This window comes from Halomonas sp. PAMB 3264 (assembly GCF_031954245.1).
In the GTDB taxonomy this organism is placed as follows: Bacteria; Pseudomonadota; Gammaproteobacteria; order Pseudomonadales; family Halomonadaceae; genus Vreelandella.
In genome coordinates, this window is sequence record NZ_CP134866.1 from 1,084,646 (window position 1) to 1,196,976 (window position 112,331).

The following is a 112,331-nucleotide window of genomic DNA, read 5'->3' on the forward strand; positions in this document are numbered from 1 at the left end:
GTGTCTGGCGGCGCGTGGGTCGGGCGCAGGGCGATATCTGCCTCCCGGCGCGACAGGCTGTGGCGCTGGTTGGAGAGAGCCACTTCCAGCTCAATCGCTGGATAGCGCTGGCGGAACGTGGTGAGCACCGGACTCAAGAGCCCGGTGAACAACGTGTCCGTGGTGGTGATGCGAAGGCTGCCCGTAAGTGCTATGTCCTGTCCGGCCAGCCGCCGCTCTGCACCGTGGATCTCACGCTGTACGCGCTCGGCGGTGGCGGCCATGTCCTCCCCGGAAGGCGTCGGCGTGTAGCCTTGGCGGTGACGTTCGAACAGCGTCACCGCCAAGCGCCGCTCGAGGGCGTTGAGCCGGCGAAACACCGTAGCATGGCTGATACGAAGCTGCCGGCTGGCGCCGGAGAGCGAGCCCGCTTGGGCGATCGCGAGCACGATCTGCAGGTCATCCCATTTCACTGTCTGTGCATTCATGAAAATCCAGTTGGCATTTTTAGGGAATATTGAAGCAAATATGAACAGAGTAGCCTGTCATTTCTCATCGTGACAGGAAAGCTTGAGCATGAACGTACTGATCATTTCGGGGCATCCGGAGCCGCGCTCGTTCAACGGCGCGCTAGTCGATATTACCGTCAGCCGACTCAAGGCCATGGGGCATCAAGTCGAGGTAGGCGACCTCTACCAGGAACGTTTCGACCCGGTCGAACGCGCCGAGCACTATGCGTCGCGTGGCAGCGGCGAGCCTTTCGCGCCGCTCGACGAACAGCGCGCCCATCACGACCGGCAGGCGCTTCCCAAGGAGATAACCCGTGAGCTTGCACGGCTTGAGTGGGCGGAGCTGGTAGTTTTTCACTTCCCGCTCTGGTGGCACGCTCAGCCCGCCATCCTGAAAGGCTGGTTCGATCGGGTGATGGTCTACGGCGGCCGCTACACCAGTCGCATGCGCTATGACCAGGGGTATTTTCAAGGCAAACGCGCGTTGCTTTGCGTAACAGCGGGCTCGCCGGAGCCTGCCTTCCAGCCTTTCGGCCGGGCCGGGGACATGGCGGCGTGGCTCTGGCCGATGCACGCCTCACTTTATTACGTTGGATTTGACGTGCTGGCACCCCAAGTGAGCTACGGGGTACAGGGTGGTGGAATCGAGTATCAAGGCAAGGCAGCGTTGCGCGAGCACCTGGAAGGCTGTAAGCGGCGCTGGGCAGAGCGCTTGCCGGGTCTTTCAAATGAGGCAACCATTCCCTTCGCGGGTTGGGGGGATTGGAACGAGCAGGGCGTGCTCAAGGAGGCATCGCCACTGCGCTGGCGCTTGGGGTGAGTACGCGTCGTCATCAGTAATACCAAGAGTAGTCGAGTCAGCGCGAGGGCTTTCGAGCAGACGCGCGAACGGTATCGACACCGGTCACGCCGGTTACGTCGGCTAGCGCATCCATTAGTGAGGCGCGAAAGGTCTGGCCGTGGTTCATGCCGCGAAATTCGCGGTAGGTGGCCCTGACGCCGGGCATAACGTCGAGGCGCTCGGCCAGCGTTTCGACGGTATCTGCGGGCACGCTGGTCACGCGACGCAGGTGCTCGCGTACGCGCGGGTCGTTCATGTCGCGGTGAGAGGTGTCGCGGCGGCGCTCGTCGCCGCCCAGGCTCAGCAGCACCCGGGCCGAGGCGTCTTCGTGATTGGCGATGAAGGCCTGCTCCGGGCCATCGAGAAGCGCGCCTTCGGCCCACCATAGTGACGGGCTGCCCGCGGCGTAGGTGTCAAAAGCGTCGGGGCGGGTGAACAGCGTCGTCAGGGTGAAAAGCCCGCCCAAGGAGTGGCCCCATAGCGTCTGCTGCTGTGGGTTGGTCGTTGCATACTGCGCGATGGCCGGGCGAATGCGTTTCTCGATGACGTCGAGCAGAGCGTTGGCGCCGCCGCCCTGGTCGCCGTCCTCAATGAAGGTGTAGTCGTGTACACGTCGGCGGTCGATGCGCAGGTCGTTATCGTAACCCACGAACACCAGCACTGGCGGCGCCGGGCGCTCACCGAGTGCGTCGAGCAGGGCGGCATCGAATTCCATCAGCGCGGCGTTGCCATCGAGCATCCAAAAGGCGGGGTAGTTTGATGCCGGTGCGCTGGCTGCGGGAATGCCCAGGGTGACGCGATAGCGCGTTTGGGAGTCGGTATTCTCGACCGTGAAGCGCTCGAAGCGATAGGCACCTTCGGGCTCGTCGAAAACGGTGTGCCCGATCGTCTGGGCCGGGTCGCGCTGCTGTGCCACGGTGACGGTACTCCATAAAACGCTGACGAAGAGAAACGCAGCGACGGCGCGCAAACGCTTGAGCAGAAAACGATTCGACATGATCCATCCACGGCTGAGGCAGAGACATCAACGTTAATGATAATTGATGTTAATTGACAGAGCGCTGGAGAGGCAACCACGGGCGGCTCATGTGATGATCGCCAGTAGCGCCAGACGGCAGGGCCGTTTGGGGCGTAGCGAGTTCGCGCTATACTCCCGGGCTTTGAACGCCGTGACTGAAAGGACCAGACGTTATGTCACTACACTTCAACTGGGCACGCATCGATGAGCTCAGCGCCCGGGATTTTCACGAGATCGCCCGCGCCCGCGAGGCGGTGTTCGTGGTCGAGCAGGCCTGCGCCTACCAGGAAGTGGACGCGCTCGACCCGTTGGCCTGGCACCTGCGCGCGACCGTCGATGGCGCGCTTGCGGCCTACGTTCGTGTGGTCGGGCCGGAAGAGAAGTTCGATGAGCCTTCCATTGGCCGGGTAATGACGGTTCGGGCCTTTCGCGGACAGGCGCTGGGGCGTGCCCTGATGACGGAAGCGATTCGCTTTACTGAAGCTACCTACCCGGGGCGCGGCATTCGCATCGGCGCCCAGGCGCATCTCGAGGGCTTTTATGCCTCGCTCGGTTTCGAAACGGTCAGCGAGCCGTTCGACGAGGATGGCATCATGCACATCGAGATGATCAAGCCTGCCCCATGAGCGACTCACGCCACCGCTTTAGTGAGGCCGAGCGCGCCGGGGTCTACCGCGCCATTTTCGAGCGCCGCGACGTTCGCGCACAGTTTCTGCCCGACCCGATCCCGGATGCCGTGCTCACACGCTTATTGGAAGCGGCTCACCACGCGCCGTCGGTGGGCTTCATGCAGCCCTGGGATTTCATCGTTATCGAAAGCCGTGAGGTGCGCGAGAACGTGCTCGCGCTGTTCGATGCGGCCAACGCGGCAGGCGCCGAGCGCTTTTCCGGCGAGCGCCAGGCGCTTTATCGCAGCCTGAAGCTGCAGGGCATTCTCGAAAGCCCGCTCAATGTGTGCATCACCTGCGATCGCCGCCGTGGCGGTGACCATGTGCTGGGCCGCGACAGCGTGATCGACACCGATCTGTTCAGCACCTGTCTGGCGGTGCAGAACCTGTGGCTCGCCGCCCGGGCCGAGGGTATTGGCGTTGGCTGGGTGAGCATCATCGACCCCATCGAGCTTGGCGGCGTACTGGGCCTGCCCGAGTATGTCTATCCGCTGGCCTATCTATGCCTTGGCTACGTCAGCGAGTTTCTGGAAAAGCCGGAGCTGGAGGCGAAGGGCTGGCGCTCCAGACTGCCGATCGAGTCGCTCGTGCATGCCGATCTTTGGGGGCAGCGCCCGGCCGGCGGTTCAGCCGGCCCTTTTGGTAACGAGTAAAAACGCGTCGCACTCTTGACACTGTAAACCCGGCGGTTACTAGTGCCCAACCGATGGCGTATCAATCATCATGGCGCTCTCGGTTCGAGCGCTTATCGTCATACATGCGTTCGTCGGCCACCGCCAGTACTTCCTGAGAGGGGGCTTCACTTGAACAGGCGCACCCCAGGCTAAGCCCAAGGGCGAGGCGATGCGGCCCGGTGGGAAGGTTGATCACGCAGTATTGGTCAACGAGGTGAGCGCGAATGCGCTCGAGCAACGCTTGAGCCGCGTCGAGGTTTGTCGCTGGCAGCAGGAACGTAAACTCATCGCCACCGTAACGAGCGAGGATGTCGCTCTCTCGGGTGCACGCCTGCAGATGCTGGGCAACGCAGGTAATCAGCGCGTCGCCTGCCTCGTGGCCATAGCGGTCGTTTGCCTCTTTCAGGCGGTCGATATCCATCACGATCACGGCAAAGTCGGCGCCGGACAAGCGCTCCTTGTTGGCGATACAGGCGTGCAGCGCCGAATCGAAAAAGCCGCGATTGTAGAGGTTTGTGAGGGCATCGCGTTCGGCAAGCCGGGTGAGCTCGAGCTGAAGCAGCTTGTTTTCGGTGGCGCCGGCCAGTTGGTCGGCGAACAGCGGCAAAATCTGTTCGAGCCCGCTGTTTTCCCCGGGGGCCTTGACGATGAGCCAGCCCAGGTAAAGGCCGGAGCGGTGATCCATGGGCGTGAGATAGAGCGAGGCGCCATCACCGCGTTGGCGGACGATGGCTCGGCCTGTTTTTTCTGCCGAAAGGTTCTCGGTCAGTGTCGTTAGCTGCTTTCGATCGTCGGCCGTCAAGTTTGCGGTGGCCGCGAACGAATCGGTAGCCGGCCGCGCGCGCTCATGAAGGATCACGGCGAACCCGTAGTCCGGGAAATGGGTGCGCAAGTGATCGAGAAATTGATCGAGCAAGGCGTCAATCGTTGTCGTGTGATGACTGAGCAGGGTCAAGTCGAGTAGGGTTTGAAAGAGGCGATTCTGCATCTCGATGGCGCGCATGTTGCGACCTATCTGACGATTTTGCTGATAGGTGACGCGGCCCATCACCATGAAATAGCCCACGGCGCCCGCCCATTGATAGATGTCGACCCGGACATTGACGTAGGGCCGAAAGTCCGGACCGGTGACCAGCGCGCCGATCAACGCTGAAAAGGTAAATACCAGCGCCGAGAGCAGCATGCGGCGTGGCCCGCCCACCACGAGATTGTTCAACAAGCAGGCTAGTCCGATGGTGATGGTGCCCAGCACATAGAAATCCAGCACGCTGCACCAGAGGCCAAACAGCAGCGTATCGACAAGCAGGTTATTGAACTCGGCACGTTTGGTGTTTTTGGCAAGCGTGGCATGCCAGTAGGCGATCCCCGGCCAAATCAGCAGCACGACGCCGGGCAGTACCAGCTGCCACTGTGTTCCCTCCACCTGCGCAATCCACACCGTGAGGCCAAACGCGTGAAGAAAGGCAAACACCCGTGGGCCAGTCGTTGCGAGCGTCAGTCGGTGCAATCGCCGAGGACGCGGGAGCGCGAAGGAAAATGGCATGCGATGGGGTTCTCGGATCACGGTTTGTGGGAGCCTAGCACGCCAGGCGTGCAAGCGAGCTTACCCATTGATCGTAGAAAAGTATGAGTGAGCGTTGGGGGCGTCACGATAGGGCCTCAGGATAGGGTGTCAAGAGAGAGCGGCGCTTATCGCCTGGCGGGTTTTGGGTTAGAGTCCTCCCATCGATAAAGGAATCGCTTCATGGAAGACCGGCTCGACGCGCTGCTTGCCCCGCTGATCAAAAAGGCCGTGCTGCTTACGCCCCACGCCGACCCCAAGGCGTGGGTGCCATTGCCGGTCAGCAAGCTCGGCGGTTTGCCCTACTTTGAAGCGGGGGCGACGTGGCCTGTATGCAAACTTTGCACCCAACCGCTCACCTTCGTTTTCCAACTTTTTGATGAGACGACGAGCGCGCTGCTTGTCTTTCACTACTGCTTTGACTGCCTGCCCGCGGGCGACGACCCGCGCGACCGTGGGCTCTGGCACGCGCAGTGGTTCACCGCGCCGCAAGGCTATAAGCAGATTCGACTGGCGCCACCCGGCGCCGATCGCAACGCCATCACGCCGTGTCGGATTACGCACCAAACGGTGCGCTCGCTACCCGGCTGGGAAGGGCTCGATACCCAAAGCCCTGAAGCCGAAGGGCTTTGTTGCGAGCTCGACCCGGAAAGCCCCTGGCAGGCTTTTGATCAGGCAGTGACGCGGGCAGGCTGTATCGATGATTTGAAAAGCTGGCAGGGCGGCTACCCGCTCTACCTTCAGGGCGAGCACGTGCCCGATTGCCCCCATTGTCAGGCGTCCATGACGTTTTTCGCCCAGATCGACTCTGAAGGCGAGGCGAACCTGGATTGGGGGGCGGTCGGGCTCATCTACCTCTTTTACTGCGCGCAGCATCCGCAGAGCGTGGAGTTCGTTCGGCAGAACACCTAGACCGCGAACCCGTTTTCATGCACCACCAGGACGACCCATGACGGATACCTTCACCATCGAACGCCTTCGCGCTGACAGCCCACACGTCACGTTGGTGGCGACCTGGACCTTCGAGGCCTGGGGGCACCTGCACCCCGGCCAGACCCTCGAAAAGCAGATCGCGTTCGTGCGTTCAGAGTGCGGTGTGGGCGGGGTGCCGTCGATCTTCGTGGCGCTGGAAAAGGGGGCGGCGGTGGGCACGGCGAGCTTGATCGCGGACGACATGTCGACCCGGCCCGAGCTTGGCCCCTGGCTTGCGTCGGTGTTCGTCTTGCCGAACCAGCGTGGCCGAGGGATCGCCTCACGGCTGGTCGCACGGGTCGAGCAGGAGGCTTTATCGAACGGCTTCGAGTGCGGCTATCTCTACACGCCGGATCAACAAGCACTTTACCACCGCCTGGGTTGGCGCGCCTTCGAGGAGGTGACGTATCTCGGCGAGCAGGTCACGCTCATGGCGAAGTGCGTCAGCGAGACGGTCCAATGATCAGCGGCCGCGCGCTTCACTACTTCGATACCGTCGCGCGGTGTCGCTCGCTACGCCAGGCGGCGGCCAAGCTGCACATCGCACCTACAGCGATCAGCCGCCAGATCGATCTGCTGGAGCATCAGATGGGCGCGCCGCTACTGGAGCGAGGGCCCAACGGTATCAGCCTGACTGCGGCGGGAGAGCTATTGGCCGCCCAGGCACAGCACACACTGCGCGATCTGGAGCGCGTCCAAGAGCATATTGCCGACCTCAAGGGCTTACGTACCGGGCGAGTGCGTTTGCAAGTGGCCGAGGGCGTGGTGGCGGGGCTACTTGCTCCAGCGCTGGCCGACATGGCTGCGCGTCATCCTAGGCTTAATTTCGATATCGGCATCGCCAGCGCCGGGCAGATGGTCGAGAGTCTACGCTTGGGTACTGCGGATATCGGCCTGTCATTTTTCATGCCGCGCCACGAGGATATTCTTGTTCTGGAGAGTGTGCGCCTGGAGCACCATGCGGTCATGGCACCAGAGCATCCATTGGCCGCCGCTTGCGAGGTGACGATCGAAGCACTTGCCGAGCACCGTATCATCTTGCCGGGTGAAACCTTTGGAGCGCGTCAGGCGTTCGAGCGAAGTGCTCATCGGGCGGGCATCAAACTCATGCCTACCTTCGATACCGCGTCGCTCGAGACCCAAAAGGCGCTGGCCCTGAACGGGGCTGGCGTACTCATTCTCCCGCCCATGGCGGTGGCCCGTGAGTGTCGAAACGGTGAACTCAAGAGCATTCCTCTCGCTCCGGACGAGCTCGAACCGGCGCGTATGGATCTCTGTGTCTTTCGTCACCGCACTCGAAGCTTCGCCGTCGAAGCGTGTCTTTCGCTGCTGGCCAAGGCTTTGCAGGCTCATGACAGCTCGCCTCGTTAAAAGTGCACACAAAAAGTGGACACGCTGACATTAAAATTGAAATAGTATGTAGCGCTGACTAACGCCATTCTAAAAGCGTCGATAACAACGCAAAGGACGACGGCATGTTCGAGCTTCATCAATTGACGGCGACCCAGCTGCTGGATGGCTACCGAAACAAGGCATTCTCCCCCGACGAGGTGGCCAAGGATCTGGTTGCTCATATTGAGCGCCACGAAGGACAAATTAACGCGCTTTACGCCTATTCGCCGGAGCGCTTTCTCGACGCCGCCAAGGCTTCCACTGCCCGCTGGTCGAAAGGCGAAAGCCTAGGGGCGCTCGATGGCGTCCCGGTGACGCTGAAGGAACTGGTGGCCACTCGAGGCCAGCCCGTTCCCGTTGGGACGGGGCTGGGTGACCAGACCCCGGCGGCGGCGGACGCGCCTCCCGCCGCGCGCTTGGACGAAGCCAATGCGGTACTGCTTGGCAAAACTACCTGCCCGGATTTTGGCATGCTCTCGTCGGGGCTCTCCTCGTTTCACGGCCTTACCCGTAATCCTTGGGATTTGAATTGTAATACCGGTGGTTCCAGCTCCGGCGCCGGTGCGGCAGCAGCGGCCGGATTCGGGCCTGTGCACATCGGCACTGATATCGGTGGCTCGGTGCGCCTGCCCGCCGCCTGGTGTGGGGTCGTGGGCTTCAAGCCGACCCTTGGTCGTATTCCGATCGACCCTTATTACGTTGGCCGCTGCGCCGGTCCCATGGTGCGCTGTGTCGAGGACGCCGCACTGGTGATGCCAACCTTGAGCCGGACCGATCGCCGCGATGCCATGCGCCTGCCGCCGGAGCGCATCGACTGGCAGGATCTGACGCTTGATATGAACGGTCTGCGTATCGGCGTGATGCTGGATGCGGGCTGCGGATTGGCGCTCGAACCGGACATCGAGGCGGCGGTGACCTTCGCCGCCCAGCGTCTGGAAGCTCGCGGCGCAACGCTGGTGCCCGTGGCTCCCGTACTAACACGCGAGATGCTCGATGGTCTGGATCGCTTCTGGCAGGCGCGCCAGCAAGGCGAGCTCGAAAAACTGAGTGACGAGGAGCGCGCCCGGGTTCTGCCCGCGATTATCGAATGGGCTCGTGGTGCGAAGGAGTCGAGCGCGCTGGATGTGGTGAGTGGCTTTCAGCAGACAATGGCAATGCGCCGCGAAAGCGAGGCCATCTTCGAACAGGTGGATTTCGTGATTTCGCCTACTACACCCAACGTCTCATTTCCCGCCGAGTGGGCTTCGCCGACCGACGACCCGCGCCGTCCCTTCGAGCACATCGCCTACACCGTGCCCTGGAACATGGGCGAGCAGCCGGCGCTTTCACTCAATGCGGGCTATAGCGAGGACGAGATGCCTATCGGCGTACAGTTGATCGGCCCCCGGTTTAACGACCACGGAGTATTGAAACTGGCCTACCAACTGGAAACCGAGCTGGCGTTACCCGTGCGTTGGCCGAAGCTGGATACGCGTGCCGCTTGAATCATGAAAAATGACCTGTCTCCCAACAATCCCAAGAGAATTGCCATGCGTCGTCTTTTCGTATTACCCACCTCACGCGCGGGGTGGGGCCTTCTTGCTGCATTTATCGTGCTGGTGCTGGCCGGCACCTGGCCGGTCATCGGCTTTATCAACCAGGCAGCACTGGTGTTCGGTCTGCCGCTGATGATCGTCTGGAGCTATGTGGTCATCTTTTCCTGCGTGGGCGTGATGCTCGTCGGCAACCGACTCGTCGAGAGGGATGGGCATGAATAGTTCCTGGCCGCTCATCATAACGTTAGGGTACGTGGCCATTGCCATGATCATTGGGCTCAAGGCTCGTGCCGGGCACCGTATGGATACACTGGAGCAGTGGGGCGTGGCCGGGCGAAGCATGGGGCCGGTCACGCTGTATCTGCTGATCGCCGCGGGCAGTGTGAGTGCTTACACCTTCATGGGCGCGCCGGGCTGGGCCTACTCCAAGGGCGTGGCGGTGTTTTACGTGGCGGTGTATCTGGCTTATCTGGCGCTAGTGGCCTGGTATTTCGGGCCCAAGGTGTGGCAGTTCGGCGCGCAGTTTGGCCACGTCACTCAGGCAAGCGCGATTGCGGATCGCTACCAGAGCCCGGCACTCGGCGCGCTGGCATCGCTGGTGATGGCGGTGGGGTCGATCGCCTACGCGGTGCTTCAGACCGTGGGGTCGGCCTATATTCTGTTCGTGATGAGCGGTGGCGCCATCCCCGTATGGCTTGGGGTAATCATCGTGCTTTCCTGTATCGCGGTATATCTCTATATCAGCGGCCAGCGGGCGATCGGGCGCACCAACGCCTTTCAGGGCGCGTTGATGCTGGTGGTCGCCTGGGCGGTGGGGCTTTGGGCGGTGCAAAGTGCCACCGGCGGGCTCGACATGTCCGCGGTGTTCACGCGCATCCAGCAAGACCACGCCGAGTTTCTGACGCTGCCCGGCGCCAAGGGTGACATGAGCTTCAGCTTCTGGACCACCTCGATCATCGTGTCGATGTTTTCGTTCATGCCGCCGGTGTGGACGCAGTGGATGTGTGCCTCCTCGGCGCGCACCATTCGCCGTAGCGCGACCTGGCTTCCGACCTACTACGTGGTGATCCTGCCTGTGGTGGTGGTCGGGTTCATCGGTATCTACTCGCTGCCGGAGCTCGAGCGCGCCGATACCGTGGTGCTGGAGTACGCCATGGCGAACCTGCCGGTGGTGCTGGTGGGCCTTTTAGGCGCCGGTACGCTGGCGGCTTCGATGTCCTCGAGCGAGCCGTTCATTCACTCGGTGGCGCTCTCCGCGACCAAGGACGTGCTGCAGCCGTTGTTCAAGCTCTCGGATGCGTTCACGGCCAAACTCGCGCGTTGGCTGCTGCTGCCGGTGATGGCGCTGATCATCGCGCCGCTGGCGATCGCCGAGCCGGGGAGCCTGGTGATGATTCTGCTGGTGGGGCTGGGGTTTGCCTCTCAGGTATTGCCGGCGTTCATCGGCATGTTCTTCTGGCCGCGCGCCTCAAAGCTCGGCGTCATGGCGGGGATTCTTTCGGGGTTCGCGGTGACCGTGGCGTTCACCACGGTGTGGTCGCATCCGCTCGGCATTCACGCCGGCTTCTGGGGGCTTTTGATCAACCTGCCGGTGTTCGTCGCCGTGTCGCTTGCCACGCCCGCCGTCGAAGCCAGCGTGGTCGAGCGATTTTTCCGTATTTCGGCGCCGCGTGGGTTTGCCCGACGCCAAAACGCCGGGCAGGTGCTGCGTTAGCCTTCGCGGCTTTTCAGTCGGCGGCGCTCGGCCTGCCAGGCGCGGCCGGTGCCCGCCTCGCCTGCCGCCCAGACCTCGTACTGCTGGGCGACGTGCTCGCCCATCTCCCGGGAGGCCGTGATCAAGGCCTGGCCGGTGCCCTGGGCGGCCAGCTGCGCACGGCAGCTGCGCTCCAGGTCGCGCATGCGCAAAAAGGCCTCGCCAACGCTTTGCCCACAGGTCAGCAGACCGTGTTGGCGCAGGATCATCGCCGAGTTCTGGCCCAGATCGCGGGCCAGCCGCTCGCGCTCTTCGAGATCCAGGGCGATACCTTCGAAATCGTGGTAGCTCAGCCGATCGAAGAACTGTAGCGCCCACTGGTTGAGCGGTAAAAGACCCTCCTCGAGACACGATAGCGCTACGCCGGCCACCGTATGGGTATGCAGCACGCAGTGTACCTCCGGGCGAGCCTCGTGCAGGGCGCTGTGGATCGTGAAGCCCGCTGGATTGATGCCCAGGCCGGTCGGGTCGTCCAGCACTTCACCGCCGGCGTCGAGGATCACCAGGTTGTCGGCGCGTATTTCGTCGAAGCGCAGCCCGTAGGCGTTGAGAAGAAAGCGATCGTTTGGCAGGCGCGCCGAGATATGTGTCTCAATACCGTCGTCCATGCCCTCCAGCGCAACGAGCTGGTACGCCGCGGCGAGATCTTCGCGAATGGTCTGTTCGTTCATGGTGTTCGCGCTCACTGGCTGCTCTCCAGGATGGTTTGGGCGTCTTCTCCATCGAACGTCGTGACGCCTTCGAGGAAGGTGGTCACCCGCTCCGGGTGATCCGCCAGCCACTGGCGAGCGACATCCTCCAGCTCGCGCTCTTGTTGGCTGTAGGCGCTAATGAAGGCGCTCTGCTCCTCGGCGGTGAAGGCGAACTGATCGAGCAGGCGCGTCATGTTGGGGTTGGCATCGACATAGTCCTTGGCGACGATGGTTTTGACGTCGTTGTCGCCGTTGCGATCGCCGAAGACGCCGTTGGGGTCGTCGAGAATGCGAACGTCGTACGCCGGCACCATCCAGTGGGGCGTCCAGCCGTAAAACAGAATCCAACGGCCATCGCTGTTGGCCGAGGCGACTTCGCTGAGCATGCCTGGCGTGGAGGAGGAGAGGATCGACCAGCCGGCCAGCCCGTAGGTATCCTGATCGATGGCGCTCTCCATCATCTCGGTGACCGTCGAGCCGCTTTCGATGCTGTAGATCCGCTGCTCGAAGCGCGCCGCGACTTCCGGGTCGGCCAGCTGCTCGGCGCTGGTGATGCCTTCATCGGCGACGTAGCCGGGCACTGCAAAGCCCATACGCGCGCCTTCGACGTTGTTGCCCAGATCCACGATCGTGCCGGAGGCCATCGCGGCGTCGTAGCTCTCCTGTTGAGCAGGGAGCCAGCCGGCCAGGAAGGCATCGCTGTCGCCTTGCTGGAGCGTGCTGTACCCCACCGTCGAGCTCAGTTCTTGAGTCGTGGCGCGGTAGCCCAGCGGTTCGATCAGTTGAGAAAGGATTTCACTTTTGACCGTCACGCCGGGCCAGGGCGGAGTGATCAGGCGAAGTTCACGACTCTCGTCCTGAGCCGCCTGTACGGCGAGTGGCAGCGTGGTGATAAGGGCAAACGTGGTCAGTAGAACTCTTTGCATATCAGCATCCTTTAAAAGCAGTGAATCCGCGAAAGCACGACCTTCGGCGTGGGCGGCGGCGTGGGTGCGTAGCCGGTCGCGGCCTCATCGCTGACGGATATTTTCATTATCCGCAGGGGCGGCCATTACGTTCGATATCACCGACACGAGGCACGAATAGGGGCTTGCGAACCGGAAGGGGCGTCCAAACGCCAATAGTGAAAATCGTTGAAAAGACTCCTCGATAATGTTGACTTTCTTTATAACTGTAGCCTATTTAGCTGATTATTCTGGTTTTAATGGATTTTTTCAGATCATGAGCCAAGGGGGCTGGGCCTCCAGCTCGTGTCATTGCCAGGCTTGCACTGTCTTAAACCCTTAACGAAGCGCGGTCAGACTGAGGGGCTTGCATCCCTTCAGGAGAGCCGCGCAATGAGCCATCGGCTGGTCGGGCGTAACCGCCCTCAACAGGTTATCGAAGCACTTCACGTAGCCAGCGAGTCGCTACCCGCGGCGCAGCGCCAGGCGAGATTTGCGCGCATGGCGGCGTCGCCGCGGCGCTTTTTCGACGCCACGAATCATCTTTACTGGCAGGATGTCTGGCCCGAGTGGCGCCTCGCGCTGTTTGGCGGCTGGCCAGAGACGCAGACCTGGCTGCACGGCGACGCCAGACTTCACTCCTTTGCAGCAGTGGGGCATGCGGGCCAGCCAATTCGCTATGGTTTGACCGGCGTGGATCGCGCGCTGATCGGCGACTATCAGCTCGATCTGTGGCGCCTGGCCGCAAGCCTTGTGCTGAACATCCGCGAGCACGGCGAGCTTTCGTCAAAAGCGCTCGACCGCGCGCTGTGGGCGCTGGCTCAGGGCTATCGAGAGCGGCTTGACGCGCTTCGAGAAGGCCAGTCGGCAAAAGGCAGCGAGCTCCACAACACCAAGGGCCCGCTCAAGGCGTTTTTGGGCAAGGTGGCGGACAAGCAGCACCCCGGCCGCGCGCTGGACAAGTGGACCGAACTCACCGAGCAGCAGGGGCGACGGTTCGTCCCGCAGCCGAACAAGCTCGCCAACCTGCCAGTGGATGTGGCAAGCCGGCTCAAACGGCTGATCGAAAACGACTACCCGCAAACCCTGCCCAAACCGGTCAAGGAGGGCGACGAGGGCCACTTTCGCGTCAAGGACACGGCGCGCCGGCTCAACACGCTGGGAGTGGAGCACTACTACGCGCTGTTGGAAGGCGGCGCCCGGGGTGAGCACGATGACGTGATCATCGAGGTCGTCGAGCAGACGCCGCCGCCGGCATTTCATCTGTTGAGCCGCGCTGACCAGCAGGGCTGGCGCAAGCTCTTTCCCAACGAAGCACTTCGTCACGCCGCGGCGTTTCACGCATTGGCGCCCCACACCGACCCTTATCTTGGCTGGCTGACGCTCAACGACCGGGTCTTCGCGGTGCGCCGGGTGGCGGGGTTCGAGAAGCGCCTGCCTACCCACAAGCTCAAAAGCGCCAAGACGTACCGGCGGCTGGCACATCAGTGGGGCGGGCTGCTTGCCGAGCACCACGTGCAGGCAGCGGCGGCGCTCCACCGGGAGCCCGCGCGCTTTGTCGAGGCGGTGTGTCGGCGCATCGACGGCCGTGAAGAGGCGTTTTGCGAAAGCGTGGCTGCGTTTGCAACGCGCTACGCCGACTGCGTCGAACAGGACTACCGCCTGTTCACCGAGCACTTCATGGGCGGCGCAAGCTAGGGCCGGCCAGGGCACTACCCTGGCCGGCCGGAATGAGGCTGGGCCGAGACGTCAACGTCTTGATAAGCGCCCGCGCGCACGAAGCGGTTGCGCCCGCGGTGCTTGGCTTCGTAAAGCGCCTGGTCGGCGAGCTGGAGCAGCGCCGAGGGGGCCACCGCATCTTCCGGGTAGTTGGCCACGCCGCAGGAAAGCGTGACCCGAATCGGTGGCTGTCCGTGGCGGTTGATCGTGCGCGCCGCCATGGACGTCACCAGCGCCTGAGCGTAGCTTTGGCCCTCGCGCGCGGGCAGATCGGTCATCACCGCGACGAACTCTTCACCGCCGAAGCGACAAACGGTGGCGATACCGGACAGCTGCGCCTCGAGGTGGCGGGCGATTTCGGTGAGCACCATGTCGCCGATGGCGTGGCCAAAACGATCGTTGATCGACTTGAAGTGATCGACGTCGATCATCAATAGCGTCAGTGGCCGGTCCAGCGCTTTTGCGTGCTGGCACTCACGTTCGAACAGCGAATCGAAATGGCGGCGGTTGTAGAGCGTGGTGAGCGGGTCCTGGTAGGAGAGCCCGCGAAATCGTGACACGAGCCGGTCGAGCTCTTCGGTGCGCCGGGTCACCTCTTGTTCCAGGGTTTCGTTGGCGCGGGCGAGCTGACGCTGGGTGCGCCGGTAGTGCCACAGAAAGATCGCCGCGTTAGCGAGCGTAAACGCGAGCAGGCCACTGCTTAGCGGCACGAGGCGCCAGCCGATAAAGCCGTGAGCGACCAGCATGTCGAGCACCAACAAGAACGCAAACAGCGTAATGCTCACGATCAACAGGCGCTGCTCGAGAGCGAGCGTCGAAAAGCGCCAGTACGCAAGCGCCAGCATCAGGGGCAGTGTCACGAGCAAAAGCGCGTCGAACAGCGGAAACGTCAGCGGTAGCGCTACCAGCCCAAGCGCCACCGCGGCCATGGAGATGGCCAGGTAGAGCAGATGCAGCTGCCAGACCCACGCCATGAGATGCCGCGTGCGGCCTTCGAGCCAGTGGCCGAGCAAAAGGCCCAGCGCAATCGGCAGGGTGAAATAGCTGGCGGCGCGCAGCGTATCCCAGACCAAAGCGTTGGTGAAAAAGAGCTGGCGCGCCGGCGCCTCGGCGACGAGCATGAGCCCGGCGGCGTAGGCGAACAGCGCAAGGGCACCAAAGCCGCGGCGCTGCGGTCCGACCAGCATGAAAAGGGTGGACAGAATCGCCAGTACGAGCAGCAGCGCGCTGACCGCGAGCGCCTGGGCGGAGCCCTGAAGCACCTGCTGGAAAACGTCGAAGCGCTCCATCACCTGTACCTGCCCCCAAAGGCCGATGCTGGTGTAATCGGAGTAGAGCGCGAAGACGAGCGTGGTGCCAGCGCTTTCAGGAGGCAGCGTGATTACGTGCCAGGGCCAGCCGGCGAAGCGGCCGCGCCCTTCGGCGTCGAGCGCGCCGTGCTGGTAGATCAATTCGCCATCGAGATAGACCCGCCCGACCAGATTGATGCTGGTGATATAGAGCACCGGGTCGTGCCACTCGCCCTGAGGCAGCGTCGTGCGAAGCCAGAGATAGCGCTGGCCACCTCGCCCCGGCGGGTTGGAGGGCGAGGCGACCGGCAGCCAAGCCGCAGGGTCGTTCTCTGTACCGGTGACGCCGTTTTGCGCAATGGGCGCCTCGCCGTAACGGTACTCCCACTGGGTGAGTGGGGCAGGCGGGCTGGCCGCCTGGGCCACTTGTGGCAAGGCAAGCAGTAAGAGCACAAGCCAGCCGCAGCGTGCAAAAAAAGCAAACGAACGCATCTGAGTCTCTTGACCGATACGCAGCACGCCGGCGTTTGGCCGGCTCGCCATCCTTGAGCGCCACGTCAGGAGTACATGAAGACGTACATGAAAATGTACATAAAAAAAGTAAATGAAACGGTGAGGCCAATATACCCTACTTGACGCTACAAAAGCGTTAAATCGGGCTTGGGGAGGCGTTCAACGTCAAACGCCGAGCACGGCGGCTCGGCGTTTGAAAAATGAGGCGAGTGAAAGGCGCTTACTGGCCTGCGGCACCGCCTACCACGCCGCTTTGAAAGGCGTTGGGGCGCGTGCCGCGACCGGCATCGCTTTGGCGCAGATGACTTGCCACGGTGTCTTCCGGGGAGCCCGCCATTTCACGGAACATGCCCATCGAGCCCAGAAGCGCTGAGGACTCATAAGGCACGAACACCCGCTCACCGTCCTTGGCCATGTTGGGCAGCACCTTGATGTAGCTCTGGCCCAGCAGATAGCCAACCACGGTGCGCTTATCATCTTCGCTTTCACCGAGGGCGTTGAGCACCAGCTTGATCGATTCCTGCTCGCCCTGGGCGCGCAGAATCGCCGACTCCTTGTCGCCCTGAGCGTTGAGAATCGCGGACTCGCGCTGGCCCTGGGCCATGGCGATCGCCGCGGACTTCTCGCCCTCGGCCTCGGTCACCGTGGCGCGGCGCTTACGCTCGGCGGCCATCTGCAATCGCATGGCGGACTCCACCTCTTCGGGCATGGCGATGTCCTGCACCTCGACCCTGGAGATCTTCACGCCCCACTTGGAGGCGGGCTCCTCCATCGCCGCCTGGATTTCGTTGTTCACCTCGGCACGAGACTCGAACAGCTTGTCGAGCTCCATCTTGCCCACCACCGAGCGCAGCGTGGTCTTGGCCAGTACCTCGACAGCCTGGCTCATGTTCTCCACTTCGTACACCGCGCGTTTGGGGTCGATGATCTGGAAGTAGAGCGCGCCGTTGATGCGCACCGTGACGTTGTCGGTGGTGACCACTGGCTGGCCGGGGAAGTCCATGACCGTTTCGCGGCGGTCGATGCGGATCTCGTCGGTGGTGATCGCCTGGTACTCGTCGCCGAGCTTACGATAGCGCAGCATGGTGATAGCGCGGGGCTGCTCGATGAAGGGGATGATCACGTTGATGCCGCTTTCCAGCACCCGGTGGAACGAGCCGAGGCGCTCGACCACCATGACCTCGGACTGGCGCACGATCACCAGCCCCTTGGCGATGATCGTGATACCGATAACGACGACGATCAGGCTAATGATCAGACCGGGGCTAATGGGTAGATCCATGTTCAGGGTTCCTTGTACTCGGTGGGTTCTACGGGAGCAGGGGGCGCATCGATATCGCGCGTGACCAGGGCGGTCGTTCCTTCGAAGCGTTCGAACAGCACGACGCTGCCTTCGGGAAGCTCGGTGTCGTTGCTTTCGAGCACGCGCAGGCGGTAGAAGTCGCCATTGACCTTGATACCGGTGGCGCCGTCGAAATCGCGCGTGATGGTGGTGTAACGGTTGCCTTTCTCCACGCCGGTGCCGGTGGTGCCATAGGCCACCCCGCGGGGTGAAAAGCGCGGGCGAATGTACCTAATGCCGACCGGCACCAACACGCCGGAGAAAACGCCCATGTACACCAGCTGCCACGTAAGATCAAGCCCCAGCGCGGTGACCAGCGCCGTGAGCGCGGCGGCTACGCCCAGCGCCAGCAGCAGCATGGCGCCGGAGGTCAGCTCGGCCAGGCTCAAAAGCAGCGCCAGCACGAGCCAGGTGTAGGCAGGGTTCCATTCCATGGGGCGTTCCTCCTGAAGACGCCGCAGCATGACGCAAGCGTCGACGGCGGCCATCCATATGTAATCACGCGAATTGATGCTAGCTTACCGCAATAAGGGGCGCGCGCGCCGTTCGAATGCATCGAATGAAAGGGGAGTCGTGTGTCGGGAGTGGTGTACTGGCTGGATATGACCGGGGTGATCGTCTTTGCGCTGTCCGGCGTGGTGCTGGCGTGTCGCTCGCGGATGGACCCATTCGGCATGCTGGTACTCGCTGCGGTTACCGGCATCGGTGGCGGCACGCTGCGCGATCTGGTGCTCGGCATTCGCCCGGTGTTTTGGGTCAGCGACCCCACCTATCTGTGGGTGATTCTGGCCACGGTGGGCGTGGCACTTTTAGGGTTTCACTACATTCACCGGCTGTCGCGCCGGTTTTTGCCCGTGGCCGATGCCTTCGGGCTTGCGCTATTCGTGGTGATCGGCACGCACAAGGCGCTGCTGCTGGGCACCTCCGCCGTGGTGGCGGTGGTAATGGGGATCATGACCGGCGTGGCCGGCGGCATGCTGCGCGACGTGCTCGCAAGGCGCGTACCGATGGTGCTGCGCGAGGAGATCTACGCCACCGCGGCAATGGCCGGCGGCATCGTCTACGCCGGGCTCTACACTCTGGGCGCGCCGCTCTACGCGACCATCGCCATCTCGCTGGGCGCAACGCTCGGGCTGCGTTTGGCCGCAATTCGCTGGCGCCTGGCGCTGCCGCAGTTCGCCTGGGTGAAGGTGGCGCCTAAAGTCGAGCAAGGCGACAGCGCGCTCTCTACGCCAAAAAAGGCGAAAGAGCGGGTGCGTATGATTCGCCGTCAGCGCCGGCGCTAGCGCCGCTTACGGGCGCGGGTAGCGCTGTGCCTGGCGCCAGCGGTCGAACCAGCGTTTGGGCTGCAAAAGGCGCAGGCTCGGCTCACCGTCGACGAGCTCGACCCCGAGCCCCAGCACCCCCAGGCGTGCGTAGAGCGCGCCGTTGACGCGTTGCTTTTCGAGCGTGACATCCGACAACAGCCAAAGTGACCCGCCAGAGAGCGTCAGGTCATTGAGCGCGATGCGCTCACCGCTCATGGAGAGCTCGGCGCTGCCTTCGATGCCGTGAACGTTCAACAGTCGCCCCAGCCAGTCGTTGTCCCGGGCACGGGCCAAAAACAGCCGCGCCAGCAGGCCGGTGTCGCGCATGCCAAGGCGCAGCGTGCTCGTAAGCTCGACGGGCTCGTCCATGGTCAGGGCGGCATCGATTAGCTCCAGACGCACCCACCAGCCGGCGTCCTGCCGGCCCTCGCCGCTCAAGCGAAACACGTTTTCCAGCTGGATCCAGGAGTCATCGGCGCGAAAGCGGCGGGTCTGCCAGTCGCCTTCGGTCAGCGCCAGGTGCAGCTCGATATCACCGCGCAGGCGCTGCTCCAAAAGCGAAAGCTCCGTTTGAAAGGCGCGCAGCGTGGTCTCGCCTTCCACCTGGTAGCCTTCCAGACGCCATTCGCTTTCTAGACTTGCCTGGCCGCCCAACAGCGTGACGCCGTCGGTGTCCGGAAGGTAGTCGTTGTAGCGGGTGATGTCCGCCACCTCGATCACCGGAAGCTCGACGCGGGTGGTGAAATACTCGGGGGAGGGCGCCTCGCGCGCCTGGCGAAAGCGCGCTGTCTGCGTGGTCAGCGCCAAATGACGCCCGGCGAGCGCCGGGCGGTCGTCGCCTGCGCGGGTCAGCGCAAAACGCGGGATCGAGAGCGTCAGCGAGGCGTCGTCGCGGCTTGAAAGCTCGCCGTGAAGCTCCCCCCGGCCGCTCGCGGCGAAATCCAGAAAGCGGGCCTCCAGGTCGTTGGCGTTCACCCGCAGCCGGGTCGGCGGTAAAAGCTCGCTCCCGGTAAAAACGGCGTCCAGGAACAGCTCGCCGCTTCCTGCCACGGAAAGCCCCGGGCCCTCGGGCAAAAAGGTGTTCAAAAAGCCGAGCCGCTGGACCTCGCCTTCCAGCGACAGCTCGCCGCCGAGCACGCCGTTCTGGCGGCGAAAGCGCCCCTGTCTGAGCACCAGTACGCTCTCCAGGCGCTCGGCCCGAGCCTCACGACTGGCGACCTGCCAGCGAAGCGATGAGCCGCCGAGATCAAACGCCGAGCCGTCGAGCGTGGCACGCCGAACGTTGAGCGTAAGCCGGGCGTCGCTTTCAAGCGTTTGGGGTTGGCGCTCGCTTTGCAAGCGGGTGACCCAGCGCTCGCCGGAAAGCGTCATTTCGCCGTCCAGTTGACCCGCGTCCAGCGAAAGCTGCCCCTGGCTTCTGGCCCGACCGCTGACGAGCTCAAGCGCACCGGGGGAGGGAAGCGCCGCGTTCAGGTAGGGCGTGAGGGCGACGATGCTGGGAAGCGTGGCGTTTTGCCAGCCAAGCCGAGCGGTGACGTTCTCGATGCTCGGTTGCTCGATCGGGCTTTCCAGGTCCAGAGTGATGTCGCCATCGGCCAGCAGCGTGCGATTTTGGTGGGTCAGCGAGGCATCTTTTAGGGCGAGATGGGCGTCGAGCGGCGCGCCGGGTTCGCGCTCGGCGCTTAGCGTACCGTCGCCCTGGGCGGTGAAATCGTCGTAGGCCGCGCCGAGATTCTGGGCCTGGATATCGAGCCGGCCTCTATAGAGCTCGCTTTGGCGAACGCTTACGCGCAGGCCCAGCCTCCCCTGGCCACTCAGCGCAAGGGCCCCCGGCGTCGAGGGGCGAAGGTAGCGGTCGAGCATGTCCAGGCGCGTGACGCGGCCGTCAAGCTCGAGCTCGGCGCCGCTGGGGGGCTCCAGCCGGTCCAGGCGCTGGTTGGGGATCGAGGCGGACATTGAAAGCACGGCCTGCTCGGCGTAGGGGGTGGCGTCGGCCAGCACGACGTCCTCGAGCGCGGCGGCAAAGTGCAGCACATCGTCACTGACGTGCAGGCGCACCTGCCCACTGCCCGTCGCGGTGTGCCGCGAAAGCCCAACAGGCTGCGGTGCGCTCGAAAGCGCTGCCGTATCCACCCCCAGTTCGAGCTGTGGGGCGCGCAGCGTCACCTCACTTGCCTCCGACAGCGTACCTTTCTCCATGGCCAAAGCCACCTCCAACGCGCCGCGGCCGGCAAGGCTCAGCCAGGGGAGGGCGTCGAGGTAGGGCATGAAAACGTCCCAGGCATCCGCCCGGGCCGAGGCGTCGACTCTCGCGCTGAGCGCCTCTAAAAGCGCAGGTGTGAGCGAGACGTCGCTCGGCTGACGGGTGAGCAGCGGCGCGAGCGTGCCCTGGGCGTCGAGGGCGATGTCGCGGGCGAGTATCGCGCCATCGCTTGCGCGCACCAGTCGGCCCTGCTCGACTGCTAGCATGAGACGGGCGGCGCTGAGCGTATCGCCGCTGAACGTGGCGTCTTCGAGGCGAAGATTGCCCTCGGCGTTCAGGGCGATATCGCCTACGCGAAAGCGGCGAATGCCGTCGGCCTCGAGCGCCTGGATATGCAGCGTTCCGCGTAGCAGCGCGGGAAGTGAGAGTGAGAGCGTGGCGCGTTCGACGCTGATACTGACCGGGAGCGCCGTGTCCTGACGGGTCAGGGTCAGTTGGTCCACTTCCCAACGGCCGGGATGCTGGCTGTGAGCGCGCTCCCAGCGCACCTCGACGCCGTCGATTTTCGATAGCCGATTGGCCATCCACTGGCTGTTGAGAAGCAGGGAATTGACCAGCCACCACGCCATCGAAAGTATGATGGCCAGGATCAGGACTATACTCAGTGCCAGCAGTAGCCATCTGGGTAACAGGGTGGTTTTGGGCAACATACGGCTTTTGATAATGGCTCCTTTTGGCGCATGTTTTATGGCATTATGCGCGACAAGGGACTGATATGGGTTTTCGACTTCAACGCTAGGCAGGCAGCAAAGCCATGTTCAAGGATTTTTACACGCAGCGCGGAGATCTCGTGGTGATCTCCGCGGAGCAGGCAAGCCGTTTCGCCAAGGGCGTCGCCGGTGACTACAACCCCATCCATAATCCGGACGCGAGGCGTTTTTGCGTGCCAGGGGATCTTTTGTTCACCCTGGTGCTGGCCAAATTCGGGCTTTCGCGCCACATGGAATTTCGCTTTACCAATATGGTCGCGGCGGACACGCCGCTCAAGTTCAGCGAAGGAGACGACGGCAAGCTCCACGTGTGCGATGAAAGCGGCAAGTGCTACCTGCACGTGACGCGCTCGGGGGAAACGACATTCGAGCCGGACGTGATCGAGAACTTCGCGCGCTGCTATGTGGCCTTTTCGGGCAAGAACTTTCCGCACTACCTGAAACCGCTCATGGAAGAGCACGGGGTGATGTTCAACCCCAAGCGTCCGCTGGTCATCTACGACAGTATGGGCTTTTCGCTGACGCGCCTGGATGGCTTCACGCCGAATCTGGCGCTGACCGACTCTTCCTTGAGCGTTCAGGGCAAACGTGCCGAGGCGCTTTTGGAGTTCGCTATCGAATCCGCCGGCGAATCGGTGGGCGTCGGGTCCAAAAAGCTCGTGGTCAGTGGGCTTTGTGACTACGATGACCATCAGATGTCCGCGATCGTCGACGAGTTTTACCGGCTGAAAGCCGCCTACGAAGCCGCCTGAAATATCGCCAGGCGGCGCTGGCCGCCCGGCGATGGAATCCTCGCCGCGACCGCTCTAGCCGGCGCTGCGCTTGAAGGGGATCACGTCGACCTCGACCTCCAGGTGGTGCCCTCCACCACCGTTCATGACCCCCTTGAGCGGCGCTACATCGAAATAGTCGCGCCCCCAGGCGAGCACCGGGTGGCGCTCGCCGGCCAGCGTTCCGTTGGTCGGGTCCAACGACAGCCACCCCCACTCCGGGACCCACAGCGCAAGCCAGGCATGCGAGGCGTCGGCGCCCACCAGTCGCGGCTTGCCCGGCGGCGGCTCGGTTTCCAGATAGCCGCTGACGTAGCGTGCCGAAAGGCCGATCGAGCGCAGCGCGCCGATCATCAGATGGGCGAAATCCTGACAAACCCCGCGCCGGCTGGCCAACACTTCGGAAAGCGGCGTGGCGAGCGTGGTGAAGCTCGGGTCGTACTCGAAATGGGCGTGCACGTGGGCGGTCAGCGCCTGGGCCGCCTCGATGATCGGCCGATTAGGCGTGAAGCACTGTTTGGCGAAGGCGGCGAGCGCATCGCTTTTGCGCACGAAGGGCGAGTCCATGCGGTAGAGCTGGGTCTCGAAGCGCGAGTCGGCGTCCAGCAGCGTCGCGACCTGCTCCCAGCCGCTCGATGAGGCCGGCAGCGGGCTCATCCCCCAGGTGTTGATCGGTGTGGTGACGGTCACGTCGAGCGTGCGGTGCGGCTCTTCCAGCGCAAAATAGAGTACCCGGTTGCCGAACACGTCGCGCCGCTCGGCCTGATAGTGCGGCGTTGGCGTAATGGTGAGCGTCGAGGCGCCGCACTGCTGATACTGCGCCTTGCGCGGCAGCACCCGCGCCTCGCTATGGCAAAGCGTGACCGGCGCGCCGTAGTGGTAGCGCGTGGTGTGGCGAAGGGTGTATTTCACGGTGCGACCTCTACGCTGACCAGCAGCCGCGCGCGCTCGACGTGACTGAAGTGGCTGTGGCTGATCGCATCGGACAGCGCGTTAAGCGGTGCGAGCAGCTCATCGAGCAGCTGGACGAGCGCCTGCTGAGCTTCCGGGGTGTCGTTGACGTGGCTGAGCCGGTCGATATCCGCCAGATGCAGCGCGGCGTTGGCCTGAATCAAGAGCCTACGCTCGGCGTTGCGGTAAGGCGTGGCGCTGCCGGGCAGCCGCTCGACCTGCTTGTGCAGGCGCTTGAGCATGTAGCCCACCGAGCGCGGGTTGGTTTCGTCGAACAGTAGCAGGTCGATGATCGCCGCCGGGTGAAGCTCGCTTCGGTAGCGCCGTCGGTAGGCGGTGAAGTTGTCGGTGGTGGCCAGCACGACCTCCCATAGCGCCGAACGCCGCTCCGGGCGGGCATTGAGGGTCAGCTTCAACAGCGTCAAAAGCCCCAGCGCCCGATCCAGAAAGCGGCCGATATCCATGAACCGCCAGCCAAAATGGTGCGGCATGGTCTCGTTGCACAGCCCGAAAAAGCCGGCGAGTTGGGCGAATACCCCTTCACAGGCGCGCCGCGCGGCGCTGGTATCGATGTTTGGATCGAAGGCGTCGAACTGCTGACGAAGCTGGTGAACGACCCGCCAGGAGTCGTCGCCCAGGTGGTCACGCACGCTGCGCGCGTTGTGTAAAAGCTGCGAAAAAAGCGGCTGCAGCGCGCGCGGGTCGCGCCCGTCGAACTGGGTCAGAAGCGCCGCCCGCTTCGGCCCAAAGCCTTGAGGCGGTGCGGCGTCGGCGCGTTTGGGATCACACAGATCGAGCGCCAGCAAAAGCTCGTCCAGCACCTGGTCGGCGATATCGTCCTGGTCGTACTCCATGAGCCGCATCAGCGCCTCGCGCAAGAGCCGGGCGCGGCTATCGAGGCGCTCGCCGTAGCGCCCCAGCCAGTAGAGGCACTCCGCTACGCGGCTGGGCAAGTCTTCGCTGTCGCGAGTGACCACGACCGGGCCGCGCGCCTGCTTGAGCTGACTAACGTGGGGCTGGGCGCTGTCGGCGGTGACCCATACATCCTTGACCACCGGGCTTTGAAGCGACGGCGAGCCCGGCTCGCCGAGCCAGCCAAGCCCGCCGGGCAGTACCTGGTAATCCTCGTCGGTGGCCTTTGGCGCTGTCACGCTTTTGGGCGTGCGCGCCACGAAGCAGCGCAGGTTGAAAGTGGCCGGGCTCAGCGTGGAGAGGGTTTCATCGAACACCGGCATGGTGGCAGAGGCGGTGTCGGCGGTCGCGGCGGTGAGCTTGAGCGGCTCACCCAGCAGGTGCTCGCAAAGCGCGGGCAGATAGCTCGTCAGCGCCTCGCTTTCCAGCACCCCGACGCCCAAAGCGTTGGAGAGCGCTACCCCTTGGGTGCGCGCGGCCTGCAAAAGCCCGGGCACACCGATCGCCGAGTCGCCGTTGAGCTCCAGCGGGTCGCACTCGGCATCCCGGCAGTGGCGCAGCACCACGTCGACAGGCTTGAGCCCGCCAAGGGTTCGAAGCCAGAGCTGGCTTTCTCGCACCACCAGATCCTGCCCCTGGACCAGCGCGATGTTGAGATAGTTGGCAAGATAAGCGTGTTCGAAGTAGCGCGGGCTTTGTGGCCCCGGGCTTAAAAGCACCACGGTCGGGTTGTCGCGATGCTGGTAGGCCAGCACGGTGAGGGTACGGTGATGGGCGTCGAGAAAGCTCGCCAGGCGCTTGAGCGGCGCGTTACGGTACATCTGCGGCAAAGCGCGGGCCATCAGGATGCGGTTTTCGAGCGCGAATCCGGTGCCCGACGGCGCCTGGAGCCGGTCGCCTACCACTCGCCAGCGGCCGTCACGGTCAAGAATGACGTCGACCCCGTGATAGTTGATCGGCGCGCGATCGGCCGGGTGGGCGCCGTGGGCCGGCAGCAGAAAATCCGTCGAGGCGAGCAGCGCCTGAGTGGGCAAAAGCCCCGCATCGAACAGCGTACGCGGGCCGTAAAGGTCGTGATAGATGGCGTTGAACAGCCGGCTTCGCTGCACAAGCCCCGCTTCCAGGGTCTGCCACTGGCCGGGCTGGATCACCCAGGGCAGCGGGTCGAGCCGCCAGGAGCGACCCTGGTGCTCGTCGTGCATGTTGAAAATCACGCCGTTTTCAGCCAGTAGACCCTTCAAATCCTCCTGCTGGCGAAAGCGGCCGGGCGCGCCCAGTGCGTCCAGGCACGAAAGCAGTGCCGGCCAGCCCGGGCGTAGCTGGCCGTGGCGGTCGACCATGGCGTCGAACGGTGCGGGCATTCCCTTGCCTAGCTGTTCAATATATCCCTCGACCAGCCCGATAGCGGTGGGCAAGGGCGTCACAGAGGCGGTCATACAGTGTTCCAAAACGGCGAGTGAGGGTGGATGATAACCCGTTAGCTGGGCCTACGGCGTAAATCCAGCGTCAGCGGCAGTTCGTGGCTTGGCAACTCCGCGTCGGGCATCTGGAAGCCGTGGGTATGGCCGCCAGGAATGAAGCGCCCCAACCGGCGCGCCTCGGCCTCGAAGGCGTTGACCGGAAAGTGTTCGAAGTTGCGCCCGGTAGGGTGAACCACATGATAGGTGCAGCCTGCCACGCTGCGCTCGTTCCAGGTGTCGATCACATCGAACACCAGCGGCGCGTGAATCGGAATGTGCGGGTGCAGCGCCGACGGTGGCTGCCAGGCACGGTAGCGCACCCCGGCCACCGCTTCACCACTGCGCCCGGTGGCCTTGAGCGGCACGCGACGCCCGTTGCAGGTGACGATATAGCGCTCATCGCTCATGCCGCTGACCTTGACCTCCAGACGCTCGACGGAGGAGTCGACGTAGCGCGCAGTGCCGCCGGCGGTGGCCTCTTCGCCGAGCACGTGCCAGGGCTCGATCGCCTGACGTAGCTCGATGTCGAGCGTCGACGTCGTGAGCCGGCCGTGGACGGGAAAGCGAAACGCCCGAAACGGCTCGAACCAGTCGAGTTCGAAGTGGAAGCCGTGATGGCGCAGATCGCCCAGCACGTCGCTCAAGTCTTCCCACAGGTAGTGAGGCAGCATCCAGCGGTCTTGAAGCGCGCTGCCCCAGCGCACCGGCCGGGCGCGGTAGGGCGCCTTCCAGTGACGAGCGACCAGCGCGCGGATCAGAAGCATCTGCATCAACCCCATGCGCGCATGGGGCGGCATCTCGAAGCCTCGAAGCTCCAAAAGCCCCAGCCGCCCGCTGTCGCTGTCTGGCGAGTAGAGCTTGTCGATGCAGAATTCGGCGCGGTGCGTGTTGCCGGTCAAGTCGGTCAGCAGGTGGCGCAGCAGTCGGTCGACCAGCCAGGGCTGGACCACTTCGCCGACCGGCATTTGAGAAAGGGCGATCTCGAGCTCGTAAAGCGCCTCGTGGCGCGCCTCGTCCACCCGCGGGGCCTGGCTGGTGGGGCCGATGAAGAGCCCGGAGAACAGGTACGAAAGACTCGGGTGGTGCTGCCAGTAGGTGACGAGACTCGCCAGCAGGTCAGGGCGGCGAAGAAACGGCGAGTCGTCCGGGGTAATGCCGCCCAGGGTGACGTGGTTGCCGCCGCCGGTGCCAGTATGGCGGCCGTCGAGCATGAATTTTTCGGTGCCGAGCCGCGACAGGCGCGCCTCTTCATAAAGCCGCTCGGTTTGCGCCACCAGGGTTTGCCAGCTGGCGGCGGGCATGATGTTGACTTCGATCACACCCGGGTCCGGGGTGATCATGAAACTCTCCAGCCGCGGGTCACGGGGTGGGGCGTAGCCTTCGATCATCACCGGGCAGCCAAGCTCTTTGGCGCACTCCTCGATACTGCCAAGCAGATCCAGGTAGTGCTCCAGGTGCGTCAGCGGCGGCAAAAAGATATGCAGGCGCCCGTCGCGGGGCTCGACACAGAGGCTTGTGTGCACCACGCCCTTGCCGCGGTCCTCCTCGGCGCTGGGCTGCTGCTGCACCGACTCGCCTTCCGGGTGGCTCGAGCTTGTGTGGGTGCTCTGGCCGAAACGCTCGGCGCTGCTAAAGCGGTGTTGCTCGGCGTGACGCCGCGCCACTTCGCCGTGAATGTCGCCGATCTCGGCGCGCGGGGCGAACACCGACTGGGCCTTGGGTTGGTCGTCCGGGTCCGCCCAGGGCAGCGCCGACAGCGGCAGGCGCAGGCCCATGGGCGAATCACCTGGAGTGAGATAAAGGTGATCGCGCTTGATCGGCCAGCGCCCGGTTTCCCAGCGGTGGCTTTGGCTCACCGAGTGGCGAAGGGGCAGGGCGTAGCCCACCACCGCGCCGAGGCCTCGCTCCAGAAGCCGGGCCAGCCGACGCCGCTCGGCGTCGTCTTTCAGGTTCGCCTCGCGCGGGTCGATGTTGACCGGCAACGTCTGCTCTTTCCACAGGTAGTAGTAGGCGTCTTCAAAGGCCGGAATCCAGAAGCGTGGCTCGAGGCCCAGCCGCTCGGCCAGCGCGTGGGTGAAGCTTTTTGCCAGCATCTCGTTGGCGTGAACGCTTGGGGCATCCGCCATGCAGGCGAGCCATTTCGGGTCGCGCCACAGGGGCTTGCCGTCCTTGCGCCAGTAGCAGGCCAGCGCCCAGCGCGGCAGTGGCTCGCCCGGGTACCATTTGCCCTGCTGCTGCTGAACCACACCGCCATCGCTGTAGGCGGCCTGCAGCCGGGTCAAAAGCGCCTCGGCGCGCTCGCGCTTGTGAGCGCCCAGCGCATCAATATTCCACTGCGGACTCTCCATGTCGTCGATCGAGACGAAGGTGGGCTCGCCGCCCATGGTCAGGCGAACGTCCTGTTTTTGCAGCTCGGCGTCTACCTGGTCGCCGAGGGCGACGATGTTCGCCCACTGGGCATCGCTGTAGGGCTTGGTGACCCGGGCGTCTTCGTGAATGCGTTCGACGCGCATCTCGACGTCGAAGCTGACCTCACACTTCTCCGAGAACCCGGTGATCGCCGCTGCGCTTCCGGTGGTGGGCGTGGCCGCCAGCGGTATGTGACCTTCGCCGGCGAACAGGCCCGAGGTCGGGTCGAGTCCGACCCAGCCCGCACCGGGCAGAAAGACCTCGGTCCAGGCGTGCAGGTCGGTAAAATCCACCTCGGTGCCGCTGGGCCCGTCATCCAGCGCCTTGACGTCCGGCACCAGCTGGATCAAGTAGCCCGAAACGAAACGCGCCGCCAGGCCCAGATGGCGAAAGATCTGCACCAGAAGCCAGGCGCTGTCGCGACACGAACCGCTGCCCAGCGTCAGCGTCTCTTCACAGCTTTGCACTCCAGGCTCCATACGCACCAGGTAGCTGATGTCGCGCTGCAAGCGCTGGTTGATCGCGACCAGAAAATCCACCGTGGTGATCGGCGTTTTATCCACTTCGCTCAGCCATTGGGCAAGTTTTGGCCCCGGCGCTTCTACCTCGAGGTAGGGGCCAAGCTCGCCCTTGAGCCCATCCGGGTAGACGAAAGGCGCGGTTTGCGCGATGTCGTCCAAAAAGAAGTCGAAGGGGTTGATCACCGTCATGGGGGCGATGAGTTCGACGGCGATGGTGAGTTCGCGCCGTGGTGTGGGAAACACGACCCGCGCGTTGAAGTTGCCGAAGGGGTCCTGCTGCCAGTTGACGAAGTGATCGTCGCCGGAGATGTCCAGCGAATACGCCTCGATGTGGGTACGACAGTGCGGTGCCGGACGCAGGCGAATCACGTGGGGTGAAAGCGCCACCGCGCGATCGAAGCGGTAGGTGGTACGGTGGTGCAAGGCAACGCGAATGGTCATGGGCCACCCTTGGTTGAAGCGAAGTTCGATGGAGTCGCCCAGGCCCTGACACCGGCACCGCGGCGGATCATCGCTGAATGAAGTGAAGTATCGCCCTGGGTCGTTTTTTTTGCAGCACTATTTGCGTTGAATGTTTCATACGTTGTCTAGAGTTGAATAACGTTTACAGAGCGTTACCCGATAGAGTGCGATTAAAAAAGAAGGATCTAAACTGAAGCTATCGGACCCGTGGTCCTTCGCTGCGCCAGGAGAGCGCCCATGAGCCAAGTGAACTGGAATCATTACCCCTGTCGAGACTTTTTCGACGAGCTCATCGCCGCCCCGGGCCAACCCCGCGCCTCGGCGCTCGAGCTTTGCAACATGCTCGCCCGCTTCAGCGCCGATGAACTCGCCGAGCGCAAGACCGCCGCCGAAATCGCCATTCGTACCATGGGTATTACCTTCACGGTGTATTCCGAAGGCGCGATGATCGACCGCGCCTGGCCCTTCGATATCGTGCCGCGCATCATTTCGGCCAGTGAATGGCGCAAGACCGAGGCCGGGCTCAAGCAGCGCGTGCAGGCGTTGAATCTGTTCATCGACGATCTCTACCACGACCAGAAGGTGGTCAAGGACAAGGTGCTGCCGGCGGAGGTGCTGGCGCAGTCGGTCAATTTTCGCCCGCAGTGTGTGGGCATCAACCCGCCCCATAAGGTGTGGGCCCATATCTGCGGCTCGGACCTGGTGCGTGGGGGCGACGGCACGCTCTACGTGCTGGAGGATAACCTGCGTATTCCTTCTGGCGTCTCCTACATGCTCGAAAACCGCAACGTCACCAAGCGCGTGCTGCCGGAACTTTTCGCCTCGAACAAGATTTTGCCGGTGGATGACTACGTTGCCCAGCTCTACGACATGCTGGCGGCGATGTCGCCGCGCCCCGGCGACGACCCGCAGGTGGTCGTACTCACCCCGGGTATCTACAACTCCGCCTACTTCGAGCACGCCTACCTCGCCCAGCAGATGGGCGTGGAGCTGGTTCAGGGCAGCGACTTGCTGGTCGACGACAAGGACGTGGTCTACATGCGCACGGTGGAAGGACGTCGCCGGGTGGATGTGATCTATCGTCGAGTCGATGACGAGTTCCTCGACCCGGAGGTCTTCAACCCGGAATCGACGCTCGGCGTGGCCGGGCTGATGCGTGCCTGGCGGGCGGGTAACGTGGCGCTGGCCAACGCCCCGGGCGCCGGCGTCGCCGACGACAAGGTGGTCTACGCCTTCGTGCCGGAGCTTATTCGTTATTACCTGAACGAGGAGCCGCTGCTGCCCAACGTACCGAGCTATCTGTGCATGTTCGACAAGGACCGTGACTACGTGCTCGAGCATCTGGACGAGCTGGTGGTCAAGCCGGCCAACGAGTCCGGCGGCTACGGCATGCTGATCGGCCCGCGCTCGACCAAAGAGACGCGCGAGGAGTTCGCCGAGCTGATTCGCGCCAATCCGCGCAACTACATGGCGCAGCCAACGCTTGCACTGTCCACCACGCCGACGCTTGCCGGCGGGCTTCCGCAGCCGCGCCACGTCGACCTGCGCCCCTTCATTCTTTCCGGCCCGGACATCCACGTGACCACCGGGGGGCTAACGCGGGTCGCGCTGGTGGAAGGGTCGCTCGTGGTCAACTCTTCCCAGGGCGGGGGGAGCAAGGACACCTGGATCGTCGAGGTCGACGAGCTCGACCCGGCCCACGCCGATCAAAAGGGGGACTGAGCCATGCTGTCACGGGTCGCTGAAAATCTTTACTGGATGGCGCGCTACATCGAGCGCGCCGAGGATACCGCGAGGCTTTTGAGCGTCAACAGCCACCTGATGCTCGACTTGCCGCGCAACCTGCCGCTGGGCTGGGCGCCATTGATCGAAATGACCGGCACGCTCGAGCAGTACCGCGCGCGTTTCGATCACTTCGACGAGCAGGCGGTGGTGCATTTTCTCTGCGCCGATACCGAAAACCCAAGCTCCATTCTTGCCGCGCTTGCCAGCGCCCGCGAGAATCTGCGCACCACCCGCGACGTGGTGCCGCGCGAGATCTGGGAAGAGGTGAATCATCTGTATCTGAGCGTGGCGGATCACGCCGAAAACGGCGTCAGCCCGCGCCGGCGTGATACCTTTTTGAAAAACGTGATTCGCAGCTGTCAGACCCTGACCGGGCTGATCGAAGGCACGCTGAGCTACGGCCCGGCGCGCACCTTCATCCAGCTGGGCCGCCAGCTCGAGCGCGCCGACATGACGACGCGAATTCTCGACGTGCGTTCGGCGAGCCTGCTGCCGCAAAACCCGGAGGAGCTTCTGCCCTTCGAAAACCTGCAGTGGATGAGCGTGCTCAAATCCCTGACCGCCTATCAGATGTATCGCCAGCAGGTACGCCTGCGCGTGCGTGGCCCGGACGTGCTGCGCTTTCTGCTTCAGGATAGCCATTTGCCGCGAGCGATCGCCTGCAGCCTGGAGATCCTGGCCCACGAGCTTCAGTGGCTGCCGCGCCAGGACCGGGTGGTGGCGACGGTATCGCTGGTGCGCGCGGACGTGGTCGACGCCGACATCCAGGCGCTCGCCCATTCACCGAGCAAGCTGCACGCGTTCGTCGACGAGCTGCAGGTGGGCTTCGCCAAAATCCACGACACGCTCAGCACCACCTACTTCGTCAACAGCGAAGACGTTCCCCGCGTCACGCAAAGCCAGTTGCAGAGCAGCTTCAGCGGGGAACAGGATAACGACTAGTCGTCAAGCGGCGCGCTCTCCTTGGTGCCTGCGCGCGCAATCAGCGTGTGCAGGTAGTCGAGCTTTTCACGCACCGGCGGGGCGAGAACCGCCGGGGCCAGGTCCAAAAGCCCCATGTCTCGATTGAGTTCGTTCACGGCCTGGCCCACCTGGTGATAGGCCAGCAGCATGCTGTCCAGCGTACCGTCGTACTCGGCGCGGGAGAGGCCGATGTACAGCGCCGTATCGAGTACCGACACCATATCCAGGTAGTAGGCGAAGCTTTCGGCGAAATCCTCCCAGGCATGCATGGTGGAGTAGGCGGAAATATGGCGCTCGGCCCAGTCTTGCGGCGCACCCTGCTGGTAGTACTGCTCCAACGCTTCACTGTAGGTCGGGTTGTCGTGATCGCCAAAGACCGCCTTGCACGCCTGCTCGTCCTGATCCTTGACCAGTAGATCCCAGTAGTAGTGGCCCACTTCGTGGCGGAAATGGCCGATCAGCGTGCGGTGGGATTCGTTCATGTCCACCCGCAGGCGCTCGCGCTCGACCGCGTCCGCCTCTTTGACGTTGATGGTGATCAGCCCGTTGGCATGGCCGGTGTACACCTTCTGCTGGCCCGCCACCGAGCGCCAGAGCCCCTGGTCGGGCAGGGCGTCGGCCATGAACGAAAAGCGCAGCGGCACGTGGCTCTCCTGGGGTGTGGCGCCGTGAGGCAGCTTCAATAGATCCAGCGTGTAGAAAAGCCGCCGTTTGGCCGCTTCCAGCGCGGCCCAGCGCTCGCGGCTGCCCTCGACGCTCAGATCCGGAATCATGTCGTTGTGGCGGCAGCAGTCACACAGCGGGTCGCTGCCGAGTACGTCGATACCGGTGGTGTCGGCGCTTGAAGTGTGGCTCGTGAAGCCGTTGTCGGATGCCTGATCCATCGGCGCATCCTCTACCGTGGCCGTCACCACCATGCGATTACATACGTTCTCGACGGCGTAGTTGTGGCACTTGGTCAGGTGCGCGTCGCAGCCGGCGGTCGTGCACTGATAGCCGCCCTGCTCGAGCGGGTCGAGCGCCACGATGGCGCGGCACGACGGGCACCAGCCCACCTCGGATTCGCAGGCCACACAGCGCGTATTTTCGAAAAACAGCGGATTACCACAGCCACAGCTAAAGGTCTGCATGAGTACCTCCTGGTAACGACCTTTGACCCTTTTCCCAGCGCCAGGATGACGTCCTTTTACACAGCGCAGAGTACTGCTTGCAAAGCGTACGGCGTACTTCGCAATTAGTGCCTCGCAAAGCAGTACCTCGCAGCATAGTCCGGCCCGCGTAAAGCCGCTACGGCGTGGAGTTGGCCCCACCCGGACGCTCAAGGCCGATTGACGTTTACGTCAACTTGCTGCTATATCTTGGCCGGTACGCTTACCTTCGATAAAGCAATAATAAAAGCCAAGGAGAGACGCTGTGGCTCTACGCGATATCCCCCTGTACATCGATGGCGCCGCCGTCACCTCGCAAAGCAGCGAGTGGCGCGACGTGGTCAACCCGGCGACCCAACAGGTCGTGGCCCGCGTGCCGTTTTGCACTAATGATGAGGTCGAGCGCGCCATCGAAAGCGCGCAACGGGCTTTTCCCGAGTGGCGTAAAACGCCGCTGAACAAGCGCATGCGCATCATGATGAAGCTCGCCGCGCTGATCCGCGAGCACACCGGTGAGCTTGCCGCGCTGATCACCGAGGAGCACGGCAAGACCCTGCCGGACGCCGAAGGTGAGGTTGGTCGCGGGCTCGAGGTGGTCGAGCACGCCTGTTCGATCACCTCGCTTCAGCTGGGCGAGCTTGCCGAGAACGCGGCCAATGACGTGGATGTCTACACCATGCACCAGCCGCTCGGGGTCGGCGCGGGCATTACCGCGTTCAACTTTCCGATCATGCTGCCGTGCTTCATGTTTCCGCTGGCGATCGCCACCGGCAATACCTTCGTTTTGAAGCCGTCCGAACAGGACCCGAGCTCTACCATGCGCCTGGTCGAGCTCGCCCATGAGGCCGGCGTGCCGCCGGGCGTACTCAACGTGGTGCACGGCGGGCCGGAGGTGGCCAATTTGATCGCCGATCATCCGGGTATCAAGGCGCTGTCGTTCATCGGCTCGTCTCACGTGGGCGGGCTTTTGTACGAGCGCGCGGCGAAGGCGGGCAAGCGTATGCAAGCGATGATGGGGGCGAAAAATCACTGCGTGGTGATGCCCGACGCCAACAAGAGTCAGGCGATCAATAGCTTATTGGGCTCTGCCTTCGGCGCGGCGGGCCAGCGCTGCATGGCCAACTCGGTGGTGGTGCTGGTAGGCGAGGCCCAGGCCTGGCTCGACGAGCTCGTCGAGGGTGCGCGCAACATGCGCGTCGGCCCCGGTACCCAGCGCGACGCGGATCTTGGCCCACTGGTATCGCCGCAGGCAAAAGCGCGGGTCGAAGGGCTGATCGAGCAGGGCGAGCGAGAAGGCGCCGCGCTCAAACTCGACGGGCGCGGTTACGCGGTGGAAGGTTACCCGGAAGGCAATTTCGTCGGGCCGACACTCTTTTCGGACGTGACCGCAGCGATGCGTATCTATCAGGAAGAGATTTTTGGGCCGGTGCTGTGCGTGGTCAACGTGGCCACACTGGAGGAGGCGATTGCGTTCATCAACGCCAACCCCAATGGCAACGGCACCTCGATCTTCACCAGCTCCGGCTGGGTGGCCCGGCGCTTTGAAACCGATATCGACGTCGGTCAGATCGGCATCAACGTGCCGATTCCGGTGCCGGTGGCGTACTTTAGCTTCACCGGCTCCAGGGGCTCGAAACTCGGCGATCTGGGCCCCAACGGTAAACAGGCGATCGCGTTCTGGACGCAGACCAAGACCGTCACCGCCCGCTGGTTCGAGCCGGAAAATGTCTCCGGCGGTATCAACAGCACCATTGCGCTTGGCTGACGTCTACCGGACAAGACACGCTCAATCGTCTGCCAGCGGCAGACACAGCTCGAAAAGCCGCTCGATCTGATCGAGTTGGCTTTCGTGCAGAACCAGCAGCGTTTTAGCGCTCTGCGCCCCATCCTTTGGTGGGACGAGCAGCGCGAACTCTCCCTCCTCGAGATGAAATTCGTGAATCTCACGCGCGCCCTGCGCCGTTTGGCACAGCGAGCAGCGGTAGCTGTCGTCTTCGCCGTAGACCAGGCGGTGGTACATCTTGAACTGCGTATAAAGCGCCAGCCCGCCTTCGAACGCCGTCCAGCGCGCCGGCGCCCGCTCGATGTGAGGCTCCAGAGTGACGCCCTGCTGCCGGGCACGGGTCAGCGCCTCGGCCAGCGGCTCGGCCAGCAGGGCGCCGGCGTTCGAGGCCGCGGGAGGTTGGTCTCCCTGAAAGCCGCTCGCCGCCGCGCGAAAATCGTCGAGCGAGGCCAGGGGATAGTCGATATGGGCGAGCGCTGCCGGGTCGTCGTTGCCGTTTTCCCAGCCGTGGACGATTCGAAGCGTTACCAACCCGCGGGCGATGGGCCTGGCGAGCAGCACGTAGAGCGCGACCTTGATATGCAGCTCGCGTTCGGGCGTATCGTTGTCGAAGGCACGGTAGGGGTCGGCAAACAGGGCGTGCAGCCGGCCGTGTACATGTTCCTTGGCCTCGGTCTGATTCATGGCGTTTCCTCGCGGTGAGCGTTTGGTCTAAAAGTATGGCTTTTTGACCGGATTGGCATTAATTATTGCCGGTCGCGTTAACCCTTCAATTCAACGTAGACTAAAGTATTCAGCCTTTAGCGCCCGCAGCGGCACGGTTTTAAACGTTTTAAGGAAGACCAGGCGATGATTCGCACCATGTTAACCACGCCGGGCAGCGCGCTTTTGGTCGGCGGCGAAGAGCTCATCGAGCAGTGGCGCAGCACCCCGGACAGCCATATCTGGATCGATCTTCAGGGCGAACCCCAGGAGGTCGAGCGCGAACTGCTGGAGCGCTTCGAGTGCCACCCGCTGGCCATTCAGGACGCCCACAAGGATCGCCATCCGCCGAAGATCGAGGAGTTCGAGCACCATACGCTGATCATCTACCGCGGCATTTCATCCTTCGATGCCGAGCTCAACTTCGTGCCTCAGCAGATCGCGTTTTTCATCGGCGAGCGGTTCTTGATCACACTGCATCCGGGCGAGGCGATGAGTATCGAGCGGCTTTTCAACGCTCAGGGCCATGCGCTTTTGGCGCAGTCGCCGGAGCGCGCGGCGCTCAGAGTCATGTACACCTCGGCCGGGTATTACAGCGACAGCCTGCTGGAGTTCGAGACTGCGCTGAGCGACCTGGAAGACGCGCTTTTGGAAGACGGCAACGATGTGCTGATGCGCAAGATCATCAGCTACCGCTCAAAACTGGTCAAAATGCGGCGCATCTTCAGCTACCACAAGGGCATCACTCAGGAGCTGACCGCCTACGACTACGAGCACCTGCCGCGGGATCAAAGCGAAACCCTGCACGCGATCAACGACGTGGCCGAGCGCTTCGAGCGCCTCTACACCCTGACGCAGATGTACTACGACATTTGCGGCGACCTGGTCGACGGCTATATCTCGATCTCCTCGCACCAGCTGAACATCACCATGCGCATACTGACGGTGATCACCGCGATTTTCGTGCCGCTGACCTTTATCGCCGGCATCTACGGCATGAACTTCGAGAACATGCCGGAGCTTGGCTGGCGCTACGGCTACTTCTTCGTCTGGGCGCTGATGCTCTTCATCGCCGGCATGCTGGTGTGGTATTTCCAACGCAAGAAGTGGTTTTGACCTGCGTTAAATAATGGCCCGGCCGGGGGATTGAGCGGGGTGGAAAGTTTGATATGGTCATTCAAACCCACCTCACGTACCGAGACAGGAGACCTTTTATGGTCAACGCGCGCGCAACCGTTCCCGACACCATGGCCGCGATGCTCTTGACCGGCCACGGCGATGTCGAAAAGCTCGTGTACCGCGAGGACGTCACGACCCCGCGCCCGGGCCCCGGCCAGGTGCTGGTGCAGGTTACCGCCACGGCCAAGAACAACACCGACCGCAAGGCGCGTGAAGGCCTCTACCCGACCAGGGGCAAGGAGGAAGTGACCTCCTTTGCCATGGGCGGGACGCCGACGCTGACCTTTCCGCGTATTCAGGGCGCGGACGTTGTCGGCCGGGTGGTGGCCGTGGGCGACGGTGTCAGCGAGGCGCGCCTTGGCGAGCGCGGGCTTTTGGATTTCAACCTCTACCCGGACGCCCGCGCCGACATCAACCTGGCGCCGGACTACTACGGCCACGGCGCCGACGGCGGCTTTGCCGAGTACGTTGCCGCCCCTTCCGATCAGTTCTATCCCATTTCGAACCCGGCGCTTGCCGACGCCGAGCTTGCCGCCATGGGCATGTGCTCGTATCAGACCGCCTATCACATGATGACCGCCGCCGGCGTGCGCGCGGGTGAGCGCGTGCTGGTCAGCGGCGCCAGCGGCGGCGTGGGCACTGCGCTGATTCAGCTCTGCCGGGTCATCGGCGCGGTGCCCTTCGCCGTTAGCCAGCCGGACAAGGCGCAGGCGCTTTTGGCGCTCGGCGCCGAGGCGGTGATCGACCGAAGCGGTCTCGACGCTTTCGTCGAGCGCGTGCTCGAGGCCACCGGCGGTGCGCCGATCGATGCGGTGATGGATCTGGTCGGTGGCGAGATGACCGACCGGTTCATCGACACCATGATCGCGGACATGAGCACGCGCACCACCTACCCCAGGCTCTCGATCGCCGGCGCCAGCGGCGGTAACGTGAGCGAGATCATGTGGACGCGTATCTATCTCTATCAGGTGCAGATCTTCGGCGTCTCCCACGGCACCCGGGAGGAGGCGGCGAAGCTCATGGCCTGGATCGACAGCGGCGCGCTCAAGCCGGTGCTGCACGCCGCGTTCAAACTCTCGAAGCTTCACGACGCCGAGCGCTACTTCGTCAGCCGCGGCAGCGACTACCTCGGCAAGGTCGTGATCGTGCCCGACGCCCAGTGGGACGCCCACGGGGCGGCCTACGCGCTCGATCGAGAGTTTTGATTTTGAAAGTAACGACGTCGAAGGTAACGACGTCGAAAGCAACGACGTTCGATCACCTCTCTCATGTCTTTACTCACTGACCGGAGCCGCCCGTGAACAATCGCCACACCCTGGAGCTGATGGACACCCACGCCGGCGGCGACGTTAGCCGGATCGTTACCGGCGGCATCGATGCGCTGCCCGGCGACACCGTACGCGCGCAGATGGAGTACCTGCGCGACGACGCCGACGGGCTGCGCCGGCTACTTTTGGGTGAACCCTACGGCATTCCCGAGATGTCGGTGGATCTGATCGTGCCCGCCACGCACCCGGAGGCGGCGGCGGGCTACATCATCATGGAGGTGATGGGCTACCCCATCTATTCCGGCTCGAACACGCTGTGTACTGCCACGGCGGTGCTCGAAAGCGGTTTGGTGCCCAAACGCGAAGGCATCCAGCGCTTCAAGCTCGAGGCCCCGGCGGGGCTCGTTCAGATCGAGGCGCTGGTTCGGGACGGTGTGGTGGAGTGGGTCACCTGTGAGGGGCTGCCAAGCTATATCGATACCTACCGCGAGACCATTGCCGTGCCGGGCATCGGCGAGGTGACGTTTTCGATCGCTTACAGCGGCGGCTTCTACGCGCTGGTCGACGCCGAGGCGCTCGGCTTTCGACTGGTGCGCGACGAGGAGGCCGCACTGGCTGCCTGCGCCTACAAGATCGTCGAGGCGATCAAGGCCAAGCGCGGCTTCTCCCACTACACATTGGGCGACGTGGGGCCGCTACCCTTTCTGCACTTCATGGGGCCCGAAGAGCCGGTCGCCGACGACTACATCCGCTCGCGCTCGACGACCTACGTGCACCCCGGCGTGATTTGCCGAAGCACCACCGGCACCGGCACGTCGGCCAGGCTTGCGCTGATGAACTACGAGGGGCGGCTCAACGTGGGCGACAGGCTCGAGACGGTGTCGCTGCGCGAAACCGGCTTCATCGGCACCTTTACCGGCACGCATCAGGAGGGGGCGTATCAGGTGGTCGAGAACACCATCACCGGGCGCAGCTACGTGCTGGCCGAGTCGCGCATCGTGATCAACTGCGACGACCCCATGGTGGCCTGTGGCGAGCTGCATCACATCCTGAGCGACCGGCATTGCGGCCAGTGAATCGGCCACATCGCCTTTTGCGGTGATCGCCCTGGGTGGGCTCGCAAGCCACCCGGGGCGGGGGCGCTGTAAATACCTCCCTGTACGCTACGTTCGCCTTCCCTGGCGAAAGCCCCCCCGCCCCGGGTCACTTGCCAGCGCCGGTGTCGTGGCGCGCCACTATCCTTCGAGATCCAAAGCGCGTTAGTGCGACACCTTTCCCCGCAGCGATTTGATTGCGCCCTTGCGCGTCTTGTTGTCCACCCGGCGGCGTTTGGCGCCCTTACTCGGTTTGGTGGGGCGGCGCGCCTTGCGCGGCGTGACCGCCTCGAGAATCAATGCCTTGAGCCGGTGTAGCGCATCTTCCTTGTTGAGCTCCAGCGTGCGGTGGCTTTGGGCCTTGATGATGATCACGCCCTCCTTGCTGATGCGCTGATCCGAGTACGCCATCAGCCGCTCCTTGTAGATCGCCGGCAAGGTCGAGCTTTGGATATCGAAGCGTAGATGCACCGCAGAGGCGACCTTGTTGACGTTCTGCCCGCCGGCGCCCTGAGCGCGAATCTGGGTAAGGGTGATCTCCCAGTCCGCAAGCGTCACGTTGTTGGAAAGCGTCAGCATGAAGGCTCCCTGAATCGTTCATTGATATGGGTCCATTGATACAGGTCCATGGATACAGGTCCATTAAAACACAGTCGCTGGGTCGGATTATTCGCGGCTTGCGATCACCTGCTATCTTGAAACGTTTCACGCGATGCGATTTGCGCCGCCGGGGCGCGGGCGTCATCCAGGGAGTCTTACCGAGGAGCATGCAATGCCACACTACGCGATCGATGACAACGAGCTGAGCGCGGGCAAGATCTACCGGCTGCTATCCGGCACCGTTTGCCCGCGGCCGATCGCCTGGGTCGCCACCCGCGACGCCGAGGGCCGGGCCAATCTTGCACCGTTTTCGTTTTTCAACGTCGCCAGCATCGACCCGCCGGTGCTGGCGTTTTCCCCGCTTCTGGACGGCGAGGGCAAGGCCAAGGACACAGTGAACAATCTCGACGCGGTGGGCGAGTGCGTGGTGCACGTCGGCAGCGAAGACCTGATCGAGGCGCTCAACGCCACCAGCGCCACCCTCGAGGCCGGTGAGGACGAGTTCGAACACGCCGGGCTCGAAAAGGCCGACATGCCGGGGCTTAGCGTGCCGCGCATCAAGGCCGCGCCCGTGGCGTTTGGCTGCACACTTTTCGATATCGTACGCTTTGGCGATAGCCCCCTGGCCGGGTCGCTGGTGCTGGCGCGCATCGAGAGTATTTACGTGGACGAGCACATTTGGGACGGCCGCCACGTCGATATGGAAACGCTCAAGCCCACCGGGCGGCTGGCGGGCAACGACTACGTGCGTATTACCGACCGCTTCGTGATCGAGCGGCCGGGTTGAATTCAGCGTTCGGCGTCGGCATTTACTCATTCATAGCCAAGCACCAGCTTGACTCAACATCTTCAGGCAACCCCCAGGGAGGCACCATGACGACACTCGTAGTCGGCGCGAACGGCCAGATCGGCAAGCAGTACTGCCAGCAGGCGCACAGTAACGGCATCGCCGTGAGAGCCATGGTGCGCCGCGAAGACCAGGCAACATGGTTTACCGAGCGCGGCATCGACGTGGTCATCGGCGATCTCGAAGGCGAGATGGCCCACGCCTTCGATGGCTGTAGCGAAGTGGTATTTGCCGCCGGCTCCGGGCCCCACACCGGCCCGGACAAGACGCTGTTGATCGATCTTCACGGCGCGATGCGCACCATAGACATCGCCAGGGAGAAGGGCCTGAAGCGCTTTTTGATGGTCAGCGCCATTCGCGCCGAGAAGCCGCTGGAAGCCTCGGAAAAAATGCGCCCCTACATGGTCGCCAAGCTCGCCGCCGACCGCTACCTGGAAAATTCCGGGCTGTCCTACGTGATCCTGAAGCCCGGCCCGCTCACCGATGAGGCCCCGACCCACGGGTTTACCGACTCGAAAGAGGACTCCCCGAGCGGTTCGATTACCCGGGCGGATGTCGCCTACGCCCTCGTTCACGTTAGCCAGCACCCGGCGTTCGAGAATCGCTCGGTGACGCTCTTGAACGGTGAGCGCTCCATTGACGAGCTTCTCGGGTAGGCGTGGATGAAACTCGACGCCCCGGTCGGGGTGATCAGCGATACCCACGGGCTCTTGCGCGATGAGGCGATGACGCTTCTCGACGGCTGTGGGCTGATCCTGCACCTGGGCGACGTGGGCCATAAACCCGAGGACGCCATGATCCTCGAACGCCTGGAAGCGCTTGCGCCGGTCTACACGGTTCGTGGCAACATCGATACCGCCCAGTGGTCCAAGCGACTGCCGCTGACGGAACATATCGAGGTCAATGGCTGGCGCCTGCATCTGGTGCACCGGCTCGAGGATTTCGACGAGGCCACCGACTGCGACGCGGTGCTGCACGGCCACTCGCACAAGCCCTTTCACGCATGGCGCCATGGGCGTTTACTGTTCAACCCGGGCGCGGCGGGCAAGCGCCGCTTCAAGCTTCCGCTCACGCTTGGGAAGCTCTGGTGTGGTGAGCATCATTTGCGCCACGCCATTCTTCATCTGCCCGTTTAGCGCCTGGAGTAGACCGATGGCATCATCCGCCTCACTCACCGATGCGGTGCGAACCCTGCTGACAGATACCCCGGCCAGTGCGCTGCCGCTGACCTATCAACAGGTGGCCACTGCCCTGGAATTAAAGCCGCCGCGCACCATTGCCCGGGTCACCCAAGCGCTGGAAGCGCTCATGCATGAAGACGCGGCCAGCGGCCGGCCGTTCATTGCCGCCCTGGTGGTCAGCCGGCGCGACGCCGTACCCGGCCAGGGCTTTTTCGAGCTGGCGCGCACCCTCGAGCGCTTTCCTTTGGATCCTTCTTTACAGCAAGACGCGTACCGCAACGAGTTCGCTCAGGCATTGGCTAACCGCTAGCGGCGCTGCGCCGTGGCGGGTCGCTTTCGAAGGGGTGTCAAAAGCTCGCCAAGGCCGTTGTGGTCGATCTCGTGCATCAGCGCCAGAAGTGTGCCGATCTCACCGCTGGGAAAGCCTTCCCGCGCGAACCAGTTCAAATAAGGCCCCGGCAGGTCGGCGATGAGCCAACCCTGGTATTTGCCGTAGGGCATGGTGTGAGTAACGAGTTTTTCCAGATGTTCCGGGTTCACAGTGCGCTCCGAAGGGGTCGTGGTTGGCCGAGAGGGCCATCGATGGGCAAAAGCTTACTGGGTGTCGGCGCCGGCGGCCAGCATCTCGGCAAGCGCACGGGCGCTGGGCGTGGAGAGCCCGGCGCCGCGGTGCACCAGGCCAATCTCGCGGTAGAAATCCGGCGTAGGCAATTCGATCGCGCGCACCTGATCAGGCCAGTGCGTTAGCGCTTTCGAGGCGGGCAGTAGCGCCACGCCGACCCCGCTTGCCACCAGCGCGACGATGGCATCGAGCTCGTCCACTTCGCACACGTCCTCCACCTGGCAGTGCTGCTCGCGCAAAAAGCGCTCCACCTGGCGCCCGCCAAACGACGTGCGCTCGTAGCGGATGAACGGGTGGCGGGTAAGCAGGGCGCGCCAATCATCGCCTTCGATCCCGGCGGGCACCAGCAGCTGAAACGGCTCCCGCGCCAGGGTGTGCCAGCAAAGGCCGCGGTGCAGTGCGAAAGGCGGGCGAATGATGATCGCCATGTCGAGCTCCCCAATATCTACCTGATCCAGCAGCGCCATGGAAAGCCCGGGTAGCACGCGGGTTTTGCACGCCGGGTGGGTCTGGTGAAAGTGGGCGAGCGTTTGGGGCAGTATCAGCCGCTGCATCGAAGCGATCGCCCCGATGGTCACGGTTTGCGTCTCGGCCCGCTCGCCGGCAAGGCCAAGCTGGCCGTAAAGGGCGATAAGCTCCTGCGCCTGGCTCAGCACTTCCTGGCCCTGGTGGGTCAACTGCGAGTTGCGCCCTTGGCGCTCGAACAGCGCCACCCCCAAATGCTCCTCGAGCCGCTTGATCTGGGCGCTTACGCCGGCCTGGGTCAGGCCGATCCTTTGTGCGGCGCCGGCGAACGTACCCGCCTGAGCCACGGCCAAAAGCGTTCTGAGTTCGCGGATCATTGATCAATCCTTTTTGTAAATCTGCCAAAAAAATATTGATTTTATTTTGGCATAAAGCGGCCTAGCATGGATTTTTTGCGCAACCGACGCACTGATTACCCTTTAGAGGAGCCTGCCATGAGCCTATCTCCCTTTCATCTCGCCATCCCCGTTTATGACGTGCCGCTGGCGCGAGCGTTCTACAACGACGTGTTCGGTCTCGAAGAGGGCCGCTCCAGCGACAACTGGGTAGACTTCAACTTTTTCGGTCACCAGCTGGTCATTCACGGCCATCCGAAAACCCCGGGCCAGGAGAGTGCCCACACCAACCCGGTAGACGGTCACGATGTGCCGGTGCCGCACTTCGGCGTGCTGTTGGAGTGGAGCGAGTGGGAAGCGCTTGCCGAGCGGCTGAAAAGCCAGGGTATCGAGTTCGTCATTGAGCCCTACGTGCGCTTCAAGGGCCAGGTCGGCGAGCAGGCCACCATGTTTTTGCTCGACCCCTGCGGCAATGCCCTCGAGTTCAAGGCGTTCAAGGACAAGAGCCAGATTTTCGCCAAATAGAGCCGCGTTCAGACCTGGCGCTCGCGCTGGCGATGCGCCAGCGGCGTGTGGCCGAAGTAGCGCTTGTAGTCACGGCTGAACTGAGCGGCGCTGCGATAGCCCACCGCCAGTGCCGCCTGGTTGACGTTATGGCTTTGTCCGGCCAAGAGCGCCTGCGCTTTCAGCAAGCGCAGGCGTTTGACGTACTGACCGGGCGACGTATGGGTGATCTGCTTGAAGTGCTGATGAAACGCCGACCCGGACATGTTCACCCGTCGCGCTAGCGCCTCGACACTGATCTCCTGATCGAAATGATCGTGCAGCGTCGACAGTGCCTGCACGATGCGCCCGTAATGCCCGTGGCCTTGTACCAGCGCGCGCAGCGCCGGGCCTTGCTCGCCTTTGAGCGCCTCGAACACCACCTCGCGAATGCGCGCCGCGCCCATGGCTCGGCACGTTCCCGTATCCCCCAGCGTTTCGGCCAGCCTGATAATCGCGCCCTGCATGGTAGCGCTCATCGCCACCGATGCCATGGGTTGGGGAGACGCCTCGACCGGCGGAGGTTGGCCCATGGCGTTGGTCAGTTCGCCCAAAAGCGCCGGGTCGAGCTTGATCGACACGCCCAGCAGTGGCGCTTCGACGCTTGCGTGGGTTTCGCACTCGAAGGGCAGTGGCAGCGTTTGTACCAGATACTGGCCCGGGTCGTAATGGATTTCCCGGTCACCCAGATAGCCTGTCTTTCGCCCCTGGGCGATCACGATCAGGCTGGGCTCGTACATCAGCGGCGTGCGCGGCTGATGACGGCCCAGGTATAAAAGTGATACCTGCTCCAGCGGCGTGGCGTTGAAGCCATCATGGCGAATCAGCGCGGCAACGAGCGCCGACAGCGGCGTCGAGGTATGGAAAGGGGTGACCATGAAAGGTCTCCAGGCAGGAAATTTCAAAATATTGTGCCATTTTTGGCCGCTTTATTGTTACTTGATCACGCAGTTATGGAGAAACGAGCAAAAACCACGTAGCTTCCTGCATCGTAAAACGCCGCCCAGGGGTCGATAATCAGCACTCACGATTGACCCTATCAGGAGTGCTCATGAGTCAGACACAATCCTTTGCCGCGTTTGCCGCCGATAAACCGTTGGCTCCCTTCAGCTTCGAGCGCCGTGCACCGCGCGCCGACGACGTCGCCATCGAGATTCTTTACTGTGGCGTCTGCCACAGCGATCTGCACTTCGCCCGCAACGACTGGGGCATGAGCCAGTATCCGGTCGTGCCGGGTCACGAGATCGTCGGCCGCGTGACGGCGGTGGGCGAGAAAGTCAGCCGCTTCAAGCAGGGCGATCTGGTCGGGGTAGGCTGCATGGTCGATTCCTGTCGCACCTGTAGCGCCTGCAAGGATGGCGTGGAGCAGTACTGCCTGGAAGGCTTCACCATGACTTACGGCAGCCCCGACCGCCAGGACGGCACGATCACCCAGGGCGGCTACTCCAATGCGATCGTGGTCAGCGAGCATTTCGTGCTCAGAATGCCGGACGGCATCGATCTGGCCTCGGCGGCGCCCATTCTGTGCGCGGGTATCACGACCTACTCGCCGCTGAAGCATCACGGCGTGGGTAAGGGCCACAAGGTCGGCGTGATCGGCATGGGGGGGCTTGGTCACATGGGCGTGAAGCTTGCCAAGGCCTTGGGCGCGGAAGTCACCGTGTTCACGCGCTCCAGCGCCAAGGTCGAGGAGGCCAAACGCAACGGCGCCGACCACGTCGTGGTCTCGAGCGACCAGGCGCAGATGGACGCGGTGGCAGAGACGTTCGACTTCATGCTCGACACCGTGCCGGTCCAGCACGACCTGAACCCGTATCTCGCCTCGCTCAAGTATGACGGCACGCACATTCTGGTGGGTCTGCTGGAGCCGATCGAACCCGCGATCGAAGCCTTCAATCTGGTGTTCAAGCGCCGCGTGGTCGCAGGCTCGCTGATCGGTGGTATCGCCGAAACCGAAGAGCTTTTGACGCTGTGCGCTGAGCAGGGCATCAGCTGCGATATCGAGATGCTCGATATCAACGACATCAACGAAGGCTTCGAGCGGATGGAGAAAGGCGACGTGCGCTACCGCTTCGTGATCGACATGGCGACGCTTACAAACGCCCAAACCTGAGTTTGTACATCGTGCTTTGATATTCGCCGCCCGCTCCGCGGGTGGCGTTTTTGCCGTTAGCGCTACGCCGTGGGCAGGTGGGCCGTCACGCGCAGACGCACGTAGTCGGCGCTCCAGTGACCCTGACCGTCGCTCAGGCTGTGGGAGAGCAAATTCAGCGTGTTGTCCATCACCGTCTCCTTGATGTCGTCATCAAGGCCGTGGAAAAACGGGCTGGCGAAGGTGTCGAGCCAGTTGGCCATGCCCGTCGGAAGCTTCGTCGGCCGAGCGATAAGCTCAATGCTATCGACCTTGAAGCCAACGGTTTCGAGCAGGTGGGCGTACTCCTCGACGGTGGGAAAGTACCAGGGATGGCGGTGCTTGGCGCTGATGCCGCGAAACTGTAATGAAGCGATCAGCGCGGTGCAGATGGCGGCAACGTTGCCGTGCCCGCCAAACTCCGCCACGAAGCGCCCGCCAGGTTTCAAGGCGCGCTTGATACAGGCCAGCACCGTTTGCGGGTCGAGCATCCAGTGCAGTGCGGCGTTGCTGAACACCGCGTCGAACTCCTGGTCGAAGGGCAGTTGGTAGGCATCGATGCGTCGCGCGTCCACGCCGCGGGCCAGGGCCGCCTCGATCATCTCCTCGGAGGCGTCGACGCCGACCACCTCGGCGCCCGCCTTGCCGATGCGCTCGGTCAGCGCGCCGTCACCGCAGCCCAGATCGAGAATGCGCTCGCCGGGTTGCGCGGCCAGAAGGTCGAACACGTCGCCACCCAGTTTGGGTACGAAGTCAGCGTGGTCGGCGTACTGGCGGGCATCCCAGCGCTGTCCTGGGGCTTGCGGGGGCTGGTCTTCAAAGGTATCGGACATGGTGGGCTTCCGGGGCTGAAAAAAGACGGCGCGCTACTCTCATGAGTATAGTGCGCAACGCGCGACTTTATGAACAGGCAAATAGCGCTATCCTGAGGGTTTTCCACCGCGGCCGGCGCGCAGGGGCCGCGACGTTTTTACTCAATCGACCACTTCTCGAGGCACCATGAACGACACGATCAAGCAGATGATGAGCCACCGCTCGGTACGTAAGTTTCGTGATCAGAGCATCCCGCAGGGGCTTTTGCTCGAGCTGATCGAGGCCGGCCAGGCGGCGGCGACCTCGAGCCACGTGCAGGCCTACAGCATCATCGACGTGAAAGCACCGGAAAAGCGTGAAAAGCTCGCAGAGCTTGCCGGCGGGCAGCCCTATATCGCCAGCGCCTCCCACTTTCTGGTGTTCTGCGCAGACATGAAGCGCCCGCTCGAGGCGGCCGAGCGCGCCGGGGCCGAGGTGGTGTCCGGTATGACCGAACAACTGCTCGTCGCTACCGTCGACGCAGCGCTGGTCGCCCAGAACGTCGTGGTCGCCGCGGAGTCCGAAGGCCTAGGGATCTGCTATATCGGGGGTATTCGCAATAACCCTCAAGCGGTCAGCGAACTGCTGGAGCTGCCCGACCAGGTCTACCCGGTTTTCGGGCTTTGCCTGGGCTATCCGGAGCCGGACAAACTGCCGGAAGTGAAGCCGCGTTTGCCGGTAGAGGCGATTCTCAAGCAGGACGTCTACCAGGACGACCGCGAGCAGGTCGCCGCCTTCGATGAGACCATGCGGGCCTACTACCAGGCACGCAGCAGCGCCAACAAGGACACCGACTGGTCGCACAATTTGACCCCGCTATTCGAAACCAAGCTGCGCGCCCACATGCGCGAGTTTCTCATCGAGCGCGGCTTTGAAATGAAATAGGGGGTGGCCATCACCACTGAGTGACGTCGTTGAGCAGCTCACTCAGCGGCATGGGTCTGCCCAAATGATACCCCTGGGCGTAATGAATACCGTGGGACTGTAGCACCGGCACCAGCGCCTGCTGGTCGACGAACTCGGCGATGGTCTGCTTGCCGAACCCGCGAGCAATATCGGCGATCGCCTTGACGATGGTTTGACTGTCGCTGTCGGTCAGCAGGTTGCGGATGAACGAGCCGTCGATCTTGATGTAATCCACCGGTAGCTGGCCCAGGTAGTGGAAGCTGCTAAAGCCCACGCCGAAGTCGTCCAGCGCCGTTTGGCAACCCAGCTCGCGCAGTTTTTGCAGCACGTTGTGGGCAATCGAAAAGTCGGTGATCGCGGCGGTTTCGGTCACCTCGAGAATCAGACGGCATGGGTCGACCCGGTGGGTTTGAAGTGCCTGGGTCAGATACTGGCGCAGGCCGTGGTCGTGCAGTGACTGCCCGGACAGATTGAGCGCCAGCGTAATGCCGCGCTCCTGAAGCACGGTCAACGCCTGCAGGCTGTGATGGATCACCCAGCGATCCACCTGGGTGATCAGCCCGCTCTGCTCGGCGATGGGAATGAAGTGCGCCGGAAGCACCAGGCTCTGATCGGCGTTTCTCAGGCGTAAAAGCACCTCGTAGTGCTTCACGGAGTGATCCTTGAGGCACATGATAGGCTGTACCCAGATCTCGAACTCGTCGGTTTCCAGCGCCGCGCGTATCCGCTCGATCCAGTAGACCCGCTCCTGAAGCTCGCTTTTCGCATTGTCTACTATCGACAGCAAGTGCCAGTAGGGGCTGCCGCTCTCTTTTGCCTTGTACATTGCGATATCGGCGCTGGCCAGCAAGTCCTCCGGCGTATTGCCATGCAGCGGGTAGAGCGCGATGCCGACGCTGGCGCCAATGTGGTGCTTGCGGCCCCCGGCACTGAAGTCGATGGCGTTGATCAGCTGAACGATATACTGAGCAACGCCAATGGCCTGGTCGCCGCCGATATCGGTCATCAGCAGCGCGAACTCGTCGCCGCCCAGGCGGGCGATGGTGCTACGCTGGCCCAGGTTGGCGCTGAGCGTGAAGGCGACCTCCTTGAGCAGCGAGTCGCCGACGTGATGGCCGCTGAGCTCGTTGATCTCCTTGAACTGGTTGAGATCGAGCAGCAAAACGGCGACCTCGGCATGATCCTGAAGCGAGAGCTGCAGCGCATCCTGGAAGTAGCGGCGGTTATAGAGCTCGGTGGTGGTGTCGCGCTCGGCAAGCCAGGTCAGGCGCGCCTCGGCAATCTTGCGCTCGGTAATGTCCAGCCCCACGGTAATACGGGAAAGTCCTCCGTTGTGGGCCTGGTTCAGAGGCGCGTGATACCAGGCAACGGTCGAGCGCTGCTTGTTGATCGTCTCGAACGTGCTCTCCTCCGGGGCGGGCCGTTCGACGCTAAGCGGCTCACCGCTAAGCGGGCGAAGGCGCTCCACCAGCGGCAGGATCATCGGGTAAGGGTGATTGAACACCTCGCCGAACCGACGGCCGATCAGATCGGCTTTTTCGAGCCCCAGGGCCTTGCAGGTGTAGCCGTTGACCAGGCGAATGTAGCCCAACGCGTCCTGAGCGATGATGAATACCTGGGCGGTATTGAGCAGGCTGTTGACGAAGTCGCGCTCGCCGGCGAGTTCCTCGACGCGGCTTGAAAGCTCGGCGTTGCGCTCTTTGGCATCGTCCTCGAGCGTGTTGAGCTGCAGCGCCAGAGCGCGGGTAGCTTCCTCGAGCACGTCGATTTCGTTGCGCCAGGGCGAGTGGGTAAAAGAGAGCCGACGCCGCACGCTGTCGAACTCTCCCCGCGCCAAAGAGGGCAGCAGCTCGGAAACGTGGCGAAGCCGGGCCATCGGCCCAAACAGAATGAGCAGCAGCAACAGCTCAGCGAGTATTCCGCCGGTCACCCCCACCAGCATTAGCGTACGGGTGGCCGACTCAATGGCGATCAGCTGCAGCGACGTGTCGGCCATCAGCAGAAAGTAGCCCGCGCTTCGCCAGTCGCCGTCATCCTGCATGTAGACGGCGCTCACCTCGAGTTGGCGGTTGTCGCGCGACACGCGATAGGGGGCGTTGACCAGTTGATGGATCGAAACGTCTTTTGCGGTCGTACGCAGAACCGGCATCACCTGCTCCGGGCGTGTAAGCGCGACGACGTAGCCCTCCCACTCGGGAATGCTCACCTGTTGAGCGCTATCGTGGTCGTCGCTGCCGGTCACCATCAAGGCGATTTCGCTTCCCGAGACCGCCTTGACCTCGCGCATCGTCTCGGCGAGGTTGCGCGAAAGGATCATCACCCCCTGGTTGACGCCGTCGTTCAGCACTGGTACCGCGACGAACTGGTGGCAGGTCAGCGCGCAGCGCAGCCGCGACATCGAGGCTTGCGTTTTAAGCACGTCGTCGATCCAGCGCCGCGCCGGGAAAATCGGCGTTTCATCGCCGTGGCCCAGCTGCACGACCTGCTCGCCCCGGCGGTTGAACGCGAAGAGGTTATCCACCCCGCCTTCGAGCTGCAGCGTCGGCCACTGGGCGCCCAGCAGTGCGCGAAGGGTCGCCACGTCGTCGTTTTCAAGTGCGGCGCCCAGTTCCGGCGTGGTCGTGGCAAGCCCGGCCAGTTGGCGCAGACTGTCGCTGGAGCGCTGCATGGCCAAATGAATTTCGCGCTGCTGGCGCTCGTGATGCTGGAAGCGGGTCGACTCCAGCTGCTGGGTCAAATAGTACTGACCCAGACAAACGAAAAGCACCACCAGCACCAAAAGCAAAAGGCTGCTAAGCGCGAGTACCCGCCAGGTCAGGCTCAGCCAGCGAGGCGCCTGACGGTGTGCCTTAGGCTGCATGAATAGACGTTTCCCGATAAGCAACGCTTAAAAGCGTAGTGAAGGTGATGACAAACGCATGTGCCCGTTTTCGCTTGCCTGTCAAAACCTGTTTCTCTAGCGCGTGTCGGCCAGGCGCAGGCACGCCACACACTTTTTAATGAAACACGTTTGTTAAAAAGATGCTCTTTAAAAGGCCAGCTTATCGGCTTTTGGAAGGGGCTAAAACCTTCAATAGCGGATAAAACCGCGTTATCTCGGTGCATGGCGAAAAACGGCGCAAGAAAGCGCATCGGCGGTATTTCGCTCAAGGCAGCCAGGCGCCTGCGGCACTATACTCATGGGGAGGATCACGAAAACCGCGGCGCATTGATGCGCTGTCAGTACACAGTCAAGGAGAGTCGATATGGCCGGTGGATGGGCAAAGGATGGCGCCGAGCAGGAGCAGATCGAAAGCACGCTCGAAGAGGGTGTAGAGTGGGCGCGCAGCCAGCTACCCCGCGGTGAAAGCCGCCATCACTGCGAAGAGTGCGAGGCGGTGATCCCCGAGCCGCGGCGTAAGGCGTTGCCCGGGGTCAGGCTCTGTATCGCCTGCCAGACCGAGCAGGACAAGCACGCCAGCCGCGCCAGCGGCTACAACCGCCGCGGCAGTAAGGATAGCCAGCTGCGTTAGGCGCCCTGGTCGATGGTACGTTTCGCGGCCACCCTCGGTGTGGCACCTCACGTTGGAAAGAGCGTTTTCATGCAAAAAAGATCCCCCGGATTTACCGTCAGCCTGCATGTCGCGATCGCGCTATTGGTCGGCATCGTGCTTGGCAGCATCATCCAGACCCAAGCCAATTTGGCGGCGCTTTCGACCATGGGCGTCGAGGTCTCCGCGTTTCGCCGCGTGATGACCACGCTCTGGGATCTGGTCACCTTCTCACCGATCTACGCGCTGCTCTTTTCTATAGGCTTCATCGTCTCTCAGGGCGCGGCGCTTTTAATATCGCAGCTGGCCCTGGCCGGGCGCTACCGGCTGCTACTCTGTCCGCTGCTGGCCATCATCGCGCTGTTTCTGACCTTTCATCTGGTCGACCACTTCGCCCCGATGCCCACGCTCGTGGCCGCTACCCGCACCTCGCTTGGGTTCGTGGCAATGCTCGCAAGCGCTGGCGCCGCTGGTCTGACGCTTGCGCTGCTGCGCGGCCGCGGCCGGCACCACGCGCACCGCGGGGCGTCAGCAACTACGGCCGCCGTTGCGCTGATGGCGGTAGGCATGGCGTCAACGGCTCCGCCTCAGGCCCATGCCCAGGACCAGGCCGAAGAGCCGGCATCGGTTGATTACCGACTGGAAATTGTGGCCGAGGGTCTCGAACACCCGTGGTCGCTCGCCTTTTTGCCCGGCGGTGACATGCTCGTCACCGAGCGGCCCGGACGGCTTCGGCGGATAACGCCGGGAGAGGAGAGCGTGGCCATCGACAACGCTCCGGCGGTGTTCGCCTCAAAGCAGTCCGGGCTGTTCGACGTGCTGCTCTCAAACGATTTCGCTCAAAATGAAACGCTGTATCTCAGCTACGCCTGCGGCGACCTGACCGCCAACCATACGTGCCTGGCCCGCGCGCGGCTGGTCGATAACGCCCTGCAGAATGTGGAAGAGATCTTTCGCGTCGCGCCCGCCAAGCGCGGCGCTGCCCACTTTGGCGGACGCCTGGCGTGGTTACCCGATGACACTTTGATATTGACCCTGGGCGACGGGTTCGATTACCGCGAGCAGGCGCAAAACAACGATAACCACATCGGAACGATCGTGCGCCTGAACCCCAACGGCAGCGCCCCTCGGGACAATCCGTTCGTGGGCGATGACACCGCCCGCCCGGAAATCTACAGTTTTGGCCACCGCAACGTACAGGGCCTGGTGGTCGACGGTGAGGGCCGCGTCATCATTCACGAACACGGCCCGCGCGGTGGCGACGAGATCAATATCATCGAACCCGGCGCCAACTACGGCTGGCCGATCGCCACTCACGGCCTCGATTACACCGGTGCCCGGGTTACGCCGTTCACCGAGTACCCCGGCACCATGCCGCCGCTTCTGGACTGGACGCCGTCGATCGCCCCGTCGGGCATGACGCGCTACGACGGCGAACTCTTCCCCGAATGGCAGGGCGATCTGCTGATCGGCTCGCTGGTCGATCGCGAAGTGCGCCGCGTTACGCTAAACGATGACCTCACTCAGGCCGAGGACGTGGAAGGGCTTTTCGGCGAACTCGAGGAGCGCATTCGCGACGTGCGCACCGGCCCCGACGGTGCTTTGTATCTGCTCACCGACAGCCCGGAAGGGCGGCTCATTCGGGTGGTACGCGGCAACGGTTAATCACGGCGTCTGCCGGTTGGTCATTTGTTCGATCGCGACTAAAGTCAAAGAGCATCGACTTTTTACATCGACGTTTCGCATCGACTCATGACAGGGAGGTCAAGATGAAGCCAATCAATTCGTTCGACCCGACAAGGCGCAAGATCGTGGGCGGCTTGGCAACCGGTGTGGCGGCAGCCATGGCCACACCGGCGTTTGCGCAGTCCTCATCCTCGGCAAGTGGCTCTTCGTCCACCGCCGCAAGCGGCGCGGGCGGTGAAGGCGGCGACGGTTCGCTGCTTGAAAAGCAGGACCCGACCCGCCAGTACCCGTCACCGCCGTTTACCAATCAGCCACAACAGTGGCCGGGTCTGGCCGGCGAGATGGAGCCGCGCCCGGACCACGGTGAGCAGAGCTATAAGGGCAGCGGCCGGCTGGCCGGCCGTCGTGCGCTGATCACCGGCGGCGACTCCGGCATCGGCCGCGCCGCGGCGATCGCCTACGCCCGTGAAGGGGCGGATGTCGCGATCAACTACCTCGACGCGGAAGAGTCTGACGCCCGCGAAGTGATCGAACTGATCGAGGCGGAAGGGCGCACGGCGGTGGCGATCCCCGGCGACATTCAAAGCGAGCAGTTCTGCCGCGAGCTGGTCGAAACTGCCGTCGAACGCTTGGGCGGGCTGGATATTCTGGTCAACAACGCCGCGCGTCAGCAGTGGAAAGCGTCGATCACCGATATGTCCAATGAGGACTTCGACGCCACCATGAAAACCAATCTCTACGCCATGTACTGGATTACCCAAGCGGCGATGGAGCATTTGGGCGCCGGGGCGGCGATCATCAACACCTCCTCGGTGGTCGCCTATGATCCGCCGAAGATCCTGCTCGATTACGCGATGACCAAGGCGGCGATCATCGCCTTCACCAAGGGCTTGGCCAAACAGGTGGCCGAAAAGGGCATTCGCGTGAACGCCGTCGCCCCGGGCCCGTTCTGGACACCGCTTCAACCGAGCGGCGGCCAGCCGGATGACGCCGTCGAAACCTTCGGTGAAGATACGCCCTTCGGCCGTCCCGGCCAGCCCGTCGAGCTTGCCGGCGTCTACGTGCTGCTCGCCTCTCAGGAATCCAGCTTCACCACCGGCCACGTCTACGGCGCCGCCGGCGGCAGCGGCCAGCCCTGAATCCGGTTCGGCCTGCGGGGGCTGATGGTATATAATTAGGCGCTTAATTATTTCCACCCGCAGGCCGCTCGATGGTTCGAATCACGTATTCCCACTACACCGACAACCGCGAGTTCGTCCATCGCCGACTCAATACCCAAAGCTACGACAAGGCCTGCGAGATCATCGACCAGTACCCCTGGGCGCACGAGGTCGCGCTGTTCGAAGAGCTGGGCGCGGGCGGCGGTTTCGAATTCGTGCTCGGTGATCGTAAGGGACCCCATGCGATCTTTATGCTCACCCCGATCGAGGCGGAGCGCCGGGGCTCTCTGTATCTCGACGTCGTGGCCAAAACCGGCGTGTTCAACCTGCTGGGCCGCCGCTCCTTGAGCCGCGACTTTCACATCGTCACCGCTGACACCGCCAAGGCGCACCTTCGGGAGCTTTTTGAGCACTCCGTTGAGTTCATCCATGAGAAACACCGGCCGTTCAAGCGCTGAGCGAGCCGTACTTTTGATAGGCGATATTACTCAATGGCGTTGAAGGAGGGCACCGGGATGAACGTTCATGGCGCGATCATCGGTGAGCGGCTGATCACCCGGCACGAGTACCATTACGCGAAACAAGTGGTCGCCACGCACCGCTATCTCTTCTGGTTTTTAATGGGCGTGGGCGTACTGCTTTTGTGTTCGGGAGTGGGGCTTGGCGTCGTCATTTATCTGGATGACCCGTGGATGGAGACGGTCGCGTGGCTGCTGATCGTCTTTTTAGTGGTGGGCCAGATGCTTGGCGGGGCCTTTATCTTCTGGCTGGGCTATAAACGTCGCCTGCGCATCGACCCGCGCGTCGCCATCATTCGCGGCGTTTTGACCGTGCTCAAAAAGCGTGTGCCCAGCAACGCCGGCGGGGTTAACTACGTCAACGAATATTACATCGGCAACGCGCTGCTGCACGGTCCGCCAGGGTCGTATGACCTCCTCGAGAAGTTGAATGGCCATGTCATCGAGGTTCACGCCCTCTTTCTACGGATGTACCCGCCGCTGAATTTGAGCAAGCGCTATGAAGGGATCGACGAGGCGCTGCTCTTTAATTTGAAAGACCGCGACAACGCGAGCGACCGGATCAACCTCGACGGCGCCTTCGAGAAGTACGGGCGAAAGGTGTTCAAACGTCAGGCTTGGCGCTTCAATCTTCTCAGCCTCCCGCCCATGTTCCTGAGCCTTGGGCTCGCGTTCTATTTCATCGTGAAATTCGAGCTCTTCACGTTCTGGGCGCTCATGGGAATTATGCTGCTCTCCATTATTGCGGGCGGCTTGATGTACGAATTGCTTGAGGTTCTCTACAGGAAACTGAGAAAGGGGCTGGACCCTGATTACCAGAGTTTGACGCCGGAAGAGCTATTGAAGGGCTAACGTTCAACGATACGAAGAGAGAGCCATGACACGCAACGTGGATACCGCTGATACAAGAGCCATGACGCCCCGTGAACGCGCCTACGCCGAACAAGTGATCGAGCTTCGACGCTGGCGAGCGCGCCTGAATATTTTGATCGGCCTACTAATGCTGCTGACCGTTGCCGGCGTGCTGTGGGTCGTTTTGGGAAACGCCTACGTCATGAAAATGAGCTCTAGCGCACCACTGATGTTCTTCGGCATCGCGCTGTTCGGCGTGATCGTCGCCTGGTACATCATTAAGGTAGAGATCGGTCGAAAAGTCGTGCTGGGGGAGGAAGTGCACCGAATCACGGGATATTTTCACTCTGTGAGCCGAACAGGCGGCCCACAGACTAGTGGTTGGAGGGAGTACTTCGTCGGCGATGTATCGCTTAGAACCCCCTTTATGGTCGACCTCGTTCCTCCGAAAAACGAAGATCGCGAGATGGAGGCCGAGGTGGTCTTTATTCATACCTACCCAAAGAAACACAAGTGGATCGATAAGTACCAGGATCCCGAGGCCATCGCGCTCTACATTGATGGGCAGGTCGATATCGACAAGCGCGGCTCTAGGTAACGAAGCATGTCGAGCAGCGGTAACGCATTATCGAGGGAGCAGTTGATGGGCAAGGAAAGTGTGGTCGGTGAGCGCGCCATGACGCCCAACGAGCGGTTCCACGTTCGCCAGGTGGCGCTTTACAAGCGTATGGGGCTTCACGTGACGGCCATCGTCGGCGCCGTGTTCGGGCTGATGGGCATTGCGCTTTTAGTGCTCACGCTGGGGCTTTTGATCCGCTTTCAAATCGTGGGCGTTTTAATCGCGGCGGCAACGACAGGGCTTCTGGGATATATCGCGCGGGGGATGATCCGGGAGGGGACAAAGCGAAGGCTCAAGACGGCGGATCGAGTGACGATGATCAAGGGCGTCATGGAGCAGCAGGCAGTCTCCTATGCCACGTATAACGGCAGAACCACGCTGTATTTCCACAGCATTGGCGACTTTGAATTCATCAGGCCACTGGATACGGAATACACCTTCATGCCCTTTGTTGGCAAGCCCTTCGAGGCGCACGTAGTTGAGCTCTCTTTTGAGACGTTTGAGGGGACACCGCTGGCGCTGAAGAAAAAGCGCGAGGCCATCCTGCTCAAGCTCGAAAGCGACGAGGAAAATGAGATCAAGGTCGATATCGACGGCGTCTACACACGATACGGCCGGAGCTATTTCTATCGCTACTTTCTGGCCCACGCGTTGATCGTTGGCCCTTCGATACTATTGAGCCTGGTGCTGATGATCCGTTACTCGGTTCCGCTCGCCGATGCTTACGGGCTCGGGTTATTGACCGGGTTGTTGGCCATCTTCGTGCCCATTGCCATCGCCTTTGCCATCGGGTCACTGGTCTACTTCCTGTGCCAGAAGCTGCGCAAACGGATCGATCCCGATTACGTCAAAACCCACGAAGAGCGGCTAAAGGGGTAGAGCGCTGCCGTTCGATAGAGTATCCGATACCTGTCCCCCGCTAGCGTTTCAAGACGACATACGCGGCGCCCACTTTTCATATTGAGGATATTGCCCATGTTCACCGGCCTCAGCGCCTTCCCCTTGACGCCCATGAGCGAGCAGGGCGTTCGCGATGACGAATTCGTGGGTCTGGTAAAGCGTCTGGCGGCCGCCCGGGTGGATTCTATCGGCGTGCTGGGCTCGACCGGCAACTACATGTATCTGACCCGCGAGCAGCGCGCTCGCGTGATTCAGCTGGCCGTGGAAAACGCCGAAGGCGTGCCGGTGGTGGCCGGTATCGGGGCGCTTGCCACTCGCGAGGTAATCGCGTTGGCCGAGGACGCTCAGAAAGCGGGCGCAAGCGGTGTGCTGCTGGCGCCAGTCTCCTATCAGAAGCTTACCGATGACGAGGTGTTCGATCACTACCAGACCGTATGCGCCTCGATCGACGTACCGCTTTGCGTCTACGACAACCCGGGCACCACGCATTTCTCCTTCAGCGATGAGCTGCATGGGCGTATCGCCGAACTGCCTCAAGTGGCGTCGATCAAGATACCGCCGGTGGCCGGGAATATCGCAGAGGCCCGGGCGCGCATTGAACGGCTTCGCGCGCTGATTCCGAAAGAGGTCACGCTCGGCATCAGTGGCGATCCGGTCGCGGCGGTCGGGCTATGCGCCGGGTGTCAGGCGTGGTACTCCGTACTCGGCGGGCTCTTTCCAGAGCGGGCGATGGCGATCACGCGCGCCGCTCAGTCCGGCGATCGTGAAACGGCGCTCACGCTTTCAAGCGAGCTCGAACCGTTTTGGGCGCTTTATCGTGAGCACGGTGGAAGTCTTCGCGCCACCGCCACCGTTGCCGAAGTATTGGGGGTCGTGAGCCGCCCGAGCCTTCCGATGCCGCTCAAAACCCTGCAGGGGGAGGCGCGCCGGCAGGTAGAGCAGGTCATCGAGCGGCTCTAAGGATGCGCCCTTGAGCGTTTGGGCCGCGGCCGGGCGAGAAGGCGTGTTACTCAGTCAGCTCGATCAGCCGATCCGGGTAGTCGGTGAACAGGCCGTTCACGCCCCAGTCGAGCAGGCGCTGCATTTCATCGACCTCGTTGATCGTGTAGACGTGCACCGCCAGGCCGTTCTCCTGAGCCTGCTGAACGAACGCCTCGGTAATGACCGGCTCGCCGTCATACAGGTAGTTGGTGCCGAGCCCCACGGCGTAATCCGCCACGCGCTGGAAATCTTCATCGGTGACCTCGCCGGGGGCCGGGGTCACGCCGGTCCACTCCGTCAAGCGGCCTTCGTTCTCCTCGGCCGGGGAGTACCACACCAGCTGAATCAGCGGGATGTCCGGGTTCAGGTCGTGAATCTTCAAAAGACTCGCCTGATCGAAGGACTGGATCAGTACTCGGCCGGTCTCGATCATGTCATAGGCTTCCAGCCGGCGAACCAGCCCCTCTTCCACGCCCGGATTGAGCTCGGGGGACTTGGTTTCCAGATAAAAACGGACGTCCTCGTCGAAGCGATTGAGCACCTCTTCCAGCGTCAGGATATGGGCGCCCTCATAAGCGGGGTTGGCCAGCGCCGGGTGGGCCTCATTGAACCAGCTACCGGCATCCAGCGCCTTCAGCTCGGCCAGCGTGTGATCGTTGATGTGGCCCTCACCGTTGCTGGTGCGCTCGAGCGTGTCGTCGTGAAAGGCGACCAGCTCGCCATCGCTAGTCATCTGAATGTCCAGCTCCAGATAGTCCGCTCCCCAGGCGTGGGCGAGCTCCAGTGCTGCCATGCTGCTTTCCGGCGCGTGGCCGCTGGCGCCCCGATGGGCGATGACCTGGAACGACTGAAGATCCTCAAGCTGCTGCGAAAGTGCCGGGGTATCGGCCTGGGCGGTGTGGGTAACGATCAGAGCACCAGTGAAAAGACTTAAGCGTACGGCAAGCGTTGCGTGACGTTTCATGACAACTCCCTTTTTTCATGAAGAGCGTGAACGGGTGACCGATGACCCTACCCGGTTTCTCACGCCATTCCAAACGACAGCCTGCTGCGCTCAGCGTCGTGCTAGTCAGTCGACGAAACCAGTAACCGGGCCCCCGGGCCTTCCTCGGCCAGGTGGTCGTCCGGGTTGCGCAGCGGGCAGTCGGCAAGCGACAGGCAGCCGCAGCCGATGCAGCGATCCATCTGATTGCGAAGCTGCATCAGGCTCTCCACGCGACGGTCGATCTCCTGGCGCCAGGTCGCCGTGATCGCCTGCCAGTCCGCCGCGCTTAGCTGACGATCGGAAGGAATCGAGTCGAGATGCTCCTTGGTCATCGCCAGCGGAATACCGGCGCGCTGAGCGATGCGAATCACTGCGATGCGGCGCAGCACGCTGCGCGGATAGCGGCGCTGGTTGCCGCCGGTACGCCAGGACTGAATCAGCCCCTTGGACTCGTAGAAGTGGAGCGTCGATACCCGCACGCCGCTGCGCTTGGCGACGTCTCCCACCGAAAGGTCGGTAGCCATGAACGTTCAAACCTCGAGTTTGCTTGATCCATTTAAAATGCATCTCTTTTTAATACAGCGATCGAGGCGAAAAATAAACCTGTTGACCTCATCTTTAGTTGAGGTATTAGCCTTGTGCCGTGGCTGTCATCGCCACCCCCATTTCATGTTTTCACCCTCGAGGAGTAATGGCTGATGAAAGCCTGGTACAAGGAATCCCTGAAGGCTCCGCTCGTCTGCGCCGAGCGCCCTGACCCGATATGTTTGCCCGGATCCGTCATCGTGGATGTGCGAGCGGTGCATGTGCCTGCCTACCTGATGGCCATGGTCGACAGCACCGACATCCCGCTGCCCGTACCGTTGGTGCTGGGGGCGGGCGGCGTTGGCGTGGTGCGCGAAAAGGCGGATGACGTGTTCAATGTCCATGTGGGCGATGTCGTGGCGCTCGACTGTCTGGTCGAGTCTGGCGATACCGACTACCCGGAAGACGTCCTCATGGGGCTGGGCGAAATAGGTGGGCGCGGCCTGGAATCGGACGTGGTGGATGCCATGCGCACGCAGTGGCGAGACGGCACCATGGCGCAGAAGGCGCGGCTGCCGAAGGAAGCCGTCACACGACTACCCGGAGCGGAGCACTTCGACGACCCGGGGAGGCTCGCGTTTCTGACCTGGCTTGGCATTGCCGGGGAAGGCGTGGAGCAGTCCGGCCAGACGCCTGGCGATATCGTGGCGATTCTGGGCGCCACCGGGCAGATGGGCGGTGCGGCGGTACTGGTCGCGTTGGCCAAAGGCGCCTCACGGGTCATTGCGCTGGGCCGCAACGAAGCCGCGCTCGAAAAGCTGGCCACGCTCGACCCGCGCGTCGTGCCCGTTCGCTTGACCAACGATGTCGATCAGGACGCCTCGGCCATGACGGCGGTGGCGGGCGCCCCGCACGTCGTGATCGACACCATGGGCGACGCCGATAGCGCCAACCCGCTGCTGGCCGGTTTCGCCGCCCTTAGGGACAGCGGTACCCTGGTCATGATGGGCGGCGTGCGCATGGACATTCCGATGCCCTACGGCGAGATTCTGCGCCGCCGGTTGACGATTCGCGGCTCGCGCATGTACCGGCCTGAAACGGTGCTATCGATCTGGCGCATGATCGAGGCCGGCCTGATCGATCTGTCTCGGGTGGGCATGGTCGAGGTCGGCATCGACGACCCGAAAGCCGCCATCGAGACGGCCACGAAGACGACCGGGCTCAACTTCGTATCACTTCGACCCTGAAGGGCGGTGCCAGGCGTATCCATTCAAGCAACCGGCAAGCGAAGGGCATTCGAGTGTGTTTGAATAAGGTATTGTCGATATGGGCGTTACCGTAAGCGCCCGTTATCGCTGCCGACCGACCCATCGATTAAAAAGGAGCATCGAGTGGATACGCTGACGTGGCTGACCTACATGGGCGTCATTTTCGCCCTGATCATCTTCCCGGGACCGGTGGCGCTTTTATGCACCAGCCACGGGCTGAAGTTCGGCCGCAAGCAGGCGACCACCACGGTGCTGGGCGGCGTGGCAGCCTCGCTCGTGCTGATGACGATCTCATCGCTCGGGCTGGGCGCCGTGCTGGCCACCTCCGAAACCGCCTTTTACGCGCTGAAAATGGTCGGTGGGGCGTATCTGGTCTACCTGGGCATCATGGCCTGGCGCGATACGGCCAGCCCGCCGATGGCAAGCCCGGGAGCGGCCGCGGGGCCTAAAGTCTCGGCGAAAAAGCGCTTTCGCCGCGGCTTTACCGTGGGTATCAGCAACCCCAAGGATCTGCTGTTCTTCGCCGCGCTGTTTCCCAACTTCATCGACGTGAGCCAGCCGCAGCTCGAGCAGTTCGTCATCCTTGCGTTGACCTGGCTGGTGATCGATTTCACCCTGATGTCGACCTACGCAGGGCTGGGCTCCAGTATCAGCCGCTGGTTCCAGAGTCCGCGCCGCTACCAGCGGTTCAACCGAGCGACCGGGGGGCTGTTCATGGCTGCCGGCGGTACGCTCATTGCCTCGAACCAGTAAGCCGTATCGATGTAAAAAAGCTCATGCAAAAAGGCTCATGCAAAAAGGCGCATGCAAAAAGGTCGCAGGAAGGAGTGTTCAGGTAGCGCGGCAATAGTCAGTAATGTATTGGCTCATTCGCTTGTAAGAGATCGGCTATTTTTTTGTCAAAAAGATTTAATTAGTTGCCGGCTACGCCGATAGATCATCGGATGGTGAACGAAGCGGCGGACAGCAACGCGCACTCACCATGGGCGCTGGTGTTTACGCGTTGGCTTCCTTCCACCCAGGGCAGTGCGGCCCGGGTCCCCAAGAGATTCTTACTCCTATGTTTTTTCTGAATCGAAGCGTCAAGCTGCGGCTTGCCGTGAGTTTGGCGGCGTGTGCGCTGGTTCTGATCGTGGTTGGGGCAATCAGTCTTCATAGCCTCAACAAGACCAACAATGCCATGTCCGATATCTATGAAAGCAATGTGCTCACCCTCACCGACCTGAGCCAGGTCAATCAGGCACTGCTCAGCAACCGGGTGAAGATAACTGCCGAACAGCGCGACCGTGACCCGGTCTCCGCCCTGGCCGTCCAGCAAGAGCTTGCCGACAACGATGCCCTCATCGATGCTGCCTGGGCGGATTACTTCCCGAGCCGTGTCTCTGGAGAGGCTGAGCGCGCCATCGCGAATACGTTCGTTACCTCGCTTGCCGAGCTGCGTGCCGGTATCGACACGATCATGGCGGCGATGATCGATAACGAGTTCGATCAAGCGCGTCAGATTGCCACCACGACGCTGCGTGAAGCCTATCCCAAGGCGCTGACGGCCCTGAAGCAGTTGACCGACGGTAACAGCGCGCAAGCCGCTGCTGCCAATCAGCAATCCTCGCGCGACTACGTTTGGACACGCAACTTCGTCATTATCGTGATGGCGGTGGCCATCATCATCAGTATCCTGCTGGCGATATGGCTGATCCGCGGGATCATGACGCCGCTTGGCAAGGCCCAGAAGCTCGCCAACGACATGGCAAAAGGTAATCTCAATAATGCCATCGACGTGACTTGTAAGGATGAATTTGGCGACATGCTGAGCGCATTGAAGACGATGGAGATAAAGTTCTCGCAGGTGGTAATGTCGGTGCGTAGCAATGCAGAGTCAGTCAATGGCGCTGCGGATGAGATAGTGGCGGGTACCGACGACTTGAGCAGCCGTACCCAGCAGCAGGCGGCGAGCATCGAAGAGACGGCGGCCTCGATGGATGAAATCACTTCCACCGTTCGCCAGAACGCCGAGAACGCCTCCGAGGCCGACAAGCTGGTAAGCGACGTGAGCCGGCAGGCGAATGCCGGCGGCGAGATCGCTCGTCAGGCGGTCGAAGCGATGGAGATGATCAACAGCTCGAGCCGCCGAATTGCCGGTATTATCGGGTTGATCGATGAAATTGCCTTTCAGACCAACTTGCTGGCGCTCAATGCCTCGGTCGAAGCCGCCCGTGCCGGTGAGCAAGGGCGGGGGTTCGCGGTCGTGGCCAGCGAGGTGCGTAATCTGGCCGGGCGCAGCGCCAACGCCGCCAAGGATATCAAAACGCTGGTCGAAGACAGTATCGTTCAGGTGGATTCCGGCTCGGAACTGGTCAACCGCGCGGGCCGTTCGCTCGAGGATATCGTGGGCGGCGTGCAGCGCGTTTCGGCCCTGATGGCCGAGATCGCCACGGCCAGCCGAGAGCAGTCTCAGGGTATCGAACAGGTCAATACGGCTATCTCGCAGATGGATAGCGCCACTCAGCAGAACGCCAGCCTGGTGGATGAGTCCAGCGCGGCGGGCCGTTCGCTTCAACGTCAGGCGGCGTCGCTGCTCAAAGAGGTATCGTTTTTCCGGGGCGCGTCGAGCGGCCTGAAAACGGCGGCGCTGCCCACCCCGTCACGACCGCTTCAAAGCCCGGCGCGAATCGCCAAGCCCAAGGCGACCCAGGTTCTGGGAAGTCAGCACGATACCGAGCAATGGACTTCATTCTAGGTTTCTCGAGCGCCCCGTCCGGGGCGCTTTTTTGTTGGTCGAAGACATAAGTAAGGCGCTAGCGTTTCGTTGGCTATTATTCAAAAAAATACTAAAAAATAGTTTTTTTATTCTTTTTTTCTAAATTAGAATAGCGCTCCTTTTCAGGTCCGGCTTACGGGCCGGCAACGATGCGATAAGCCAACGAGAAGGTCGTTATATGAGTGATCAGGCACGTCATCCCTCCAGGCGTCGAGAAGAGGGCGCGCACTTCAAGCGCAGCATGCAGACGCGGCATCTGGTGATGCTGTCGCTCGGTGGCGTGATCGGCACGGGGCTCTTTCTGAGCTCGGGCTACACGGTGCAGCAGGCGGGCCCGCTGGGTGCGGTGCTGGCGTATCTGGTGGGCGGTATCGTTGCCTGGCTTGTGATGATGTGCCTGGGTGAGCTTGCCGTGCACATGCCGGACTCCGGCGCATTCAGCGCCCACGCCACGCGCTACATCGGCCCCGGCACCGGCTACATGGTCGCCTGGATGTACTGGCTTACCTGGACGGTGGCGCTGGGCTCGGAGTTCACCGCGGCGGCGGTGTTCATGGGCCGCTGGTTTCCCGATGTGCCCGGCTGGTACTGGAGCGGGCTGTTCGCCGTCATCGTGTTTGGTGTCAACGCCTTCACCTCGCGTTTTTTCGCCGAATCCGAGTTCTGGCTCTCGCTGATCAAGGTGCTGGCGGTGGTCGCCTTCGTGTTGATCGGCGCGGCGGCGATCATCGGCTTCGTGCCGCTGCAGGATGAAACCGGCGCTACCGTGGCCTCCCCCGGGCTTTCGGCGCTGTGGGGCGAGGGCGCGATGCCGCCGAGCCTTTTGACCATCGGCATGACGCTTCTGGCGGTGATGTTCGCCTTCTCCGGTACCGAGCTTATTGGCATCGCCGCCGGCGAAGCCGAGGATCCGGCGCGCAACGTCCCTAAAGCGATTCGTGCCACGCTCTGGCGGCTGATTCTGTTCTTCGTCGGTACCATGGTGGTGATCGCCGCGCTCCTGCCTCATACCGAGGCCGGACTCAGCCAGAGCCCGTTCGTCGCGGTCTTCCAGCGCATCGGCGTGCCGGGAGCGGCGGACATCATGAACTTCGTGATCATCACCGCGCTGCTCTCGGCGGCCAACTCCGGTCTCTACGCCTCGGCGCGCATGCTCTGGACGCTCTCGGACCAGGGCACGCTGCCCAAGTCTCTTGGCCGGCTCAACAAGCGCGGCATTCCCATGAACGCGCTGCTCTTGAGCATGGTCGGCGGCTTCGGGGCGCTGTTCTCGAGCGTTTACGCGCCGGAGTCGGTGTATCTGGTGCTGGTGTCCATTTCGGGGCTTGCGGTGGTGATCGTGTGGATGGCGATCGCGCTGAGCCAGTTCAACTTTCGCCGCCAGTACCTGCGGGAAGGCGGCCAGCTTGAGGATCTGGTTTACCGCACGCCGGGCTACCCGTTCGTGCCGCTGATCGCCTTCGGCGCCTGCCTGGCCGCCTGTATCGGCATTGCCTTCGATCCGCAGCAGCGCATCGCGCTCTACTTCGGCGTGCCGTTCATCGTACTCTGCTATCTGATTCACTACCTGCACCGCCGCCAGACGGCCAAACGCGCCCGCACCGCCGAGGAGACCCCCGCATGAGCCAGCACGCCAACCCCATCCAGACCCTGCTGCGCGACGTTCCTTTCATGGTGATCGACGGGGCGCTGGCCACCGAACTCGAGGCGTTGGGGTGTGATCTGGGCGATAGCCTCTGGTCGGCGCGGCTCTTAAGCGAGGCGCCGGAGAAGATCCGCCAGGTTCACCAGGCTTACTTCGAGGCCGGCGCCGACTGTGCGATCACCGCAAGCTACCAGGCGACCATTCCCGGCTTCATGCAGGCAGGGCTTACCGAGGCAAAGGCCCGCGCGCTGATTACGCGCTCGGTAACGCTGGCGTGTGATGCCCGCGACGCCGCCTGGCAGCCGGACAGCGCGCGCCCGAAACCGCTGGTGGCAGCTTCTGTGGGGCCCTATGGCGCGTACCTGGCCGACGGCAGCGAGTACCGCGGCGGCTATGACCTGGATCGTGCCGGGCTCGTCGATTTTCACCGCGAGCGCTTTGCGCTGCTGCTGGAGGCCGGGGCGGACCTGCTGGCGGCGGAAACGCTGCCGTCGCTTGACGAGGCGCTGGTCATTACCGATTTACTCGCCGAGCATCCCGGCGCGCAGGCCTGGATTACCTTCTCGGCGAAGGATAACGCGCACATCAGCGACGGCACGCCGATTGCCGAATGCGCCAAGGCCCTGGCAGGGCGCCCGGGCGTGGCGGCGATCGGCGTGAACTGTACAGCACTCGCCCATATCGCGCCGCTGATCGAGGCCATCAGACAGTCGTGCGATCTGCCGGTGCTGGTCTACCCCAACTCCGGCGAGCAGTACGAACCCGCCACCAAAACCTGGCACCCGGCGGCGTGCGACCACAACGGCGCGCCGCCCAACCTCGTTCAGGGCGCGGCCGCCTGGCTTGCCGCCGGGGCCGCGGGTATCGGCGGGTGCTGTCGCACCACGCCTTCGGATATCGCCGCGCTGGCCGAGTACCGCCAAACGCTAATTTGATGCTTTAAGCGACCGTTCGAGCCACGCCGCCAGCTTTTCTCCCGCGCCGGTGCGGCGCTCGTCGGGTAGCCACAGGCAGAGGCGGGCGGGGGTGGCGATACTTCCCCAGGGCGCGACCAGCCGCCCGCTTTTCAGATCATCCTTCACCAGCAGCCGGGGCGCGATCGCGACCCCGAGCCCCGCCACAGCGGCCTCCATCAGGTAGTAGAGGTGGTCGAACCCCAGGCTTTGTTCCAGCGCCTTGTCGAGAGCGCTTTCATCGAGCCCCTGGCCGTGGGCCCAGGCCGGCCACGCCTGGGGGCGTGAGGCGGTCGTCAGAAGCGTCTGTTCGAACAGCGACGCCGGTACATTGGCGTCAAGACGCGCGGCAAGTGCCGGGCTTGCCACCGCGCAGATCTCCTCGGCCATCAGCTCGATTACTTCGCCGCTAACGGGCCAGGGCGGCTCCAGAAACGCAAGGGTGGCGCTGGCGCTCTGCTGGCCGCCGGGCTGTTCGGTGTCGCTGACCACCACCTGGAGGTTGAGCTCGGGCAGCGCCCGGCGCAGCGGTTCGAGCCGAGGAATCAACCAGCGCGCCAACAGGCTGCCGGGGCAGGCCAGGGTAAAGGGTGCGCCCTCTACCTCACGCTTGAGCGATGCGCAACTATCGCGCAGCTGTGCGAAGGCCTCGCCAAGGCCGCGCTGCAGCGTTTCGCCGTGCGGGGTCAGCACCAGGCGCCGGCCGGATTTGGCGAACAGCGCCGTCTCAAAATGTTCGTCCAGCGTCTTGAGCTGGCGGCTGACCGCACCGTGGGTCACGCTGAGCTCACCGGCGGCGCCGCTTACGCTGCCAAGCCGCGCGGTGGCCTCAAAAGCACGCAGCGCGCTCAGCGGGGGCAGGCTATTCTGCATGAAGATGGCTTCTCGATAGTTGATTAAAACTCACAGATAGCCGCTATCTTATCGATTTTTTGACCCTCGCGCCTCGGGTAACGTAAAGACATCAATGAACGCCTTAGCCGGCAACGTCTTTTCAGCCCTTCGAGGTCGCGATGAACCAGCCTTTTACTCCTTCGACCGCCTTGCCCGATGGCAACGGTATGTTCGGCCGCTTCGGCGGGCGCTTCGTGGCGGAAACGCTGATGCCGCTGATCAACGAGCTGCGCGATGAATACGCCGCGGCCAAGGCGGACCCCGAGTTTCAGCGCAAGCTCGCCTACTTTCAAACCGACTACGTGGGTCGGCCAAGCCCGCTCTATTTTGCCGAGCGGCTGACCGAGCACTTCGGCGGCGCGAAAATCTACTTGAAGCGCGAAGAGCTCAATCACACCGGCGCACACAAGATCAACAACTGCATCGGGCAGGTGCTGCTCGCCAGGCAAATGGGCAAGAAGCGCATCATTGCCGAAACCGGCGCGGGCATGCACGGCGTGGCCACGGCCACGGTGGCGGCGCGCTTCGGCCTCGAATGCGTGATCTACATGGGCACCACCGACATCGAGCGCCAGCAGCCCAACGTGTTCCGCATGAAGCTTTTAGGCGCCAAGGTGGTGCCCGTGACGTCGGGCACCGGCACGCTCAAGGACGCCATGAACGAAGCGCTGCGCGACTGGGTGACCAATGTCGACGACACCTTCTACATCATCGGCACCGTGGCCGGCCCCCACCCGTACCCCGCCATGGTGCGCGACTTCCAGGCGGTGATTGGCCATGAAACCCGCCGCCAGATGCAGGAGAAAGAGGGGCGCCTGCCGGATTCGCTCGTCGCCTGCATCGGCGGCGGTTCCAACGCCATGGGGCTTTTCCACCCGTTCCTTGCCGATGAAAGCGTGCAGATGATCGGCGTCGAAGCCGGCGGCAAGGGCGTGGCAACGGGGCAGCACGCGGCGAGCCTGAACGGCGGCACCCCCGGCGTGCTCCATGGCAACCGCACTTTCTTGCTGCAAAGCGAGGATGGCCAGATCATCGACGCTCATTCGATCTCGGCGGGGCTCGACTACCCGGGCATCGGCCCCGAGCACGCTTGGCTTCACGAGCAGGGCCGCGTCGAGTACGTCTCGGCCACCGACGACGAGGCGCTCGAGGCGTTTCAGATCTGCTGTCGCGAAGAGGGCATCATTCCGGCGCTTGAAACCGCCCACGCCCTGGCCGAAGTGGCCAAGCGCGCGCCCACGCTACCCCGTGAGCACCTGATGGTCGTCAACTTAAGCGGCCGTGGCGATAAGGACATGATGAGCGTCGCTCACCATCTCAAAGACACGCTAGGAGACAAGTTCTAATGAGCCAGGCCAACTCGACCGTCGGCACCCAACGTATTGAGCGCTGCTTCGCCGCGCTGAAAGCGCAGAATCGCCCGGCGCTGGTAAGCTTTCTGACTGCCGGCGACCCGAACCCGGAGACCTCGCAACGCCTGCTCGACGGGCTGCCCGACGCGGGCGTGGACATCATCGAGCTGGGCATGCCCTTCAGCGACCCGATGGCCGACGGCCCGGCGATTCAGAAAGCGGCCCTGCGCGCTCTGGACGCGGGCCAGACCCAGGCCAAAACGCTGGCGATGGTGAAGCGCTTTCGCGAGAAGAATCAGCACACGCCGATCGTGCTGATGGGCTACTACAACCCCATCTACTGCTACGGCGTCGAGCGCTTTCTGGAAGACGCGCGTGAGGCCGGCGTGGACGGGCTGATCGTGGTGGACCTGCCGCCGGAGCACGACGACGAGCTCTGCACGCCCGCCGCTCGCCACGGCATCGACTTCATCCGCCTGGCCACGCCCACCACCGATGCTAGGCGCCTGCCGCAGGTGCTCGAGCGCGCCTCCGGGTTCATCTACTACGTCTCGGTCGCCGGCGTGACCGGCGTCGGTGCGGCCACGCCGGAAAGTATCGAGCGCGCGGTCGTTGACCTGAAACGCCATACGCAGCTCCCGATCGGCGTAGGGTTTGGTATTCGCACGCCGGCACAAGCCGCGTCTATCGGCCGCTTCAGCGACGCGGTAGTGGTCGGCTCGGCGCTGGTCGAGCGCATCGAGCACGCCACGACCGGTGACGAAGCCGTCGAAGGCGTACATGGGCTGGCGCGCGAGCTGGCAGATAGCGTTCGCCGCTGCCGCGAAGAAGAGACCGTGAGTTAAACGATGCCGCCGTTGGCGCGCAGCGTCTGCCCGTTGATCCAGCCGCCGGCGGGCGAGGCGAGAAACGCCACCACGCTTGCGATGTCCTCGGGCTCGGCCAGACGTTCCAGCGGCGGCATTTTGGCGAGCTTATCGATCAACTCGTCGGACTTGCCATCGAAAAAGAGCTTCGTGGCGGTGGGGCCGGGGGCGACGCTGTTGACGGTGATCTCGCGCCCGCGAAGCTCCTTGCATAGAATCGCCCCCAGGGTTTCCACCGCCGCCTTGGTCGCCGCGTACACGCTGTAGTTCTCGAGCTTGAGCCCCACCACGCTGGTCGACAGGTTGATGATTCGCCCGCCGTTATGCAGGCGTTTGGCCGCCTCGCGCATGGTGTAGATAGAGCCTTTCAGATTGATATCGATGTGGGCGTCGATCAGCGCATCGTCGCACTCAACGAGCGGCGCGAGCTTCAGAATCCCGGCACTGTTGACCAGCACGTCGAGCCGGCCGTACTGCGCTTCGATCTCGTCGAAGAGCTGGCGCACCGCGCTCGCATTCGCCACATCCGCCTGCAACGCTTTGGCGCTGCCACCTTGACCCTCGATCTCCTCGACCACCTTCGCCGCTTCATCAAAGCTGTTTACGTAATTGACGATCACCGTGACGTTGTCGTTGGCGAGCTTTTGGGCAATGCTTGCGCCGATACCGCGCGAGCCGCCGGTGACCAGCGCCACTTTCTGTACATTCATGCGATTTTCCTCCTGATAGGGCATGTCGACCAACAGCTTAGAGCAAATATCGCGCTTTATAACCCGCCGCGTTTCGGTCACTTTCAAAATAAGCCATGAAAGCCGGGGAGAGACCGGAGAGAGGCCGGGAAGAGAAAGGTCAGAAGGGCCGAGCCGACGCCTCTGGCGTGAAATACCAGCCCACGCCGGTTACAAACAGCAAAAACCCCGTCAGGCCGTGCAGGGCCCAGGCCTCGACAAGGCCGCGCTGACGGTAGGACACGGCGAACAACAGCCCGCCCATGAACGTCACAAGCAGCACCACCCAGTTCCAGAACATCACGTGCGCGAGGGCAAACAGCGTGGCATTGAGCAGGATGGAGCGGCGGCCCGTCGGCAGGATCGCGGCGTAGCGTCGGAAAAAGAGCGTCCGGTAGATGAGTTCCTGCGGCAGGGCGGACAGCAGCGGATAAGCTACCAGTAACCCCCAGAACACGGATCGTTCCTCGCGCCATAGCCAGAAGGTCGCCCAGGGCTGTAGCCACTGGATGGCGGCCCAGCCCGCGATGAAGGTGGCCAGCCCTGCGGCCGCGATAAGCGGGATGCGCGTTTCCCGCCAGCCGTGCAGGATCGATGACCACCGGAAGTCGGGTGTCATGTGCAATAACACCAGCCCGAGCCCCAGAAGCGGCAGGATCGAGGGAAACAGCTGCCCCGGCGTTGCGATGAAGGCCATCAGGACGGGAGCCGCCACGAAGACGGTCCCCATTTCCACTATCAGCCGAAGACGGCTTGGTGATCTCAGGTTCTCCACGACGCCACCGCCTCCTGCGCGAAGTCGCGATAGCGCCGCAGCGGATGGCCGATCAGTTGCTCCATCGTGGCAGCCGCTTGCGGCGCTGGCACCATCCCCTCCCGCTGGAAGCCACTAAACATGCGCGCAAGGTCATGGGCCATCCAGGCGGGCATCCGGTGGCGCAGACCGGCCTCGAAGGCGCCGAGGTCAGCCGAGCCGGGGGAAACCTCAAGCCCAAGCGCGTCGGTCCAGATCGCCGCCACGTCGGCGGCGGTCAGAACCTCCGGGCCGCACACCTCGATCAGGGTGGCAGGCAGCGAAGCATCGGCCTGATGACGCCGCAGGAGTTCGGCCACCGCGGCATCCGCGATATCGCGAACGTCAACCATGGCCACGCCGACCTCACCGATCGGCTGGGGAAAGACACCCTCAAGCAGCGCGTCCTTTGCCGTCAGGTCGTTCTGCATGAAGTAGTTGGCGCGCAGAATGGTAGCGGGCAGCCCCGCCGTCCAGATCATCCGCTCGACCAGATGCTTGCTGGCATAATGGGGCGTGTCGACATAGCGGCCTGCGTGGCTGACGGACAGGTAGACGATGCCGCGCACGCCTGCCGCTTTCGCCAGGTTCACAGCCATCATCGCCTGGTTCGCTTCATCCGGACTGACCGACGTCAGCAGAAATAGTGTATCGACACCTTGTAGCGCTGCCTCGATTGATACCGGGTCGGTCAGGTCGCCCTGAACCGCTTTGACCCCGTTGCGCTCCTTAAGGCGCGCGGGGTCACGGGTCAGCGCACGAATGTCTGCCCCGTACAGACGATCAAGAATCGCCGCACCGACCTGGCCGGTCGCGCCGGTGACAAGGATCGTCATTGGGCACCCCACTGAGTCTCGGGCATCCTGCCGGTCTCCATCAGGCTGCGGCGCGGCCCCTCACCCGAGGCCATCATCCAGCTGGGGTATTCCGGTGTCAGGGCGCTTGCCGCATTCAGGGCGACCAGATCGTCCTCGGACAGCGCCACCTCGGCGGCCTTCAGGTTATCCTCCAACTGATCGAGCCGTTTCAGGCCGAGGATCACGCTGGTGACGACCTTCTGGTGCAAGAGCCACGCCAGCGAGATGGCCGCGAGGGTGGTGTCATGCCGTGCAGCGATGCCGTCCATCACGTCCAGAAGCGGCGCGCCGCGCGCTTCGTTCACCGGGGGGAATGGAACGGTGGCGCGGCGGCCTTCATCACTGTTGCGATACTTGCCTGTCAGATAGCCCCCGGCGAGCGGACTGAAGACCATCAGGCCCAGGCCTTCGGCCTGCAAGAGCGGGGTAATCTCACGCTCCACGTCGCGCCCGGCCAGCGAATAGTAGCCCTGATAGCTCTGGAACCGCTCCAGTCCTAGACGTTTGGCATCACCAAGCGCCATGGCCAGCTGCCACGCGGCCCAGTTCGACACGCCGATATGACGGACGAGGCCTTGGCGCACAAGATCATCCAGGGTGCGCAGCGTTTCCTCGACCGGGGTGGCGGGGTCGAAGCCGTGCAGCTGGTAAAGGTCGATATAGTCGGTGCCGAGACGCTTCAGGCTGCCATGCACCTCGTGCAGGATGTGCTGGCGCGAGGCGCCGCCATCGTTCGGACCTTTGCCGGTGCCATGCTCGAACTTGGTCGACAGCACAACGTCCTTGCGCGCGATACCGAGCGAGGACAGGGCGCGACCCACGATCTCTTCCGACTGCCCGCCCGCATAGACGTTGGCCGTGTCGATGAAGTTGATGCCTGCATCAAAAGCACGGCGCAGGATCGCTTCGGCCTCGTCCTGCATGACGCCGCTGGCGGCTGCATAAGGGCCGCCGCTCTGACCAAAGGTCATGGTGCCCAGGCACATGTCGGAAACGAAGAGGCCGGTGCGGCCCAGAAGGTTGTAGCGCATGATAAGCTCCGGTTATGATCAAGACACTCGATAATTTCGATACCAAAAAGTATCGGAACTAAGTAGTATCGGAACCATGTAGTATCGGATTAAAAATGTCAATGACTAACAATGATCTTCCTGTTGCCGCGCGAGGACGCAAACGCGACCCCGAACGTGACGTCGCCATTCTGGAGGCGACGATCGACCTGCTGGCGGAGGTCGGCTATGACGGGCTGAGCACGGCAAAGGTGGCGGATCGCGCGCAGGCCGGGAAAGGCACGCTGTATCGCCGCTGGCCGACGAAAACCGATCTGGTACTGGACGCGGTCGCGCACATGAAGGCGCAACAGATCGACCTGGAAGCGCTGCCGGATACCGGCTCGTTACGGGGCGATCTTCTGACGATGTTTCGGCCACAGGACGGCGCGAAGGTGGACCGGATATTGCGCGCCATGGCGGGTGTGGTGTCGATGATCAGCCAGGTGCCGGGATTGGCAGACACGGGCGACTACTCGATTTTCGAGCCATGGATCACGGCGAATGCGGTGCTGATGGAGCGCGCCCAAGCGCGAGGTGACATCCCGCCAACGGCAGATATTGCCCTCGCTGCCCAGATCATCCCCTCCATGGCGGCCTATCGAGCCCTGATTCTGAGGGTCGCGATCGATCGTGATCTGCTGGAGCGTCTGGTTGAGCAGGTGGTGCTGCCAGCCCTGGGCGAGAGTTCTGTTAATCCGTCGCCCTCGCAAGACGGAATGGGCCAGGACGGATAACGACAGATGCTGGAAAAGATCATCAGCGGCGGCCAGACCGGCGCCGACCGGGCGGCACTCGATGCCGCGCTCGACGCGGGCTTTCCCATTGGCGGCGCCTGCCCGGTAGGGCGGATGGCCGAGGATGGGCCGCTTGACCCTGTTTACACGCTTGACGAGATCGGCGGCGGCTATCGTCAGCGCACCAAACGCAATGTGCAGGACGCCGACGGCACCGCCATTTTCTATAGCGCTTACCCGCGCGGCGGCACCGAGGCGACGGTGCTCTTCTGTATTCGCCAGGCTAAACCTTACAAACTGATCGATATCGACCTGGTAACGTATGAGACGGCAGCCACGCTGCTGGACGACTTCGTGCGCGAGTTCGATGTCCGAGTGTTGAACATCGCCGGGCCCAGCGCCAGCCATTGCAATGGCATTTACCACTATGTGAACCATTCGACGAGGCTGTTTTTAAGTCACAAGATAGGCGCCGATAGACATTAACCTTGTCTGCGCAAACCGCTAGCCTGCCGCAGAGGCAAGCGGCACCCACACGTGCTCAATGCCAATCGACACGGCCACGGCCGCCAGCAGCGCGGCCATGGCAAGGTTGAAGCCTTTCACCAGGCGCGGTTGCTGGATGCGCTGGCCGACCAGGCGGCCCAACAGCATGTAGCTGCCGGGGGCGCCGGCGGCGAGCAGCGCGAGACCCACGGCCCAAACGACCAGGCTTACGCCGTCGATACCCGCCGCCGGAAACTGCAGCGTGACGATGGGCAACACCGCCACCGGTGTCTTGGGGTTCAAGAGTTGCATCGCCACCCCGTCACGGAAGCCGAACACGCGCATGGGCGCATCAGCGGTTTTAAGCCGCGCGCTAGCGCGGGCGATCTTCCAGGCGAGATAGAGAATATAGCCGCAGCCCACCGCGCTCAGTATGACCAGCGCTTGCCCGCCGATCCACGCCGCCCCGGCGAAGCCCAGCACCAGCAGATAGAGCAGCATGGCGCTGCCCACACCCAGGCAGAAGCCGATAGAGCGACTGGCCTGGCCGTTGATGCCCACGTTCAGGCCGAGCAGGTTCACGGGGCCGGGCGTGTACATGATGCCCACCCCAAACAGGATGATTCCCAGCATGATGAAATCTCGCGAACGTTGATGGGTTAGCGCTTTGGCCGCAAGGGAGTCAGCGGGCGATGTCGCGCCGGTACTGGCTTGGCGTCACGGCGTAGATGCGCTTGAAGCGGCGATTGAAGTGGCTCGAATCGCTGAAGCCGTAGCGCAGCGCGACGTCGCTGGGGAAGGCGCCTTCGGCGAGTGCGGCCCGCGCCGCGTTGATGCGGCAGTTGATCACGTACTGGTGCGGGGTAATGCCGTAGTGCTGGCGGAAAAGGCGCAGGAAATGGTACCGGGAGAGGTGCGCGGCGGCGCTGATCGCATCCAGGGAAATGTCCTGCTCCAGGTGGGCGTGAATATAAGCCTTGGCCCGCTCCAGTAGCGTCTCCGGCCGAGTGGCACGGGGCTTGTCGACCACCTCGCCGCCGAGCTGCGCGGTACGCTCCGCGATACGGTAAAGCGCGTTCTCCTGGTCGATGCAGCTACCGATGCCGTGGGTGACCAGGCGCGCCAGTTCCAGGATGGACGTGCGCAGCTTGGCGTCATGCATCAGCGTAGTGGGCGAGCGAAAGCCCGCGCCGCTCGGACGGCCCAGCGCCTCGGCGAACAGCGGCGCCAACTGGTCCGGGTCGACGTACAGCATCAGGTAATCCAGCGTGTGCTCGCCGCCGGATTGGCCGTCGTGCACCTCCTCCGGGTTGAACACGATCACGTTGCCCGGCGGGCTCTGGTGAAACTGCCCGCCGCTGAAGAAATCCTGCCGCCCGGCCAGGGTCACGCCAAAGGCGTACTCTTCGTGGGCGTGGCGGTCATAGCTGAAATCCTCCATCGCCGCGTGCAGCACGGTCAAACTCGGCACGTGCTGGCTTTTGATAAATTCAAATCGGCTGGCGTTTCGCATACCGCGCTCCTCGCATGTCACCCGGTAAGCTTAAGGCAGTTGGCCGTTCGAATGCTTGTACAGAATTGCTCACATTCGGGCCGACAAGCTACAACACCATGACCATCTCATGCCACGCCATGCCGCCGTGGTCGGAGTCAGAAGGCTTTACGTAGCGGTAGCCCATGCGCTCATAGAGCGGGACATGGCGCTCCTTGCACATCAGGTGGATGGTCTGCTTGCCAAGCGCTTTCATGTGCTCGACGAAGGCTTGCATCAACGTCGTGGCGTAACCGTTGCCCTGGTGGGCGGGGTCGATCACCACCGACATGATGACCACGTTGAGCGCGGCGGGGTCGTGGCCGATTAGCTCCTTGAACGCCTCGTCGGACATGACCACCTCATGCGCGCAGCCGCCGTTGATAAAGCCGATGATCCCGTCATTGAGCGTCATGACCAGAAACCCTTCGGGATACTGGACGATGCGGGTGGCGATTTTCTCTCGCGTGGCGCCTTCGTCGCCCTCGTAGGCGGCAGCCTCGATGTCGTAGCAGCGGTCGGTGTCGTTGGGCGTGGCGAGTCGCAAAACAGGTGAGGTCATGGATAGACTCCGGAGGGGTGAAAGCAAAGCGTGGGCAGCAGAATAAAGAAAAATGGGGCGCGATGCCTGCCCCTTGTGCCCCCGACCCATGCCCGGCATTATCCCGCTTTTGGCCGTTGATCGAACGGCGATGATGCGAGGCGTTTTATGGGTAAGCTGTTGTCGTTGATCGGGGTGTTGGCGCTGGGCTATGCGGGGGTTTATGTCTACTACGGCCACGCCGTGGAGCGCGAGGTGGAGCAGGCGCTGAGTGAGCGCGGGCTTTCCAACGTCACGGTGGAAAGCGTCGATTACGGGCTCTGGGCGCCGATCAGTACCTCGACGGAGATCACGCTGAACGTGGCTTACCGCGGCAGCCAGGCGGCGCTGAATCTGGGCGTCGAAGGGCATCCGCTGTTTTCTGATGAGGTGGCGATCACCCTCGATGGACTACAGGCGCTGCGCTTGGGACTCAACTTCTAGCATTGAACGGGAAGGGTGCTTGTGTTTCCAGTATCGATCAAGGGCGTATTGAGACTTCCCAACGGCCAGGTGGTGTTGGCACTGAACGACCGCGACGAGTGGGAGCTGCCCGGCGGGCGTATCGAGGTTGGCGAGAGCGCGCCTGAGTGCCTGGCGCGGGAGTTCAAGGAAGAGCTCGATGTCGAGGTGCTTGTCTCATCGATCATCGACAGCTATCTGTTCGAAGTAATTCCCGGCAAGCAGGTCTTTATCGTGACCTATGGCTGCGAATTGGTAGGCCCTTTCGCACCTGAAGTGAGCGACGAGCATTTGCGCATTGCCACCTTCGCGCTCGACGCGCTGCCGGCCAACCTGCCGCCGGGCTACGCCCACTCGATTCACACCTTCACGCCCTGACGAACTGACTTTCTGGAATTCTTCATGCACTACCGCCCCATGACCCTCGAGGACTACCACGCCGCCGTGGCGCTTTGGCAGCAAACGCCGGGCGTGCGCCTGCGTGATGCGGACTCTTTCGAAGGCATCACGCGCTATCTATCGCGTAACCCGGGGTTGAGTATCGTTGCCGAACAGGACGGGGAGATCATCGGCACGATCATGGCGGGCCACGACGGCCATCGAGGTTTCATCCAGCACCTGGCGGTGGCCGAACGTCACCGTAAGCAGGGCGTCGGTACCGTTCTGGTCGAGCGCTGCCTGAACGCCTTGCGGGGTGAAGGCATCGACAAGGCGCACCTGATGCTGCTTACGGATAACAAATCCGGCAAGCGGTTCTGGCAACGCCTGGGCTGGCAATTTCGAACCGATATCGAACTACACTCCTTCGTGTTGAGCGGCAGCCCCAGCGCCTAGGCCTGCGCTCACGGAGGTTACAGCCCCTGCGCCCCCCGGCGCAGCCACCCATGAACGAACGCCAGCTTCTTGAGCGTGACTTCGGTCAGCATGAACGGATACACATCTGAAAGCCCCATTGCGCGGTTGACGTGGTTCACCCCGGCGATCAGCGCGGTGGCAATGTGAATCAAGCGCTCGGCGTCCGGCTCGGCGTAGGCATCCCACTTGTGATCGCGGGGCAGCTCCGGCGAATCCATGCCTGATGACACGAAGCTGTCGGTGATGTCGGTCAGGTGCAGAATGTGCGAAACGGTTTCCGCCCAATCCTCGTGGGGGTGGGCCGAGGCGTAGGTGGAGACGAAATCCTTGCGCCAGTTCTCCGGCGGGCCTTCGTTGTAGTGATGCTTGAGCGCCTCGCCGTAATCGGCGCGTTCGTCGCCGAACATGTCACGAAACGCTTCCAGAAAGTCCTCGCGCAGGCTCAACCGCCACCACAGCATGTGCGCAATCTCGTGACGCATGTGGCCGATCATGGTGCGGTAGGGTTCTTCCAGCGCCTCGCGCCGGGTGGTGACCAGTACCGGGTCGGCCTCGGCGATGCTGATCGTCACCACACCATCCACGTGGCCCATCATCACCGGTTTTTTGCCTTCCGCCAGCAGGTGGAACACCGGCGGGGCGCCCGGGTCTTCCGGACGAAACCAGTTCCAGCGGCCCAGATTGTCGATCACCCAGCGCTTGGCGGCTTCAGTTTGCGCCCAGTTGGCAGTGGCGTTGGGAATGCTCGGGTCCGGTGCGACGGCGGTCATGGCGCAGGCGCGGCAAAGCTCGCCGGCCTTCGGCGCGACCCAGTTACAGCCGACCACCTCGCGGTTGGCGCAAAACGGCGGCATGGGGATGAACGCGCGGGCCTGCGGGTCATAGGCGACCGGCACGCCGTCGGCGGTGACCAGGTTATCGAACCACAACGAACCGGCACCGACCGGATTGGAGAAAACGCGCATGGGCAGGGCACTCACGGGGAAGGAGCCTTGAGTCTAGGTGGTGGCAAGCCGAGCCGTCCAATGACTTCTTCGCTGGTATCTCAACGCCGCCTCGCGCGCGTGGCCTATAACCGCCGGTCACGCGTGCTATGCTCGTCGGCTCATGATGATGTGCCATTGTAAGAGCAACCGCCCATGACCCACGCTGAGCCCGCCCCGCAAGACGCCCCGCGCTTTACCGCCCCCGCCGGCGAGATCATCGGCTGGTATGACCGCGGCGCGATTCGCGCCACCGGCATCCGCTACGCACGCGTTGAGCGCTTTTGCCCGCCGGTGGACGAGCCGCCTTCGAGCGCGCCCATTCACGCCACCGAATGGTCACCCGCCGCGCCGCAGAATATCGTGCCGGAGCTCAACCACGCCCTGGGCGTGAGTGCGGGCGAGTTCGTCGTCTCGGAAGAGGCGCTGCACCTTTCCGTGACGCTGCCGGAAAGCCCCGCCAGTACGCCGCGCCCGGTCATGGTCTGGATCCACGGCGGCTCCTATGTATTCGGCACGGCGGATCTGCCCGTATTCGACACCCGCCCGCTGGCGCTTGAGGGGGATATGATCGTGGTGGGCGTGAACTACCGGCTGGGGCTGTTGGGGTTTCTCGGCGGAGAAGGGCGGCCGGCGAACCTGGGGCTGCTCGATCTGATCTCGGCGCTGCGCTGGATCAAAGCCAACATCGCCGCGTTCGGCGGCGACCCGGATAACGTGACCCTGTTTGGCCACTCCGCCGGCGGCGACGCGGCGGCGCACCTGATGATTGCCGACGGCGCCGAGGGGCTTTTCCAGCGCGCCATCATTCAGAGCGCGCCGCTCGGCATCAGCCGGGGGCGGGCGAAAATGAATGCCAAAATGCTTAAGCAGGCCGCCTCGGCCACCGATGAGATGCCGCTGGGCGAGGTGCTCGCCCTGCAAACCGAGGTCATCAAGACCGCCCAGGGGTTTGGGCTTAAATCCGCCATGCCGTTTTCGACCCAGTACGGCCACTACCCGCTGCCCCAGGAGAAGCAGGCGCCTGCCGCCTGGCAGCGCGCCGCGAAAAAGATCGATGTGTTCATCGGCACTACCTGTGAAGAAACTGCGCTGTTTCTGGTGATGTCGCCGGGGCTGACGCGCCTGCGCCACATGCCGCTTCTGGGCGCGCCGCTCACCGGCGCCATGGTCGCCGCCACCACGCGCAAGGTGTACCGGCATGATGCCTACGCCTTCGCCCGCCGCCACGCAAGCGCTGGTGGCCGCGCCTTCGTCTATCGGTTCGATTGGAACAAGGGCCGGGCCCCTTACGGCGCCGCTCACACCCTGGAGCTGCCGCTGCTGCTGGGCGAGCCGGCTAGCTGGTCTGATGCGGATATCGTCAAGGGCGTGGCGGACGACGAGCTGCACGCGAGCGGCCAGCGCCTGCGCACGCTCTGGGCAAACTTCGCCAGAGGCGGGGAGCTGGCCGAGAAGGGCGAGCTCGCGCCGGGCATACTGGCGTGGTGGAAAGCCCGCTAGCGTTTTGGGGCGTGATCGCACATGCTGAATCCATGCGCTATCGCAGGTTCGAAGTATCACTCATCGAACGGAGTACACCATGAGCATTGACCCCTGGGATACCGAGTTACCGGAGCGGTTGGCATTGCTCCATCAGCTGAGTTTCGATATCGAGGAAGGCTATGACTTTGAACCCTACACGCGATTCTTGACCGCCGAGGACACCGCGCAGTGGCTACAGGCCTGGAGCGGCAACCCGCACGCGACCGGCGCGCAGTTTCGCGTTTTCGGCCAGGACGGCACCGGCGGCTACGCGGCGTTCTGGATGGTGCTGCCGCAAACGCCCATCGAGCACCAGCCGATCGTGTTTCTGGGCTCGGAAGGCGAAAGCGGCGTGATCGCCCGGGATCTTGACGACTTCCTGTGGCTGCTGGCCGGCGGGGTCGGCCCACGTGAAGCGTTGGATTACCCCCAAGTGAACGCCACGCCCAACGCCGCCTTTCAGGCCTTCGCCTACCAGCACGCCCACTCCCGCGAGCAGAGCGTGTTCGAAGTCATCGATAACGCCCATCTGACCTACCCGGGCTTTACCGAGGAGCTCGAACGCCTGTGTCATCCTGAGTGAGCCAACACTGATTTTTTGAATACGGGCGGTAATGGTAAGCGTGTTTCGATAGCAGAAGGGCTTGAAGTAACGCGACTTGAACACTGCGCTTTTCTTCAAGGGATTCGTGAGCTGGGTGCTCAACTCCTACGCGGTCACCGGTATGAGTCTGTACCTACTACATGGCCGCCGGATTTATTGTAGTAGCCCGCTTCAGCGGGCGAAGGGCGCCCTCAGGCGCCTTGGCTGACGACCAGCCGCGAGCGAAATCCTCTATCCATAACCGCTGGCCAGGCTTGACTGACTGGCAGTACGGTCTGAAACGGTTTTCGATGACATGTATTGAGTATTGAGCAACCCCATCATTTCGGGTAGAAACTAAGATGCACAATGTCATCCGAAATACCGGTGGTCACGGGCGCGACGACCACATCCCCTTGGGCATCGCGATAGCCAAAGCCGCCGTTGCCATACATATCGAAGGGCGCTAACTGCGTGAAGTCGGCGCCCTGCTCATCGGCCAAAATACCCGCCCAGGTTTCGCTCTGCGCCATCGGGTCGGCCACGCCGCTTGCCGTGATAATGCAGCGATCGTACCCCACCTCGCCCCCGATGGTGACGGTGGCAAGGGTACCGTCCAATCCCATGAACAGCAGCGCGGTGTAATTGCCTGAGCTTTGGTCGAACGGAGCATCAAAGTGCTCGGATGCGGACAGCAGGGCGATCGACTTTTGCATATCCCCACCCGCTTCAAGGCAGTAGTCCTGAAAATAGGCAAGCGCGGAATCCGTGCGCTCTTGCGCGTAAACCGTTGAGGTCGCGCATGCCAACAGGCCCGCCGCTATCAAAATCTGTTTCACTGTGACTCTCCCTTGAGTGCTTCCAACGTCTGCCCGAAGCGCTTGATGTGCCGGCTGCACGACCACCTGATCGTCGCGACCCTGGATGCCAGAAAATAATATAGATGACTCTAATGTATTCAACGGCGTGCGCAACCGGCACTGCAGCAATATGGGGCTATCGGCAACTAACGGGTGGGCGTAAAGCTGCGCGATGAAATGAGCATCTACGCAAAAGCTGGAGGACACTCTCAAGGAGCCGCAGGCACACCATGCTCTATGGGTGAGAGCTTCGGCTCGCGACGATAGGCCACCGAGGCGCAATAAGCGAAAGGCCCAGCGCCACGCTATCTTTCATTTCAACCAGCCTGATCGTGTCATCGATGGGCGCAATTCAGCCCCATACTGACAAGACTCAAAATAACAACAGGCCAAAAAGGAGACATGAATGAAAGCGATCCTGTTCGACGTATTCGGTACCGTGGTCGACTGGCGCACCAGCCTGATCCAGCAGTTCGGCAAGCTGGAGCAGGAGCTGGGCATCGAATTGCCAAAAGAGACGCTGACCGACCAGTGGCGCGGGCGCTACGTGCCTTCGATGGACCGGGTCCGCAAGGGCGAATGCCCTTGGACGAACCTCGATGACCTGCATCGCGAAAGCCTGGTCGAACTGCTCGATCAACACGGCATTGAACTGGATGCTTCGACGATCGAGCGCATCAACCGCTTCTGGCACCGCCTTACGCCCTGGCCGGACGTGCAGTCAGGCCTTGCGCGTCTGAAAGAGAATTACATCATCGCCACACTGACCAACGGCAACGTCTCGCTGATGGTCGACGTGGCCCGCCACGCCGAACTGCCTTGGGACATGATCTTCTGCGCCGAGCTCTTCGAGCACTACAAGCCGGACGCGGAGGTTTATCTCGGCGCGAGCCGTCTGCTGAATCTTCCGCCGGATGAGGTGATGCTATGCGCGGCGCATAATGCGGATTTACGAGCGGCGAGGGCGTTGGGCTTGAAAACGGCGTTCATCCCCCGGCCCACGGAGTATGGTCCGCAGCAGAGCAAGGATTTGGAAGCTGAGAAAGCGTGGGATTTCGTGGCGGAGAATTTCATTGCGCTGGGTGAGCAGCTAAGGCAACAAATGCCCAGTTCGATTTGAACGGGTTACTTCTTATCAGAGCTTAAATCGCACCGGGCAACGCCATCAATTCGGATAGAAGCTCAGATGCACGATGTCATCCGAAATACCGGTGGTCACGGGCGCGACGACCACATCCCCTTGGGCATCGCGATAGCCAAAGCCGCCGTTGCCATAATCCTCGAACGCCTCCCACTCCATGAACTCGGCACCGGCGGTCTCCGTCAGGGTGGCCGCCAGCGCTTCGCTCTGCGCCATCGGCTCGTCCACACCGGTCATGATGATGGTGCATTTATCGTCCGTAAATGAGGCGCCGATCAGCACCGAGGCGTTGATGCCGTCTGGCCCGGTGTAGCTGACATAGGTGAAGTCTGACCCCATGCTGCGTTCGTTGCCAAACGTGTCGGAATTGGAAAACAGGCCTATCGATTTTTCCAGCTTCCCGCCCGGTTTCAAGCAGTAGTCCTGAAAGTAAGCCAGGCCGCTATCCATGTGATCCTGCGCAAAGGCGGCAGTGGTAAAGCACGCCAGCAGGCCCGTCACTATCACGATGGGTTTCATTGTATGGTTTCCTTTGAAATGGCTTTGACGGTGGGTCGAGGCGGTTGGCTCAGCGTACTCAACGCACCGGCAGTAAAACGGCTCGAAATATCGCGACCGTTTGAAACCAGAATATAATATAGATGGGGCTAATATATTCAATGGCGCGAAGGCAGCCGAGCTAACGCCGTGTGAGGAAGCTGCGGATTTCGGCTCACCTATTTTTCCTTCGCCATCAACCAGTAGGCACAGCTCAGAGGAGTAGCGCCTGAGGTAAGCGATCACACTGCAGCAGGACTTCACTCGGTCCTTTGAGCGCTTGCTGTCGACTAAAGGCTAGGCCGCTGTGCTAGGACTAACCTAAGTTAACTGATAGTGTTGAAGTATTAGTGAGAATAACGCTTTGAGAAAATCGTATTTCGGCCCAAAGCGGCCATAATCTTATTTTACTATCGAATTTATTAAGGCGTCATATAGATGTGCTTTAGTTTAAAAAAAGAGTTTATTTGCTTTGGTCAATGATTTTAGGTTTTAAGATAACAAGCTTTAGAAAGTTGGTTTCGTTAAGATTCTTGATAAAAAAGGGTAGGTTTTTATGAGCAGAATTAATAAAGATAAACTTGAAAAAGGCGATTTAGATTCTTCTATTCGATTTGCCATTAGAAATATTATAAACTTTGGGGATACGGATATCTTTCCGTTTCCCTTAGAAACAAGAATGCTTGATGACTGTGAAAGCAAAATATTGGAACTATTCAAGGAAGTAAACTCTAATTTTGCCGACTCATTAAACTCATTTCCTCCATTAAATGTTGATTGTTGCTCTACGGTTGGCTATTACGGCTTTAGGTGGGCAACACAAATTGATCCTATCTGGAATGTTTATTTTCTAGGTTTAGTTATAAGTTTAGCTAAAAAGATTGAAGATCAAAGACTTCCTTCAAAATACGTTTATTCTTATCGTATATCCCTAGATGTCGATAAGTTTTCTCTTTATTCAGAAGAAGTAAATTGGAGAAAGTTTCAGTTTGATAGTCTAGAGCTTTGCGAAGAAAACGATGCAGTATCACATGTTGTTGTTTGTGATATCGCGGATTTTTATACCCGTATTTACCATCATCGTCTTGAGAATGCCTTGGACAGACTGGACTCAGGAAAAAATGTATCTTCTAAGATAAAAGCATTGGTTCAGTATTTTTCTGGCACAAACTCTTATGGTCTTCCCGTCGGAGGTGCGGCTTCCCGGATTTTATCAGAATTAATTCTTGACTCGGTCGATAGAATAATGAAACTTCATAGAATTGAGTTCAAGCGATATGTTGATGATTATGTGATTTTCTGTAAATCGAAAGAAGATGCACATTCAGCTCTCGCTTTTTTAAGTCGTAAGTTAATGGAGAATGAAGGGCTTACGCTCCAGAAGCACAAAACAAATATAATGTCTAAAGATGAGTTTGTTAATATTACAAAAGCTAAGCTAAAAGGTGTTGACGAAGACGAAAAATCACCAATGAAAGCTAAATTTATGAGCCTTCCGATCAGATATGATCCATATTCTCCAAATGCTAATGAGCAATATGAAGGTATAAAAAAATCATTATCTGGTTTTGATCTTCTGGGGATGTTAACCTCAGAGCTTCAAAAATCGAAGATAAATCAAACTTTTAGTCGACAGTTGATCAAAGCCTTCGCGGTTACAGACGACAAAAAACTTTCAAGTGCTTTTCAAGTGATATCTAATAACTTTAACGATCTTTATCCCATATACACGACTATAATGCAGGTTGCTATAACTAACTGGAATCGATTGAGTGAACATACTAAATCAGAGGTGCGGTCAGTAGTTAGAGGGCTTGTTAGTGAGAAGTCTTTCATTTTAAAGACAGATATTAATGTTGCTTACCTTATAAAGTTACTTGCTCAAGAGCACTCTGCTGAAAATGAGGAGATTCTTCTTATTTTTTATAGTGAATACTCTGATAGCGTTCTCATACGCCAGTTGGTCACTCAAGTGATGGCTAAGTGGAAAGTACATTATTGGCTTTCTGATATAAAGAAAACATTTGCTACGATGGATGCGCGTCAAAGACGAACATTTATATTGGCATCATACTTTTTGGGTGATGAAGGTAAGCACTGGAGAGAACATAATAAGAGAAATTTCAATTCAATAGAACGTCTTTATCGAGATTGGGCGTCTGAGCGAGTGGGTAAGAAAGACTTGGAGGCGGCTTTATGATTTCCGAAACTACTTTCTCAAAAAAATTCACTTCTTTTTGGACTCAGTTACTTCCAAATGCTAATAATTATATACGATTAGTTAATGAAGCGATGGTGGAATCACTTTATGCACCAGAAAAACCAGTGAGAAACGAAAATGTCGCATTGTGCAATACAATTGCATATGAAATATTTAGGTTAGTAAAGGTTGGAGAGTTGTCTAAAAAGGATGTTAGATCCAGTTCGATATTTTCAAGTGTTTTTTTTGATAAGCTAGTAAAAGATTGCGAGAGTAGGTTAAAAATATTTAGTCATGGGGGTTCCATGAAACTTCCTCTCTTAAAAGACGAAATTATTGATATTTTGTCGATTGCTAATAATATGATTGAATATTTTCCAGCAGGAGCGGCTAATATAACTTTTGCACCAAGGTTCGAAGGATTGGGGTTCTTGAATAATGCTGAAGGTGATATTATTTTTGCCGACTCTTTGATTGAGGTGAAAGCTGGATTTAGGAATTTTAGTGTAAACGATATAAGACAGTTACTAGTTTATCTTTGCCTGAATCATTATAGCAGGTCGCCTTATGTAATAAGAAATGTCGAGCTATATAATCCAAGGATGGGAACGAAATTTAAAGAAAATGTAGAGCGAGTTTGCGACGATATAAGTGCACTTCAGCCTTCAGATTTATATCATCAAATTCTTCTTTTTGTTACTGAAAATAATTTTATTGAGTTGCCCGATACCTGATTTACTTCTTTTAAACAATACACTTTAAATATTCATGCTTCCAAATACAGGGCAACACACATTGCGTTGCCCTGTATTCGCAAAAGCGGGTTTATCCCTCGCCCGCCTCCCTCTCTCCCTTCTCAATCTGACCACGCCCCTGCGTTCAGTGCATCACGCCCCAGCAAATCGCGGCCCAGCTCGCCCCGGCGGTCCAGCCGGCGAGCACGTCGGTCGGCCAGTGGACGCCGAGATAAACGCGGCTTGCGCCTACGAGCAGGGTCAGCAGTATCGCCAGTATCAGCAGGTACGCTTTTAGGCGCAGCGCGGGCTGAATGCGGATGAGGAGTGCGGCCAGCGTGAGATACGTCACGGCCGACATCATGGTGTGGCCGCTGGAAAGCTCGCGGTGTAGATCATGGCTTCATGCGGAGCGAGATCCGGGTGGGGACGGTCAAAACCCAACTTCATCGCGGTACAAACGGCTTGATGGCTATTATTCGTAATCACTCACGTTTATAAAGAACCCTCGCCATTGCGACCATTCGTCGATTACCGATTCAAAGGAAGAGTATCCATGTCACTAACGCAGCTGCTGGTACCCACTTACACCCAAATGTTGGGCGCGCTTTCCAACTGGCTAAAGAAGGCTCAAAGCCAGCTGCCGGATGACGAGGCACAAGCGCTGCTTTCCGCGCGGCTTGCGCCGGATATGTTCCCGCTGTCGACCCAGGTGCGGTTTGCTTGCGTGCAGGCGCAAGAGGCCGTCTACCGGCTGCAGGGTGAGGCGCTACCGGCTTCTATCAAGGAAATGCTCGACGAGGGACGAAATGCCGGCGAGAACCCGGGAACGTTTGCAGAGGCGCAGGCGCGTATTGAGGAAACCCTCGCCTTGCTCAGCGGCCTGGCTTTTGATGCGCTGGATGCTCAGGCGGATAAGCCGTTAGTGCACGAGCTGCCCAACGGTATGATTCTCGATTTAACCGCCGAGCAGTACGCTCGCGATTGGACGCTGGGGCAGTTCTACTTCCACATCATGACCGCCTATTCCATCTTGCGCAGCGAGAAAGTCGAGCTTGGGAAGGCCGATTATGTCGCGCACCTGTTTCCCTATATTCGCCCTGAAACGCTGCCCAAAGGCTAAGCGGCTGGTTTGGCGGCGTAGCCCTTGGCTTCTTGAGGGGCAGCCGTTCGTGGGCGCGGGTGATGTCGGTCTACACCCGTTCCCGCATCAAGGTCGGGCTAGTCGCTGCTCGCCTCGCGCGCTTCCTCCTCGATCTGCCCACGCCCCTGCATCCAGTGCATCACGCCCCAGCAGATCGCGGCCCAGCTCGCACCGGCGGTCCAGCCGGCGAGCACGTCGGTCGGCCAGTGAACGCCCAGGTAGACGCGGCTCACGCCAACAAGCAGGGTCAGCAGTATCGCCAGTATCAGCAGGTACGCCTTCAGGCGCAGCGCGGGCTGAATGCGGATGAGGAGGGCGGCCAGCGTGAGATACGTCACGGCGGACATCATGGAGTGGCCGCTGGGAAAGCTTGCGGTGTAGACCATGGCTTCGTGGGGCACGAGGTCCGGGCGGGGGCGATCAAAACCCAGCTTCATCACGGTGCTGAGCAGGATGCCGCCGGGCACCGCCACCAGCGCGAAGAGTGCGGCGCGAAAGTGCCTGGCCAGCAGCAGATACCCCAGCGCCCCCAGCGTGAGCATTACCAGTACGCCCACGCCGCCGAGGGCGGTGAAGTCCCGGCCCATCTCCTCGACCCAGCCCGGGCCGATCGGGTCGTTCAGGTCGGCGGGGTTGCGAAGGGCGAGCAGCAGGCGCTCGTCGAAGCTCTGGGTGTCGCCCTCGATGACTTCACCGGCCAGCGCGACGAAGCCCCAAATGCCGCCGGAAATGATCGCCAGGCATAGCAGCAGGGCGAGTTCGTGGCGGCCCAGCCGCGACAGCAGGGAAAAAGCCTGACGCCCCATGTGGCCCATCCGTTTTTGATACTTCATTGGCAAATCCCTTGCGTTGATAGCGTTGTACCGCCTCGATTAAAGCGGGTTTTTTAATGGCCAGGCGCCGTTCCCGTGCGCTCGACCGTGAGTGTTTTAACCTTGCCCGCTATACGGATCAAGCCCGCATGACTTCCCGCACCACCGCCTCATTCAAGATTCCGCGCTTGGCTTCCACCACGGTCAGCCACTCGCGGGCGCGGGTGATGCCGGTATAGACGAGTTCGCGCGTTAGAATCGGGTTGATCGTGGCGGGCAGCAGGAGTGCCGTGTGGACAAACTCCGAGCCCTGGGATTTATGCACGGTCATCGCGAACACGGTTTCCACCGAGTGCAGGCGCGAGGGCAGCACCCAGCGGATGGGGTGGGCCGGGTCGCTCGTCGGGAACGCGACGCGCAAAAGCGACTGGCCGGGCGCGCGCGGGTCGGGCACGGCCAGCGTGATGCCGATGTCGCCGTTCATCAGTTTTAGCGCATAGTCATTCTGGGTGACCAGCACCGGGCGGCCCTCGTACCAGCCTTTTTCCAGCGTCACGTCGTTGGCACTCAGCCATCCGTCGCGGCGAAGGGTATGAGCGATGCGCGGATTCAACCCTTCCACGCCCCAGGGGCCCTTGCGCAGCGCGCACAGAAGCTGAAAGCGCCCGTAAGCGGTCAGCACCTGGCCGGCCCAGGCGTCGAATGCGCCCGGGTCCGCCTCGAAGGAGGCGCCTTCGGGGCGCTGGGCCTTGAGCACGCTCAAATAGTGGCGGTAGCCGGTGGGCGGGGCCACGGGGTTGTCCTTGTGATCTATACGGCCTTCGCCATTTTGCGCAAAGCCCTTGGGGCTTCCGTCGATTACCAGCGCGTCCAGCGCGGCATCGCCCTGGCCGCTTGCGCCGCCCAGCACGCGGTGCTGTACATCCGGGTAGCCCTGGCGCAGTAGCTGGTTCACCGCCTGCTGTTTGTCGCGCTCGCTCATGGCGTCGCCGGGCTGGTTGATCGCCTGGGCGAGCTGGCCGATGCCGCTTTGCTCATTAAAGCGGTGGCTGACCCGCAGCATGGTGATCGTCTGATCCAGCGGCTGGCCCTGCTCGTCGATGAACGCCTCCGGTATCGGCTGGCCGGTGGCGGCTTCGAGCCAGGCGGCGGTCGCCCTGGTGTAGTGGGCGGCCTCGGCGCGGCGGCACAAATCGCCGAGCACCGCGCCGGCCTCGACCGAGGCGAGCTGGTCCTTGTCGCCCAGCAGCACCAGCTGGGCGTTTGCGGGCAGGGCGCTGAGCACGGCGGTCATCATTTCGATATCCACCATCGAGGCTTCGTCGATCACCAGCACGTCGAGTGCGAGCGGGTTGTGCGGGCCGTGGCGGAAGTGGCGGGTGTCGGGGCGCGCACCCAGTAGCCGGTGAAGGGTGGTGACCTCGGTGGGGATGGCGCCGTCTAGCGCGCCATCAAAGTGCTCGCCCAGCAGCGCCTCGAGCGCAGCGGTGGGCAACCCGCTGACCTGGCCGGCGATGGACTCATTGAGCCGCGCGGCGGCCTTGCCGGTGGGGGCGGCCAGGCGGATACGCAGCGGCTCCGCCGGGGCGTGGGAGAGCCGCAGGGTTTGCAGCAGCGCGAGCAGGCGCACCACGGTGGTGGTCTTGCCGGTGCCGGGGCCGCCGGTGATGACGGCGAAGCGGCGGCGAGCGGCCAGCGCACAGGCGGTTTTTTGCCAGTCCAGGGTTTGGGTATTAGTGAAGAGGGTGTTTAGGGCCCGGGAAAGAAGGTTAGTTGTTGTGGCGTGATCGGGATGACTGGCGTCATCCATCGCCCAGTGAACTGGGCTCCTACCCGTATTAGCCTGCTCGAATACATCTTCGTTTGCGGTGAGGCGGGTGGCGATTTCCGCGTGCAGGGTCTGCTCGTACTGCCAAAAACGGCGCAGATACAGGCGCGTGGCGCTGGCGACCAGTGGGGTGTTGCCGGGGCCAGCGCTTACCAGCAGCGGGTGATCGAGCGCGGCCTGCCACTGGTCAAGCGTTAGCGTTTCGAGCAGCGCGCTTGGCAGCAGCGGCGGCTCGATCAGGTCGTCGCCTTCCGGCGGTAGCGACAGCGCGAAATCCGGCGCGTCCAGCGTGGCGGCCAACTCCAGGCACACGTGCCCGCGGCCGAGCTGGTGGCTGGCAAGCGCCGCCGCCAGCAGCAACAGCGCCGGGGCGTCCGGGGCTTCCGTCAGCAGAAAGCGCGCCAGCGCCCGGTCCAGGTCGCGCAGCCAGCCCCGCGCCACCCAGCGCTCGAGCAGATCGAGCAGCGCCTGAGGGTCAAAAAGCGCGGCGTGCGGTGCGGCTGGGGCGCTTGGCTCTTGCGTGGCAGGCTCATCCGGCGCATCGAAAAGATCGAAGGTCTGCGTGTCCTTACGGCTCATACGGTGGCCTCCTGCTGGGCGCCGGTGAACAGGGCGTCCAGCGCCTCGATCAGCGCGATGGGCGCGGGCTCGGCGTACACGCCCCGGCCCTGGCTCGAACTGCCGCGCAGGAACACGGTGAGCGAGCCGCCCAAGTGGCGGTGCGGGTCGTAGTCACTCAGGCGCGCTTTCAAAAGCCGGTGCAGGGCGAGCAGGTAGAGCGCGGCCTGCAGGTCGTAGCGTTTCTCCAGCAGCGCCTGGCGCAGCGCTTCCTGCTCGTAGGCGGCATCCGTCGGGCCCAGGTAGTTGGATTTCCAGTCGAGCACGTAAAAGCGGCCGTCGTGCTCGAAGGCCAGGTCGATGAAGCCCTTGAGCATGCCGTTGAGCGTGTCGCGGTCCAGCGCCGGGCGGGCGTGGCCGGCCAAAAAGTGCTCGCTCACCAGCGCATCGATCCGGCGGGTATCCACCGCTTTCGCGGCCAGCCAGAACTCGAGCTCCACCTGGTAATCACTGAGCTCGGTCAGCGCCACGCTTTGCGCCCCACCAAGCGGCAGGGGCGTGGCTAAAAGCGCCTTTAGCCAGCCGGAAAGCGGCGCCTGCCACACCTGCCAGCCGCGAAGCTGCACCCGGCGCCAGAGCATGTCCTCGAAGGCCTCGTCATCATCGAGTGCGGCCTGAAAGCCGGTGCGGCCCGCCCACTCGAGCAGGCCGTGCAGAAAGGTGCCCGGCCCCGGCCCGCGGGGGAACTTGTGCAGGTGAAACGCCTGGGGCTCGGCCAGGTCCTGGGGCTCATTAAGCACCTCGAACGCGGTCGCTTCCTGGGCGGTAGTGGGCTCCAGCGGCGCGCTCGAAGGTGCGGTGAGCGTGCCGGAAAGGCGCAGCGCCGAATAGCTGGCGATCCACCAGTGCTCGCGGGCCGGCCGCGTTGGCACGCGGGCGTGGCCCAGCGTCTCGCTATCAAGCGCCGGGGCCAGCCGCAGCGCGGTGGGCGCCGGCGGCTCGGCCACGTGGATGTCGCTGCCTTTCGCAAGCGCCTCCAGCGCCGTGGCGAGCGCGGCGGGGGCGATGGGCTGGCCCGCGTTCAACAGATACCCCACGGCGCTCGCCTCGCCCTCCTTCAGCGGGGCCAGGCCCAGCCAGGTCGCGTGGCGGGCGCGGGTCAGCGCCACGTACAGCTTGCGCAAATCCTCACCCAGGCGTTCACGCTCGGCAATCGCGAGTATTTCCTCGTCGGCGTTCAGGCTAAGGCGCAGCTGGCCGTCACCGTCGTGCCAGCGAAGCGGCAGATCGTCCGCCTTCACTGGGCGGTGGTTCTGGATGAAGGGCAGAAACACCAGCGGGTACTCGAGGCCCTTGGACTTGTGAATGGTGACCACCTTGACCAGGTCGGCGTCGCTCTCCAGGCGCAGCTTGTGGCTGTCGTTCTGGCTGTTTGGGTCGGCAATGGCTTCCATCAGAAAGCGGATCAGGGCGTGCTCGCCGTCGAGCTCTTGGCTTGCCTGCTGTAGAAGCTCGCCCAGGTGCAGAAGATCGGTGAGTAAGCGCTCACCGTCTTCGAACTCGGCCAGAAGACGAGCGGGAATCTCGAAGTCCGCCATCAGCCGGCGCACCAGCGGAAGTACTCCCTGGCGCTGCCACAGGCGGTGGTAGTGACCGAACTGCACCACCCGCGCCTCCCAGGCCAGCTCGTTTTGCTGCAGGTGGTCGAGCTCGGCGAGGCTTAGCCCCAGCGCGGGTGTGGCCAGTGCCGCTCTCAGGTGCGCCTCGGCCTGGCGCGAGCTTGCCAGCGGCTCGGCGCAGGCGCGAAGCCACCGCTCCACCTGGGCGGCCATGGGCGAGGCGAACACCTTGTCGTGATCCGACAGGTACACGCTTTTTACTCCGCGGCTTGAAAGCGCCAGGCGGATTGCGCGGGCCTCGCTCAGGCCGTTGACCAGCACCGCCATGTCGGAAGGCTTCAGCGGTGTCAGGCCCTGCTCGCTTTGAAAGCCGCTTTGCCCCCGGCGGCCCGCCTCCAGAAGTGCGGCCATGTGAGAGGCGCAGCGCTCGGCCATCTCGGTCTGGTAGGCGGTTTTCGAGAGCGGCTCGTCGCTTGAAAGCGGCCAGAGCGTCATTGCGGCAAGCGGGGCGCCTTCGTGTACCAGCTGCTCGTTGCGCCCGCGGGCCTCCACCGGCAGAAACGGCAGCGGGTTGTCGCCGTGCTCGTCGCGAAACAAAAATGCGCCGCGCGGATGCGCGTCGGCGTAGCGAAAGCAGTGGTTGACCGCCTCGACCATGGCGCGGGTGGAGCGAAAGTTGGTCGAAAGCGTGACGTGGCGGCCGTCGGTATCCTGGCGGGCCTGCAGGTAGGTGAAGATATCCGCGCCGCGAAAGGCGTAGATCGCCTGCTTGGGGTCGCCGATCAGCAGAATCGCGCTGTCGCGGCGTTGAGTGGCTACCTGGTAGACCGCATCGAAAATGCGGTACTGCACCGGGTCGGTGTCCTGGAACTCGTCGATCAGCGCGACCGGAAACTGGCGGCGGATCTGAGCCGCCAGCGCCTCGCGGTTGGGGCCCTTGAGCGCTCGGTCCAGATGGGTCAAAAGCTCAGTCGGGCCCATTTCGGCGCGGCGCTGCTGCTCGCGCTCCAGGCGCACCTTGCACCACTGCACGGCGTGAATCAGCAGATCACTGTAGGGCTCTGGCAATCTATCGAGCGCGGGCTTGAGCGCGGCCAGTGCCTGCCAGGCCTCGGGGCAGGGCGGCTCGCCCTCTATCCAGATCTCCGCCATGCCTTCCGGCGTCAGGCGCTTCCAGGCCGAGTCGGTCAGCGCCGGGCGCTCCCGATCGCTTTGGGCCCACTCCTTGAGCGCCCCCAGCCAGTTGGCGCGGCTTTTGGCGTTGAAACTCTGGCCCTTGAACGCCTTGGCCTTCGCCGCGTTTTCCAGTGCCGGCACCAGCTCGTCGAGCCATTGGGGCCAGGGGGCTTTCAGCGCCGCCAGCGCCTCATGCTTTTGCGCCTCCACCGCGGCCAGGGTCGTTTGTGGGGTTGGGCGCGGCTCGCCAAGCGCCTCGCACTCCGCTAACAGCCGTGAGAGCGTCTCATGTAATTCTTTCGGCGCTTTCCAGTAGCGGGTGATGTGGGCAAGCGCCTCGATATCCAGCGGGTAGTAGAAGGTGCGCCAGTAGTCGCGCACCACCTCCTGCTCGAGCTCGCGCTGGTCGTTTTCTAGGTTCAGCGAGAAGAGGCTGCCGCTATCGAAGGCGTGCTCGCGCAGCATCCGGTAGCACCAGCTGTGAATGGTGGATACCGCCGCCTCGTCCATCCACTCGGCGGCCAACTCCAGCCGGCGGGCGCAGGCGGGCCAGGCGCCTTCATCGTACTGGGCGCGAAGTTCACACAGCAGGTCGTCATTTTGGGCGCCGCGAAACACCGCCGCGGCTTCCACCAGCCGCGCGCGAATACGCTCGCGAAGTTCCTGGGTGGCGGCATTGGTGAACGTCACCACCAGAATTTCCGGCGGGGTGAGCGGGCGCGGGTAGGCGGTGTCGTCCTCTTGAGAATGACCGCCCAGCACCAGGCGCACGTACAAAAGCGCGATCGTGAAGGTCTTGCCGGTGCCGGCACTGGCCTCGATCAAGCGGCTGCCGTGTAGCGGCAGGCCCAGTGGGTCGAGGGGGGCGGGTTGGCTCATGAGGTCTCCGGGTGCGGCAGGAAAAGGCGCCCGGAGGCGCAGGTTTGGCACTATATCGCGATGGTTTGAGGGGATCAAAAGGCGGGCGGCGTTTGCCCGGGCTGTGAGTCAGGCCCGTCACCTGCTAATCTTGTCGGCCAGCCACGCCAGGATAGCCGTCATACGCTGTCGTGGCTTTAAGTTTATGCTGACGATGAGACACCATGCTGACATCGCTTCTCGATAACGATTTTTACAAGATCACGATGCAAAACGCCGTGATCAAGCGCTTTCCCTACGCCCACGCGCACTACGCCTTCATCAACCGGGGCGAGCATCGCTTTCCTGACGGGTTTGGCGCCGCGCTTCGCCGGGAAGTGGACAAGATGGCATCGCTTGCGCTCAGCGAGGACGAGAAGCGTTATCTGGAAACCACCTGCCCGTACCTCGACCCGACCTACCTCGATTTTCTCGCCGGGTTTCGCTACGACCCCTCCGAGGTGATCGTCGAGCAGCAGGGAAGCGAAGTGTCGGTGGTCATCGAAGGCCCCTGGTACCGCACCATCCTGTGGGAAGTGCCGCTGATGGCGCTGATCAGCGAGCTCTGGTACGTGCTGCGCGACGAACACGCCCCGGACAACACGGCGGAGCTGATAGAAGAGCGCACCCGCGAGAAGATCGAACACTACCGCGATCTGGGCCTCAAGATCGCCGAGTTCGGCACGCGGCGGCGCTTTTCGTTTGCGGTGCACGACCGGGTCGTGGGCGCGCTTCGCCACTACGGCGGCGACACCTTCACCGGTACCAGCAACGTGCTTTTGGCCATGCGCCACGGGGTGAAGCCGATCGGCACCCACGCCCACGAGTGGTTCATGTTCCACGGCGCGCGCTTTGGCTTCAAAATGGCCAACAGCCTGGCGCTCGAGCACTGGGTGGACGTGTATCGCGGCGATCTCGGCATCGCGCTGACCGATACCTTCACCACCAAGGCGTTTTTCGAAAGCTTCGACAAGAAGTTCGCCAAGCTCTTCGACGGCGTGCGCCACGATAGCGGCGACCCGGTGGAGTTCGCCAAGGCGACCATCGAGCACTACAAGCGCTTGGGCGTGAACCCGCAAACCAAAACGATCATCTTTTCCGATGCGCTGACGCCGGAGCGGGTCGAGCGTATCCAGGCGTTCTGCCAGGGACGCATCGGTACCGCTTTTGGCATCGGTACCAACTTCACCAACGATGTGGGTGTGGAGCCGATGAACATGGTGATCAAGATGGTCAAGGCGCGCCCGGAAGGCCAGGGGTGGCTGCCGGTCATCAAGCTCTCGGACGTGCCGGACAAGCACACCGGCGATCCGGACATGATCGCCCTGGCCAAACGCATCCTGTCGTTAAGCCACGCCTCGCCGGAAACCTGCCCCTGATCGAGCCAGGCGCGGCTCGTACTTTAAAGCGCCAATCGGCGGGCGGTTAACGCCCGCCTTTTTCGGCGCTTTTCCTGTCAGCTCTTTTGCCACCTTTCTTGTCGCCCTTGACCGCCTTGAACAGCGGCGCATAAAGGCGCTCGACCAGCTCGGCAAAACCCTCGCCCTGAGCGGTGCGGGCGGTGAGCAGCTGCTCGAAGCTCGACCACTGGTGAGCGAGATAAGCGCTTTGGGTGACATCCCCCCTCTGGTAGCGCCCGCCCTCATAGGCACTTTCGGCGGCGGCAAACGCGGGGCTGTCCCGGTCGCTATCGGTCGTGCCGAGCTTGTTAAGCCACTCGAACCCGGCCTGAGTCGCCAGCGGCAGCGGCCCTTGCTGGCCCTGTTGCCAGGCGTCGAGCTGGGTCGCAAGGTGCACCTTCGCAGTGTCCTGCGCTACCGGCTCAAGCGTCACGCTACCGGCTTTCGAGATCAGCGCGGTGGTCATGGGGGCATCGAGATTGCCCGCCAGATGCGCGACCCAGTGGCGCAGCAGGTGGTGCCACTGATATTTGCTCTGCTTCACCAGGCTCGAACTCAACAGCAGCACCCGGCAGCGCTCGCCGGCCTCGTTCAAACGCACCTCGCCCAGCCAGTCCTCGAGCGTTGGGCCTTGCTCGAAAGCGAGCCATACCCGTTGGGCGGCGCTCGCCTGGAGCGGCCAGGCGGCCAGCATCTGTTCGTACTTTTCGAACAGCGCCTCCATCGGCTCGGCGAGCGCGTCGCGCATGCGCTCGCCAAAGGCGCCGATGGCGAGCACGCCCTGGCCCTGAAAGCGCGACAGCTGCTCGTCGAGCGCCTCGATGCGCGGCTCGTTATTGTCCACCGCGCGGCGCTGGGCGGCGATCAGCCGGTCCTGAAGCTGCCAGTTCTGCAGGCCGTCCAGCGCAAAGGGTTCGGCGTCGAGCTCGGCAATCGCTTCCTGCTCGAAGTAGACGCCCAGTCGCGCGTTGAAAAAGCTCTTCACCGGCTCACGCAGGAAACTGCCCAGCTGGGCGAGATTGAGCGTGGCCGGCTCGCTCTCGGCAGGCGCGGTGAGCGGGGCCGATTCGCGGGCGCTCTGCGCGGTGTGCACCTCGCGCCACTCGTGGGCGTAGGTGAAAAGCGCATCGTCCTGGCCGAAGTAGCGCCGGCTGAAGGGCTGCAGCGGGTGTTCGGTGGTGAGCCGCGCCAGAAGATCATCGCCGTCGCGCTGCCAGCCGGCGGCCAGGTGTTCGCGCAGTTGGCCGACCAGCACCGACGGCGGGAGCGGGGCGTTGTCGATCTGGCTTTTGCCCACCCAGCTCACGTAGAGCTGGTCACGGGCGGAGAGCAGCGCCTCCAGAAACAGATAGCGGTCGTCCTCGCGCCGTGAACGGTCGCCGGGGCGGTAGTCGCCGCCCATCAGGTCGAAATCCAGCGGCGGCTGGGAGCGCGGATACTCGCCGTCGTTCATCCCCAAAAGGCACACCCGTTTGAAGGGAATGGCGCGCATCGGCATGAGCGTGGCGAAGTTGACCGCGCCGGCCAGAAAGCGCTGGGAAAGGCTATGCTCGTCGATCTGTGACAGCCAGTGCTCGCGCACCATCGAGAGCGGAAGCGCCTCATTGAGCGCGGCTTCCCGGGTACTCTCGAGCATCTGCTGCAGGCCGTTTTCGAGCTTTGCCAGCATGACGCTCTCGGCCGGGTCGTCGGTGAGAAAGAAGGTCTCCAACAGCTCGCGCAGCCGCGCCACCCAGGTGGCGGCGTCCACCGGCTCGCAAAAGCGCTCCCAAGTGGCTTCGAGTTTTTCCAGAAGTGTGGCCAGGGGCCCGGCCAGGCGCGCCTCCAGCCCGCCGATATCGTCAAACGGCTCGATGCCCTGCCAGGCGCTAGCCTCGCCCACGCTGTAGCCAAGCAGTAGCCGTCGAAGCCCAAAGGCCCAGGTGTTTTGGGCGAGCCCGCCGGGCAGCTCCAGATGCGCTCGGGCGCGGGCGTTTAGCCCCCAGCGAATGCCCGCGCCTTCCATCCAGCGCGCAAGCGTGGGCAGGTCGCGCTCCTCGAGCCCAAAGCGCTGGCGCAGCGCCGGCACGTCGAGCAGATCGAGCACGTCGCTGGTGGAGAGGCGAAGCTCCGGCAGGCGCAGCAGTTTTTCCAGCGCGATCATCAGCGGCAGCCGGTGGCGGCTGGCTTGGTCCGAAAGCGTGTGCGGGATGAAGCGCGGGTCGTCCTGATTGAGCTGGCCAAACACCGCCTCGATGTGCGGCGCGTAGCGGTCGATGTCCGGTACCATGACGATAATGTCCCGCGGGCGCAGGTTCGGATCACGGCTGAACGCGGCCAAAAGCTGGTCGTGCAGAATCTCGACCTCACGCTGGGGGCCGTGGGCGATGTGAAAGACGATCGAGTCGTCGGTATCAATCGGGGCCGGCCAGTGCTCGCGGGTCTCGGGCACCGGGCGCAGCTCGCGGATATCGTCCTGAAGCTGGCTCAAGAGCGTGCCGCCGCCTTCCAGCGAGAAGGGCTCGAACATGTCGATGCGCAGCGCGCGCTGCTCGAAAAGGCTCTGATAATCGCCGGTGTCGTCGTGCTCGTCGATCAGGCGCAGGTAGTCGCGGCCCTGTTTGCCCCAGGCGGCGAGCAGCGGCTGGGCATGCAGGTGCAGCGCGCCCTCAATGTCGCCGGTGCCGAGTACGTCGAGCGCCTCCGGCATACCGGCCTTACGGGTCTGGCGGTAGCGGCTGGCGCGCAAGAGGTCCTTGTGCTCGATGATGTCCGCCCAGTAGTACTGGCAGGGGTTATGTACGCAGAGCACGATCTGGCAGCAGCGCGAAAGCGCGGCCAGTGCCTCGAGGGTCTGGCTGGGCAGCGACGAAATACCGAAGATGATCAGCCGCCTTGGCACCTTGGGCGGGCAGGCCTGGCCCTCCAGGTGCTCGGTGGCCTCGAGAAAGCGCTGGTGGACGCTTGCGCGGCTGCTCTCGAGCCCGCGGGAGCCCTGGGTGGCGGCGACGTCCTCTCTAAGACGGCGCCAGAGCGCGGGCTGCCAGCGCTGGTGCTCTTCCAACGCGCGGCGCTCGCCGCGGGCGCCGATGAGCACGTCGTCTTCTTTAGCCCAAGCGTCGAGCCAGTCCGCCCGGTACACCTGGTACTGATCGAACAGATCCGCCAGCCGCTCGGCGAGCTGGTAGTGCTTGCGCTGGTCGCGGTCGAACTCGAGAAAGCGGGCGAGCGGCTCGAAGACCGGCTCTGCTACCAGGGCGGGCAGCAGGCGCAAGAGCCGCCACACCAGGCGCGACTTATCGAACGGCGAGGTTTCCGGCACCGCATCATCCGCGCCGCTTATGTGCGTCAGCACGGTGCGGTAGGCCTGCCAGAGAAAGCGGGCGGGCAGGGTCACGTCGAGCGCGGCGGCGATGCCCGCGCCGCCGTTTTCAGGATCTTCAGCGAGCGCCAGCTTGAGCCACTGGCCGATGCCGTTGCTCTGCACCAGAATGGTTTCGTTTTCCAGCGGCCCCAGCGGGTGCAGGCGCATCCACTCGATGGCCACGGCGCGCAGGTCCTCGAGCCGGTTGGCGTGTACCACCATGAAACCGGGCGTCAGTGGGGGCGTAGAAAGGCGCGACATGGACACATCCCGGCAGGTTGAACGTTTCGTCAGTAGGAGAGCGTGACGTTACCAATCCCCATCAGGCCAAGAAAGGTCATGCCCACGAACAGCAGAAGGTAGAGCAGCACCAGCACGCCGAAAATGGTGAAGTGGGTCTTGAGCTTTGAAAGCGCAAAGCGCAGCTCACGCTCGTCGCCGCTTTGATAGGCGCGCTGACTGGCACTGGCCGCCTGGAAGAGCACGACGCCCGCCCAGATCGGTATCCAGGCGACGATGATACCGACGACGGTAATCGCCGTTAACACCCCGCCCAGAATAAGCATGACGCCGATCAGCTGCATCCAGAGTTTACCGCGGTAAAGCGGCTCCGCGACGCTTTTCAACAGCTCGTTTTTCTCTTGCGGCTCCATGGTGACCTCACGGTGTCGTTTGAAAATCAATACGTTGTTGGAAGGTCATGATCTTAATGAGTTTCGACACGTTTGTCTTTACTCGCGGCGTGGGTAGAATTTTGCCGGATAATTGCCCTGTGCATCTTGCAGTGAGGCCCGCGCATCGCCAAGCTATGACGTTTTTTAGAACACGAAAAACATAAGGAGCCCGCCATGACCGAGCCGACTAGCCCTTCTCAGAACGCTTCACAAGACGCCACATCGCAAGACGCAGCGCAAGGCTCGCGCCGCCACTCCGCCCCCGTCGTCGACGGTCCGGGTAAGGCGGCCAGCCGCGCGATGTTGCGCGCAGTAGGCTTCAACGACGAGGATTTCAAAAAGCCTCAGGTGGGCGTGGCCTCGACCTGGAGCATGGTGACGCCGTGCAACAGCCATATCGGTGAGCTGGCCGAGCTTGCCCGCGAAGGCGCCGACGCCGCCGGCGGCAAGGGCGTGGTGTTCAACACCATCACCATCAGCGACGGCATCGCCAACGGCACCGAGGGCATGAAGTACTCGCTGGTTTCGCGTGAAGTCATCGCGGACTCCATCGAGACCGTGGCCGGTTGTGAGGGCTTCGATGGGCTGGTCGCGATTGGCGGCTGTGACAAGAACATGCCCGGCTGCGTGATGGGCCTTGCGCGCCTGGACCGCCCCAGCGTGTTCGTCTACGGCGGCACCATCATGCCGGGCAAGGGCCACACCGATATCGTCTCGGTGTTCGAGGCCATGGGCGCGCATTCGCGCGGCGACATGGACCTGATCGAGCTCAAGCAGATCGAAGAGACCGCGATTCCCGGCCCCGGCTCCTGCGGCGGCATGTACACCGCCAACACGATGGCCTCGGCGATCGAGGCACTCGGCATGAGCTTGCCGGGAAGCTCCGCGCAAAACGCCATCTCCCAGGAGAAGCGCGACGACTGTAAAGCGGCCGGCGAAGCAGTACTCGAGCTTTTGAAAGCCGACATCAAACCCTCCGACATCATGACCCGCCAGGCCTTCGAGAACGCGATCACCGTGATCATCGCGCTTGGCGGCTCCACCAACGCGGTGCTGCACCTGATCGGCATGGCGCGCACCATCGGGGTTGAGCTCTCGCTTTCGGACTTCACTGAGATCGGCAAGCGCGTACCGGTGGTGGCGGATCTACGCCCCAGCGGCCACTACATGATGAGCGAGCTGGTCGCCATTGGCGGTATTCAGCCGCTGATGAAGATTCTGCTCGAGGCCGGGCTTTTGCACGGCGACTGCCTGACCGTTACCGGCAAGACCCTGGCCGAAAACCTGGCGGGCGTCGAGCCCTACCCGATGGATCAGTCGATCATCGCGCCGCTCGATAAGCCGATCAAGGCGCAAAGCCATCTGCGCATTCTCTACGGCAACCTGGCGCCGGAAGGGGCGGTTGCCAAGATCACCGGCAAGGAAGGCACGCGTTTTTCAGGACCTGCCCGGGTATTCGGCTCGGAAGAGGAAGCCCAGGCGCGCATCAACGACGGTACCGTGGTCGCCGGTGACGTGGTCGTGATTCGCTACGAAGGCCCGAAGGGTGGGCCGGGCATGCGTGAAATGCTGACGCCGACCTCCGCCATCATGGGCCGGGGCTTGGGTAACGACGTCGCACTGATCACCGACGGGCGCTTCTCCGGCGGCAGCCACGGGTTCGTGGTGGGCCACGTGTCGCCGGAAGCCTTCGAAGGCGGCCCGCTGGGGCTGGTCGAAAACGGCGATCTCATCACCATCGATGCCGAGGCGGACACCATCGATATCGACGTTAGCGATGAAGAGATGGCCCGTCGCCAAAGCCAGTGGCAAAAGCCCGAGCCCCGCTATACCCGTGGCGTGCTCGCCAAGTACGCGCGCCACGTAAGCTCCGCCAGCACCGGCGCGGTCACCGACCAGGACGACTAAACGCTTTTAGCCAACGCCCAGGGCCGCACTCGCGGCCCTTTTTTTGTCACGTCGGCGTCAAACGGCTGGGCTAGAGTGGGGCTTTCGTTTCATGAGGAGGCCTTTCGATGGCGAGTCGGCACGGGCGAGTTTTCGATGTCTTTCGAACGTTTTTGTGGCTGGGCTGCACCTCTTTTGGCGGCCCCGTCGCGCATCTGGGCTATTTCCATACCGAGTTCGTCGTCAGACGTCGCTGGTTGTCCGAGGCGGCCTATGCGGAACTGGTGGCGCTTTGCCAGTTTTTGCCCGGCCCGGCGAGCAGCCAGGTGGGCTTTGCGCTCGGGCTCTTGCGCGCCGGCCCCTGGGGGGCTGCCGCGGCGTGGGTGGCGTTTACGCTGCCTTCGGCGCTACTGCTGGCACTGTTCGCGCTGGGCGCGACAGCACTCGAGGGTCCGCTGTTCGAGCGCGTGATCGATAGCCTCAAACTTGTGGCCGTGGCGGTGGTGGCCCACGCCGTTTGGGGAATGGCGAAAAGCCTTTGTCCGGATAGAGCGCGGGCGGGGATTGCGCTGGGCGCGGTGTTCGTGGCCGCGCTCGCAAGCGGCCCGGCGGGCCAGGTCGGCGCCATTGCGCTGGGTGCGGCGGCGGGGCTTTGGCTCTGCCGGTCGCCGTCGCCCCGGGGGGAGGTGGATGCATTCTCCTTTGGCGTCTCGCGCCGCGCCGGGGCCGTCGCGCTTGCGCTTTTCGCGCTGCTGTTGGGGGCGCTGCCGCTGCTGGCGCCGATGGCAGCGTGGCTCGATATGGTCGATGCCTTTTACCGCGCCGGGGCGCTGGTCTTTGGCGGCGGCCACGTGGTGCTACCGCTTCTGAGCGCCGAAACGGTTCAGCTAGGTCTTATCTCAAATGATGCGTTCATGACCGGCTACGGCGCCGCCCAGGCGATTCCGGGGCCGCTTTTCACCTTCGCCGCTTACCTTGGCGCGCTGTGGCCGGGCGTCAATGCCGGGGCCGGGGCGGCGCTGGCGTTGGTGGCGATTTTCGCCCCCGGCTTTTTACTGCTGGTGGGGGTGCTGCCGTTCTGGCACCGTTTTCGCCGCGGCGAGCGTGCCCAGGCACTTCTGCGTGGCGCCAGTGCGGCGGTCGTGGGCATTCTGGGGCTCGCGCTTTTCGACCCGGTGTGGGTCAGCGCGGTGCTGGTGCCTATCGATGTCGCGCTGGCGCTCACCGGTTTTCTTCTGCTGAGCGTGTGGCGCCTGCCCGCCTGGGCGGTCGTGATCATCGTTCTGTTGGGTGGAATAGTGCTGGGCTGAGTCATGGCGGGCTTATTCATAACGTGCTTATTCATGACGGGCCAAGCCGTGCTTTGAGCACAAAAAAACGCCTCGCGTTTGGCGAGGCGTTTATCGGTTCACACCTGGAGGCTATGGCGTTGGCGCCTCCAGCTCTAATGTGCGGCGCAGGACGTTGAGTTCGTCCAGATTCAGATGCTCGAGCCTTCCGGCGAGCAGGTCGCTGATCTTCTGGACGGGAAGGCCGGCCCGGCGGGCGATTTCGCGGCTTCCCAGATCCGATACGGCGACCAGACGAGTGATGATGCGCATCAAGCGCGTGCGTTTTTCCAATTCCCTGACGTCGAGGTCAGGGCTGCTTCGAGGAGGGTCCAGCGTTTCTGCGTGAGCAGTCGACGTTGCCGTACTCATGTGACTCCATGGGTCAAAAGTGACACCTACACAATGACGCTAACGGAAGCGCTTTTCAATGCCTGATCCGGCTAAAATTTCATCCACCGATCGAAGCCCCTAATTCGGCCCGCTCTGGTAAACTATGCGCCTTTAAAATTATAGCCAAGCCTTGCGGCTTTTCATCTTTTACCGATTGATGGCCTTCGGCCGAGGAGCGAATCCATGTCCAGCCGCGCACCCCAAGTGGGCGTAATTATGGGATCCAAATCCGACTGGCCCGTGATGGAACACGCCACCCAAATGCTCGAGCGCCTGGGCGTTGCTTTTGAGACCCGCGTGGTCTCGGCGCACCGTACGCCGGATCTGTTGTTCGACTACGCCAAGGGCGCGGCGGAGCGCGGGCTTCAGGTGATCGTGGCCGGCGCGGGCGGGGCGGCGCACCTGCCGGGCATGGTGGCTTCTCAAACGCCGCTTCCCGTGCTGGGTGTGCCGGTGGAGTCCAAATCGCTCAAGGGGCTCGATTCGCTCCTCTCCATTGCCCAGATGCCCGGCGGTATCGCCGTGGGAACGCTAGCCATCGGCAAGGCCGGGGCAACCAACGCAGGCCTTCTGGCCGCGCAGATCGTGGGGCTTCAGGATAGCGCCGTGCGCGAGGCGGTCGAGGCGTTTCGCGCCGAGCAGACCCAAGCCGTGCTCGATAACCCGGACCCCCGCATCGATACCGATCAGGCCTGAGGAGATCACCATGAACATTGGCATTTTGGGTGCCGGCCAGCTCGGTCGTATGCTCGCCTTGGCAGGCTACCCGCTGGGCAATCGTTTCACCTTTCTGGACACCACCGGGAGCCCCAGTGCGGGCATTGGCGAGGTGATCGTCGACCCGCACAACGAGCACCTGGCCGCGTTTCTCGAGAAGGTCGATGTCGTGACCTACGAGTTCGAGCACTTGCCGGTCGAGCTGGTGCGCGAGATCGAGCAGCACAAGCCGGTCTACCCCAGCAGTAAAGCGATCGCGGTGTGCCAAAACCGGGTAGAAGAGAAGGCGCTGTTCGACCGGCTTGCTATTCCCACGCCGGCCTACCGCGTGGTGGAGAGCGCCGAGGCGCTGGCCCAGGCCGCCGAGGAGCTTGGCTGCCCGGTGGTCGCCAAGTCGGTCACCGAGGGCTACGACGGCAAGGGCCAGGCCGTGCTCACATCCGCCGATCAGGCCGGTGATGCCTGGGCGTCGATTGGCCATTCGCAGCTGATCGTCGAGGCGTTCGTCGATTTCGTGCGCGAAGTATCGATCATCGCGGTGCGCGGTCGCGACGGCGAGGTCGTGTTCTACCCGATGGCGGAGAACCAGCACGAGGGCGGCATTCTGCGCTACTCCGTGGCACCGCTACCGGATCTCGACGACAGCGTCCAGGCACTGGCCGACGGCTATATTCGCCAGTTGCTCGACGAGCTCGACTACGTCGGCGTGCTGGCGCTGGAGCTTTTCCAAGCCAAAGATGGAAGCCTGTTGGCCAACGAGATGGCGCCGCGTGTGCACAACTCCGGCCACTGGACGATGGACGGCGCCGCGACCAGTCAGTTCGAAAATCATCTGAGGGCGATTCAAGGGCTGCCGCTGGGCTCGACCGAGGCAATGGCGCCGACCTGCATGGTCAACGTCATCGGCCGCGAAGGCGACAACGCCGCGCTTCTGGCAATCCCGCATGCTCACCTGCATCGCTACGATAAGGGCGAGCGCGCCGGGCGCAAGCTTGCGCACATCAACGTTCTCGCCGACTCGCACGCAGAGCTTTTGGAGAAAGTTCGTCGGTGCCAGACGCTGCTGCCGGAGGCCCCTTCGGTAAAGTGGAGTTTCACCCTGTAAGGGGCGCGATAACGCTTCATTAACCGCCTGCTATCAGGCGGTTTTTTTATAAGTCGATTTTGGTATTCGCTTTAACGAGATAAATCGTTTACAACTACGGCTCAAGACTTCATTGAACGAAGACGGGTTGCCTTTGTTTAGGCGATCCAACAGCACAGGGAATGGACATGCTGTGGAAGCTTAAACTCGCCGGGGTTGCCCAATATGGCCCCGTCGACGCCGATGAGCCGCTCTCGCTATGCGATCTCGAAGCGGCGAAAGTGGCACTTTTATATGAAAATCTATGGCAGCCCGTTGTCAGCAGCCTGGTCGTGGCCGCCTTTACCGCCGCGATCCTCTGGTCGGCGCATTCGCCGGTGGCCGTCATGGCCTGGTTTTTAACGCTTGGCGCCATATCACTGTTGCGGCTGGTGTTTGCTCGCTGGTATGAGCAGGGCACGGCCAGCGCCCATCAAAAACGGTGGCTCTACATTTTCAGCGCGGGCTCGCTTGGCTCGGCGGCCCTCTGGGGGGCCGCGGGGGTTCTCTTTTTTGCCCCGACCGATCCGACTCAAACCGCGGCGCTGGCGGTCATCGCCTGCGGTATCGCCGCCGGCGGCACGACCACGCTTTCACCGGTCAAGTGGCTTGGGGTTGGCTTCATCAGCCTCATTTTACTGCCGCTGGCCGCCGTCTTCTTGTTGCGAGCAACCATGCTATCGATACTGATGGGCATTATCGTGCTGGTATTTTTGGCACTGATGCTAACCACCTGTATCCGGTTTCATCGCATCATTCACGATAACATCGCGCTCAAGGTGAGTGTCGAGTCGCGCAAGGCGCAGCTGCAGGAGTGTGAAAACCGCTACCGCTCAATCTTCGATCACTCGCCGCTGGGGGTGCTGCACTTCGACCGCAACGGAGTGATCACCGACTGTAACGAGCAATTGCTCAAAATTCTGGGCGGCACGCGTGACAGCTTCATGGGTTATCGCATGCTCGACCGCTCGGCGAATCAGCAAGTCGCTCAAGGGGTACGCGACAGCCTCGAGAAGGGCTCGGGCTATTTCGAAGGTACGTTCTATCTGCCCGGCGCTGAGAAGGGTACGCCGCTGCGCGCCATTTTCAACGGCGTGAATTGCGACAATAACCATCGCATCGGCGGGATGGCGATCGTCGAGGATTTCACCGAGCGCACCCGGCACGAGGCGACCATCTACCGCCAGGCCTACTACGACTCGCTGACCGATCTGCCCAACCGGCGTCTGTTCATCGAGCGGCTGATGTCGCTTTGCAAGGAATCCTCAAACCGCGAGCGAACCGGCGTAGTGATGTTTCTGGATCTGGACCGCTTCAAGATGATCAATGATACCTTCGGCCACGCCGCCGGGGACGATCTGCTCATACAGGTGGCCAAGCGTCTCGAGGCTCACCTGAGCGACGACGACATGGCGGCACGGCTAAGTGGCGATGAGTTCGTGATGCTCAAACTGTTCGACTGGCCCTTTGACGACCGGGCCGAAGAGATGGCGAAGGCGTGCCTGGAAACGCTGAGAAGCAAGCTGGGCGGGTTTTATCACCTGGAGAGCCAGCAGGTAGAGGTGACGCCGAGCATGGGCTACACCTGCTTCAATGCCGACGAGTGCGACCATGCCGAGATCCTCAAGCAGGCCGATGTCGCGATGTACCAGGCCAAGGCGCAAGGGCGGGCGCGGCTTTGCCGCTACCGCCCGGAAATGCGCGACGTCATGAAAAAGGCCGCGCTGCCTGACCGCGTTACATCGCTAATTGACCGCTAAGCACCACCCAAAGCGCGATGAGCGCGAAGTGGCCCGGATACCAGGCAAGCCAAAGCCGCCGCGGCATGTTTTTGAACACCTTCGGGACGTAGCGGGCGCCGCCGGCGGCGAGGATGAGAACGACGATACACGTGCCCACGGTGAACGACTTGGACATGTCCGAGGCGTTCATCTGGCCGGCGATCCAGAGCACCGGAAACGCCGCCAGCCCCGCCCAGAGCCTCGATTTCAGCGCATTGTCGCTATCGTTGAGCGCGTACATGGCGAACATGAAAAACGGGATCAGCATCAGGCCGTTATGGCCATACTCGACCCAAAAGCCGAGCAGATACCAAAGCGTGACCGCCACCGCCGCCCCCAGTAGCAGCCAGCCAAACCCGAGCGTCTCCTGACGGTAGTGTTGCCAGCCCTGGCGGGCCAGCGCCCCGAGTGCCAAACCGCTTGCCAGTGTAAAGCAGACGTTGAGGATGAAGGCATCACTCGATCGCGGCATCATCATGTACGGCACCTGGGCGATGAGACCGATCACCAGTACCCGCCGGGCGTAGCGCAGCGGATTACGCGTATTGAACAGCCCATGCCAGGCCACCATGGCCGCGAACAGCGGAAAGGCGATGCGCCCAATCGACGACCCCGCCCAGCTCAAATCCCAGCTGTCCGGGAGCACGTAGCGCACCAGGTGGTCGATGGTCATGGTCAAAAGCGCCAGCCACTGCGCCCAGGCCGTCCAGTGTGATAGCGGGCGATCAGCCGCCGCCGCCGTGGGTCGCGGCGAAGAAGCCGGGGGGGCGGTATCGCCGGGAGCGTGTGCCATAAAACCTCCGTGTTGAGATGGCCAGAATGGCTTCAGACTTGATCGGTCGCGTCGAGTTCAAGCCCGGTCGCGCGTTCGCCGCTCAGGAGTATCCGCGCGTACGATTCATACGTGCGATCTATACGTACTCCATACGTACTCCATACGTACTGTCCATACGTACTATACCCCAAAGCTCTCAAGCGTTGCCCCAAAAGCAAAACCCCGGCGTTTGCCGGGGGTTTGCATACTTGCTCGACGCTTACGAAAAGAGGTTATTCGCCGTCGAAGTAGCGCGCGTGAATCTCGTCGTAGGTGCCATCTTCCTGCAGCGTCGCGAGCGCTTCGTTGAAGCGTTCGGCCAGGTCTTCATCGCGCTGGCGGAAGGCGATGCCAAAACCGTCACCGAAGTACTCCTTGGGTTCGGTGATCTGCTCGCCGACGATGGTGTAGTCGCCTTCGTCGCTTTCGACCAGCGTGGACTGACCGATCGGGAAGTCGAGGAAAACGATATCCAGACGTTCGGCGTCCATGTCCAGCACCATGTCATCGGCGGTGGAGTAGCGGCTGATGTCGGCGATACTGCCGTACTTGTCGGTGACGTAGTTGTCCTGCAGCGTGCCGCGCTGAACGCCGATGGTCAGGCCGTCCAGCGTTTCTTCATTGGCTTCACTGATGTCCAGATCGCTTGCCGCGAACCAGGCCGACGGCATGGTGATGTAGGGCTCGGAGAACAGCACCTGCTGGCGGCGCTCGTCGTTGATCGTCATCGACGACATCACGGCGTCGTAGTTGCGCGCCAGAAGGCCGGGAATGATGCCGTCCCACTCCTGCTCGATCCACTCGCAGGTCACGCCGACTTCTTCACACAGCGCGTTGCCCAGGTCGATATCGAAACCGGTAAGCTCGCCTTCCGGGGTGCGGTACTCCATGGGCACGTAGGGAACGTCCACGCCGATGCGCACGGTATCGTAGTCGCGCGCCTGGGCCGAGGACGCGGCGGCGACCGCAAGGCCTACCAAAGAGAGCGAAAGCAGTTTTTTCATCATCAAACTCCACTGTCGTGAACGGGTGTATTCAGTGATCCTCTTTAACGTAACCCAAGCGAGGGCGAGCGCAAAGTCGAAAACGCATTAAAAACCAACGTTCGTTTGACGCAGCCGCCGCTTACAGCGACGGCGGGCTCAGGTGCGCCAACAGCCGCTTTTCCAGAAAGCGGAAAAAGAACAGAATGGCGAAGGTCAGGCAGAGATAGATCAGCGCGACGAACAGAAACGGCTCGAAGGGCGTGTAGAAGCGCGAGTAGACGTAGCGCGCCGCGCCGGTCAAATCCATCAGCGTCACCACGCTTGCGATGGCGCTGGCGTGGAGCATGAAGATCACCTCGTTACCGTAGGCGGGCAGGGCGCGGCGAAAGGCGCTGGGAATCACGATGCGCCGCATCATCAGGGACTCCGACATGCCGTAGGCCCGCGCCGCCTCGAGCTCCCCCTTGGCGGTGGCCTTGATCGCGCCGCGAAAGATTTCCGTGGTATAGGCGGCGGTATTGAGCGTGAAGGCGATCAGCGCCGGATAGAAGGCTTCCCGAAAGATCGGCCAGAGAACGCTCTCCTGAATGCCATCGAAAAACACCACGCCGTAGTAGATGATATAGAGCTGGATCAGAAGCGGCGTGCCGCGAAACACGTAGGTGTACGCGTAGATGGGAAGGCTGATCCATTTGCGTTTGGAGCTTCGCAGGATGGCCAGCGGCACCGCCAGCACCAGGCCTACTACCAGCGAGAGAAACACCAGCTGCGTGGTGGTGACGAGCCCCTCCCAGTAGTGGGCCATGGTGGCCGGGGTGAAGATGGCGTTGCCGTCGAGCAGGTCGTGATACCAGGTAGAAAGATCGAACATGTCAGTGCTCCCCGAAGCCGATGTCGTAGCGCTTTTGCAAGCGCGCGAAGATCCACTCGGTGACGCTTGCGATGAGCAGGTACGCCACCGCCACGGGAATCAAGAAGACGAAGGGTTCGTGAGTTGCGCGCGAGGCCTCGGCGGCGACGCGCACCATGTCGGTCAGCCCGATCACCGAGACCAGCGCGGTGGTTTTCAACAGCACCATCCAGTTGTTGGAGAGGCCGGGCAGGGCGTGACGCATCATTTGTGGAAAGCGCACGCGGCGAAAGAGCAGGGCGCTGCCCATGCCGTAGGCCTTGCCTGCCTCGATCTGGCCCGCGTCCACGGCCATGAAGGCGCCGCGAAAGGTCTCGCCCATGTAGGCGCCGAAGATAAAGCCGATGGTCAGCACGCCGGCGGCAAAGGCGTTGAAGCTTAAGTAGATATCGATATCGTAGTTGTAGTAGAGCACGTCACTGATGGCGTTGACGCCGATCTGACCGCCGTAGAACAACAGCAGCATCAGCACCAGATCCGGCACGCCGCGAATCAGCGTGGTATAGACGCCGGCCACGCGCCGAAGAATCCAGCTTCGTGACATTTTCGCCGTGGCGGTGATCAGCCCCAGTATGATCGCAAGCCCGAGCGAAAGCGCGGCGAGCTCGACGGTGACGAGCGCCCCTTCGAAAAGGCGCGGGCCGTAGCCTTGCAAATCCAGCATGGTCGCCTCGTCGGTCAGTGGTTGGGGGTGAGAAACTGCTTGAGCCGGGGCGAGCGCGGGTTGTCCAGCACCTCCCCGGGCGTGCCGGACTCCTCGATCAGCCCCTCCTGCAAATAAATGACCTGGCTCGAGACGTCGCGGGCAAAGTTCATTTCGTGGGTCACCACGATCATGGTGCGGCCCTCTTTCGCGAGATCGCGCATCACTTTCAACACGTCGCCGACGAGCTCCGGGTCCAGCGCCGAGGTCGGCTCGTCGAACAGCATCACGTCCGGGTCCATGGCGAGCGCCCGGGCAATCGCGCCGCGCTGCTGCTGGCCGCCGGACATCTGCGCCGGGTACGCCTTGGCACGCGCGGTCAGGCCCACGCGCTCCAAAAGGGCGTAGGCGTGTTCGGTGGCTTCCTTTTTCGATTGGCCCAGCACGTGCACGGGGGCTTCGATGATGTTCTCCAGAAGCGTCATGTGCGCCCAGAGGTTGAAGCTTTGAAACACCATCGAAAGCTTCGCCCGCATGGCAACGACCTGTTTCTTATCCGCCGGTTCGCGCCCCTGGCGCGTGTTCTTGAAACGGATGGGGTCGCCGTGGACGATCAGCTCGCCTTCGTCGGGCTGCTCCAACAGGTTCATGCAGCGAAGAAACGTGCTTTTTCCCGAGCCCGAAGCGCCGATCAGGGTGATGACATCTCCCTTGTGGGCTTCGAGTGAGAGTCCCTTGAGAACTTCGGTATCCCCGAAGCGCTTTTTGATGTTGCGCACTTCAAGAGGGGTCGGTGTAGTGGCCATAACCAGGCTCCAGAGCAGAGTTGCCGCTTAAGCGAACGGTGTCGACACGGATATTCGTAGCGGCTGGCGCGAAAAAGGGAGCGATTCTATCAGGCCTTATACCCGATGCGCTCGTTGTTATGCGATTTAATGCGCTGATCCTGGCGGCCTGTGAGCGCCGCCTCCGATCGTGTTCAACGGTTTTGCCTAGTGTAGGGCGTTTATGGTCTGGCTGCTCGGCTGGCGACCGGCGTGACCAAAAGTGCTGCCCGCGCGCCGATTTCTACCCGCGCGTTGGGGAACACCACGTGAAGCGGCATTTCACCGACGATGAAGTCGCCGGCCTCTTCGTCCTGGGCGAGTTTGGTGTGGGGTTCGAAACGGGTGAAGTTCGCCACATCCTCGTCAAAGCAGAGCGTAAACGCTTGCGAGCGACGCATCAGCTCGTGCTCGACTCTGAAAAAGCGCGGAAGCTCGGCGCCCTCTTTTGGCGTTTCGCCGGCGCCGAGCGCCTGGATGAGCTCAAGCATGGGAGCAAGCGGCGCCAGATCGTTTTGGCCAAAGGGCGCGTTTTGGCCAAGCTCGAAGGTAAACGCCTGGGCCTGATGGTAGTGCTTGCTGTAGTGAGAGAACGTGAAGCTCGACTGGTGCTGGTGCAGCACCGCCTGCATATCGGCGCCGGCAAGCCAGGCCCACTGGCGGGCGTTAGTGGCCGTTTCGCCAAAGGGCTCGACCACGAAGCGCGGATAGAGGCTTTGGCGGATCGCGGTGTGCAGGTCGTAGTGAAGCCGCGGGCGGCCCTCATGGCGCTCAAAAAAAAGATCCACCTCGCGCATCAGCTCGCGAGCCCGGTCGGCCTCCTGGCCTTGTTGGGTCAGGCCGCGCTCGAAAAGCCGGTTCAGGTTGGTCTCCACAAAGCGGGTTTGCGCCTTGAGGGCGGGAATATTGCCCAGTATCACCAGCACAGGTGCGCTTAAGCGCGCGCTACCCGCTTCCAGCGCGCAGAGCCACTGGCCCAGAAGCTCCACCGGGGCGGTTTCATTGCCGTGAATCGCGGCGGAAAAGACGCAGGCGTAGGCATTGGTGTTCGAGGCGTTCGGGATGAGTTCCAGCACCCCGGGGGCGCCAAGGCGGTAGTGGCCGCTGGCGAAGCGGCCCTCACGCCTGGCGGGCATGTTGTCATCGAGCGCCCCGTCCAGCCACTGGCTCAGCATGCGCGATTCTCCCTATTGCTTTCGCGATATTTGTTGTTCGAGCTATCTGTCGTTCGAGCTATTCGTTTTCGAGACTAGAAGATGTAGCACGTTGGGCCGGGTTAAACAAAAAGCGGTGTCGCCAGGCTGTAAAAGAGGCGGGCGTGGGTGTAAGCCGACGTTCGCTTGGGCAGTGGGATCGCAGTGAACAGGCACAAAAAAGCGCCTGCCCTGTCGGGTCAGGCGCTTTGGGACGACATGAATTACTCGGCGCGCTGGCGCTGCATCTCGTCCTGGTACTCACCGGCCAGCGAGGTTTTCTGCTGTTCCGGCAGGCCGCGCCCGGCCAGTTGGAAGACTTCCTGCTCTTCCTCGTCCAGGTGGTGGGTCACCAGGTGCTGAAGCTCCTTGGCGTGCACCAGCCAGTTGCTGGCGCTGTAGTCGGTTTCGTCCAGAAGCTCGATCAGCTCGTCGATTTCGTGGTGCTCGGCGACGCTGTGGCGGGCCTTCTCCTGGGTGAGGTCGATGTCCATCATCGGAATGTACAGCGCGCGCTCT

Annotated in this window: 104 protein-coding genes (2 of these 104 running past the window's edge); 57 read left to right on the forward strand and 47 right to left on the reverse strand. The window is 62.3% G+C overall.

Annotation, left to right across the window (positions count from 1 at the left end):
- A protein-coding gene (locus RN347_RS04925) for a LysR family transcriptional regulator (protein WP_311960380.1) crosses the window boundary here: on the reverse strand, positions 1-467 show its 5' portion. Its footprint begins 436 nt before the window's first position; only the first 467 of its 903 coding nucleotides appear in the window; it begins with the start codon at positions 465-467; its stop codon lies beyond the left edge, outside the window.
- A gap of 88 nt (positions 468-555) precedes the next feature.
- Here RN347_RS04925 and RN347_RS04930 point away from each other — a divergent pair, with 88 nt between their 5' ends.
- Positions 556-1,308, forward strand: coding sequence for an NAD(P)H-dependent oxidoreductase (locus tag RN347_RS04930; RefSeq protein ID WP_311960381.1), 753 nt, complete (start codon positions 556-558; stop codon positions 1,306-1,308).
- Positions 1,309-1,345: 37 nt separating this feature from the next.
- Here RN347_RS04930 and RN347_RS04935 read toward each other — a convergent pair whose 3' ends face one another.
- Positions 1,346-2,326 carry an alpha/beta hydrolase-fold protein gene (locus RN347_RS04935; protein ID WP_311960382.1) on the reverse strand — a complete coding sequence of 327 codons (981 nt, stop codon included), beginning with the start codon at positions 2,324-2,326 and terminating at the stop codon, positions 1,346-1,348.
- A 194-nt stretch (positions 2,327-2,520) separates the two neighbouring features.
- Here RN347_RS04935 and RN347_RS04940 point away from each other — a divergent pair, with 194 nt between their 5' ends.
- Both RN347_RS04940 and bluB read left to right on the forward strand, forming a co-directional pair.
- A complete protein-coding gene (locus tag RN347_RS04940) occupies positions 2,521-2,973 on the forward strand; it encodes a GNAT family N-acetyltransferase (RefSeq protein WP_311960383.1) in 453 nt (150 codons plus the stop codon).
- The gene (gene bluB, locus RN347_RS04945; protein ID WP_311960384.1) at positions 2,970-3,668 is read left to right on the forward strand and encodes a 5,6-dimethylbenzimidazole synthase; all 699 of its coding nucleotides are present in this window, start codon (positions 2,970-2,972) and stop codon (positions 3,666-3,668) included. Before RN347_RS04940 ends, bluB begins: the two co-directional genes overlap by 4 nt.
- A 61-nt stretch (positions 3,669-3,729) precedes the next feature.
- Here bluB and RN347_RS04950 read toward each other — a convergent pair whose 3' ends face one another.
- Positions 3,730-5,160 (reverse strand): diguanylate cyclase domain-containing protein, encoded by a 1,431-nt coding sequence (locus tag RN347_RS04950; RefSeq protein WP_311960385.1) that lies wholly within the window; start codon positions 5,158-5,160, stop codon positions 3,730-3,732.
- Positions 5,161-5,433: 273 nt separating this feature from the next.
- Here RN347_RS04950 and RN347_RS04955 point away from each other — a divergent pair, with 273 nt between their 5' ends.
- The 6 genes from RN347_RS04955 to RN347_RS04980 all read left to right on the forward strand — a co-directional run bounded on the left by RN347_RS04955 (position 5,434) and on the right by RN347_RS04980 (position 10,863).
- Positions 5,434-6,162, forward strand: coding sequence for a DUF1963 domain-containing protein (locus RN347_RS04955; protein ID WP_311960386.1), 729 nt, complete (start codon positions 5,434-5,436; stop codon positions 6,160-6,162).
- A 37-nt stretch (positions 6,163-6,199) separates the two neighbouring features.
- A complete protein-coding gene (locus RN347_RS04960; protein WP_311960387.1) occupies positions 6,200-6,685 on the forward strand; it encodes a GNAT family N-acetyltransferase in 486 nt (161 codons plus the stop codon).
- Entirely contained in the window at positions 6,682-7,593 is a 912-nt protein-coding gene (locus RN347_RS04965) for a LysR family transcriptional regulator (protein WP_311960388.1), read from the forward strand. The genes RN347_RS04960 and RN347_RS04965 overlap by 4 nt, the downstream gene beginning before the upstream one ends.
- Before the next feature lie 104 nt (positions 7,594-7,697).
- Entirely contained in the window at positions 7,698-9,098 is a 1,401-nt protein-coding gene (locus tag RN347_RS04970; protein ID WP_263584685.1) for an amidase, read from the forward strand.
- Between the two features lie 45 nt (positions 9,099-9,143).
- Positions 9,144-9,371, forward strand: a complete 228-nt coding sequence (locus RN347_RS04975) for a hypothetical protein (RefSeq protein WP_263584684.1) — start codon at positions 9,144-9,146, stop codon at positions 9,369-9,371.
- The gene (locus RN347_RS04980) at positions 9,364-10,863 is read left to right on the forward strand and encodes a sodium:solute symporter family protein (RefSeq protein WP_311960389.1); all 1,500 of its coding nucleotides are present in this window, start codon (positions 9,364-9,366) and stop codon (positions 10,861-10,863) included. The genes RN347_RS04975 and RN347_RS04980 overlap by 8 nt, the downstream gene beginning before the upstream one ends.
- Here the strand turns inward: RN347_RS04980 and RN347_RS04985 are convergent.
- A complete protein-coding gene (locus RN347_RS04985; RefSeq protein WP_409365779.1) occupies positions 10,860-11,573 on the reverse strand; it encodes a class II aldolase/adducin family protein in 714 nt (237 codons plus the stop codon). The genes RN347_RS04980 and RN347_RS04985 overlap by 4 nt on opposite strands.
- Before the next feature lie 11 nt (positions 11,574-11,584).
- A complete protein-coding gene (locus RN347_RS04990) occupies positions 11,585-12,520 on the reverse strand; it encodes a glycine betaine ABC transporter substrate-binding protein (RefSeq protein ID WP_311960391.1) in 936 nt (311 codons plus the stop codon).
- Between the two features lie 411 nt (positions 12,521-12,931).
- Between RN347_RS04990 and RN347_RS04995 the strand changes: the two genes are divergently transcribed.
- Positions 12,932-14,236: a DUF2252 family protein gene (locus RN347_RS04995; protein WP_311960392.1), complete on the forward strand. Its 1,305-nt coding sequence runs from the start codon at positions 12,932-12,934 to the stop codon at positions 14,234-14,236.
- Between the two features lie 14 nt (positions 14,237-14,250).
- On the opposite strand, the gene RN347_RS05000 is transcribed toward RN347_RS04995, so the two are convergent.
- From RN347_RS05000 to RN347_RS05010, 3 genes are all read right to left on the reverse strand, one after another.
- Positions 14,251-16,038 carry a GGDEF domain-containing protein gene (locus RN347_RS05000; RefSeq protein WP_311960393.1) on the reverse strand — a complete coding sequence of 596 codons (1,788 nt, stop codon included), beginning with the start codon at positions 16,036-16,038 and terminating at the stop codon, positions 14,251-14,253.
- Between the two features lie 241 nt (positions 16,039-16,279).
- Positions 16,280-17,341, reverse strand: a complete 1,062-nt coding sequence (locus RN347_RS05005) for an SPFH domain-containing protein (RefSeq protein ID WP_311960394.1) — start codon at positions 17,339-17,341, stop codon at positions 16,280-16,282.
- A gap of 2 nt (positions 17,342-17,343) precedes the next feature.
- Positions 17,344-17,835, reverse strand: coding sequence for an NfeD family protein (locus RN347_RS05010; protein WP_311960395.1), 492 nt, complete (start codon positions 17,833-17,835; stop codon positions 17,344-17,346).
- A gap of 141 nt (positions 17,836-17,976) precedes the next feature.
- Between RN347_RS05010 and RN347_RS05015 the strand changes: the two genes are divergently transcribed.
- Positions 17,977-18,687, forward strand: coding sequence for a trimeric intracellular cation channel family protein (locus tag RN347_RS05015; protein WP_263584676.1), 711 nt, complete (start codon positions 17,977-17,979; stop codon positions 18,685-18,687).
- A gap of 6 nt (positions 18,688-18,693) precedes the next feature.
- Here the strand turns inward: RN347_RS05015 and RN347_RS05020 are convergent, their stop codons facing one another.
- Complete coding sequence (locus RN347_RS05020; RefSeq protein ID WP_311960396.1) at positions 18,694-21,621, reverse strand: hypothetical protein; 2,928 nt, start codon at positions 21,619-21,621, stop codon at positions 18,694-18,696.
- Positions 21,622-21,725: 104 nt separating this feature from the next.
- Here RN347_RS05020 and RN347_RS05025 point away from each other — a divergent pair, with 104 nt between their 5' ends.
- A complete protein-coding gene (locus RN347_RS05025; RefSeq protein ID WP_263584674.1) occupies positions 21,726-22,433 on the forward strand; it encodes a DUF3581 domain-containing protein in 708 nt (235 codons plus the stop codon).
- A 54-nt stretch (positions 22,434-22,487) separates the two neighbouring features.
- Here RN347_RS05025 and RN347_RS05030 read toward each other — a convergent pair whose 3' ends face one another.
- Genes RN347_RS05030 through RN347_RS05040 form a run of 3 tightly spaced genes read right to left on the reverse strand, consistent with a single transcriptional unit; the run spans position 22,488 to position 29,145 of the window.
- Positions 22,488-23,363, reverse strand: a complete 876-nt coding sequence (locus tag RN347_RS05030; RefSeq protein ID WP_311960397.1) for a transglutaminase family protein — start codon at positions 23,361-23,363, stop codon at positions 22,488-22,490.
- Complete coding sequence (locus RN347_RS05035; protein ID WP_311960398.1) at positions 23,360-25,750, reverse strand: circularly permuted type 2 ATP-grasp protein; 2,391 nt, start codon at positions 25,748-25,750, stop codon at positions 23,360-23,362. Before RN347_RS05035 ends, RN347_RS05030 begins: the two co-directional genes overlap by 4 nt.
- Before the next feature lie 41 nt (positions 25,751-25,791).
- A complete protein-coding gene (locus RN347_RS05040; protein ID WP_311960399.1) occupies positions 25,792-29,145 on the reverse strand; it encodes a transglutaminase family protein in 3,354 nt (1,117 codons plus the stop codon).
- Between the two features lie 258 nt (positions 29,146-29,403).
- Here RN347_RS05040 and RN347_RS05045 point away from each other — a divergent pair, with 258 nt between their 5' ends.
- Positions 29,404-30,888 (forward strand): circularly permuted type 2 ATP-grasp protein, encoded by a 1,485-nt coding sequence (locus RN347_RS05045; RefSeq protein WP_311960400.1) that lies wholly within the window; start codon positions 29,404-29,406, stop codon positions 30,886-30,888.
- Between the two features lie 3 nt (positions 30,889-30,891).
- A complete protein-coding gene (locus RN347_RS05050) occupies positions 30,892-31,893 on the forward strand; it encodes an alpha-E domain-containing protein (RefSeq protein WP_311960401.1) in 1,002 nt (333 codons plus the stop codon).
- Here the strand turns inward: RN347_RS05050 and RN347_RS05055 are convergent.
- Entirely contained in the window at positions 31,890-33,044 is a 1,155-nt protein-coding gene (locus tag RN347_RS05055) for a putative zinc-binding metallopeptidase (protein WP_311960402.1), read from the reverse strand. The genes RN347_RS05050 and RN347_RS05055 overlap by 4 nt on opposite strands.
- Positions 33,045-33,327: 283 nt before the next feature.
- Between RN347_RS05055 and RN347_RS05060 the strand changes: the two genes are divergently transcribed.
- Complete coding sequence (locus RN347_RS05060) at positions 33,328-34,827, forward strand: CoA-acylating methylmalonate-semialdehyde dehydrogenase (RefSeq protein ID WP_311960403.1); 1,500 nt, start codon at positions 33,328-33,330, stop codon at positions 34,825-34,827.
- Positions 34,828-34,848: 21 nt separating this feature from the next.
- Here RN347_RS05060 and RN347_RS05065 read toward each other — a convergent pair whose 3' ends face one another.
- On the reverse strand, positions 34,849-35,529 hold the full coding sequence (locus RN347_RS05065; RefSeq protein WP_263584666.1) for a hypothetical protein: 681 nt from the start codon (positions 35,527-35,529) through the stop codon (positions 34,849-34,851).
- Between the two features lie 165 nt (positions 35,530-35,694).
- Between RN347_RS05065 and corA the strand changes: the two genes are divergently transcribed.
- From corA to RN347_RS05080, 3 genes are all read left to right on the forward strand, one after another.
- Positions 35,695-36,663 carry a magnesium/cobalt transporter CorA gene (gene corA, locus RN347_RS05070; RefSeq protein ID WP_311960404.1) on the forward strand — a complete coding sequence of 323 codons (969 nt, stop codon included), beginning with the start codon at positions 35,695-35,697 and terminating at the stop codon, positions 36,661-36,663.
- Between the two features lie 98 nt (positions 36,664-36,761).
- Positions 36,762-37,931, forward strand: coding sequence for an alcohol dehydrogenase catalytic domain-containing protein (locus tag RN347_RS05075; protein WP_311960405.1), 1,170 nt, complete (start codon positions 36,762-36,764; stop codon positions 37,929-37,931).
- A gap of 92 nt (positions 37,932-38,023) precedes the next feature.
- A complete protein-coding gene (locus RN347_RS05080; RefSeq protein ID WP_311960406.1) occupies positions 38,024-39,070 on the forward strand; it encodes a proline racemase family protein in 1,047 nt (348 codons plus the stop codon).
- A 183-nt stretch (positions 39,071-39,253) separates the two neighbouring features.
- On the opposite strand, the gene arfB is transcribed toward RN347_RS05080, so the two are convergent.
- Positions 39,254-39,667 carry an alternative ribosome rescue aminoacyl-tRNA hydrolase ArfB gene (gene arfB / locus RN347_RS05085; protein WP_263584662.1) on the reverse strand — a complete coding sequence of 138 codons (414 nt, stop codon included), beginning with the start codon at positions 39,665-39,667 and terminating at the stop codon, positions 39,254-39,256.
- Positions 39,668-39,860: 193 nt separating this feature from the next.
- Between arfB and RN347_RS05090 the strand changes: the two genes are divergently transcribed.
- The 4 genes from RN347_RS05090 to RN347_RS05105 all read left to right on the forward strand — a co-directional run bounded on the left by RN347_RS05090 (position 39,861) and on the right by RN347_RS05105 (position 42,026).
- A complete protein-coding gene (locus tag RN347_RS05090; RefSeq protein ID WP_311960407.1) occupies positions 39,861-40,475 on the forward strand; it encodes a flavin reductase family protein in 615 nt (204 codons plus the stop codon).
- 86 nt (positions 40,476-40,561) lie between these two features.
- Positions 40,562-41,191, forward strand: coding sequence for an SDR family oxidoreductase (locus RN347_RS05095; protein ID WP_311960408.1), 630 nt, complete (start codon positions 40,562-40,564; stop codon positions 41,189-41,191).
- Between the two features lie 6 nt (positions 41,192-41,197).
- A complete protein-coding gene (locus RN347_RS05100; RefSeq protein ID WP_311960409.1) occupies positions 41,198-41,671 on the forward strand; it encodes a metallophosphoesterase family protein in 474 nt (157 codons plus the stop codon).
- A 16-nt stretch (positions 41,672-41,687) separates the two neighbouring features.
- Positions 41,688-42,026, forward strand: a complete 339-nt coding sequence (locus RN347_RS05105; RefSeq protein ID WP_311960410.1) for a hypothetical protein — start codon at positions 41,688-41,690, stop codon at positions 42,024-42,026.
- Here the strand turns inward: RN347_RS05105 and RN347_RS05110 are convergent.
- The gene (locus RN347_RS05110) at positions 42,023-42,256 is read right to left on the reverse strand and encodes a DUF3820 family protein (RefSeq protein ID WP_263584657.1); all 234 of its coding nucleotides are present in this window, start codon (positions 42,254-42,256) and stop codon (positions 42,023-42,025) included. The genes RN347_RS05105 and RN347_RS05110 overlap by 4 nt on opposite strands.
- Positions 42,257-42,310: 54 nt before the next feature.
- On the reverse strand, positions 42,311-43,180 hold the full coding sequence (locus RN347_RS05115; RefSeq protein WP_311960411.1) for a LysR family transcriptional regulator: 870 nt from the start codon (positions 43,178-43,180) through the stop codon (positions 42,311-42,313).
- A gap of 117 nt (positions 43,181-43,297) precedes the next feature.
- Between RN347_RS05115 and RN347_RS05120 the strand changes: the two genes are divergently transcribed.
- A complete protein-coding gene (locus RN347_RS05120) occupies positions 43,298-43,723 on the forward strand; it encodes a VOC family protein (RefSeq protein WP_263584655.1) in 426 nt (141 codons plus the stop codon).
- Positions 43,724-43,731: 8 nt separating this feature from the next.
- Here the strand turns inward: RN347_RS05120 and RN347_RS05125 are convergent, their stop codons facing one another.
- Positions 43,732-44,619 carry an AraC family transcriptional regulator gene (locus tag RN347_RS05125; RefSeq protein ID WP_311960412.1) on the reverse strand — a complete coding sequence of 296 codons (888 nt, stop codon included), beginning with the start codon at positions 44,617-44,619 and terminating at the stop codon, positions 43,732-43,734.
- Between the two features lie 173 nt (positions 44,620-44,792).
- Here RN347_RS05125 and RN347_RS05130 point away from each other — a divergent pair, with 173 nt between their 5' ends.
- Positions 44,793-45,854, forward strand: coding sequence for an NAD(P)-dependent alcohol dehydrogenase (locus RN347_RS05130; RefSeq protein ID WP_311960413.1), 1,062 nt, complete (start codon positions 44,793-44,795; stop codon positions 45,852-45,854).
- Positions 45,855-45,916: 62 nt separating this feature from the next.
- On the opposite strand, the gene RN347_RS05135 is transcribed toward RN347_RS05130, so the two are convergent.
- Complete coding sequence (locus RN347_RS05135) at positions 45,917-46,705, reverse strand: methyltransferase domain-containing protein (RefSeq protein WP_311960414.1); 789 nt, start codon at positions 46,703-46,705, stop codon at positions 45,917-45,919.
- A 166-nt stretch (positions 46,706-46,871) separates the two neighbouring features.
- Between RN347_RS05135 and nfsA the strand changes: the two genes are divergently transcribed.
- Positions 46,872-47,609: an oxygen-insensitive NADPH nitroreductase gene (gene nfsA, locus RN347_RS05140; RefSeq protein ID WP_263584651.1), complete on the forward strand. Its 738-nt coding sequence runs from the start codon at positions 46,872-46,874 to the stop codon at positions 47,607-47,609.
- Positions 47,610-47,619: 10 nt separating this feature from the next.
- Here nfsA and RN347_RS05145 read toward each other — a convergent pair whose 3' ends face one another.
- A complete protein-coding gene (locus tag RN347_RS05145) occupies positions 47,620-50,490 on the reverse strand; it encodes an EAL domain-containing protein (RefSeq protein WP_263584650.1) in 2,871 nt (956 codons plus the stop codon).
- Positions 50,491-50,875: 385 nt separating this feature from the next.
- Here RN347_RS05145 and RN347_RS05150 point away from each other — a divergent pair, with 385 nt between their 5' ends.
- The 8 genes from RN347_RS05150 (at position 50,876) to RN347_RS05185 (ending at position 57,855) form a co-directional block, all read left to right on the forward strand.
- On the forward strand, positions 50,876-51,142 hold the full coding sequence (locus RN347_RS05150; RefSeq protein ID WP_263584649.1) for a DksA/TraR family C4-type zinc finger protein: 267 nt from the start codon (positions 50,876-50,878) through the stop codon (positions 51,140-51,142).
- Between the two features lie 69 nt (positions 51,143-51,211).
- Positions 51,212-52,825, forward strand: a complete 1,614-nt coding sequence (locus RN347_RS05155) for a PQQ-dependent sugar dehydrogenase (RefSeq protein ID WP_311960415.1) — start codon at positions 51,212-51,214, stop codon at positions 52,823-52,825.
- A 104-nt stretch (positions 52,826-52,929) separates the two neighbouring features.
- Positions 52,930-53,985, forward strand: a complete 1,056-nt coding sequence (locus RN347_RS05160) for an SDR family oxidoreductase (RefSeq protein WP_311960416.1) — start codon at positions 52,930-52,932, stop codon at positions 53,983-53,985.
- Between the two features lie 71 nt (positions 53,986-54,056).
- Positions 54,057-54,464, forward strand: coding sequence for a hypothetical protein (locus tag RN347_RS05165; protein WP_311960417.1), 408 nt, complete (start codon positions 54,057-54,059; stop codon positions 54,462-54,464).
- 57 nt (positions 54,465-54,521) lie between these two features.
- The gene (locus RN347_RS05170) at positions 54,522-55,376 is read left to right on the forward strand and encodes a hypothetical protein (protein WP_311960418.1); all 855 of its coding nucleotides are present in this window, start codon (positions 54,522-54,524) and stop codon (positions 55,374-55,376) included.
- Between the two features lie 25 nt (positions 55,377-55,401).
- Entirely contained in the window at positions 55,402-55,974 is a 573-nt protein-coding gene (locus tag RN347_RS05175) for a hypothetical protein (RefSeq protein WP_263584645.1), read from the forward strand.
- Positions 55,975-56,019: 45 nt separating this feature from the next.
- On the forward strand, positions 56,020-56,874 hold the full coding sequence (locus RN347_RS05180; protein ID WP_311960419.1) for a hypothetical protein: 855 nt from the start codon (positions 56,020-56,022) through the stop codon (positions 56,872-56,874).
- Between the two features lie 96 nt (positions 56,875-56,970).
- Positions 56,971-57,855, forward strand: coding sequence for a dihydrodipicolinate synthase family protein (locus RN347_RS05185; RefSeq protein ID WP_311960420.1), 885 nt, complete (start codon positions 56,971-56,973; stop codon positions 57,853-57,855).
- A gap of 46 nt (positions 57,856-57,901) precedes the next feature.
- Here the strand turns inward: RN347_RS05185 and RN347_RS05190 are convergent, their stop codons facing one another.
- Together RN347_RS05190 and soxR are read right to left on the reverse strand one after the other, a co-directional pair.
- The gene (locus tag RN347_RS05190; protein WP_311960421.1) at positions 57,902-58,840 is read right to left on the reverse strand and encodes a glycerophosphodiester phosphodiesterase; all 939 of its coding nucleotides are present in this window, start codon (positions 58,838-58,840) and stop codon (positions 57,902-57,904) included.
- 101 nt (positions 58,841-58,941) lie between these two features.
- Positions 58,942-59,385, reverse strand: coding sequence for a redox-sensitive transcriptional activator SoxR (gene soxR / locus RN347_RS05195; RefSeq protein WP_263584641.1), 444 nt, complete (start codon positions 59,383-59,385; stop codon positions 58,942-58,944).
- Between the two features lie 174 nt (positions 59,386-59,559).
- Here soxR and RN347_RS05200 point away from each other — a divergent pair, with 174 nt between their 5' ends.
- The 5 genes from RN347_RS05200 (at position 59,560) to mmuM (ending at position 65,992) form a co-directional block, all read left to right on the forward strand.
- Entirely contained in the window at positions 59,560-60,633 is a 1,074-nt protein-coding gene (locus tag RN347_RS05200) for a zinc-binding dehydrogenase (protein WP_311960422.1), read from the forward strand.
- A gap of 144 nt (positions 60,634-60,777) precedes the next feature.
- A complete protein-coding gene (locus RN347_RS05205) occupies positions 60,778-61,407 on the forward strand; it encodes a LysE family translocator (protein ID WP_263584639.1) in 630 nt (209 codons plus the stop codon).
- Between the two features lie 229 nt (positions 61,408-61,636).
- Positions 61,637-63,391, forward strand: a complete 1,755-nt coding sequence (locus tag RN347_RS05210) for a methyl-accepting chemotaxis protein (RefSeq protein ID WP_311960423.1) — start codon at positions 61,637-61,639, stop codon at positions 63,389-63,391.
- Between the two features lie 199 nt (positions 63,392-63,590).
- Positions 63,591-65,036, forward strand: coding sequence for an amino acid permease (locus RN347_RS05215; RefSeq protein ID WP_263584637.1), 1,446 nt, complete (start codon positions 63,591-63,593; stop codon positions 65,034-65,036).
- On the forward strand, positions 65,033-65,992 hold the full coding sequence (gene mmuM, locus RN347_RS05220) for a homocysteine S-methyltransferase (RefSeq protein ID WP_311960424.1): 960 nt from the start codon (positions 65,033-65,035) through the stop codon (positions 65,990-65,992). The genes RN347_RS05215 and mmuM overlap by 4 nt, the downstream gene beginning before the upstream one ends.
- On the opposite strand, the gene RN347_RS05225 is transcribed toward mmuM, so the two are convergent.
- On the reverse strand, positions 65,984-66,883 hold the full coding sequence (locus RN347_RS05225; protein ID WP_311960425.1) for a LysR family transcriptional regulator: 900 nt from the start codon (positions 66,881-66,883) through the stop codon (positions 65,984-65,986). The two genes, mmuM and RN347_RS05225, sit on opposite strands and share 9 nt — an antisense overlap.
- Before the next feature lie 140 nt (positions 66,884-67,023).
- Between RN347_RS05225 and trpB the strand changes: the two genes are divergently transcribed.
- Complete coding sequence (trpB, locus tag RN347_RS05230) at positions 67,024-68,250, forward strand: tryptophan synthase subunit beta (RefSeq protein WP_311960426.1); 1,227 nt, start codon at positions 67,024-67,026, stop codon at positions 68,248-68,250.
- Positions 68,250-69,101, forward strand: coding sequence for a tryptophan synthase subunit alpha (gene trpA / locus RN347_RS05235; RefSeq protein ID WP_311960427.1), 852 nt, complete (start codon positions 68,250-68,252; stop codon positions 69,099-69,101). Before trpB ends, trpA begins: the two co-directional genes overlap by 1 nt.
- Here trpA and RN347_RS05240 read toward each other — a convergent pair.
- The 4 genes from RN347_RS05240 to RN347_RS05255 form a co-directional block, all read right to left on the reverse strand.
- Complete coding sequence (locus RN347_RS05240; RefSeq protein ID WP_311960428.1) at positions 69,098-69,832, reverse strand: SDR family oxidoreductase; 735 nt, start codon at positions 69,830-69,832, stop codon at positions 69,098-69,100. The two genes, trpA and RN347_RS05240, sit on opposite strands and share 4 nt — an antisense overlap.
- 139 nt (positions 69,833-69,971) lie before the next feature.
- The gene (locus RN347_RS05245; RefSeq protein WP_311960429.1) at positions 69,972-70,625 is read right to left on the reverse strand and encodes a CPBP family intramembrane glutamic endopeptidase; all 654 of its coding nucleotides are present in this window, start codon (positions 70,623-70,625) and stop codon (positions 69,972-69,974) included.
- On the reverse strand, positions 70,613-71,479 hold the full coding sequence (locus tag RN347_RS05250; RefSeq protein ID WP_311960430.1) for an NmrA family NAD(P)-binding protein: 867 nt from the start codon (positions 71,477-71,479) through the stop codon (positions 70,613-70,615). Before RN347_RS05250 ends, RN347_RS05245 begins: the two co-directional genes overlap by 13 nt.
- Complete coding sequence (locus RN347_RS05255) at positions 71,476-72,531, reverse strand: aldo/keto reductase (RefSeq protein ID WP_311960431.1); 1,056 nt, start codon at positions 72,529-72,531, stop codon at positions 71,476-71,478. Before RN347_RS05255 ends, RN347_RS05250 begins: the two co-directional genes overlap by 4 nt.
- 101 nt (positions 72,532-72,632) lie before the next feature.
- Between RN347_RS05255 and RN347_RS05260 the strand changes: the two genes are divergently transcribed.
- Entirely contained in the window at positions 72,633-73,286 is a 654-nt protein-coding gene (locus tag RN347_RS05260) for a TetR/AcrR family transcriptional regulator (RefSeq protein WP_311960432.1), read from the forward strand.
- 6 nt (positions 73,287-73,292) lie between these two features.
- Positions 73,293-73,772 (forward strand): YpsA SLOG family protein, encoded by a 480-nt coding sequence (locus RN347_RS05265; RefSeq protein WP_311960433.1) that lies wholly within the window; start codon positions 73,293-73,295, stop codon positions 73,770-73,772.
- An 18-nt stretch (positions 73,773-73,790) separates the two neighbouring features.
- On the opposite strand, the gene RN347_RS05270 is transcribed toward RN347_RS05265, so the two are convergent.
- The 3 genes from RN347_RS05270 to RN347_RS05280 all read right to left on the reverse strand — a co-directional run bounded on the left by RN347_RS05270 (position 73,791) and on the right by RN347_RS05280 (position 75,865).
- A complete protein-coding gene (locus RN347_RS05270; RefSeq protein ID WP_311960434.1) occupies positions 73,791-74,405 on the reverse strand; it encodes a LysE family transporter in 615 nt (204 codons plus the stop codon).
- A gap of 49 nt (positions 74,406-74,454) precedes the next feature.
- A complete protein-coding gene (locus RN347_RS05275; protein ID WP_311960435.1) occupies positions 74,455-75,285 on the reverse strand; it encodes an AraC family transcriptional regulator in 831 nt (276 codons plus the stop codon).
- A gap of 88 nt (positions 75,286-75,373) precedes the next feature.
- Positions 75,374-75,865, reverse strand: a complete 492-nt coding sequence (locus tag RN347_RS05280; RefSeq protein ID WP_311960436.1) for a GNAT family N-acetyltransferase — start codon at positions 75,863-75,865, stop codon at positions 75,374-75,376.
- Positions 75,866-76,012: 147 nt separating this feature from the next.
- Here RN347_RS05280 and RN347_RS05285 point away from each other — a divergent pair, with 147 nt between their 5' ends.
- The 3 genes from RN347_RS05285 to RN347_RS05295 are packed head-to-tail and all read left to right on the forward strand — an operon-like array spanning position 76,013 to position 77,179.
- Complete coding sequence (locus tag RN347_RS05285) at positions 76,013-76,327, forward strand: hypothetical protein (RefSeq protein ID WP_311960437.1); 315 nt, start codon at positions 76,013-76,015, stop codon at positions 76,325-76,327.
- 21 nt (positions 76,328-76,348) lie between these two features.
- The gene (locus RN347_RS05290; RefSeq protein WP_311960438.1) at positions 76,349-76,723 is read left to right on the forward strand and encodes an NUDIX hydrolase; all 375 of its coding nucleotides are present in this window, start codon (positions 76,349-76,351) and stop codon (positions 76,721-76,723) included.
- A 24-nt stretch (positions 76,724-76,747) separates the two neighbouring features.
- On the forward strand, positions 76,748-77,179 hold the full coding sequence (locus RN347_RS05295; protein WP_311960439.1) for a GNAT family N-acetyltransferase: 432 nt from the start codon (positions 76,748-76,750) through the stop codon (positions 77,177-77,179).
- Between the two features lie 17 nt (positions 77,180-77,196).
- On the opposite strand, the gene RN347_RS05300 is transcribed toward RN347_RS05295, so the two are convergent.
- Positions 77,197-78,165, reverse strand: a complete 969-nt coding sequence (locus tag RN347_RS05300; RefSeq protein ID WP_311960819.1) for a putative zinc-binding metallopeptidase — start codon at positions 78,163-78,165, stop codon at positions 77,197-77,199.
- 174 nt (positions 78,166-78,339) lie between these two features.
- On the opposite strand from RN347_RS05300, the gene RN347_RS05305 reads away from it, so the two are divergent.
- The gene (locus tag RN347_RS05305; RefSeq protein WP_311960440.1) at positions 78,340-79,686 is read left to right on the forward strand and encodes a carboxylesterase family protein; all 1,347 of its coding nucleotides are present in this window, start codon (positions 78,340-78,342) and stop codon (positions 79,684-79,686) included.
- Between the two features lie 79 nt (positions 79,687-79,765).
- The gene (locus tag RN347_RS05310) at positions 79,766-80,290 is read left to right on the forward strand and encodes a hypothetical protein (protein WP_311960441.1); all 525 of its coding nucleotides are present in this window, start codon (positions 79,766-79,768) and stop codon (positions 80,288-80,290) included.
- Positions 80,291-80,631: 341 nt separating this feature from the next.
- Here the strand turns inward: RN347_RS05310 and RN347_RS05315 are convergent, their stop codons facing one another.
- Positions 80,632-81,129: a hypothetical protein gene (locus RN347_RS05315; RefSeq protein ID WP_311960442.1), complete on the reverse strand. Its 498-nt coding sequence runs from the start codon at positions 81,127-81,129 to the stop codon at positions 80,632-80,634.
- A 427-nt stretch (positions 81,130-81,556) separates the two neighbouring features.
- Between RN347_RS05315 and RN347_RS05320 the strand changes: the two genes are divergently transcribed.
- Positions 81,557-82,270 (forward strand): haloacid dehalogenase type II, encoded by a 714-nt coding sequence (locus tag RN347_RS05320; RefSeq protein ID WP_311960443.1) that lies wholly within the window; start codon positions 81,557-81,559, stop codon positions 82,268-82,270.
- Positions 82,271-82,315: 45 nt separating this feature from the next.
- Here the strand turns inward: RN347_RS05320 and RN347_RS05325 are convergent, their stop codons facing one another.
- The gene (locus RN347_RS05325) at positions 82,316-82,810 is read right to left on the reverse strand and encodes a hypothetical protein (RefSeq protein ID WP_311960444.1); all 495 of its coding nucleotides are present in this window, start codon (positions 82,808-82,810) and stop codon (positions 82,316-82,318) included.
- Between the two features lie 574 nt (positions 82,811-83,384).
- Here RN347_RS05325 and RN347_RS05330 point away from each other — a divergent pair.
- Positions 83,385-85,028 (forward strand): RNA-directed DNA polymerase, encoded by a 1,644-nt coding sequence (locus RN347_RS05330; RefSeq protein WP_311960445.1) that lies wholly within the window; start codon positions 83,385-83,387, stop codon positions 85,026-85,028.
- On the forward strand, positions 85,025-85,762 hold the full coding sequence (locus tag RN347_RS05335) for a hypothetical protein (protein WP_311960446.1): 738 nt from the start codon (positions 85,025-85,027) through the stop codon (positions 85,760-85,762). The genes RN347_RS05330 and RN347_RS05335 overlap by 4 nt, the downstream gene beginning before the upstream one ends.
- Positions 85,763-85,907: 145 nt before the next feature.
- Here the strand turns inward: RN347_RS05335 and RN347_RS05340 are convergent, their stop codons facing one another.
- Positions 85,908-86,114 (reverse strand): phosphatase PAP2 family protein, encoded by a 207-nt coding sequence (locus tag RN347_RS05340; protein ID WP_311960447.1) that lies wholly within the window; start codon positions 86,112-86,114, stop codon positions 85,908-85,910.
- A 204-nt stretch (positions 86,115-86,318) separates the two neighbouring features.
- Here RN347_RS05340 and RN347_RS05345 point away from each other — a divergent pair, with 204 nt between their 5' ends.
- Positions 86,319-86,885: a DUF1993 domain-containing protein gene (locus RN347_RS05345; RefSeq protein WP_311960448.1), complete on the forward strand. Its 567-nt coding sequence runs from the start codon at positions 86,319-86,321 to the stop codon at positions 86,883-86,885.
- Between the two features lie 98 nt (positions 86,886-86,983).
- Here RN347_RS05345 and RN347_RS05350 read toward each other — a convergent pair whose 3' ends face one another.
- The 3 genes from RN347_RS05350 to recB all read right to left on the reverse strand — a co-directional run bounded on the left by RN347_RS05350 (position 86,984) and on the right by recB (position 93,778).
- Positions 86,984-87,739 (reverse strand): phosphatase PAP2 family protein, encoded by a 756-nt coding sequence (locus RN347_RS05350; RefSeq protein ID WP_311960449.1) that lies wholly within the window; start codon positions 87,737-87,739, stop codon positions 86,984-86,986.
- Between the two features lie 118 nt (positions 87,740-87,857).
- Positions 87,858-90,125, reverse strand: a complete 2,268-nt coding sequence (recD, locus tag RN347_RS05355) for an exodeoxyribonuclease V subunit alpha (RefSeq protein WP_311960450.1) — start codon at positions 90,123-90,125, stop codon at positions 87,858-87,860.
- The gene (gene recB / locus RN347_RS05360; RefSeq protein WP_311960451.1) at positions 90,122-93,778 is read right to left on the reverse strand and encodes an exodeoxyribonuclease V subunit beta; all 3,657 of its coding nucleotides are present in this window, start codon (positions 93,776-93,778) and stop codon (positions 90,122-90,124) included. Before recB ends, recD begins: the two co-directional genes overlap by 4 nt.
- A 203-nt stretch (positions 93,779-93,981) precedes the next feature.
- Between recB and pncB the strand changes: the two genes are divergently transcribed.
- Complete coding sequence (pncB, locus tag RN347_RS05365; RefSeq protein ID WP_311960452.1) at positions 93,982-95,175, forward strand: nicotinate phosphoribosyltransferase; 1,194 nt, start codon at positions 93,982-93,984, stop codon at positions 95,173-95,175.
- A gap of 46 nt (positions 95,176-95,221) precedes the next feature.
- On the opposite strand, the gene recC is transcribed toward pncB, so the two are convergent.
- Positions 95,222-98,800, reverse strand: a complete 3,579-nt coding sequence (recC, locus tag RN347_RS05370) for an exodeoxyribonuclease V subunit gamma (RefSeq protein WP_311960453.1) — start codon at positions 98,798-98,800, stop codon at positions 95,222-95,224.
- 29 nt (positions 98,801-98,829) lie between these two features.
- Positions 98,830-99,192, reverse strand: coding sequence for a DUF5362 domain-containing protein (locus RN347_RS05375; RefSeq protein WP_263584607.1), 363 nt, complete (start codon positions 99,190-99,192; stop codon positions 98,830-98,832).
- Positions 99,193-99,387: 195 nt separating this feature from the next.
- On the opposite strand from RN347_RS05375, the gene ilvD reads away from it, so the two are divergent.
- Together ilvD and chrA are read left to right on the forward strand one after the other, a co-directional pair.
- Entirely contained in the window at positions 99,388-101,121 is a 1,734-nt protein-coding gene (gene ilvD, locus RN347_RS05380) for a dihydroxy-acid dehydratase (RefSeq protein ID WP_263584606.1), read from the forward strand.
- Between the two features lie 107 nt (positions 101,122-101,228).
- On the forward strand, positions 101,229-102,410 hold the full coding sequence (chrA, locus tag RN347_RS05385) for a chromate efflux transporter (RefSeq protein ID WP_311960454.1): 1,182 nt from the start codon (positions 101,229-101,231) through the stop codon (positions 102,408-102,410).
- A 111-nt stretch (positions 102,411-102,521) separates the two neighbouring features.
- Here chrA and RN347_RS05390 read toward each other — a convergent pair whose 3' ends face one another.
- Positions 102,522-102,800, reverse strand: a complete 279-nt coding sequence (locus tag RN347_RS05390; RefSeq protein WP_311960455.1) for an XRE family transcriptional regulator — start codon at positions 102,798-102,800, stop codon at positions 102,522-102,524.
- 204 nt (positions 102,801-103,004) lie between these two features.
- Between RN347_RS05390 and purE the strand changes: the two genes are divergently transcribed.
- The 3 genes from purE (at position 103,005) to RN347_RS05405 (ending at position 106,421) form a co-directional block, all read left to right on the forward strand.
- Positions 103,005-103,517, forward strand: coding sequence for a 5-(carboxyamino)imidazole ribonucleotide mutase (purE, locus tag RN347_RS05395; protein WP_263584603.1), 513 nt, complete (start codon positions 103,005-103,007; stop codon positions 103,515-103,517).
- Positions 103,518-103,527: 10 nt separating this feature from the next.
- A complete protein-coding gene (locus tag RN347_RS05400; RefSeq protein WP_311960456.1) occupies positions 103,528-104,643 on the forward strand; it encodes a 5-(carboxyamino)imidazole ribonucleotide synthase in 1,116 nt (371 codons plus the stop codon).
- A gap of 167 nt (positions 104,644-104,810) precedes the next feature.
- Positions 104,811-106,421, forward strand: coding sequence for a diguanylate cyclase domain-containing protein (locus RN347_RS05405; RefSeq protein WP_311960457.1), 1,611 nt, complete (start codon positions 104,811-104,813; stop codon positions 106,419-106,421).
- Here the strand turns inward: RN347_RS05405 and RN347_RS05410 are convergent.
- The 7 genes from RN347_RS05410 to RN347_RS05440 form a co-directional block, all read right to left on the reverse strand.
- Positions 106,399-107,235: a TraX family protein gene (locus RN347_RS05410; RefSeq protein WP_311960458.1), complete on the reverse strand. Its 837-nt coding sequence runs from the start codon at positions 107,233-107,235 to the stop codon at positions 106,399-106,401. The genes RN347_RS05405 and RN347_RS05410 overlap by 23 nt on opposite strands.
- Before the next feature lie 254 nt (positions 107,236-107,489).
- Positions 107,490-108,260 carry a transporter substrate-binding domain-containing protein gene (locus RN347_RS05415; protein ID WP_263584599.1) on the reverse strand — a complete coding sequence of 257 codons (771 nt, stop codon included), beginning with the start codon at positions 108,258-108,260 and terminating at the stop codon, positions 107,490-107,492.
- Between the two features lie 121 nt (positions 108,261-108,381).
- Positions 108,382-109,113 carry an ABC transporter permease gene (locus RN347_RS05420; RefSeq protein ID WP_311960459.1) on the reverse strand — a complete coding sequence of 244 codons (732 nt, stop codon included), beginning with the start codon at positions 109,111-109,113 and terminating at the stop codon, positions 108,382-108,384.
- Between the two features lies 1 nt (position 109,114).
- Complete coding sequence (locus RN347_RS05425) at positions 109,115-109,816, reverse strand: ABC transporter permease (protein WP_263584597.1); 702 nt, start codon at positions 109,814-109,816, stop codon at positions 109,115-109,117.
- A 14-nt stretch (positions 109,817-109,830) separates the two neighbouring features.
- Positions 109,831-110,601, reverse strand: coding sequence for an ABC transporter ATP-binding protein (locus tag RN347_RS05430; protein ID WP_263584596.1), 771 nt, complete (start codon positions 110,599-110,601; stop codon positions 109,831-109,833).
- Between the two features lie 200 nt (positions 110,602-110,801).
- Positions 110,802-111,794 carry a succinylglutamate desuccinylase gene (locus RN347_RS05435; RefSeq protein WP_311960460.1) on the reverse strand — a complete coding sequence of 331 codons (993 nt, stop codon included), beginning with the start codon at positions 111,792-111,794 and terminating at the stop codon, positions 110,802-110,804.
- Positions 111,795-112,036: 242 nt separating this feature from the next.
- A protein-coding gene (locus RN347_RS05440) for a hemerythrin domain-containing protein (RefSeq protein ID WP_263584594.1) crosses the window boundary here: on the reverse strand, positions 112,037-112,331 show its 3' portion. Its footprint extends 146 nt past the window's final position; the window shows 295 of its 441 coding nt (coding positions 147-441); the start codon falls outside the window, past its right edge; the stop codon is at positions 112,037-112,039.

Bases quoted from the DNA above. Each gene is read 5' to 3' on its own strand.
- RN347_RS05250 (WP_311960430.1), bottom strand. From the start codon at position 71,479: ATGACGATCCTTGTCACCGGCGCGACCGGCCAGGTCGGTGCGGCGATT.
- RN347_RS05185 (WP_311960420.1), top strand. From the start codon at position 56,971: ATGTTCACCGGCCTCAGCGCCTTCCCCTTGACGCCCATGAGCGAGCAG.
- trpB (WP_311960426.1), top strand. From the start codon at position 67,024: ATGAACCAGCCTTTTACTCCTTCGACCGCCTTGCCCGATGGCAACGGT.
- RN347_RS05035 (WP_311960398.1), bottom strand. From the start codon at position 25,750: ATGACCGCCTCTGTGACGCCCTTGCCCACCGCTATCGGGCTGGTCGAG.
- RN347_RS04975 (WP_263584684.1), top strand. From the start codon at position 9,144: ATGCGTCGTCTTTTCGTATTACCCACCTCACGCGCGGGGTGGGGCCTT.
- RN347_RS05020 (WP_311960396.1), bottom strand. From the start codon at position 21,621: ATGTTGCCCAAAACCACCCTGTTACCCAGATGGCTACTGCTGGCACTG.
- RN347_RS04965 (WP_311960388.1), top strand. From the start codon at position 6,682: ATGATCAGCGGCCGCGCGCTTCACTACTTCGATACCGTCGCGCGGTGT.
- RN347_RS05265 (WP_311960433.1), top strand. From the start codon at position 73,293: ATGCTGGAAAAGATCATCAGCGGCGGCCAGACCGGCGCCGACCGGGCG.
- RN347_RS05375 (WP_263584607.1), bottom strand. From the start codon at position 99,192: ATGGAGCCGCAAGAGAAAAACGAGCTGTTGAAAAGCGTCGCGGAGCCG.
- RN347_RS04930 (WP_311960381.1), top strand. From the start codon at position 556: ATGAACGTACTGATCATTTCGGGGCATCCGGAGCCGCGCTCGTTCAAC.
- RN347_RS05285 (WP_311960437.1), top strand. From the start codon at position 76,013: ATGGGTAAGCTGTTGTCGTTGATCGGGGTGTTGGCGCTGGGCTATGCG.
- RN347_RS05325 (WP_311960444.1), bottom strand. From the start codon at position 82,810: ATGAAACCCATCGTGATAGTGACGGGCCTGCTGGCGTGCTTTACCACT.
- RN347_RS05055 (WP_311960402.1), bottom strand. From the start codon at position 33,044: ATGCAGACCTTTAGCTGTGGCTGTGGTAATCCGCTGTTTTTCGAAAAT.
- RN347_RS04940 (WP_311960383.1), top strand. From the start codon at position 2,521: ATGTCACTACACTTCAACTGGGCACGCATCGATGAGCTCAGCGCCCGG.
- RN347_RS05115 (WP_311960411.1), bottom strand. From the start codon at position 43,180: ATGATCCGCGAACTCAGAACGCTTTTGGCCGTGGCTCAGGCGGGTACG.
- RN347_RS05095 (WP_311960408.1), top strand. From the start codon at position 40,562: ATGACGACACTCGTAGTCGGCGCGAACGGCCAGATCGGCAAGCAGTAC.
- RN347_RS05320 (WP_311960443.1), top strand. From the start codon at position 81,557: ATGAAAGCGATCCTGTTCGACGTATTCGGTACCGTGGTCGACTGGCGC.
- RN347_RS05225 (WP_311960425.1), bottom strand. From the start codon at position 66,883: ATGCAGAATAGCCTGCCCCCGCTGAGCGCGCTGCGTGCTTTTGAGGCC.
- RN347_RS05160 (WP_311960416.1), top strand. From the start codon at position 52,930: ATGAAGCCAATCAATTCGTTCGACCCGACAAGGCGCAAGATCGTGGGC.
- RN347_RS04970 (WP_263584685.1), top strand. From the start codon at position 7,698: ATGTTCGAGCTTCATCAATTGACGGCGACCCAGCTGCTGGATGGCTAC.
- RN347_RS05270 (WP_311960434.1), bottom strand. From the start codon at position 74,405: ATGCTGGGAATCATCCTGTTTGGGGTGGGCATCATGTACACGCCCGGC.
- RN347_RS05190 (WP_311960421.1), bottom strand. From the start codon at position 58,840: ATGAAACGTCACGCAACGCTTGCCGTACGCTTAAGTCTTTTCACTGGT.
- RN347_RS05045 (WP_311960400.1), top strand. From the start codon at position 29,404: ATGAGCCAAGTGAACTGGAATCATTACCCCTGTCGAGACTTTTTCGAC.
- RN347_RS05345 (WP_311960448.1), top strand. From the start codon at position 86,319: ATGTCACTAACGCAGCTGCTGGTACCCACTTACACCCAAATGTTGGGC.
- purE (WP_263584603.1), top strand. From the start codon at position 103,005: ATGTCCAGCCGCGCACCCCAAGTGGGCGTAATTATGGGATCCAAATCC.
- RN347_RS05105 (WP_311960410.1), top strand. From the start codon at position 41,688: ATGGCATCATCCGCCTCACTCACCGATGCGGTGCGAACCCTGCTGACA.
- RN347_RS05165 (WP_311960417.1), top strand. From the start codon at position 54,057: ATGGTTCGAATCACGTATTCCCACTACACCGACAACCGCGAGTTCGTC.
- chrA (WP_311960454.1), top strand. From the start codon at position 101,229: ATGGCGAGTCGGCACGGGCGAGTTTTCGATGTCTTTCGAACGTTTTTG.
- RN347_RS05175 (WP_263584645.1), top strand. From the start codon at position 55,402: ATGACACGCAACGTGGATACCGCTGATACAAGAGCCATGACGCCCCGT.
- RN347_RS05350 (WP_311960449.1), bottom strand. From the start codon at position 87,739: ATGAAGTATCAAAAACGGATGGGCCACATGGGGCGTCAGGCTTTTTCC.
- RN347_RS05135 (WP_311960414.1), bottom strand. From the start codon at position 46,705: ATGTCCGATACCTTTGAAGACCAGCCCCCGCAAGCCCCAGGACAGCGC.
- RN347_RS05075 (WP_311960405.1), top strand. From the start codon at position 36,762: ATGGTCAACGCGCGCGCAACCGTTCCCGACACCATGGCCGCGATGCTC.
- RN347_RS05200 (WP_311960422.1), top strand. From the start codon at position 59,560: ATGAAAGCCTGGTACAAGGAATCCCTGAAGGCTCCGCTCGTCTGCGCC.
- bluB (WP_311960384.1), top strand. From the start codon at position 2,970: ATGAGCGACTCACGCCACCGCTTTAGTGAGGCCGAGCGCGCCGGGGTC.
- RN347_RS05005 (WP_311960394.1), bottom strand. From the start codon at position 17,341: ATGGATCTACCCATTAGCCCCGGTCTGATCATTAGCCTGATCGTCGTC.
- RN347_RS05390 (WP_311960455.1), bottom strand. From the start codon at position 102,800: ATGAGTACGGCAACGTCGACTGCTCACGCAGAAACGCTGGACCCTCCT.
- corA (WP_311960404.1), top strand. From the start codon at position 35,695: ATGATTCGCACCATGTTAACCACGCCGGGCAGCGCGCTTTTGGTCGGC.
- ilvD (WP_263584606.1), top strand. From the start codon at position 99,388: ATGACCGAGCCGACTAGCCCTTCTCAGAACGCTTCACAAGACGCCACA.
- RN347_RS05330 (WP_311960445.1), top strand. From the start codon at position 83,385: ATGAGCAGAATTAATAAAGATAAACTTGAAAAAGGCGATTTAGATTCT.
- RN347_RS04990 (WP_311960391.1), bottom strand. From the start codon at position 12,520: ATGCAAAGAGTTCTACTGACCACGTTTGCCCTTATCACCACGCTGCCA.
- RN347_RS05430 (WP_263584596.1), bottom strand. From the start codon at position 110,601: ATGGCCACTACACCGACCCCTCTTGAAGTGCGCAACATCAAAAAGCGC.
- mmuM (WP_311960424.1), top strand. From the start codon at position 65,033: ATGAGCCAGCACGCCAACCCCATCCAGACCCTGCTGCGCGACGTTCCT.
- RN347_RS05150 (WP_263584649.1), top strand. From the start codon at position 50,876: ATGGCCGGTGGATGGGCAAAGGATGGCGCCGAGCAGGAGCAGATCGAA.
- RN347_RS05130 (WP_311960413.1), top strand. From the start codon at position 44,793: ATGAGTCAGACACAATCCTTTGCCGCGTTTGCCGCCGATAAACCGTTG.
- RN347_RS04985 (WP_409365779.1), bottom strand. From the start codon at position 11,573: ATGAACGAACAGACCATTCGCGAAGATCTCGCCGCGGCGTACCAGCTC.
- RN347_RS05215 (WP_263584637.1), top strand. From the start codon at position 63,591: ATGAGTGATCAGGCACGTCATCCCTCCAGGCGTCGAGAAGAGGGCGCG.
- soxR (WP_263584641.1), bottom strand. From the start codon at position 59,385: ATGGCTACCGACCTTTCGGTGGGAGACGTCGCCAAGCGCAGCGGCGTG.
- RN347_RS04955 (WP_311960386.1), top strand. From the start codon at position 5,434: ATGGAAGACCGGCTCGACGCGCTGCTTGCCCCGCTGATCAAAAAGGCC.
- RN347_RS05295 (WP_311960439.1), top strand. From the start codon at position 76,748: ATGCACTACCGCCCCATGACCCTCGAGGACTACCACGCCGCCGTGGCG.
- RN347_RS05410 (WP_311960458.1), bottom strand. From the start codon at position 107,235: ATGGCACACGCTCCCGGCGATACCGCCCCCCCGGCTTCTTCGCCGCGA.
- RN347_RS04935 (WP_311960382.1), bottom strand. From the start codon at position 2,326: ATGTCGAATCGTTTTCTGCTCAAGCGTTTGCGCGCCGTCGCTGCGTTT.
- RN347_RS05050 (WP_311960401.1), top strand. From the start codon at position 30,892: ATGCTGTCACGGGTCGCTGAAAATCTTTACTGGATGGCGCGCTACATC.
- RN347_RS05400 (WP_311960456.1), top strand. From the start codon at position 103,528: ATGAACATTGGCATTTTGGGTGCCGGCCAGCTCGGTCGTATGCTCGCC.
- RN347_RS05335 (WP_311960446.1), top strand. From the start codon at position 85,025: ATGATTTCCGAAACTACTTTCTCAAAAAAATTCACTTCTTTTTGGACT.
- RN347_RS05125 (WP_311960412.1), bottom strand. From the start codon at position 44,619: ATGGTCACCCCTTTCCATACCTCGACGCCGCTGTCGGCGCTCGTTGCC.
- RN347_RS05300 (WP_311960819.1), bottom strand. From the start codon at position 78,165: ATGCGCGTTTTCTCCAATCCGGTCGGTGCCGGTTCGTTGTGGTTCGAT.
- arfB (WP_263584662.1), bottom strand. From the start codon at position 39,667: ATGCTGACGCTTTCCAACAACGTGACGCTTGCGGACTGGGAGATCACC.
- RN347_RS05240 (WP_311960428.1), bottom strand. From the start codon at position 69,832: ATGAATGTACAGAAAGTGGCGCTGGTCACCGGCGGCTCGCGCGGTATC.
- RN347_RS05090 (WP_311960407.1), top strand. From the start codon at position 39,861: ATGCCACACTACGCGATCGATGACAACGAGCTGAGCGCGGGCAAGATC.
- RN347_RS05260 (WP_311960432.1), top strand. From the start codon at position 72,633: ATGACTAACAATGATCTTCCTGTTGCCGCGCGAGGACGCAAACGCGAC.
- RN347_RS05120 (WP_263584655.1), top strand. From the start codon at position 43,298: ATGAGCCTATCTCCCTTTCATCTCGCCATCCCCGTTTATGACGTGCCG.
- RN347_RS05425 (WP_263584597.1), bottom strand. From the start codon at position 109,816: ATGCTGGATTTGCAAGGCTACGGCCCGCGCCTTTTCGAAGGGGCGCTC.
- RN347_RS05100 (WP_311960409.1), top strand. From the start codon at position 41,198: ATGAAACTCGACGCCCCGGTCGGGGTGATCAGCGATACCCACGGGCTC.
- RN347_RS05155 (WP_311960415.1), top strand. From the start codon at position 51,212: ATGCAAAAAAGATCCCCCGGATTTACCGTCAGCCTGCATGTCGCGATC.
- RN347_RS05000 (WP_311960393.1), bottom strand. From the start codon at position 16,038: ATGCGTTCGTTTGCTTTTTTTGCACGCTGCGGCTGGCTTGTGCTCTTA.
- RN347_RS05210 (WP_311960423.1), top strand. From the start codon at position 61,637: ATGGGCGCTGGTGTTTACGCGTTGGCTTCCTTCCACCCAGGGCAGTGC.
- RN347_RS05170 (WP_311960418.1), top strand. From the start codon at position 54,522: ATGAACGTTCATGGCGCGATCATCGGTGAGCGGCTGATCACCCGGCAC.
- RN347_RS05065 (WP_263584666.1), bottom strand. From the start codon at position 35,529: ATGAATCAGACCGAGGCCAAGGAACATGTACACGGCCGGCTGCACGCC.
- trpA (WP_311960427.1), top strand. From the start codon at position 68,250: ATGAGCCAGGCCAACTCGACCGTCGGCACCCAACGTATTGAGCGCTGC.
- pncB (WP_311960452.1), top strand. From the start codon at position 93,982: ATGCTGACATCGCTTCTCGATAACGATTTTTACAAGATCACGATGCAA.
- nfsA (WP_263584651.1), top strand. From the start codon at position 46,872: ATGAACGACACGATCAAGCAGATGATGAGCCACCGCTCGGTACGTAAG.
- RN347_RS05310 (WP_311960441.1), top strand. From the start codon at position 79,766: ATGAGCATTGACCCCTGGGATACCGAGTTACCGGAGCGGTTGGCATTG.
- RN347_RS05145 (WP_263584650.1), bottom strand. From the start codon at position 50,490: ATGCAGCCTAAGGCACACCGTCAGGCGCCTCGCTGGCTGAGCCTGACC.
- RN347_RS05405 (WP_311960457.1), top strand. From the start codon at position 104,811: ATGCTGTGGAAGCTTAAACTCGCCGGGGTTGCCCAATATGGCCCCGTC.
- RN347_RS05180 (WP_311960419.1), top strand. From the start codon at position 56,020: ATGGGCAAGGAAAGTGTGGTCGGTGAGCGCGCCATGACGCCCAACGAG.
- RN347_RS05435 (WP_311960460.1), bottom strand. From the start codon at position 111,794: ATGCTGAGCCAGTGGCTGGACGGGGCGCTCGATGACAACATGCCCGCC.
- RN347_RS05305 (WP_311960440.1), top strand. From the start codon at position 78,340: ATGACCCACGCTGAGCCCGCCCCGCAAGACGCCCCGCGCTTTACCGCC.
- RN347_RS04980 (WP_311960389.1), top strand. From the start codon at position 9,364: ATGAATAGTTCCTGGCCGCTCATCATAACGTTAGGGTACGTGGCCATT.
- RN347_RS05415 (WP_263584599.1), bottom strand. From the start codon at position 108,260: ATGAAAAAACTGCTTTCGCTCTCTTTGGTAGGCCTTGCGGTCGCCGCC.
- RN347_RS04995 (WP_311960392.1), top strand. From the start codon at position 12,932: ATGAGCCATCGGCTGGTCGGGCGTAACCGCCCTCAACAGGTTATCGAA.
- recD (WP_311960450.1), bottom strand. From the start codon at position 90,125: ATGAGCCGTAAGGACACGCAGACCTTCGATCTTTTCGATGCGCCGGAT.
- RN347_RS05255 (WP_311960431.1), bottom strand. From the start codon at position 72,531: ATGCGCTACAACCTTCTGGGCCGCACCGGCCTCTTCGTTTCCGACATG.
- recB (WP_311960451.1), bottom strand. From the start codon at position 93,778: ATGAGCCAACCCGCCCCCCTCGACCCACTGGGCCTGCCGCTACACGGC.
- RN347_RS04960 (WP_311960387.1), top strand. From the start codon at position 6,200: ATGACGGATACCTTCACCATCGAACGCCTTCGCGCTGACAGCCCACAC.
- RN347_RS05010 (WP_311960395.1), bottom strand. From the start codon at position 17,835: ATGGAATGGAACCCTGCCTACACCTGGCTCGTGCTGGCGCTGCTTTTG.
- recC (WP_311960453.1), bottom strand. From the start codon at position 98,800: ATGTCGCGCCTTTCTACGCCCCCACTGACGCCCGGTTTCATGGTGGTA.
- RN347_RS05040 (WP_311960399.1), bottom strand. From the start codon at position 29,145: ATGACCATTCGCGTTGCCTTGCACCACCGTACCACCTACCGCTTCGAT.
- RN347_RS05275 (WP_311960435.1), bottom strand. From the start codon at position 75,285: ATGCGAAACGCCAGCCGATTTGAATTTATCAAAAGCCAGCACGTGCCG.
- RN347_RS05420 (WP_311960459.1), bottom strand. From the start codon at position 109,113: ATGTTCGATCTTTCTACCTGGTATCACGACCTGCTCGACGGCAACGCC.
- RN347_RS05280 (WP_311960436.1), bottom strand. From the start codon at position 75,865: ATGACCTCACCTGTTTTGCGACTCGCCACGCCCAACGACACCGACCGC.
- RN347_RS05025 (WP_263584674.1), top strand. From the start codon at position 21,726: ATGTTCAAGGATTTTTACACGCAGCGCGGAGATCTCGTGGTGATCTCC.